We start from the raw sequence: 111,013 nt of genomic DNA, 5'->3' as shown, positions 1-111,013 counted from the left end.
CCGCGCGCGCTTCCTCGCGGCTTCGAAACGCAGCCCCGCCTCGGCGGATTGGCCTTCCCGCAGTCTACGCCAATACGCCTCCAGCCCCGCGCCGAGGCTTTGCACTGCATCTCGCGCCCGTACACCGCGGGGATCGTCAGCCACGGCGACGCCCGTGGAAATGCGTACTAGGCAGCGGCGATCAAACGCCGCGAATTCCTTCGGCACCCTGCGGACGAGATACCAGATGCCTTCACGTTTATGCGGCTTTGGCGCTGCGGAACGTCGCATTATCTTTCTCTAATGTTACACAGTTTGTTACACAGTCTAAGATATGTTTCGCTTCGTGCTGGTCAAGCGCAACAAGGAAGCTTTTGAAAGGAAAGGATTTTTATGGAAGCTAAATGGCGGAGAGGGAGGGATTCGAACCCCCGATACCCTTGCGAGTATGCCGCATTTCGAGTGCGGTGCATTCGACCACTCTGCCACCTCTCCGCGAGGTCATGGTCGGCCGTTGCCGGCGCGGCGCACTAGATAACGGCTGACCGCCGCAGTTACAAGGCCCTAGTCGATCGATTTCCCGCTTCTTGAAAAAGCGTCGGCGAGGCGGCGCGCGGCCCGCGGCATGCTCAGGAGCAAGGGCCGCTCGCCTTGACTTCCTTGCGACCTTCGGTTAGGGACAGCCCGCATCCGGCGTGGGGCTTCTCCGCGCCGCTTGTTTTTTGAACCCGCAGACTGACAAAAAGACGGCCGAACCGCCTGAAGCGGTTCATCGAGGCCGACCGAACAGCGAAAGGCAAAAAATGTTCGCAGTCATCAAAACGGGCGGCAAGCAGTATCGCGTCGCCGCCAACGATCTGCTCAAGATCGAGAAAGTCGAAGCCAAGGTCGGCGATATCGTCGAGATCGGCACTGTTCTCGCGCATGGCGAGGGTGAGAATGTCACCTTCGGCGCGCCGTTCGTCGATGGCGCTCTGGTCACGGCGGAAGTCGTCGAGCAGGGCAAGAACCGCACCGTCATCGCTTTCAAGAAGCGCCGCCGCCAGAATTCGCGCCGCAAGATCGGCCACCGCCAGCTTCTGACCACCGTCCGGATCTCCGAGATCCTGCTGGGCGGCGCCAAGCCGTCGAAGAAGGCCACCGCCAAGGCTGAGGCCAAGGCGCCCGAAGCCAAGGCAGAGGTCGCCGCCGAGGCGAAGGCCGAAGCCGCTCCGAAGGAGGCCAAGGCCAAGAAGGAAGCCAAGGCAGAGGCCGCCCCCAAGGAAGCTCCCGCCAGCGAAGAGGCCAAGGCCGCGCCGCTGTTCAAGGCACCGAAGGGCGAGCCGGACGATTTGACCGTGATCAAGGGCATCGGTCCCGTCGCGGCGAAGGATCTCGCCGAGCAGGGCATCGTCACCTTTGCGCAGCTGGCCAAGCTGACCGAGAAGGATGTCGCCAAGATCGACGAGCACATGCCGTTCAGCGCCGACCAGATCAAGGATTGGCGCGAGCAGGCCAAGGAGCTGGCGAAAAAGAAGTAAGGACGGTCGGCGATAATCGTCGCCGGTACGCACTTGAAACGGAACGCGAACGCGTTCATAAGACCATTCAAGCGCCTCGGGGCGCATCGGAGTTAGTTAGATGGCACACAAGAAAGCTGGCGGTTCGTCGCGCAACGGTCGCGATTCGCACTCCAAGCGTCTCGGCGTGAAAAAGTTCGGTGGCGAAGCCGTCGTAGCCGGCAACATCATCATTCGTCAGCGCGGCACGCAATGGCATCCGGGCACCAACGTTGGCATGGGCACGGACCACACCCTTTTTGCGCTCGAAGCCGGCGCAGTCACCTTCAACAAAAAAGCCAACGGCCGAACCTACGTCTCGGTAAACCCGATCACCAAAGCAGCGGAGTAGCCGGTTCCGCACCATAACACCGGCGCCCATCTCGGGAACCGGTGTCTGGCCAGGCCAGGAAAAGGATCAGGAGAGATGGGCTTCCATCTCTCCTTTTTCATTTTTCTTTGCCCTGGAGGACTAAAATGGTTGCCGAAGCGAAAGACACCGAAGACGAAAGTTACGCGATCGATTGCCCGGTGCTCGCCACCGAGCGCCTGGTCATGCGCGCTCCGCGCGAGAGCGATCTCGCTCAACTCGTCGCTCTGGCCGACAACCGTCACGTCGCCGAAATGCTGGCCCGCATGCCGCATCCTTACGGCGAAGCCGAGGCCCGCGCCTTCCTCGCCATGGCCTCGTCGCGCCGCGCCGGCATCGCCTATGCGCTGACGCTCGCCGGCACCGGCACTTTCGTCGGCTGCGCGGGGTTGAATACCACCGATCGGGGGCTGGAGCTGGGCTACTGGATCGGCGAGCCTTACTGGAAGCGCGGCTATGCGACCGAGGCGGCGCACGCGCTGGTCGACCTTGCCTTCCAGAAGACCTCGATCCAGGTGCTGCATGCCTCGACCAGGGTCATCAATCCGGCATCGCGCCGCGTCATCCACAAGTGCGGCTTTCAGTATGCCGGCCAGGGCATGCTGAACTCGATCGTCGCCGGCCAGGTGCCGGTCGAGCGCTACCGGCTGGACCGCAAGACCTGGACGAGCCTGCGCAACTGGGTGCACTTCTAGGCATGTTGAAATTCAGATTGAGGCCGGCCTGCAAATGACGGTTTCCTGCGCTTCCGGTGCTCGCGTACTTTCAGTACGCTCCGCTCCGGTTCTCGGAAGCCGTCATTTTCGGCTCAGCCTGACCTGAATAGCAACACGCCTAGGCGTCGGCGCTCAAAGACGACTCAACCCAATTCGACCCAGACCGGCAGGTGGTCCGATCCACGCGCCTGCCGGTCGGCCCACAGGCGCTTCAGCGAGCCGGCGAGCGAAGCGCTGGTGAAGACGTAGTCGATGCATTTGTGGCGGCCCGCATCGTTGGGACGATTGGGGTCGATCCAGGTGAAGAGGCCGGAAACGTCCAAGCGCTGGGCGACATCGACGGCGAGATCGGCGGTGAGCGGCATGCCGAATTCATGGTCCGGACGTCCGGCGAGTTCGACATATTCGGGCGATCCGGGCAGCATGTTGAAGTCGCCCATGACGATGAAGGCTTCCGGATAGGGCAGGTCCGGCAGGCCGATTTCGGGAATGCCGGAAAGGCCGCCGCCTTCCAGCGCGTAGTTGAGCAGGCGCTGGCGCAGGAAACGGATCTGGCTCTGACGCTCGACGGGGCTGCGGTGGTCGAGATGGGTGGAATAGAAGCGGATGAAGCCGAGCGGCGTCTCGATCAGCGCCTCCAGCGCGCCGCGCTGGAAGTTCATCCGCTCCAGGCTGCGGCTGCGCGGCAGAAGGAGATTACGCGACAGATGAATGGGCGTCTTCGACAGCACCATGTTGCCGAGCTGGAAGGTGCGGGTGACGGCGCGGCCGGCATCCAGGCGCGAGCCGATATTGACCTCGAAATTGCTGGCATAGGCGACAAAATAGTCCGGCAGCGCCTCGCCGATCTCGGCCACCATGTCGCGGTCGCCGTTGCGCGGGTTGTTGCGGGTGACTTCCTGCAGGGCGATGACATCGGCGCCGCGCACCGCGTCGGCGATGCGGTCGACATCGTATTTGCCGTCGAGGCCGATGCCATACTGGATATTGTAAGTGACAAGCTTCATTCGCGCCTCCCGGTCTCGCCCGCGAACAGTGCTACCGCGCCCCTGGCTAAAGTGCATCCGGCGCTTTAGTTGCAAACGGGCCTCGCCCTTGGCTCCACCTTGGTTTAGAGCAATCCCGCAAGCGCAATAGCAGAAACCTGAAAATCCGATGAAATTCCTCGACCAAGCCCGAGTTTACATCCGGTCCGGCGACGGTGGTGCCGGATCGATGTCGTTCCGCCGAGAGAAATTCATCGAGTTCGGCGGTCCGGACGGCGGCGACGGTGGCCGAGGCGGCGATGTCTGGGTCGAAGCCGTCGATGGCTTGAACACACTGATCGACTACCGTTACCAGCAGCATTTCAAGGCCAAGACCGGCATGCACGGCATGGGCCGCAACATGACGGGCGCCAAGGGCGCCGACGCGACGCTCAAAGTGCCGGCCGGCACCCAGGTATTCGCCGAGGACAATGAGACGCTGATCTGCGATTTGACCGAGGTCGGCCAACGCTTTCTGCTTGCCAAGGGCGGCAATGGCGGCTTCGGCAACCAGCATTTCAAGACCTCGACCAACCAGGCGCCGCGCCGCGCCAATCCCGGCCAGCCGGGCGAGGAGTTGAGCATCTGGCTGCGGCTCAAGCTCATCGCCGATGCCGGCCTTGTCGGCCTGCCCAACGCCGGCAAGTCGACTTTCCTTGCGGCTGTCACCGCCGCCAAGCCGAAGATCGCCGACTATCCCTTCACCACGCTCTATCCCGGCCTCGGCGTGGCCCGCATCGACGGCCGCGAATTCGTGCTGGCCGACATCCCCGGCCTGATCGAGGGCGCGCATGAGGGCGTCGGTATCGGCGACCGCTTCCTCGGCCATGTCGAGCGCACGCGCGTCCTGCTGCATCTCGTCTCGGCGCAGGAGGAAAATCCCGGCAAGGCCTACAAGACCGTGCGCGCCGAGCTCGCAGCCTATGGCCATGGGCTGGCCGACAAACCTGAGATCGTGGCCCTCAGCCAGGTCGACATACTCGACGCGGACGCCCGCAAGAAGAAGGCTGCCTCGCTGAAACGCGCCGTCGGCCGCGGGCCGATGCTGTTGTCAGCCGTCACCGGCGAAGGCGTCGAGGCTGTGCAGCGCGCGCTGATGGCGGTGGTCGCCGAGGCGCGCGATGCCGTTCCCGCTCCTGTCGATACGCGCTGGCGGCAAAACCCATGAAATCGCTGAAATCATACCGGCGCATAACCGTGAAGATCGGCTCGGCGCTGCTCGTCGACCGCGCGACCGGCCTGAAGCGCGATTGGCTGACCTCTTTAGCCGCAGACATCGCGGTGCTCGCCAATGCCGGCGCGGAGGTGCTCGTCGTCTCCTCGGGCGCCATCGCGCTCGGCCGCACCATTCTCGGGCTTGGCAAACGCGCGCTGAAGCTCGAGGAAAGCCAGGCGGCGGCGGCCGTCGGACAGATCGCGCTTGCGGGCGCCTGGTCGGATGCGCTGGGCAGGGACGGGCTCAAATCCGGGCAGATTCTGTTGACCCTCGGCGATACCGAGGAGCGCCGCCGCTACCTTAACGCCCGCGCCACGATCTCGACCTTGCTCAAGATGAACGCGGTGCCGGTCATCAACGAGAACGACACGGTCGCGACCTCCGAAATCCGTTATGGCGACAACGACCGGCTGGCGGCGCGGGTGGCGACGATGATGGGCGCCGATCTTCTGGTGCTGCTTTCCGACATCGACGGGCTCTATACGGCGCCGCCGGCCAAGGACCCGCAAGCCAAGTTCATTCCGGTGGTCGAGCGCATCACGCCGGACATCGAGGCGATGGCGGGTGCGGCCGCTTCGGAACTCTCGCGCGGCGGCATGCGGACGAAACTCGACGCGGGCAAGATCGCAAACGCCGCCGGCACGGCGATGATCATCACCGCCGGCACGCGCCTGTCGCCGCTGATGGCGATCGAGCGCGGCGAACGCGCCACTTTCTTCAAGCCCAGCGCCAACCCGGTGAAGGGCTACAAGACCTGGATCGCGGGACAGTTGGAGCCGGCCGGGAGGCTCACCGTCGATGCCGGCGCCATCGGCGCGCTGAAATCGGGCAAGTCGCTGCTGCCGGCCGGCGTCAAGCTCGTCAGCGGCAATTTCTCGCGCGGCGACACGGTGGCGATCCTGTCGCCCGAGGGCCGCGAGATCGCGCGCGGGCTGGTTGCCTATGATGCCGCCGATGCCGTAAGGATCGCGGGTTTGAAGACGGCCGAGATCGAAAATGTGCTCGGCTACGAGGCGCGCTCGGCGATGATCCATCGCGACGACCTTGTGGTAAGTCGATCCAGTGATCAAGTATTGGCCGACGACCAAGTTTTGGCCGACGAATGACCCAGCGGAGGATGAACCATGCTGAAGCTGCATGACAAATCCGGGGAAGATACGGTGGCGCTGATGGCCGATATCGGCCTCCGCGCCCGCGCCGCTGCCCGACCGTTGGCCGTCGCATCGACCAAGGCCAAGAACGACGCCTTGGCCGCGATGGCCGACGCCATCCTGCGCAACGAGCAGGCGATCCTAGAGGCCAACGCCATCGATATGTCGAACGGCGAGGAAGCCGGGCTGTCCGGTTCCTTCATGGACCGGCTGAAACTCAACCCCTCACGTATCAAGGCGATGGCCGACGGCATTCGCGAGATCGCGGCGCTCAAGGATCCGGTCGGCGAGGTAATTGCCGAATGGGACCGGCCGAACGGCCTCCATATCGAGCGCGTGCGCACGCCGCTCGGCGTCATCGGCGTCATCTATGAAAGCCGCCCGAACGTGACGGCGGATGCCGGCGCGCTCTGCCTGAAAGCCGGCAATCCCGTGATCCTGCGCGGCGGCTCTGATTCGATCAATTCGTCGTCGGCTATCCATGCCTGCATGGTCGAAGGGCTGAAGGCAGCCGGCCTGCCGCAAGACGCCATCCAATTGGTGCCGACCACCGACCGCGCCGCGGTCGGCGAGATGCTCAAGGGCCTAGCCGGCAATCTCGACGTCATCATCCCCCGCGGCGGCAAGAGCCTGGTCGGCCGCGTGCAGACCGAGGCGCGCGTGCCGGTCTTTGCCCATCTCGAAGGCATCTGCCATCTCTATGTCGATCGTTCGGCGAAGCTCGACATGGCGGTCCAGATCGCCGTCAACGCCAAGATGCGGCGCACCGGCGTGTGCGGCGCCGCCGAGACGCTGCTCGTCGACCGCGCGGTGGCGTCCACGCATCTGGTGCCGATCCTGGAAGCGTTGCACGCGGCCGGCTGTGAGATCCATGCCGACGTCGAGGTGATGAAAGCCTTTGCCGATGCCAGCCCGGCGACCGACGCCGACTGGGTGACGGAATATCTCGACGCGATCATTGCGGTGAAGCTGGTCGACGGCGTGGCCGGCGCGATCGAGCATATCGAGACCTTCTCCTCGCATCACACCGAGGCGATCGTCGCCGAGGATGCGCAAGCGGCCGACAAGTTCTTCAGCGAGATCGACTCGGCGATTTTGTTGCACAATGCCTCGACACAGTTCGCCGACGGCGGCGAGTTCGGCATGGGCGCCGAGATCGGCATCGCCACCGGCAAGATGCATGCGCGCGGACCGGTCGGCGTCGAGCAACTGACCTCGTTCAAGTACCGCGTGCGCGGGTCGGGGCAGGTGAGGCCTTGATATCGCTTGCCCTAAGAGGCTGAAGCTTGCGCCTAGGCACCCCCCTCCCGCCTGCCGGCCATCTCCCGCGCAAGGGGGGAGATCAGCTGATTTTCCCGGTTTCGCCAGTCGCCAACACTGCAAGATTTGCGACTGCGAAGGAGCTGCCAATCTCCCCCCTGGCGGGGAGGATGCCCGGCAGGGCAGAGGGGGGTGCCTAGCGTCATGCTTTCCCAGCCCGAGCAGCCCGTCCCCGCGCCCTATCTCCACATGCCGCATGCCGGCAAAGGGCTGGCCGTCGGCCTGTTCGGCGGCTCGTTCAACCCGCCGCATGCGGGCCACGCGCTGGTCGCCGAGATTGCGCTGAGAAGGCTGGCCCTCGACCAGCTCTGGTGGATCGTGACGCCCGGCAATCCGCTGAAAAGCGCGCGCGAGCTGGCGCCGCTCGCCGAGCGCATCGTGCTGTCCGAAAAGATCGCCAGGAATCCGAAGATCAAGGTTACTGCCTTCGAGGCGGCGCAGCATGTCCGCTATACCGCGGACACGCTGGCGCTGGTCAAGGCGCGCAATCCGGGCGTCGACTTCGTCTGGATCATGGGCGCGGATTCCTTACGCGACTTCCATCGCTGGCAGCGCTGGCGCGAGATCGTGCTGACCTTCCCGATCGCCGTCATCGACCGACCGGGCGCCACGCTCTCCTTCCTGTCCTCGGTCGTCGCCAAGACCTTCGACTATGCCCGCGTCGATGAAGGCGACGCCCCGCTGCTCGCCCGCATGCGGGCGCCGGCCTGGACCTTCATCCACGGCCCGCGCTCGTCGCTTTCCTCCACCGCGATCCGCAAGGCGGCGAAGGGCTGAGGCCTTCCTTCTCCACAAGGGGCCGAGCGATGTCGCTTTTACGGCGGCCTTTCGCATTCCGATCAGCCAAGCTGCGAGGGCATGCTGACGCAGACCCAAACCGATCCCGGACAATCGGCGCCGCTGATTGCCATTGCCAGCGTCATCGTGTCGATGGCGCTGATCGCGATCGGCAACGGCCTGATGTTCGCCTTCATTCCGGTGCGGCTCGGCGCCGATGGTTTCGATCCGACCTGGGCCGGACTGATCGTCACCGGCCTTTCGGCCGGCGGGCTCGCCGGCTGCATCCTGACCGGACCCTTGGTGCGCCGGGTCGGCCATGCCCGCGCGTTCATGGTGCTTTCGGCGCTCATCGCGCTCTCCAACGTGGCGATCGGCGCCGGACCGATGCCGCTGCTGTGGATCGCGGCGCGGGCGCTCTACGGCTTCGCCATATGCGGCCTCTTCATCGTCGCGCAGAGCTGGCTCAACGACGCCTTGCCGAACGCCATACGCGGCCGGGTGATGGCGGTGTTCTACGTCGCCTATATCGCCGGATTGGGCGTCGGTTATGCGACGCTCGCCGCGATCGACATCCAGACGGCGGCGGCGCCGCTGATCGGCATCGCCTTCACCGCGTTGTCCATCCTGCCGGTGGGCATGACGCGGCTTGCCCAGCCGCCCGCGCCGCAGGCCGCTTCGGTGGCGCTCGGCCAAGCGTGGAGGATCTCGCCAGTCGGCGTCGTCGGCATGCTGGCGGTGGGCGGCCTGTCGATGATCATTTCCGGTTTTGCGCCGATCCACGCCACCGCCAAGGGTTACAGCCAGGCAGAGGTGGCGCTGCTCTTGTCGGCGATGCCGGTCGGCACGCTGATCCTGCAGATACCGCTCGGCTGGCTCTCGGACCGTACCGACCGCCGCTATGTGCTGGCGGGCACGGCGGCGCTGGCGGTGGCGGCGAGCCTGCTCGCCATCGCCTTCGACGGCGGCGCGCTGATGGCCCTGGTGGCGATCTATCTCATCTGGGACGGTGCATCGGAATCGATCTATTCGCTGTCCAGCGCCCACGCCGCCGATCGCGCCAGGAAGGAAGAGCTGCTGGCGCTGTCGAGTTCGCTGCTCTTTGCCTGGTCGCTGTCCGGCTTCATCGTACCCGGCATCGTGACGGCGCTTTCCGCCGTCTTCGGCACCGGGACCTTCATCTATGTCGGCATCGCCATCGCTTCCGCGTTCTGCCTGTTCGTGCTGTGGCGGGTGTTTGCGGCGCGACCAATGCCTGCTGCCGCAACCGGCAGCTTCGCGCCGATGTCGGCGCAGACGCCCCTGCCGGTGGAGCTCGCCTTCGCGCCGGAGGAGCCGGCAAAGCCGGCCAAGGACTGACGAGATTATTGCTTGCGGATTTCCGGGGACGGTATCTCGGGCGGCGGTAGGGGGATCGAAATGCCCTCGTTGTCGAAGGCCAGCTTGGCGCGTTTGGTCAAGTCGATCTGGGTGGCGAAATAGTCGGCCGCGGAAGTCCAGTAGCGCAGGGTCAGTGAAACCGTGCTCTCGCCAAGCCCTGCGATGAAGGCGATCGGCGCCGGCTCGCGCCGGATGCGCTTCTCGGCATTGGCGATGGCAAGCAGCGTCTTCTGCCCGCGGTCGATGTCGTTCCATGAACCGATGCTCAAGCTGATATCGGTGCGCCTGACGCCGTTGCGGGTGAAATTCCGTACCGGCTGGTTCCACAGCGTCTGGTTGGGCGCCAGAATGTAAATGCCTTCGACAGTGCGCAGCTTGGTCGCGAACAGGCCGATCTCCTCGATCGAGCCGGCGATCGCACCGACCTCCACATATTCGCCGATGCGGAACGGCCTCAGCGCAAGCAGCATGATGCCGGCGGCGATGTTCTGCAGCGTACCTTGCAGTGCAAGGCCGATCGCCAGACCGGCAGCGCCGATCGCGGCGATGATCGAAGCCGTCTGCACGCCAAACTGGCCGAGCACCATGATAACGACAAGGATCAGGATGCCGTAGCGGACGACCTGGGAGAAGAAGTGGCGCAGCGTCTCGTCAAAGCCGTGAATATGACCGAGCCCGGCATAGATCGATCGCTCGGCAAGGCCGGCAACGAGGTAGCCGACAACCAGGAGGATCACAGCACCGATTGCCGAGAAGGAATAGGAGACTATCAGCGAGCTTAGCTGCGCAAGCCCGGCCTGAATCGTGATGAGGGCGCTCTGCGGGTCGATTGGCATGGTTGGGAATCCCCTTTGTCCGGTGTGCCGATAACCCATGCGGCGCGCAGGGGTTCCGCTCTTTTCAGCCTTCCGAGGGCCTGTCCGGCCTGCCGAGGCCGCCCTGAGAGCGCGCCCGTCTTGAAACTGCAATGGAACTCTGCCTATCTAAGCAGGGTCACCTGATTTGCCGGGTGATTTGGTTGTTCTTATTGGGAAAGGAAACACACTGAGAACAGCACTGCGGAAGAAGGCCGATATCGTGCCTTCGCCGGCCGGGATCAGCGGAAGCGATGCTGCCTCCCTCGCCATCAAGACAGTCCTTGCCAGTCTGGAAGACTCCAAGGCCGAAAACATCGTCTCAATCGACATCCAGGGTAAATCGAGCCTCGGCGACTATATGGTCGTCGCATCGGGCCGATCGCACCGCCATGTCTCGGCGGTCGCCGACCATCTCCTCAAGGCGCTCAAGGATGCCGGTCTCGGCATGGCGCGCGTCGAAGGGCTGGCCAGCGCCGACTGGGTCCTGATCGATTCCGGCGACATCATCGTCCATGTCTTCCGTCCCGAAGTCCGCGAATTCTACAATCTCGAAAAGATGTGGCAGGCGCCGGATCTCGAGGAAGAGACCTTGCACTGAGCCGTATCGCGGGCCGTGACCGTTCCGGTCCGGCGCCGATCGAGAGCTCGCCGAGGCGAGGATGAAGATCACCGTTCATGCCGTGGGCCGGATGAAGACCGGCCCCGAGAGAGAGCTCGCCGACCGCTATTTCGAGCGCTTCGCCAAGAGCGGGCCCGCGGTCGGGCTGGAATTTGCCGGCATTGTCGAGACATCCGAGAGCCGCGGCCAGAGCGCCGACGAACGTCGCCGCGAGGAGGGCCAGAAGCTGCAGGGTCAGCTGCAGCAAGGCAACGTGCTGTTCCTGCTCGACGAACGCGGCAAGGCGCTGTCCTCGGAGGACCTGGCGGCCCGCATCGGCCAGTTGCGCGACAGCGGTCGCAAGGCGCTGGTCATCGCGATCGGCGGCGCGGACGGCCATCACAGATCCTTGCGCGAAGAGGCCGATCTGGTGTTGTCGTTCGGAGCGCTGACCTGGCCGCATCAGCTGGTGCGCGTCATGCTCGGCGAACAGCTCTATCGCATCGCCACCATCCTTGCCGGGCATCCCTATCACCGCTCGTGAGTCATCGTTCGCGCTGTGACCCCGAAAGCTGGGGATCACGTCCGCTTGCACCGATTTCCGCCTCAATGAACCGACATCACGGTTGTTGCGGGTGCTCCAACATGGTTGATGGTTCGTTAACGAAGCGGCGGATAGAGTCGAGGCCTGATGTCTGAAGGCTGGAATTCGAGAACGCGCGCCTGGCGCAGCCGCTGCGGCTTGACACTTGTCGCCGCGCTGATCGCGCTCGGGCCGGCTATGGCCGCGGAAAATTCGCTCGATGTCCCGCCGGACCCCGACAAGAGCCGGGTCGAATACGAGCAGGTCTCCAAGGAAATCTCCCTGTCCTCCGAGCGGCTGGCCAAGCTTGCCGCCGACGTCGCGACGGTCAAGAAGGACCATGCCTCGATCAGTGCGGCGCTGATCCAGTCGGCGATGACCGAGCAGAAGCTCGGCCAGGACATCGAGGACATCGGCGCCAAACTGGAAGGACTGAAAGCCGAGCAAGAGAAGCTGCACGCTTCGCTGGCGGCGCGGCGCGACGTACTTGCCGAGGTGCTCGGCGCGCTGCAACGCATGGGGCTCAATCTGCCACCGGCGATCCTGGTCAAGCCGGAGGACGCGTTGTCGTCGGTGCGCAGTGCCATCCTGCTCGGCGCCGTGGTGCCGGAATTGCGCCAGCAGACCGACAGGCTGCTCGCCGATCTCAAGGAACAGACCCGGGTGACGGCCTCGATCGAGGCCGAACGCGCGCGGCTTACCGCTGCAGTCACCGAGCAGACGGCGGAAAAGAAACGACTGACCATGCTGCTCGAGGCCAAGCAGAAGCTGCAGGCCGATACCGAAGCGGCCCTGGCAGCAGAGCGGCAGCGCTCGCAGCAGCTGGCGGACAAGGCCAGCAGCCTCAAGGACCTCATCGCCTCGCTCGAGGCCGACAAGGCGCGCAAGGCGGCCGACCAGGCCAAGGCGGCCGATCGGAAATCGGCGGACGCCGACACGACCGCATCGACGGCGGAACCCGCCGCGCCGCCGGTGCCGGAGGGCAATCGTTTAACCGCTTCCGCCCCGTTCGCGGCGCTCCAGGGCCAGATCGCGCTGCCGGTCATCGGCAAGATCAAACGGCGCTTCGGCACCGACGACGGCAATGGCGCAATGATGCAGGGAGACATGGTTGCGACACAATCGGGGGCCATCGTCACCGCGCCGGCGGATGGAAACGTTCTTTATGCGGGGCCGTTTCGCTCCTATGGTCAACTCTTGATCCTCAATGCGGGCGATGGGTATCATGTCGTCCTGGCGGGGATGAGCAGAATCAGCGTCGCGACCGGACAGTCGGTGCTCGCAGGAGAGCCGATCGGCGCGATGGGAGAGGCCCGGGTGGCTAGCACCTCGGCCTCGCAGAATGGAAATGCGACGCCGGAGCTCTATGTTGAGTTCCGCAAGGATGGAAAACCCGTCGATCCGAACCCCTGGTGGGCGGACCGATTTTCTGGAAGGACGTGAAATGATGCGGAAATTGTCGCTTCTGTTTGCCGGCGCGCTGATGGGCGCATCGGCAATGAGCCTGGTCTACGGCGCACCTGGCTCGGCGGCGAATGCTGCGGGTTCCGAGACCTACAAGCAGCTGGCGATCTTCGGCGACATCTTCGAGCGCGTGCGCGCGCAATATGTGACGCCCCCGGACGACAAGTCGCTGGTCGAGAACGCCATCAACGGCATGCTGGCTTCGCTCGACCCGCACTCGTCCTACATGAATGCCGAGCAGGCGCAGGATATGCGTGTGCAGACCAAGGGCGAGTTCGGCGGCCTCGGCATCGAGGTCACGATGGAGAACGACCTGGTCAAGGTGATCACGCCGATCGACGACACGCCGGCCGCAAAGGCGGGCGTGCTTGCCGGCGACTATATCGCCAAGATCGACGGCGAGGAGGTGCGCGGCCTCACCCTCAATGACGCGGTCGAGAAGATGCGCGGCCCGGTCAACACGCCGATCAAGCTCACCATCCTGCGCCAGGGCGCCGACAAGCCGATCGAGTTGACGGTCGTGCGCGACATTATCAAGGTCAAGGCGGTGAAATACCGGGTTGAGAACGACATCGGCTACATGAAGATCACCTCCTTCACCGAGAAGACCTATGACGATCTCGAGAACGCCATCGAGAACATCAAGAAGCAGGTGCCCAACGACAAGCTGAAGGGCTATGTGCTAGACCTGCGCCTCAATCCGGGCGGCCTGCTCGACCAGGCGGTGAGCGTGTCGGACGCCTTCCTGAAGCGCGGCGAGATCGTCTCGACCCGCGGCCGCGATCCGAAGGACGTTACCCGCTTCGACGCCAAGCCGAAGCAGAACGACGACATCGGCGGCAAGCCGCTGATCGTGCTGGTCAATGGCGGCTCGGCAAGCGCGTCCGAGATCGTCGCCGGCGCGCTGCAGGATCTGCGCCGCGCCACCGTCGTCGGCACGCAGTCGTTCGGCAAGGGTTCGGTGCAGACCATCATCCCGCTCGGCGAGAATGGCGCGCTCAGGCTCACCACCGCGCTCTATTACACGCCGTCGGGCAAGTCGATCCAGGGCAAGGGCATCACGCCCGACATCAAGGTCGAGCAGCCGCTGCCGCCGGACCTGCAGGGCAGGGACCTGACCCGCGGCGAATCGGACCTCAAGGGCCACATCAAGGGGGCCGACGAGAGCTCGACCGGCTCGGGCTCGGCCGCCTATGTGCCGCCGGAGCCGAAGGACGACCTGCAGCTGATCTATGCCGAACAGCTGCTGCGCGGCCAAAAGACCGATCCGGCCTTCCCGCCGAACCCGGACAAGGCTGTGCTGAACCAGTAAAGACGGGGGGGCCGGGCCAAATCGCTCTGGCCGGCCGACCGAAGCGATGCAATGCTGCCGGGACCGCGAGGTTCCGGCAGTTTGATTCGGGGACAGGTTGGTTCGGCAACGGGCGCTGCGTCGCCTAAGGTTTTGAATTTGCGCGTGAGCGCTGACGATTCGATCAGCTGCGCTGATCAGATCAGCCGCGTCACGGGCCTGAGGATGCGGCTTGGCTGACATCGGCAAGGACATCGAACGCCCGCTCGGACAGACGCTCCGGCCAGAGCGCCCTGCCTCGCGCACCTTCGGCGCCGCAACGCTTGGCGCTGCGGTCGCTATCTTCGCCGTGGTCGGCATTTCCGGTGCGATCGCGTTGCGTGAAAAACCTTTCCGCAAACCGCAAGAGACGGCCGTTTCGACGCCGAAGGTAATCGTGGCGCCGGCTCCCGCGCCGGCACCGGCGCCGACGCCGGCACCGGCCGAGGTGGCGGCGGCGAAGCCCAATGCGAGCACGCCGATGAAGAGCGATGGCCCGCAAATCATCCATCTCCAGTCTGAAGAGGGCGATGGTCCGCCGAAGGCCGGTATCGTCATCCGCGATCCTTCCACACTCAGCCAGAATCTCAAGGTCGCGCATATTCCCGACAGGGCGCTGATCGAGGCGAGCGACAGCGGCCCGCTGCCGGTGCGCTCCGCCGATGGCCGGCGACCGTTCGACGTCTATGCGCGGCCCTGGTCCGGCGCGCGCGGCGCGCGCGTGGCGATCGTCATCGGCGGGCTCGCCGTCTCCCAGACCGGCACGCAGGCGGCGATCGCCAAATTGCCGGCCGAGGTGACGCTGGCTTTCGCGCCGCAGGGCAACAGCATCGACCGCTGGATGAAGGCGGCGCGCCAGAGCGGACATGAGATCGTCATGCAGATACCGCTCGAGCCGTTCGATTATCCCAGCGTCAATCCGGGACGCAACACGCTGACGGTCGCTGCGAGTCCGGACGAGAACCTGAAGAGCCTGCGCTGGGCGCTGTCGAGGACGACCAACTATACCGGCGTCATGAACTATATGGGCGCGCGTTTCTCGGCTGATGCAAACGCGATGGGACCGTTCATGGCCGAGCTCGGCAAGCGCGGCCTTGCCTATGTCGACGACGGCTCCTCCGCGCGAAGCCTGGCGCCCAACCTCGCGCTGAAGGATGGCGTTCCTTTCGTCGCCGGCGACATGGCGATCGATGCGGTGCAGGACCGCGGCGAAATCCTCAAGAAGCTGGACAGCCTCGAGGCGACGGCACGCGCCAAGGGCAGCGCCGTCGGCATCGGCTCGGCCTTCGATATCACCGTCGACACGGTTGCGTCCTGGGTGGCAGAAGCGAAGAAGCGCGGCATCGAGATCGTGCCGATTTCGGCGGTGGCGATCGATCCGCAAAAAGGCTGACGCCGACCCTTTCGCCTGAATGCATCTCCAAAACGGCTGGAAATCTCAACGATGGCCAAAAAGATCGATCCTGAAACGCTGCCCTATCGCCCCTGCGTCGGGCTGATGATCCTCAACCCGGCCGGGCTGGTCTGGGTCGGGCATCGCATCGCCGAGCCGGACAGCGAATTCTCCGGCACCACGAAACTCTGGCAGATGCCGCAGGGCGGCATCGACGAGGGCGAGGAGCCGCTCCCGGCGGCGGAGCGGGAGCTTTACGAGGAGACCGGTATGCGCAGCGTGTCGCTGCTTGCCGAAGCGCCGCACTGGATCAATTACGACCTGCCGCCGCATCTGGTCGGCGTCGCCTTCAAGGGCCGCTATCGCGGCCAAACGCAGAAATGGTTCGCCTACCGCTTCGAGGGCGACGAGAGCGAGATTGAGATCAATCCGCCGCCGGGCGGCCACAAGGCCGAATTCGACCAATGGGCATGGCGGCCGATGCGGGAGCTGCCCGACCTGATCGTGCCGTTCAAGCGCAAGGTCTACGAGCAGGTGGTGGCCGCGTTCCAGCATCTTGCTCGCTAGGCGTTGGCAGGCGCGCTTCCAACTAAGTTCGGTTAGCGAAGAGGTTGGCACCGTAGTCGAGATCATGCTTTGTTAATGCAGATGCGCCGCAGGCAAAGAGGCAAACATGAACGACGCGCGACAAGCGCACTTCGCCGGCGTCGAGAAGCAAGCAGCTCCGCAACAAGTGTGACCCGTCTTTGTCTGACGCAATTGCCCCGATGACCGGCACCAAAACGTCTTTGCCGCAAACGACCGCCACCAGCGGCTTTATGCCCGGCGAAACTTCAGCCGGCGCGATCCTGACCATCGATCTTGGCGCCATCCGCGAGAACTACCGGCGGCTGAAGGCGCGGCTGGCGGGCGTGCGCTGCGCCGGCGTGCTCAAGGCCGACGGCTATGGCCTCGGCGCAGCGCGCGTGGCATCGGCGCTGATGAAGGAAGGCTGCGAGATATTCTTCGTCGCGCTGCTCGGCGAGGGCATCGCGCTGCGCAAGGCGCTTGGACCCGGACATGAGATCTTTGTGCTCAACGGCCTGCCGCCGGGCTCCGAGCCGGAAGCGATCGCGACTGGGCTTCATCCTGTCATCAACAGCACCGCTCAGTTGAGGGCGTGGCGTGAAGCGGCGCTTGCCGCCGGCCGAAAGCTGCCGGCCGCTGTTCAGGTCGACAGCGGCATGTCACGGCTCGGTATGCCGCCGGCTGACGTCGAGGCGCTCGCGGCGGATGCTTTCGGCGGCATCGACATCCGCCTGGTGATGAGCCATCTCGCCTGCGCCGACGAGCCGCGCAATCCTGCCAACGAAGCGCAGCGGCTCGCGTTTGAGCGGCTGCGCGGGATGCTGCCCAAGGCGCCGGCCTCGCTTGCCAATTCGTCCGGCATCTTTCTCGGATCGGCCTACCACCACGACCTCGCGCGGCCGGGCGCGGCGCTCTACGGCATCAACCCGACGCCGGGCGAGGCGAACCCGATGATGCCGGTGGTCCGGCTGCAGGCGAAGGTGGCTCAGACGCGCAACGTCGAAGACGGCGCCGGCGTCGGCTACGGCCACACCCATCATGCGCGCGGACCGCTCAGGCTGGCGACAATCTCGCTCGGCTATGCCGATGGCTGGCACCGGCGCGCGGCGTCGGCCGCCTGGTTTGAGAGCGTGCGGCTGCCTTTCGTCGGGCGGGTATCGATGGATTCCATTGTCCTCGACATTTCAGCGCTTCCGGTCGATCAACTGGGCGAGGGCGACCTCGTCGAGCTCATCGGGCCGTCGCAAAGCCTCGACGACGCGGCCGCACATGCCGGAACCATCGGCTACGAGGTGCTGGCCAGCTTGGGTGCGCGCTTTCACCGCCGCTACATCGGCGGGTGAAAGGGGCGGCTTGCTTGACAAGCCGATGCATCTCGGCAAGGGTCGAGGCATGAGCAACCTCGCCCATAGCAGAACCTTTTTCAGGGTTTGCCCCATCGCGGGAGCGTAGCCCCGGCGCGGTCGTGTTGGCGACCGCCGAGCCGGGGCATTTGAATTCCTGACATCGTCATCGAGCCAGCCAGCCTTTCGCGGCTGTCGGCTCTTCGTCGCCGCCTTTGAGCGGGCTGCAGCGCGCGTCGGTTCGTCGACGTGCAAATCCAGGAGGTTTGCCATGAATGCCACAACCCAATCGCGTTCCCGAAACACGATCCTCGTCAGCGACGCGGACCACGACCGGCTCAGCGGCCTTGCCAGAGCCTTTCTCGAGCGGACGCCCGAGATGGCCGAGGACCTGCTCGCCGAGATGGACCGCGCGCGGATCGCCGCCGAAGCGGCGATGCCAGCCGATGTCGTGCGGATGGGCACGACGGTGACGCTTCACGACGGGGAAGGAAGCATTCAGCGCGTCACGCTAGTCTATCCCGCCGAGGCCGACATCGCCGAAAAACGCATCTCGGTGCTGACGCCGCTCGGAACCGCGCTGATCGGCGCGCGTGCCGGCCGCACAGTCTCCTGGCGAAGCCGCGACGGCCGGGTGCTTTCGGCGACCATCCACGCGGTCGAGCAATCCGCGTCGCGGAGAGCGCAATGACCAGGACCATATATCGTCTCACGACGAAGGATCTCGCGGTTCTCGAAGCGATGCTGATGCGCCGGCGCGCCTTTGCCGACGCGATCGTGCCGATGCTCGAACGCAAGCTCGCCGAGAGCAACATCATCCCAGTCGGCATGGTCGAGCCCGACATCGCCACGCTGAACAGCCGGGTAGTCTTCCGGATCAACGACGGAGCCCCGGAGACGAGGACGTTGATGCTGGGCGACGCCTCCGCTCCTGTCGGATTCGGCCTGCCGCTCGGCACCTGGCGCGGCCTCTGCCTGCTCGGCATGAGGGCGGGCCAGTCGGTAGTGGCCGAGCGCCCCGACGGCAGCCGCGAGCGCATCCTTCTCGAGGATGTGGCCTACCAGCCGGAGGCCGAGCATCAGGCGGCTCGGACTGCCGGACAGCGACCCCGTGGCCCCAGGCTGGTGTACAGCGCCGCAGCCGATCGTTGGCCCCTTGGCGGGGGCGGCAAAATCCGGCAGACAGAAGACGACGATCCCGGCCCTTCGGCGGCATGATCGGTTTGAGGGAGCATAGAATGAAAGTCCTGGTGCTGGGCGGCGGTGTGATCGGGATCACCACCGCCTATTTCCTTGCCGAGGCCGGCCATGAAGTCGCGGTGATCGACCGGCAGCAGGGCCCGGCGCTGGAGACCAGCTTCGCCAATGCCGGCGAAGTGTCGCCGGGCTATGCCTCGCCATGGGCCGGGCCCGGCATCCCCATGAAAGCCGTCAAATGGCTGTTGATGAAATACGGACCGCTGGTGGTGCGGCCGGCCTTCGATCCGCACATGTGGACATGGCTCTTGAAGATGCTGCGCAACTGCACGGCCGAGCGCTATGCGCTGAACAAGTCGCGCATGGTGCCCTTGGCCGAGTACAGCCGCGACACGCTGAAGGCGCTGCGCGCTACGATCGGCATCAGCTATGACGAGCGAGCCAAGGGCACGCTGCAGCTGTTCCGCAAGCAGAAGCAGCTCGACGGCACCGGCGGCGATGTCGAGGTGCTGAAAAAATACGGCGTTCCGTACGAGCTCCTCGACCGGGACGGCTGCATCGCGGCCGAGCCGGCGCTGGCCGGTGTGCGGGAAAAATTCGTTGGCGGCCTCAGACTGCCCGGCGACGAGACCGGCGACTGCAAGATGTTCACCGACAAGCTGGCCGAGCTTTGCGTGGCGCGCGGCGTCGCCTTCGAATACGGCACGAGCATCCGGCGCGTCGTCAGGAACCGAAACCGCGTCGTCCAGGTCGGCACCGACAAGGGCTGGCGAACGGCGGAGGCTTATGTGATGGCGCTTGGCAGCTATTCGGCTCCCTTCATGCGCAAGATGAAAAGGCCGATCCCCGTCTATCCGGTCAAGGGCTATTCCATCACGGTGCCGATAACGGACGCGGCGGCGGCGCCGGTGTCGACCATCATGGACGAGACTTACAAGGTGGCGATCACCAGGCTCGGCGACCGCATCCGCGTCGGCGGCACCGCGGAGATTTCGGGCTTCGACCTTCGTCTGCATGAATCGCGCCGCCGCACGCTCGAGCACTCCGTCGGCGACCTGTTTCCGGGCGGCGGCGATCTCAAGGCGGCGAGTTTCTGGTGCGGCTTGCGGCCGATGACGCCGGACGGGCCGCCGCTGGTCGGGCGCAGCGAATTGTCCAACCTCTATCTCAACACCGGCCATGGCACGCTGGGCTGGACCATGGCCTGCGGCTCGGCGAAAGTGCTTGCCGATATCATTTCCAACCGGGTGCCGGAGATCAACGCGCTCGACCTCAGCCCGGACCGCTACATCAAGGCTTGATTTAAAAGGCCTGTTTCACCCACCCATTGCTGAACAGCAGCCGGTAAGCCCAGCCGATCGTGACATTGGTGGCGACCGGCTGCGAATGGGCGAGATAGTCGTCATAGACCGACTTCATGCGGCGGTAGAAGGCCGGATCGAGCACCATCATGCCGTTTTCCGAGTCGTGGACGAAGCTGCGATTGTTGAGGTTGACCGAGGAGATCGTCACCAGCCGCTGATCGATCATCATGATCTTGGAATGCAGCACCACGTCGGGCGCCTTGAATTCGCGGATGTTGATGCGGTCGCCATATTTCTCCACGAATAGCTTGTTGAGCGCGGTGAGGAAGCGGCCGCCTATGTCGCCCTTGAGATCGATGCGCCCGACGACGTCGATCTTGACGCCGCGGGCCAGCGCCCGATCGAATGCTCTCGCGATACTGGGCGTGAGGTTGAGATAGGGATTCACGATCTCGATGCGATACTCGGCGGTGTCGATCAGTTCGACGAAGTAGTTTTCCAGTGCATGCCCGTCCGCGTAAGGCACGGAAATGAAGTGCCGCACCACGCCTTGCGGATGGCCACCGGAACGAACCGGAATGGAAAACGGCCGTGACAGATTGGTGTCGGCATCGCGCAGCCAGACGGTCGAGAAATGCGCGGCCAGCGTTTCGACCGTCGCCTGGTCGGCGATCTCGATGTCGAAGTCGCTCCAGTTGGAATAGTAGTTGAGCGAGAAGCCGTCGGTCTTGCCGTATTGCTGCAACTGAGGGTAGCGCGACAGGTCGATCGGCTTATGAAACATGAACCCGTCATGGATGTTGCGGCCGCCGATGATGACGCGCGAGCGGCCGGGTTCCTCGGCCAGGGTCGCCAGCATCTTGATGTGATGGGTCTTGTGCAGCTGTGAGAGCTGCTCGTCGATCGGCGCGCCGTGATCGGCCTGCCAGCGATATTCCTGCAATTGGACATTGGGAAACTCCGCCGCCAGCCGATGCAGCAGGGCGTCGTCCTTGTCGCGCTCCAGCACGTCGGTGACCAGGATGCGTACCTTGGTGCCGAGCGCCGCGTGGTGGCGGATCAGCCGCTCCATGATGCGGCCGGAGAAGTCCGCCTTGAACTCCAGCGACGACAGATAGATCAGCTTGAGTCTCGGCGCGTTGGAGAAATCGAGCGGCAGTTCGGGATCGGCCTTGTCGAAGGCGCTGTCGGGCAGCGTCTTACCGAGCAGCGCCTCGACCTTGGCATTGAAGCCGTCGCGCGATTTGCGCAGCAGGGTCGGCGACCCGAGCGGCAGCGCGCAGGTCTGCGACAGCCAGCGACCGGCATAAAAGGCGCGGTCGAGCGCTTCGAGCCCGGCCGGATCTGGCACCGGACAACGATCATAGCGGCTGTCGAGTGCCGTGATCCATGGGTCGGCGGCCTCCTCGCGCAGGATGGTCAGCTTCGCGCCGGACGGCGCGAGGCTGGAGCTGACGGTGAGGTCGCAACGGGTGAGAGCTTCGCTTGGAAACAGGCTGGCAGATGTCTCGGTCGCCGGCAGGCTGAGATGGAACGCGGCACCTTTGGCAATTGTGCGCGACCGGCCCGAGATGCGCATCGCCAGCGATCCGTCGCAGCTGCCGCCGATCACGACCGTTTGCCGGCCGACCTGGCGGAGCACGATCTCGACCGAGCGCGCCTGCAGGCCGGAGAAGCTGAAGGTCTTGGGTGCGGACGGCCTGGCGGCAGCGTCGAGATAGAGCGTCTGGCGCGACTTGCGCCAGCGACCGGTGAAATGGCCTTCGCCCGGTTTGCCTGGTGCCAGCGGCTGCTCCGTGCTGTCGAGCGGCTTCGCCAGCCGTTGCAGCGACGGATAAGTTGCCTGGAAACGATCATTGTGGACGTCGCGCCAGTCACGGCCGAAGCGGCCGGTGCCGTTGGTGCGGTCGAGCGCATCGATTCGGCTTTGGGCCAGCAACGCCTCGAATCGCTTTTCGTAGGCGGCACTGCCATTGTCCGCGAAGTAACCGGCGCTGGCGATCTCGGCGCCGCTTCGATCCGCCGAGATGGGCGCACGCGCGCAGGCTTCGTCTCCCGGAAAGAAGGCGCAGGCGGAACGGCCCGGCATGCCGGCGCATCCGGCGAGCGCGGTCAGCGCCAGGCCAAGCAGCAGCCTTGTCACGACGGCTCCCGGTCTCACCCGGTCGCCCCGTTCATGACCTTGAGCTGGGCGGGGTCGCGCGGCGGCATGAAGCCCTGCGGAAAGACCTTGCAGACCGGAAGCGCGAAGGTGGCTATCAAGAGCTCGGCCTCGCCGCGCATCTTCCTTGGCGCCGTCTTGTCGCCGCGGATCGTCCTTGCCGAAGCGATCAGCGCGCCGTCGCAATCGCAATGATTGTGGCGGGCGATATAGCAGGCATCGTGGATCCGGCAGGCGGCATCGAGCCGGTCGACCGGGGTGGCCGAGAGATCGCCGGTACGGGTTCCGGGACCGCAATAATTGCCGAAGACGAAAGGCGAGGGGCGGGCCATCGCATAGCGGATCGACTTCGGCAGTTCCGCTTCGGGAACCCTGGCCCACGGATTGGCGCAGCCGGAGAGGCAAAGCAGCGGCAGGATGGCAAGAATGGCTCGCATGTCTGCGCCGGCTTTCCCAGATTCCCCCTCGCCTGCCATGGCATGGCGAAGTACTGGTGCCACACTGGCCGATTTTGTGGCAAGCGCAAGGCAGGTCGGCTCCGCCTTCGGTTCGGCCAGTTTCAGCAACGACAGGCTGGCGCGACTCCCGGACGGCTATCCCGTGCGGATGGCTGACATGGATTTCCACCTCGGCGACGGCGATGTCAGCTTCTACGGCCACGCCAGGATCGCGATTTCGATACGCGACCGCCACTACGGCTTAGTCACCTGCGGGCTCATGGGCAACAGCGCCGAGGAAGCCGGCCGGATGTGGGCGGCGTTCGCGGCTGAGGCCGACGAGGTTGTGAATTCTTTCGTCCTCGATGCGCCTCAATGGCGGTTCCAAAGCGGATCGGCCTTTTTGGACGGCATCACACGAACAACCCTTTTTCCCGCTCCACCGCCCTGGTGATGAAATTGGCGACGAGCTGGACCCGGCGCAGCGGCCTCACCGATTCGTGATAGACCAACCAGTAGGCGCGGCGGATGGGCGCGACGATGTCTACCGGCACCAGCTCCGGCATCGAGCGAGCGACGAAGGTATGCAGGATGCCGATGCCGGCGCCCGAGCGCACCGCCTCCGCCTGACCAAGTGCTGACGAGATGGCGAAGCTGGTGCGCCAGTCCGGGCTGAACTCCGCGGCATAGTCGAGCGAAGGGCTGACGATGAGGTCGGGCACATAGCCGATCAGCGTGTGCCGATCGAGCTCGGCTGCTGTCTTCGGCAGGCCGTTGGCTTCCGCATAGGTGAGGGAGGCGAACAGGCCGAGCGTATAGTCGACCAGCTTTCCCGCCACCAATCGGCCCTCGGTCGGCCGCTCGACGGTAATCGCGATGTCGGCCTCGCGCCGCGACAGGGAGAAGGAGCGCGGCACCGGCACCAGCTGGATGGTGAGTTCGCGGTGGAGCGCCGTCAGCTCGCCCAAACGCTTGGCGAGGAAGGCGACACCGAAACCGTCGGGAGCGCCGATGCGCACCGTGCCGGAGACGTCGTCGCCCTCGCCGGCGATGGTCGAGCGCGCGGCGATCATGTCGCTCTCCATGCGCTCGGCGATGTCGAGGAAGCGCTCGCCGGCCGGCGTCAGCTCGCTGCCGGTGGTCAGGCGGCGGAAGAGTTTCGTCCGCAGCGCTTCCTCGAGCGCCGCGAGCCGTCGCGAGACGGTGGCGTGGTTGAGCTCCAGACGTTTTGCCGCGCCGAGGATCTGGCCGGCGCGCGCCACGGCGAGGAAGATGCGGACATCATCCCAGTTCATGGGGATGGTCCAGGTTAGTCGCCAGCGCTGCGTTCCCGCCCACCCCCCTCTGTCCTGCCGGACATCTCCCCCGCAAGGCGGGAGATCGGATGTCGCGTTCGCTTTCGCCAATCGCCAACGGTGCAGGAAGAGCCCCGGCGATGAAACTGCCAATCTCCCCCCATGCGCGGGAGATGTCCGGCAGGACAGAGGGGGGTGTGAAGGAACTCAATCTTCGATCCTTTCAATGACCGAACCTTTTGCGGCAATTAATGCACGTCCGACTGCCGCTGTCTATTTCGCGCACAACGGTTGCGTTCTAGCTCGCGTTGCCATTGCGGACGCAAAGGCGGACAATGCCTCATCATCAAAACAGGGAGAGAACCCATGATCGAGTACGGTCATTTCATTGGCGGCAAGCGTGTCGCCGGCACCAGCGGCCGCAAGCAGGACGTCATGCAGCCGATGGACGGCTCGGTGCGCGCTACGGTGGCGCTGGCCTCGGCGCAGGAGCTGCGCGCCGCGGTCGAGAACGCCAAGGCCGCGCAGATCAAGTGGGGCGCCACCAACCCGCAGCGCCGCGTGCGCGTGCTGATGAAGTTTCTCGAACTGGTCCAGCGCGACTATGACGAGCTGGCCGACATCCTGGCGCGCGAGCATGGCAAGACCATTGCCGACGCGCGCGGGGACATCCAGCGTGGCCTCGAAGTGGTCGAGGTCTGCATCGGCGCGCCGCATATGATGAAGGGCGAGTTCACCGACGGCGCCGGTCCGGGCATCGACACCTATTCGATGCGCCAGCCGCTCGGCGTCGTCGCCGGCATCACGCCGTTCAACTTCCCGGCGATGATCCCGCTGTGGAAGATCGCGCCGGCGATCGCCTGCGGCAACGCCTTCATCCTGAAGCCTTCGGAGCGCGACCCGGGCGTGCCGATCCGCATCGCCGAGCTGTTCATCGAGGCCGGCCTGCCGGAAGGCGTGCTGAACGTGGTCAACGGCGACAAGGAAGTGGTCGACGCCATCCTCGACGATCCGGACATCAAAGCCGTCGGCTTCGTCGGGTCGACGCCGATTGCGCAGTACATCTATGCGCGCGGCTGCGCGGCGGGAAAACGCGTGCAGTGCTTCGGCGGCGCCAAGAACCACATGATCATCATGCCCGACGCCGACATGGACCAGACGGTCGACGCGCTGGTCGGCGCCGGCTACGGCTCGGCCGGCGAGCGCTGCATGGCGATCTCGGTGGCCGTGCCGGTCGGCAACGACACCGCGAACCGCCTGATGGAAAAGCTGGTACCGCGCGTCGAAAGCCTGAAGGTCGGTCCGTCGACCGACTCCTCGGCCGATTTCGGCCCGCTGGTGACACGCCAAGCCCTGGAACGCGTCAAGGGCTATGTCGATATCGGTGTCAAGGAAGGCGCCAAGCTGGTTGTCGATGGCCGCGGCTTCAAGATGCAGGGCTACGAGAACGGCTACTACATGGGCGGCTGCCTGTTCGACAACGTGACGCCGGAGATGCGCATCTACAAGGAAGAGATCTTCGGGCCGGTGCTTTCGGTGGTGCGCGCGCCGACCTATGAGAACGCCATCAACCTCGCCAACGACCACGAGATGGGCAACGGCGTCGCCATCTTCACCCGCGACGGCGACGCCGCGCGTGACTTTGCTTCCAGGGTCCAGGTCGGCATGGTCGGCGTCAACGTGCCGATCCCGGTGCCGATCGCCTACTACACCTTCGGCGGCTGGAAGGCGTCGTCCTTCGGCGACCTCAACCAGCACGGCCCGGACGCGTTCCGCTTCTACACCAAGACCAAGACGGTCACCTCGCGCTGGCCGTCCGGCATCAAGGACGGCGCCGAGTTCGTCATCCCGACGATGAACTGACCGGACGGTTTTCGGCCGCGCGTCCTCGCCGCGTTGCGGCTGCGGGCGCGCGGCAGGCATCAAGGACGGCGCCGAGTTCGTCATCCCGACGATGAACTGACCGGACGGTTTTTCGAGAGCCTCGTGAGAAAGCGCGGTTTGCACCCGCGTTTCTGTTTGGGGCCTTGCAGAGGAGGCTGGTTGTCCTTCACCTCATCGATATTTGGCGTAGCTTGTCGTCTCGCCCGGTCGTCGCTTGCAACTTCAGATGCATGATTTGCGACGAGACACGTCGAGGCTGCATCCGCACCTCCTAATGATTCCATCGCCGTGTGATGGAACCAACAGGCCGCCATTCGCCTTAGGCTGTATTCCTGCCATGCGTGCAGGCCAATCAAACAGCGCCGGTGGCAGCCGGGGTTCTCGTCTGGCGCGAGGAGGTGTCGGATGACACGATTTATTATGGCGACGATGTGCCTTGCGGCGGCAGCGCTGTCGGCCGGCCAGGCCAATGCGGCAGCACAATGCGCACCACGCGCCGACATCATCAAGGCGCTCGGCGACAAGTTCCACGAAAGCGAGGCAGGGCGCGGGCTGATCAATCCGAACGTCGTGCTCGAGATCTTTGTCTCCGACCAAGGCAGTTGGACCGTTCTTGCCTCCGATACCAAGGGGCAGAGCTGCATCCTGTCCGTTGGCGAAGGCTGGGACAGCCCGACGATCACGGCAGCCGTGCCGGGAGCCTAACACTCACTGGCGCCACGGCTCGTTCAGTGAAAGCCGCGCCGGCGCCCGCATCAACGCCCGCTTGTCTACCGGGCGCAGCTTCACCATATCGAATGCAGGGAGTGATAAATCTCCCTGCGACAGACCGGAAACCAGAAGGAGTGACGTGATGGCGACGTCGAGTCCGGCCTGGAGCGTTCCGGCACACTGAGGCGGCCGAATGTGCCTCTTTTGCCGGAATGCCACGGCGAAGGAGGTGCCCATGGCACGCAGATTTTCGTTCCGAGTGGTGAAGGCGGCACTCGCCGGCGCCGTCATGGCTTTGCCGGCAGTCCCAGTGCAGGCGCAAGTCCTCTGCGGGGGCCATGACGATCTGGTCGCGGGGCTGGCAGAGACGTTCGAAGAGAAGCGGCTGGGCTATGGCCTGGGTGGAGACGTCGCCATCTTCGAGGTGTTTGTGTCGGCGAGCGGAACCTGGACCATCCTGATGACCGACGTTAAGGGCCAGAGTTGCATCCTGGCGGCCGGCGAGGGATGGGAGCACACGCTGGCCACCGCGGTCCGGCACCCGGGCGGGTGAACTGCGTAACCGGACGGTCAGCTAAGGCGGAACCGCTCCGGTCAGCGCGTCGCGGCCGCCTCGGCGTGGTGGCGTAGCAGCGCCATCAATTTCTTGGCGTCCTTGGCGGCGGCTTCCTCGTCGCCGTCGAGGATAGAGCGGATCAGCGCGACGTGGTGCTCGGCCGATTCGGCGAGCCCGGTATCCGCCTTGTAGCGGAACCAGAAGCGCCGGCTGTGCGTCTGCAAGGGCGCCGCCACGCGCGCCGCGAATGGATTGTCGGCGGCGATCGCCAGCGCCTCGTCAAGTAGCTTGTCGGCCTGAATGAAGGAAAGCACGTTGCCGGAGATCACTGCCTTCTGCATGGCGAGGGCTGCCTCGTGAAACAGGTCGGCCGCCTCGCGGGTGACGTAGCGGGCGGCCGAGCGGGCAAGCACCACCTCGATGCCGCGCCTGGCATCGATGACGCGCAGCCAGTCGCCGGGGTGGAGCGGCGCCACCGCGATGCCGGCGCGTGGTCTGACGTCGAGCAAGCCCTCCCAGGCCAGCCTTTGGATCGCTTCGCGCACCGGGGTACGGCCGAAGCCGAGCCGCTCGATCAGTGCACCTTCGGTGACGAAGCTTGAAGGCGCCAGTTCAAGAGTGACGATCATGTGCTCCAGCACACGATAGGCCCTGGTCGCAACCGGCTCGAAGGTTGCGCTCGTGTCGTTGGATATCAATGCGGATATCAATGGGCCAGCTCCTGATATATTTTTCATATATCATAGCGGATTCAGCATTGACAGCCCGCGTCTTAATAAATATACCGCTGATATATCAGACGGAGAGATAGCCATGTGGGCCGGAGTTTTCCCTGCAGTCACGACCAAATTCACCCCCGACGACCGCCTCGATCATGCCGAAATGGAGCGTTGTTTCTCCTTGCAGATGGAGGCCGGCTGCGACGGCATCATCGTCTGCGGCTCGCTCGGCGAAGGGCCAATGCTGTCGCATGACGAGAAGATCGAAGTGCTGAAGACGGCGCAGAAGGTCGCCGGGACAAAGCCGGTGCTTCTGACCGTCAACGAACCCGGCACCCGCGAGGCGGCAAGCATCGCACGCCGCGCAGCCAAGGAAGGCGCCAACGGCCTGATGGTGGTACCGAGCCCGATCTACCACACCAATGCCGAAGAGACGGTCGCCGCACTTCGCGCCGTCGCGGAGGCCGGCGACCTGCCGGTTATGATCTACTCCAACCGGCTCGCCTATCGCGTCGACGTCACTGTCGACCTGATGGAGGAGCTGGCGTCCGACAAGCGCTTCGTCGCGATCAAGGAATCGTCGGACGACATCCGCCGCTCGACCGAGATCATCAATCGCCTCGGCGACCGCTACGACCTCTTCACCGGCGTCGACAACCTCGCCTTCGAGGCGCTGTCGGTCGGCGCCATCGGCTGGGTGGCGGGCCTTGTCACGGCCTTCCCGCGCGAGACCGTCGCCATCTACCAGTTGATGAGAAAAGGCCGCCGCGAGGAAGCGCTGAAGATTTACCGCTGGTTCAGGCCACTGCTCGACCTCGATGTCTCGACCTACCTGGTCCAAAACATCAAGCTTGCCGAAGTGCTGGCGATCGGTACCAATGACCGCGTCCGCATGCCCCGCCGGCCGCTGTCGGGCGAGCGCCGGAAGGCGGTGGAAAAGATCGTCAGGGATGCGCTGGCCGCGCGGCCGGAACTGCCGGCGTTCTGATAGCTTTCTGCTCCCGTTCACGGGGAAGTAGATGGCGGCAGAACAGACGAGGGACAGCGCCAGCGTGCAAGGAAATGCGAAGCCGACCGAAGAGGGGCGCCGCCCTTCATCCGCCCGTCGGGCGCCTTCTCCCCGTGACCGGGGAGAAGGGGAAGATATCGCCATCATCGGCGGCGGCATCATCGGCATTTGCGCCGCCACCTTGCTCGCGGAGGCGGGACGCAGCGTCACCATTTTCGATCGGACGGGCATTTGCGAGGAGACGAGCTCCGGCAACGCTGCCGCCTTCGCCTTCTCCGACGTGCTGCCGCTGGCGCATAAGGGGATGATCAGGCAGTTGCCGAAATGGCTTGCCGATCCGCTGGGGCCTCTTGCCATCCCGCCGGCCTATCTGCCTAAACTTCTTCCCTGGCTGTTCCGCTTCTGGCGCGCGGGCGCCGCCAGGAACTTCGAGGCGAGCCTTGCAGCGCAGGCCGGCATGATGAAGCTCGCCGAAGCCGAATGGATGGGTTTGCTCGACCGCTCTGGCACGCGGCCGATGCTGCATGAGGACGGCTCGCTCGAACTCTACGAAAGCGAGGCCGAGTTCCGCGCCTCGCTGTCCGGCTGGAGGGCGCGTGAACGTTTCGGCATAGGCTTCCGCCATGTCGAGGGTGAGGGGATGGCGGCGCTGCAGCCGGGTCTTTCGCCGCGCTTCGTCAAGGGCACCTTCGTGCCGGGGTGGAAGACAGTCGCCGATCCGAAACTGCTCGGCAAGGCGATCTGGGCCTATGCGGAGCGGCTCGGCGCGCGCTTCGAGCACGCGCGCGTCGAGCGTATCGGGACCGGAACAAACGGCGTCACGCTTATGCTTGCGGACGGCACGGCCCGAAAAGCGAAGCAGCTCGTGATCGCCGCCGGCGCCTGGTCGCATCTGCTGGCCAAAGATATCGGCGACCGCATCCCGCTGGAGACCGAGCGCGGTTACAACACCACGCTGCCGGTGTCGGCCTTCGACGTGAAGCGGCAGCTGATCTTTTCCGGGCACGGCTTCGTCATCACGCCGCTGGAAACCGGCTTGCGCGTCGGCGGCGCCGTCGAGCTCGGAGGCATCGAACGAGCGCCGAATTTCGCGCGCTCGAAGGCGATGCTGGAAAAAGCCAAGCGTTTCCTGCCCGGGCTCGATCCGTCGGGCGGCCGCGAGTGGATGGGCTTCCGGCCATCGCTGCCGGATTCGCTGCCGGTCATCGGCAGGGCGCGGGCGCCGAACATCGTCTACGCTTTCGGCCACGGCCATCTCGGCCTGACCCAGGCGGCAGCGACCGGCCGCTCGATCCGAGATCTCCTTCTCGGGCAGGAGCCGCCGATCGATCTCACTCCTTTCCGCCCGCAACGGTTCTGACAATTCGCCAGAATTCTGATATTTCAGGGAGCCATCATGGCCAAGACATCCTTCTTCTGCATCGACGGCCACACCTGCGGCAATCCGGTGAGGCTGGTTGCCGGCGGCGGCCCACTGCTAGAAGGCGCGACGATGATGGAACGGCGGGCGCATTTCCTCGCCGAATATGACTGGATCCGGACCGGGCTGATGTTCGAGCCGCGCGGTCATGACGTGATGTCCGGCTCGATCCTCTATCCGCCGACGCGCGAGGACTGCGATATCGCGATCCTCTTCATCGAAACCTCGGGCTGCCTGCCGATGTGCGGCCACGGCACCATCGGCACCGTGACGATGGCGATCGAGCATGGGCTGGTGAGGCCGAAGACGCCGGGCGTGCTCAGGCTCGACACGCCGGCCGGCCTAGTCGTCGCCGAATACAAACAGGTCGGCGAATATGTCGAGGAGGTGCGCATCACCAACGTGCCGTCCTTCCTTTACGCCGAAGGGCTGTCGGTGGAGTGCCCGGTGCTTGGCGAGATCAGCGTCGACGTCGCTTATGGCGGCAATTTCTATGCCATCGTCGAGCCGCAGGAGAACTACCGCGACATGGCCGACCATTCGGCCGCCGACCTCATCGCCTGGAGCCCGCTTGTGCGCCAGCGCCTGAACGAGAAATACTCGTTCGTGCATCCGGAGAACCCGGGCATCAACCGGCTGTCGCACATGCTGTGGACCGGCAAGCCGAGAGATGCCGAGGCCGATGCCCGCAATGCCGTGTTCTATGGCGACAAGGCGATCGACCGCTCGCCTTGCGGCACCGGCACCTCGGCGCGCATGGCGCAGCTCCACGCCAAGGGCAGGCTCGAGGTCGGCGACAGTTTTGTCCATGAGTCGATCATCGGCTCGCTGTTCAAGGGCAGGGTCGAAAAGGAGGTCAGCGTTGCCGGCAAACCAGCCATCATCCCCTCGATCGGCGGCTGGGCGCGCATGACCGGACTGAACACCATCTTCATCGACGACCGCGATCCGTTCGCGCACGGGTTCATCGTCACCTGATCGCTCCCGTTCGGCGCGTCAGGCCGCCTCGTCGTTCGTCGAAACCTGACTACCGAACCAATCGGCAAAGGTGATTTCGGCCGCCGTTCGCCTCGCCGTCACATGACCGTCATACCGAGCAGAATCCTGACTTGGCGGAATGCGCGGGACGGCAAAATCGAGCGCTGCTGCTGACGCAAGGAATCTTCTCATCAATTTATTTTGACGGCGATTTCTTCGAAACGACGCGCATGATACGGCTTAATCGTCAAAGACATTGCGTTGTGCCAATGATAGGGTCCGCGATAGTCCAGGGGCCGGGTGCGAGAAAGCGGGCAATCGGGCAGCGTGCTTCCAAACCACGCGCGGCGATTGAAAAATCACGTTGCAATCCGGGCTTGAAACTTTACGACTAGGGGCAATACGAAAAGGAATGCGTCCTCGAAGGCGACATTCCAGGGGAGCCGCTTAAATATGCAGTATTTCGTCCAGCAGCTTATCAACGGGCTGACGCTGGGATCTATCTACGGGCTGATCGCGATCGGCTACACGATGGTCTACGGCATCATCGGCATGATCAATTTCGCCCATGGCGATATCTTCATGGTGGGCGCCTTCACGGCCCTCATCGTCTTCCTGATCCTCGGCGCGATGTTCTATTCGGTGCCGGTGGTGGTGGCGCTCCTGATCATGATGATCGTGGGCATGCTGCTCACCAGTCTTTACAACTGGACGATCGAGAAGGTGGCCTACAGGCCGCTGCGCGGATCGTTCCGGCTTGCGCCGCTGATCACCGCCATCGGCATGTCGATCGCCCTGTCCAACTTCGTGCAGGTCACGCAAGGGCCGCGCAACAAGCCGATCCCGCCGCTGGTCAGCCAGGTCTATACGATCGACGGCATCAGCGTCTCGCTGAAGCAGATCATCATCGTGCTCGTCACTGCCGTGCTGCTGGCGATCTTCTGGTATCTCGTCAACAGGACGGCATTGGGGCGGGCGCAGCGCGCCTGCGAGCAGGACCGCAAGATGGCGGCGCTGCTTGGCGTCGACGTCGACCGCACAATCTCCATCACCTTCATCATGGGCGCAGCGCTTGCCGCGGTCGCCGGGACGCTTTTCTTGATGTATTATGGCGTGGTGGTCTTCTCAGACGGTTTCGTGCCGGGCGTGAAGGCCTTCACGGCGGCGGTGCTTGGCGGCATCGGCTCGCTGCCGGGCGCAGTGCTCGGCGGGCTTTTGATCGGCTTCATCGAGAGCATGTGGTCGGCCTATTTCTCGATCGACTACAAGGACGTCGCGGCCTTCTCGATCCTGGCGATCGTGCTCATCTTCCTGCCCTCCGGCATCCTGGGCCGGCCTGAAGTCGAAAAGGTCTGATCCTCATGGCCGTTACCGTTTCTCCGGAGCGCGACGTCGTCGCTACTCCCATCCAGCGCGCGTTCCGCGAAGCGCTCTACGCCGGCGCCATCGCGCTCGGCCTGTTCGTGCTGTTCATCGGTCTCAGGACCGATCAGAACATCAACAACGAGCTGATCCTGGTGCAGCGCTGGGGCCTGCTCGCCCTGGTGGTTCTCGCCGTTGTCGTCGGGCGCTTCCTCTATGTTGCCTATGCGGTTCCGGCGCTCGAACGATCAAGGGCTGAAAGGGCCAAGGCGCCTGCAGTCGCCGTGGAGCCCGGCTTCGTGCGGCGAAACTTCAACAAGATCGGCGCCACGGTGCTGATCCTCTATCCAGTGGCGATGGTGCTCCTGTTCGGCTTCCAGGGCTCGCTCAAATGGGTCGACAATTTCGGCATCCAGATCCTGATCTATGTGATGCTGGCCTGGGGCCTCAACATCGTCATCGGGCTAGCCGGCCTGCTCGACCTCGGCTATGTCGCCTTTTACGCCGTTGGCGCCTATGCCTATGCGCTGCTCGGCACGCATTTTGGCCTGTCGTTTTGGATCCTGCTGCCTGCCGCCGGCGCCATGGCCGCCTTCTGGGGCGTCATGCTCGGCTTCCCGGTGCTGCGGCTGCGCGGCGACTATCTGGCGATCGTCACGCTCGCCTTCGGCGAGATCATCCGTCTGGTGCTGATCAACTGGCGTGAGGTGACCAATGGCTCGGCCGGCATTTCCGGCATCCCGAAGGTCTCCTTCTTCGGGCTCATGTCGTTCAACGTCTCGGACCCGAACTACATCGCCAAGGTGCTGGGCATCGCCCAGTCGGGCGCCTACTACAAGATCTTCCTCTATTATCTCATCCTGGCGCTCTGCTTCCTCACCGCCTTCGTCACCATCAGGCTCCGCCGCCTGCCGGTGGGCCGCGCCTGGGAAGCGCTGCGCGAGGACGAGATCGCCTGCCGCTCGCTCGGCATCAATACCACCACCACCAAGCTGACGGCGTTCGCTACCGGCGCCATGTTCGGCGGCTTCGCCGGCTCGTTCTTCGCCGCGCGCCAGGGCTTCGTCAGCCCGGAATCCTTCGTCTTCCTTGAATCGGCGATCATCCTGGCCATCGTCGTGCTCGGCGGCATGGGCTCGTTGGGCGGTATCGCGGTGGCGGCGCTGGTGATGATCGGCGGCACCGAGATCCTGCGCGAGCTGGGCTTCCTCAAGGTGGTGTTCGGTCCGGACTTCACGCCGGAGCTCTACCGCATGCTATTGTTCGGCGTTGCGATGGTGATCGTCATGCTGTGGAAGCCGCGCGGCTTCGTGGGCAGTCGAGAACCAACAGCCTTCCTCAAGGAGCGAAAAGCGGTCTCAGGCTCCTTCACCAAGGAGGGCCACGGCTGATGAACGCGCAAGTTTCCATGAACGACTTCATCCTGCAGGTCGAGCATCTGTCGATGAAGTTCGGCGGCCTGATCGCGATCGGCGACCTGTCGTTCCAGGCCAAGCGCGGCGAGATCACCGCGCTGATCGGGCCGAACGGTGCCGGCAAGACGACCGTGTTCAATTGCATCACCGGCTTCTACAAACCGTCGGAGGGCATGATCACGCTCAGCCGGCGCGACGGCTCGAACTTTCTGCTCGAGCGCTTGCCCAATCACGAGATCCCCGCGCGCGCCAAGGTGGCGCGCACCTTCCAGAACATCCGCCTATTCTCGGGCATGACGCTGCTGGAGAACCTCCTGGTCGCCCAGCACAACAAGCTGATGAAGGCCTCGGGCTATACCTTCCTCGGCCTGTTCGGCTTCTCCAGCTACCGGCAGGCCTCGGCTGAATCGATCGATCTCGCCAAGCACTGGCTGGAAAAGGCCAATCTCGTCGACCGCGCCGACGATCCGGCCGGCGACCTGCCCTATGGCGCGCAACGGCGGCTGGAGATCGCGCGCGCCATGTGCACCGGACCTGAGCTTTTGTGCCTCGACGAGCCGGCCGCCGGTCTCAATCCGAAGGAATCGGCCTCGCTCAATGAACTGCTGATGGACATCAAGGACAACACCGGCACGTCGATCCTGCTCATCGAGCACGACATGTCGGTGGTCATGCAGATCTCCGACCATGTCGTGGTGCTGGAATACGGCCGCAAGATCTCCGACGGCAGCCCGCAGTCGGTCCGGACCGATCCGCGCGTGATTGCCGCCTATCTCGGTGTCGACGACGAGGAAGTGGAAGAGGTGCTGACCGAAGTCGGCGACGAGGATGTCATCGAGCAGCTCGATACCGGGCCTGATGCGGCGCACGGGCCGGGCAGTTCCGCCTCGATGATGGCGGGGCCGGTTTCCGATACTGTCGAACACGCGGACGAGGGCGAACGGGTCATGGTATCGAGAGGCGCCTCGAAAGCGGCTCAGGTCGATGCCAAGGCCAAAACGCCAAGAAAGTCGTCCGAGCGGGCCACGGGCAAGCCAGCCGCGAAATCCTCGACAGCCAAGCCGCGCGGAGGGCGTAAGTAATGGCCGGCACAACGCTGCTCGATATCAAGGGCGTGCAGACCTATTACGGCAACATCCGCGCGCTGAACGGTGTCGACGTCACCGTCAACCAAGGTGAGATCGTGGCGCTGATCGGCGCCAACGGCGCCGGCAAGTCGACGTTGATGATGACGATCTTCGGCGCGCCGCGTGCGCGCAGCGGCTCCATCACCTTTGCCGGCAACGACATCACGCAGTTGCCGACGCACGAGATCGCGCGGATGCGCATCGCCCAGTCGCCGGAGGGACGCCGCATCTTTCCGCGCATGACGGTGATGGAAAACCTGCAGATGGGCGCCAGCCTCGACAACCTCAAACATTTTGACGAGGATGCCGAGAAGGTGTTTTCGCTGTTCCCGCGGCTGAAGGAGCGCATCGGCCAGCGCGGCGGCACGCTCTCGGGCGGCGAGCAGCAGATGCTGTCGATCGGCCGTGCGCTGATGGCCCGGCCGAAGCTGCTTCTGCTCGACGAGCCGTCGCTGGGCCTCGCGCCGCTGATCGTCAAGCAGATCTTCGATGCCATCCGCGAATTGAACCGGACCCAAGGGCTGACCGTGTTCCTGGTCGAGCAGAACGCCTTCGGCGCGCTGAAGCTCGCCAATCGCGGCTACGTCATGGTCAACGGCAATGTGACGATGAGCGGCACCGGCAAGGAGCTGCTCGCCAATCCGGAAGTGCGCGCCGCCTATCTCGAAGGCGGCCACCACTGAGTTCAGGAGACTTCATCATGCAGGGCATTCTCTACGAGGAAGCCTCGATCTGGCAGTTCCTGTTCGTCACCTGCCTGCTCGGCGGATGGGCGGCGTGGATGACCGGCAAGGCGAGCGCGCAGACTTGGCGCAGCTTCTTTCAGCTGTTCCTCTATATGCTCGGACTCGGCATCGGCATAAGGTTCATCCACCACGCGCTGTTCGACGGCACGATGTTTTCGCTGCACTACTATATCGTCGACACCATCGTGCTGATGATACTGGGCTTCCTTGGGTATCAATACACGCGCACTAACCAGATGGTCACTCAGTATAATTGGCTCTACGAAAGAGCCTCCTTATTGAGCTGGAAACCAAAGGGTTGACGTTCATGATCAACGCCGTTCCGGGGAATGAATTTGGCGTGACAAGTGCCTGAAAATCGGCATTCTATGCTTTCTGCGATAAGGGTGGGCATCGCATGAAAGTATCATCCACGCCCACTCCGTAAATGGGAGCGTTTCAATGAAAAAATCACTCTTGTCCGCCGTGGCGCTGACCGCGTTCATCGCGTTCAGCGGCAGCGCGTGGGCCGACATTCTGATCGGCGTCGCCGGTCCGATCACCGGTCCGAACGCGGCCTTCGGCGCGCAGCTGCAGAAGGGCGCCGAACAGGCGGTCGCCGACATCAACGCGGCCGGCGGAGTCCTCGGCCAGCAACTTAAGCTGAGTGTGGGTGACGACGTGTCGGATCCGAAGCAGGGCATCTCGGTCGCCAACAAGTTTGTCGCCGACGGCATCAAGTTCGTCGATGGCCACTTCAATTCGGGCGTCTCAATTCCTGCGTCGGAAGTCTATGCCGAGAATGGCATCCTCGAAATCACGCCGGCCGCGACCAATCCCAAGTTCACCGAACGCGGCATGTGGAATACGTTCCGCACCTGCGGACGCGACGACCAGCAGGGCAAGGTTGCCGGCGACTATGTCGCCAAGAACTTCAAGGACGCCAAGATCGCGCTCATCCATGACAAGACCCCTTATGGCCAGGGCCTTGCCGACGAAACCAAGAAGGCGCTCAATGCCAATGGCGTCAACGAAGCCATGTATGAAGGCATCAATGTCGGCGACAAGGACTTCTCGGCGCTCATCGCCAAGATGAAGGAAGCCGGTATCTCCGTCGTCTACTATGGCGGCCTGCATACGGAAGCCGGCCTCATCATCCGCCAGCTCGCCGACCAGGGCCTCAAGGCCCAGTTCATGTCGGGCGATGGCATCGTGTCGAACGAGCTCGCCTCGATCGCCGGCGACGCCGTCCAAGGCACGCTGATGACGTTCGCGCCGGATCCGCGCAAGAACCCGAACGCCAAGGAGCTCGTGGAGAAGTTCCGCGCTGCCGGTTTCGAACCGGAGGCCTACACGCTCTACTCCTACGCCGCGATCCAGATCATCGCTGCGGCCATCACGAAGACCGGCTCCGCCGACGATGCGCAGAAAGTCGCCGAGACGATCAAGTCGGGCGGCCCCTGGAAGACCGCCATCGGCGACATTGGTTATGACTCCAAGGGCGACATCACTCGCCCGGACTATGTCATGTACACCTGGAAGAAGGGCGAAGACGGCAAGTACTCCTACTTCGAGCAATAAGCCGGCAAAGAAGAACCGACTTTCCGAGATGCCCGGCGCTGAGCGCCGGGCATTTTTTGTTTGGCTGGGCATCCAGCCTGGCAATCGTATCCCCGCCAGGTTCGTCGGCGTTGTCGTCCAGGCGCTCGGAGGCCGTGGCGAAGGTTTGGCGCAAACGAACGATTTAAATCGATTGAAGTGTCGCGCTATTTTGTTTGCGCTGCAGCATTTTCAAGCTAATCATTGCGCCGGTTCACCTCACCTTCCGCTACTGGAGCCCAGTCCTTGGCAATCACGAAGATCCTCGTCGCCAACCGGTCCGAAATCGCCATCCGCGTCTTTCGCGCGGCCAACGAACTAGGCCTCAAAACCGTGGCGATCTGGGCGGAAGAGGACAAATATTCGCTGCACCGCTTCAAGGCCGACGAAAGCTACCAGGTCGGGCGCGGCCCGCATCTCACCAAGGACATGGGTCCGATCGAAAGCTATCTGTCGATCGACGAGGTGATCCGCGTCGCGCGCCTCTCGGGTGCGGATGCGATCCACCCCGGCTACGGCCTGTTGTCGGAAAGCCCCGAATTCGCCGAGGCCTGCGCTGCCGCCGGCATCACCTTCATTGGGCCGAAGCCCGAGACGATGCGCCGGCTCGGCAACAAGGTGGCGGCGCGCAACCTGGCGATCGCGGTCGGCGTGCCGGTCGTGCCCGCCACCGATCCGCTGCCCGACGATATGGACGAGGTGAAAAAGCTCGCTGCGGAAATAGGCTATCCGGTGATGCTCAAGGCCTCGTGGGGTGGCGGCGGCCGCGGCATGCGCGCCATCCGCGCTGAAGCCGACCTCGCGCGCGAAGTCATGGAAGGCAAACGCGAGGCGAAGGCCGCCTTCGGCAAGGACGAGGTCTATCTCGAAAAGCTGATCGAGCGCGCCCGCCATGTCGAGGTGCAGGTGCTGGGCGACACGCAGGGCAATGCCGTGCACCTGTTCGAGCGCGACTGCTCGATCCAGCGCCGTAACCAGAAGGTCGTCGAACGTGCCACGGCTCCCTACCTCAGCGAGAAACTGCGCGAGGAACTCTGCGCCTACGCGCTGAAGATCGCGCGCGAGACCAGCTACATCGGAGCCGGCACCGTCGAGTTCCTGCAGGACGCCGACACCGGCAAGTTCTATTTCATCGAGGTCAACCCGCGCATCCAGGTCGAGCATACCGTCACCGAGATGGTGACCGGCATCGATATCGTGAAGGCGCAAATCCACATCCTCGACGGCTTCGCCATCGGCACGCCGGAGTCCGGCGTGCCGGCGCAGAAGGACATTAAGCTCAACGGCCACGCCCTGCAGTGCCGCATCACCACCGAGGACCCGGAACACAATTTCATCCCCGATTACGGGCGCATCACCGCATATCGCGGCGCCACCGGCTTCGGCATCCGCCTCGACGGCGGCACCGCCTATTCGGGCGCGGTCATCACCCGGTTCTACGATCCGCTGCTCGAAAAGGTGACGGCCTGGGCGCCGACGCCGGGCGAGACGATCGCGCGCATGAACCGGGCATTGCGCGAGTTCCGCATCCGCGGGGTCGCCACCAACCTCACCTTCCTCGAAGCGATCATCAACCACCCGAGCTTCGCCGACAATTCCTACACCACCAAGTTCATCGACACGACGCCGGAGCTGTTCGAGCAGGTCAAGCGGCAGGACCGCGCCACCAAGCTGCTCAATTATCTCGCCGACGTCAGCGTCAACGGCCATCCCGAGACGCGCGGACGGCCGGTGCCGAAGGCGGATGCGGCGGCGCCTGTGGTGCCCTATCTCAACGGCAAGGTGCCGGACGGGAGCAAGCAGCGGCTCGACGCGCTCGGGCCTCAGAAGTTCGCGGCATGGATGCGCGAGCAAGCCCAGGTGCTCGTTACCGACACGACGATGCGCGACGGACACCAGTCGCTGCTCGCCACCCGCATGCGCACCTACGACATCGCCGGCATCGCCGGCACCTATGCGCGAGCGCTGCCGCAACTGCTCTCACTGGAATGCTGGGGCGGCGCCACCTTCGACGTCGCCATGCGCTTCCTCACCGAGGATCCATGGGAGCGTCTGAACAGAGTGCGCGAGGCAGCCCCCAATCTTCTGCTGCAGATGCTTCTGCGCGGTGCTAACGGCGTCGGCTACACCAACTATCCCGACAATGTCGTGCAGCATTTCGTTAGACAGGCAGCCGCCGGCGGCGTCGACCTGTTCCGCGTCTTCGACTGCTTGAACTGGGTCGAGAACATGCGCGTCGCCATGGACGCGGTGGGCGCCGAGGGCAAGCTGATCGAAGCGGCGATGTGCTACACCGGCGACATACTCGATCCGGAGCGCGCCAAATACGACCTGAAATATTATGTCGGGCTGGCGAAGGAACTGGAAGCGGCCGGCGCGCATATCATCGCCGTCAAGGACATGGCGGGCCTGTTGAAGCCCTCGGCGGCGCGCGTGCTGTTCAAGGCGCTGCGCGAAGAGACCGACCTGCCGATCCATTTCCACACGCACGACACCTCCGGCCTGTCGGCGGCGACGGTTCTGGCGGCGGTCGAGACCGGCGTCGACGCCATCGACGCGGCGATGGATTCGTTCTCCGGCAACACCTCGCAGCCTTGTCTCGGCTCGATCGTCGAGGCGCTCAAGGGTACCGAGCGCGACCCCGGCCTCGACCCCCAGTGGATCCGCCACATCTCGTTCTACTGGGAAGCGGTTCGCAACCAATACGCCGCCTTTGAAAGCGACCTCAAGGGACCGGCCTCGGAAGTCTATCTGCACGAGATGCCGGGCGGCCAGTTCACCAATCTCAAGGAACAGGCGCGCTCGCTTGGGCTTGAAACGCGCTGGCACGAGGTGGCGCAGGCCTATCACGACGTCAACCTGATGTTCGGCGACATCGTCAAGGTGACGCCGTCGTCGAAAGTGGTCGGCGACATGGCGCTGATGATGGTGAGCCAGGACCTCACAGTCGCCGATGTCGAGAACCCGGCGAAGGACATCGCCTTCCCGGATTCGGTCGTCTCGATGCTGCGCGGCGATCTCGGCCAGTCGCCCGGCGGTTGGCCGCAAGCTCTGCAGAAGAAGGCGCTGAAGGGCGAAAAGCCGATCACCGTCCGGCCCGGCTCGCTGCTGAAGCCCGCGAACCTCAAGGCCAGCCGCAAGGAGATCGAGGAGAAGCTCGAGCGCAAGCTCACCGAGTTCGAATTCGCCTCCTGGCTGATGTATCCGAAAGTCTTCACCGACTTCGCCGCCGCTCAGGAGACCTATGGCCCGGTCAGCGTGCTGCCGACGCCGACCTATTTCTACGGCATGAAGTCGGAAGACGAGATCTTCGTCGACATCGAGAAGGGCAAGACCCTGGTGATACGCTGCCAGGCGTTCGGCGACGTCGACGAAAAAGGCATGGTCACCGTCTTCTTCGAGCTCAACGGCCAGCCGCGTCGCGTGAAGGTGCCGGACCGCGCGCATGGCGCTTCGGCCGCCAAGGCGCGGCGCAAGGCCGAGCCGGGCAACGAGGCGCATGTCGGGGCGCCGATGCCGGGCGTGGTGTCGGCTCTTGCCGTGTCGCCAGGCCAGGCGGTCAAGGCGGGCGACGTGCTGCTCTCGATCGAGGCGATGAAGATGGAGACCGCGTTGCACGCCGAGCGCGACGGCGTGGTGGCAGAGGTGCTGGTCAAGGCCGGCGACCAGATCGATGCGAAGGATTTGCTCATCGCCTTTGGCTGAATGTGCTGATCTTCAGGTGAGGCCGGCCTGCAAAACGCCGGCTTCCTGGGGTTCCGGCCTTCGCCGCCGAAGCACTCACCAGGCACGTCGCAGTTAAGGCTACGGCCAGCTTAGGCCCGTGCCCACGTACTCCAAGCATGCTCGGCTCCGGTTCTCGGAACAACCGTTCTCGCCGCTTCGCGCCCGTCTTCGACTCCGGCTCGGCCTGACCAGAATCTCAGCACAGCCTGGGGTGCTCCAACCCTTCATGCCGCATCGATAATGTCTTGACCCGCCGCGCCTGCTCGGGCATCGAACCCGCTCCAATTTTGCCGGGCGGGAATCGCCGTGGCGCAAAAAAACGCGGAGAGAAAAAATGGCCGACGAGATCACCGAGACCAGCCAGACTGTAGCCGCCGGCCAGCTGCGCGCCATCATCGAGCGCATCGAGCGGCTCGAGGAAGAAAAGAAGACGATTTCCGACGACATCAAGGACGTCTATGGCGAGGCCAAGGGCACCGGCTTCGACACCAAGGCGATCCGCACCATCGTCCGGCTGCGCAAGAAGGATCAGGCCGAGCGCCAGGAGGAGGAGTCGATCCTCGATCTGTACAAGGCCGCGCTCGGCATGGTCTAAGGCTCGCGGCTAGAGCAGTTCAGCGTTTGATGGAATCGCTGAACTGCTCCAACCATTTGCTTTTGCGCAATTCCGGACGGAAACCGTTACACTTCCTGAAATTGCCTCCAGGGACGGCCATGAGTGAGTTCGACTTCGGCGGCCATCGCGCTTCGGAGTTCCGGCATCGCGGGTTCTGGGCGCTGTTCGCCGAACGGCACCCGGAAGAAAGAGCGCGGCTGGCGCGACGCGGGCCATGGTTCTGGCAGCGCGGAATGCCGGAGTTCGCCCTGGTGCTGTCCATGTATGTCGCGCCAAGCGAGAACGTGGTCGGCGTCTTCTTCGGCCGCAACGAGAAGCTCGGCGCGACGGAGGTCTGGACGCGGCTGATGCCATTCCAACCGGCGATCGAGGCGCGGCTGAAGCTCAGGCCGGAGCAGAGCGCGCAGAATCTCGGCATAAATTCGCAGTGGCGGGTCAACTGCTTTGCCGAGGACAATTGGCCGGCCATGGCCGACTGGCTGGCGACGGAATGCTCGCGCTTCGAGCAAGCCGTCACCCAAGTGCTGAGGCAGGAGTAGAGCACAGATGGTTGCCGGCTTCTTCCGCTCGCGCTGGCAAGGCATTGTGCCGCTCGACCGGCTGTTCTGGCGCGACATGCTGCTCGCCGGCACGGCGATCAACATCGCTTCGTCCGGGCTGGCGCTTGTCCTGCTTGGGCTGAAGCTGCCGCTCTGGCTGGTGCTCACGGTGCATTTCCTTCCCGCCCCCTACAACATCTTTCTCGCCCTTGCCGTCTGGCGGACGGCGGAAACGGCCGGCGGGTTCAAGGCGCAGCTGATGATGCTGGGCTCGGCGCTCTGGCTGATCGCGACGGTCGTCGTTTGAATCGAAAAAGGGCGGCCGAAGCCGCCCTTACAAGGCTATGACGACCTGCCTGTCAGGCCGCCGGCTCGAAGCGCAGCGCCACGCCGTTGATGCAATAGCGCAGGCCGGTCGGCGGCGGGCCGTCCTCGAAGACATGACCGAGATGGCTGCCGCAACGCGAGCAGTGGCATTCGGTACGGACCATGCCGTAGCTGCGGTCGACGGTGGTCTCGATCGAGCCCGGGACCGGATCGTTGAAACTCGGCCAGCCGGTGCCGCTCTCGAACTTCAGCTTGGATTCGAACAAAGGCTGGTCGCAGCCGACGCAGAAGAAAGTGCCGGCGCGTTTCTCGTAGAGCAGGGCGCAGCTGCCGGGACGCTCGGTGCCGTGGTTGCGCATGACGGCATACTGCTCCGGCGTCAGCCGGGCGCGCCACTCGGCATCGGTGCGGGTGACGGGATAGGCGTGGGTGTCCATGAAATCTCCTCGGCCTTGGCGGCTCGTTGTTGGTTGGCATGTCATGTTCGCACGAAGATAGGTGTTTGTTACACCACTGACCAGCGCTGCGACTGACAACGCAATCGCCGCTGGTTTCCGCGAATTACTGTCACACTCAATGCTTCCTCGATAGCTGCTTCGTTGCCGCTTCGAGCCCGGCAAGCGTCAGCGGGAACATGCGGCCGCCGAAGATGTCGCTGATCATCGCGATGGAATGGGTGTAGCGCCAGTTCTTCTCAGCCTCAGGATTCAACCAGACCGCGTTCGGCCACTGCTGCAGCAGCCGACCGAGCCAGACGCCGCCGGCCTCCGGGTTCCAGTGCTCGACCGAGCCGCCGGGATGCGCAATTTCGTAAGGGCTCATCGAGGCGTCGCCGACCACGATCACCTTATAGCCCGGCCCATATTTGTGGATGAGGTCGAAGGTGGGGATCGTCTCGGCCAGGCGGCGGCGATTGTCCTTCCAGACGCGCTCGTAAAGACAGTTGTGGAAGTAGTAATACTCGAGCTGGCGGAATTCGGCGCGCGCGGCGGAGAACAGCTCCTCGACGGTTTTGACGTGACCATCCATCGAGCCGCCGACGTCGAAGAACATCAGGAGCTTCACCGCGTTGCGCCGCTCCGGCCGGGTTCTCACGTCCAGATAGCCGTGCTCGGCGGTGGCGTGGATGGTGCCGGGCAGGTCGAACTCTTCCTCGGCGCCCTCGCGCACCCAGCGCCGCAGCCGCTTCAGCGCCACCTTGATGTTGCGGGTGCCGAGCTCGATCGCGTCGTCGAAGTTCTTGAACTCGCGCTTGTCCCAGACTTTCACTGCGCGACGGTGGCGGCTTTCGTGCTGGCCGATGCGCACGCCTTCCGGATTGTAGCCATAGGCGCCGAAGGGCGAGGTGCCGCCGGCGCCGATCCATTTCGAGCCGCCCTGGTGCCGGCCCTTCTGCTCCTCCAGGCGCTGCTTCAGCGTCTCCATCAGCTTGTCGAAGCCACCCAGCGCCTCGACCAGCTTCTTCTCCTCGTCGCTCAGGTGCTTTTCGGCGAGCCGGCGCAGCCATTCCTCGGGAATGTTGGCGACGTCGACAGCGTCCGGGCCGGCGAGCGCTTCGACGCCCTTGAAGACATGCGCGAACACCTGATCGAAACGGTCGATATGGCGCTCGTCCTTCACCAGGGCCGAGCGCGCGAGGTAGTAAAAACCCTCGACGTCGTAGTCGACCAGCCCAGCTTCCAGGCCTTCCAGCAGCGTCAGATACTCCCGGAGCGAAACGGGAACCCGCGCGGCTTTCAGTTCAAGGAAGAAGGGGATGAACATCGCCAGACGGCTATCTCTGCCCCTCGATCTTTTCACGCGCGGCACTCGCAATGAAGGCAGAGCGCGTCAGGCCCCGGCGGCTGGCTTCAGTATCGATCGCCGCAAGCAGACCAGCGTCCAACGACAGGTTTGCCCGGACTGACCGACCGGAGTCGATCAGCAGCGGGATCATGACGGCAGACTCGCCTGCGGCGCTATCGATCTCACCTGATCGTAACAAGTCCGCCACCGTTCGTGCTTCGGGTAACGAGACGTGCTTTGCCAACCGAGTTTCGGCCCATTCGCGTATCGCCGATGCTGCATCGGCAATCGCCTCCTCGGGGCTGGCGCCGCCGCCATGGCAGCCCGGGAGATCGGGGACCCGGATTCCCCAGACATTATCTGCGCCGTCCAGAACTCCGATATAATGCGTCATGCGATCAGGCTTCAAATCCATCCGGCGAGCTTGGCGATCGAGCGTGCAACGCCCGGAGATTGCTCGCGGTGCCGCGGCACGATGATGGTCACATCCGGTTTCCCGGATGCTCATATTTGTCGTGCTTGCCGCCTCCGACGCTCGACCAGCCGTCGCGCAAAAGCCGCGCTATGATCTTGCGCGTGTTAGTCTCAATCAGCGGCACGGCGGCTTTCCAATGCGCAATATATTGCGCAGCTGGACCGGTTTCAACCGTTTCACAACAGATCGTACTCGATGAAGCCCGTGCGCCGCGCCACATGGTCGTACAGCCGGCGCGCGGTGGCGTTGGTCTCGTGCGTCATCCAGTAGACGTTCTTCACGCCGATCTTGCCGGCCTCGTCCTGCACCGCTTTGATCAACGCCGCGCCGATGCCCTTGCCGCGCACTTCGGGGTCGGCGAACAGATCCTGCAGATAGCAGGTGTTGACCTCGGACCAGCAGGAGCGGTGGTAGAGATAGTGGGTCAGGCCGACGGCCTTGCCCTCAAGCGTGGCGATAAAGCCTTTCGGCTCGAACTCGCCAGGCGTGAACAGGCGCTTCCAGGTGACGTCGTAGACCTCTTCCGGCAGCTTGGTCTCGTAGAAGGTGAGGTAGGCGGTCCATAGTCGGCGCCAGTCGGAGCGGTCGGACTGGGCAAGCGGGCGGACGGTGATCTCGGACATGTTTTCTCCAACGTTTGGTCGGAAGCTGCGGCAACCGCCGCCTGTCGGCAACGGTCCACAGAGGACAAAGCGCTATTGCTGCCAAGCCTATTGCTGGCGCCTGGCCATGAAGGCCAAGCGTTCGAAGAGGTGCACGTCCTGCTCGTTCTTGAGCAGCGCGCCATGCAGCTTCGGCAACATATTCTTCGGATCGGCGCGCAGATCCTCCGGCGCGATGTCGTCGGCGACCAGCAGTCGGATCCAGTCGAGCGCTTCGGAGGTGGATGGTTTCTTCTTCAGCCCGGGCACGTCACGGATCTCGTAGAACTGGGTAAGCGCGGCCCGCACGAGATTCTGCTTGATGCCGGGATAATGCACGTCGACGATCCGGTGCAGCGTCTCGATATCGGGGAAGCGGATGTAGTGGAAAAAGCAGCGGCGCAGAAAGGCGTCCGGCAACTCCTTCTCGTTGTTGGAGGTGATGATGACGATCGGCCGAAATTCGGCGCGGATGGTCTCGCCGGTCTCGTAGACGAAGAACTCCATCCGGTCGAGTTCCTGCAGAAGATCGTTGGGGAATTCGATGTCGGCCTTGTCGATCTCGTCGATCAGGAGAACGACCTTTTTCGATGCCGCGAAGGCGTGCCACAGCTTGCCGCGTTTGATGTAGTTCTTGATGTCGCTGAACCGGTCGTCACCGAGCTGGCTGTCGCGCAGCCGCGAGACGGCGTCATACTCGTAGAGGCCCTGCTGCGCCTTGGTGGTCGATTTGACATTCCATTCGATGAAATCGAGGTCGAGCGCCGCCGCCACTTGACGGGCGAGTTCGGTCTTGCCGGTGCCCGGCTCGCCCTTGACCAGCAACGGTCGCTCCAGAGCGATCGCGGCGTTGACCGCCACCATCAAATCCTTGTCGGCGACGTAAGCCGCGGTGCCTTCGAAACGCATTTCTTCTCCTGATCGTTGGGCCGCGACCCTAAGGACGCTGGCCAGGCTGTGCAAGGCATGACAACGCCGCAAGGCCCATGACGCAGATTTGCGGCCGCTTGGAGCGGTGTCCTTCTGGCGCTCGGTCAACCATGGGCCTATATTGGTTTTGGCGGTCTGCGCTTCCCGGCAGGAGAAACTTATCCCCGGGGCCTTATCGATCCTTAGGGAGCTGTCCCTGGGAAGACCCGTGGGTTTTCTCACACGGCGCCCACCTACTTTGTAGGCACCCGGGATCGACCTCTCCACCGGTTGTGTGGATCGCCACTCTCCCGTTTTTGAATTTGATGCGGTAGAAAGCGTCGCTCCTGCAACTTCGTCCGGATACGACCTTTTCTAACGTCTGCGCATGACCTCATCAAAAGACCTGAAAAAACAGCTTCGCAAGGAAGCTCTGGCGCGGCGGGATGCGCTGGACGAATTCTGGCGGGTCGAGATCGCGCTCGAAATGGCTGAGACGGCGCGTGACCAGATCGCCGTCGAACCGGGCCAGATCGTCTCCGGCTTCTGGCCGATGCGCTCCGAGGTCGATGTGCGGCCGCTGATGTTCGCGCTGCGCGAGAAAGGCGCCAGGCTTTGCCTGCCGGCGATCCTCGACAAGACAACCATCGTCTTCCGCGAGCTGGTGCGCGGCGCGCCAATGGTCGAGATGGGTTTCGGCACGGTCGGACCGCACGAGCAGGCCGAAGAGCTCGACCCCTCGCTCATGTTTGTTCCGCTCGCAGCATTCGACGCGCGCGGCCACCGCATCGGCTACGGCGCCGGCTATTACGACCGGGCGATCGCCAGGCTGGCCGACAAAGGGCTGGCGCCGCGGCTGATCGGCATTGCGTTCGACTGCCAGGAGGTGTCGCAAGTGCCGGATGAGAACCATGACGTGATCATCCCGGAAATACTCACCGAGAGCGGGTTACGCCGGTTTACCGCCTCTTAGAATATTCCGACCCGCTTCGCGCGATTCCAATACCTATCCAACAGTATTCCTGCTAGCCAATCCAAGTTGAGGTTAGCAAGGGGATTTGTCTTCATGCGATTCATCCTGATGCCGTTTGCTCTGATCGCGGCAGCACTGTTTGCGATGGGATTGCATATCACCGGAACCACCCTGTACCACCAAGCCGCCTGGGGGCAGACGGTCGCTACCGTGACGGATGTCAGTCCTTTCACTGAAATGCACAAAAATGGCCTCGCCATAGAGCGCATCAATGTCGCCCTCGCCTATGTGGTTGACGACGTGCCGATGACCTGGTCCGGAAAGGGAAACCTTGTCGATCTCCACGAGGCGTCGATCGGCGACAAGGTGAAATTCTACTACGACCCTGGCGATCCAGCGACCCTCGATACCGCCGGAATGAAGGGCTGGCGCGGCATGCTGTTGATCCTTGCAGGTACCGGCGGCTTCACCGTCTTCTACGTTTGGTTTTTCTGGCTGCGCGGACGGAGCGCGCGTTAGACGTCGCCTTCGGCTGCTAGGACGGGGCGGTGGTGCCGTATAAGACCATCATGTGATCATCCCGGAAATACTCACCGGGAGCGGGTTGCGCCGGTTCACGCCGCAATTGTAGAACAGCGGTTGAGAAACGCATGATCTTTTGCGGAAAGTCATGCAGCTTTTGCTTGGCGGACTTTCGACGCGGGATCGTATGAGACTTCTCTTCCTCGGCGACATGGTCGGAAAAACTGGGCGCACGGCGGTGTGGGAACAGCTGCCGGGCTTGATATCCGACTTCAAGCTCGACTTCGTCATCGTCAATGGCGAGAACGCCGCCGGCGGCTTCGGCATCACCGAGGAGATATTTCGCGAGACGCTCGCGGCGGGCGCGGATGTCGTCACCACCGGCAACCATGTCTGGGACCAGCGCGACGCGCTGGTCTTCGCGCCGCGCGAGGAGCGCTTCCTGCGCCCCTCCAATTTTCCCAAGGGCACGCCGGGGCGTGGTTCTGGCGTCTATATCGCCAGGAACGGCGCGCGGGTGCTGGTCGCCAACATCATGGGGCGCGTCTTCATGCATCCCGAGCTCGACGATCCGTTCCAGGCCGGCGAGCGCGAGCTTGCCGCCTGTCCGCTTGGCGAACAGGCCGACGCAGTAGTGATTGATTTCCATGCCGAGGCGACTTCGGAAAAGATGTGCTTCGCGCATTTCGTCGACGGCCGTGCCAGCCTTGTGGTCGGCACCCACACGCACCAGCCGACCGCCGATCATCAGATACTCAACGGCGGCACCGCCTATATTTCGGACGCCGGCATGTGCGGCGACTATGATTCCTCGCTTGGCATGGACAAGGAAGAGCCGCTCAACCGCTTCCTGTCGAAAGTGCCGAAAGGTCGTTTCGAGGCCGCGAATGGACCGGCGACGCTCTGCGGCGTCGGCGTGGAAATCTCCGACCGCACCGGGCTCGCCGAGAAGATCGCGCCGTTTCGCCGCGGGCCGCGACTCGAGGAAACCGCGCCGTCCTTCTGGTCATGATATTGATATGAGCACCGGTCGTACCTAACTGGCGACGAAACCCGCGAAAACTGCTCTAGATCGTAGAGGGGACGACCTCCATGCAGCTTGTCGAGTTCCTGGCGCCGCACTTTGCCTTTGTCTCCGATCCCACAGCCTGGATCGCGCTGCTGACGCTGGTGGTGCTGGAGGTGGTGCTCGGCATCGACAACCTGATCTTCATCTCGATCCTGACCAACAAGCTGCCGGAAGCGCAGCGCGCCCGCGCCCGCAAACTCGGCATCTCGGCGGCACTGGGCATGCGGCTGGTGCTGCTCGCCACGATCTCGATCATCGTGCAATTGACGACGCCGGTGTTCACGGCGTTCGGGCATGGCTTTTCCTGGCGCGACCTGATCCTGATCGCCGGCGGCCTGTTCCTTGTCTGGAAGGCGACCAAGGAAATCCACCACACGGTCGATCCGCAGGATCATCAGGACTCGATGATGGGCGGCACACTGCAGATGAGCCTGGCCGGCGCGATCTTCCAGATCCTGCTGCTTGACCTCGTCTTCTCGATCGATTCCATCATCACCGCCGTCGGGATGACCGACGAGATCGCCATCATGTACATCGCTGTCATCGTGGCGGTGAGCGTGATGATGCTGGCGGCGACGCCGCTCGCCAACTTTATCGCCAAGAACCCCACAATCGTGATGCTGGCGCTCGGCTTCCTGCTGATGATCGGCATGACGCTGATTGCCGACGGCATGGGCTATCACGTGCCCAAGGGCTACATCTACGCCGCCATGGGTTTTTCCGCGCTGGTCGAGGGCCTCAACATGCTGGCGCGGCGTCGAAAGAAGCAGCGGTCCGGCGGCGGGCATTAAACTAGGGCAGGTTGATCTGCCAGGAAACGCCGAAGCGGTCGTTGAGCCAAGCGAAACGGCGGCTGAAGCCGTAATCGTCGGTCGGCATCAGAAACGCGCCGTCCTTGGCCAGCACCCCGACAATGCGATCGAGCTCCTCCTCGGAGGAACAGTCGACGAAGAGCGAGAACGACGGCGTGAAGGAGAAGGCGTGATGCACGGGGCTGTTGAAGACCATGACCTCAGTGCCGCCGATCACGACACGGGCCAGCTTGAGCGCACGTTCGGGCCCGTCCTCACCGGCGCCATAGCGTGTGACGTCGACAACGCGGCTTTCTGGAACGGTGTCGCAATAGAGGGTCATGGCCTCCTCGGCCTGACCTTCGAACATCAGGAACGGCGTTACCTTCACGGCCGGGCCTCCTCGCTCAAAGGAGTCAAATATTGGTCTCGTTGGCCGGCTCGCCTTTCATCTCGGCGCGATAATAGCCGTCGCGCAAATTGATGCCGTATTCGAGATACGCCTTCATGCAGGCGAGCATCTGCGACCAGCCCTCGCAATTGAGGTAGGATTTCTTCAGTCCGACCTCGCCTTCGTGCCAGCCGGCCTCGGCGATGGTAACGAAGGTGCCGCCGTCGTCCAACGGCTCGAAGTTCATCTCGATGCGTGTCTTGTAGGCCGGCTTGCCGTCAGTGTCGGCCGCGTCCCAGCGCAGCACGATACGCCTATCCTTGATCACCTCGTCGACCTCGACCGGCACCGTCTTCCACCAGGTGACGGTGGTGCCGGCGACCAGCGGAGCAGAGGCGCCGCCAATGGTGGTGAAATAGCCGCTGAGCTTCGTCGGGTTGACCACGGCGTCGAAGACTTCGGCGACCGGCTTGCCGATGCGTCCGGAAATCCTGAATCCAAGAGACATATCCACAGCTCCTTCCTTGCCTCGTGAAACAATATGTTATAAAAACATAACATGTCAAGCCCAACGTCGGACGATCGTGTTTTCAAGGCCTTGGCGCACTCGCGCCGGCGCGAGTTGCTCGACCGGCTCAAGGATCAGCCGCAGACCACCGGGGCGCTCTGCGAGGCTTTCCCGGACATGGATCGCTGCACGGTCATGATGCATCTGAAGGTGCTGGAAGAGGCCGATCTGGTCGTGGCGAGGCGCGAGGGGCGCGAGCGCTGGAACCATCTCAACGCGCTGCCGATCAGGCAGATCCACGACCGCTGGATCGGCCAATATGCGGGCCATGCGATCAGCATCCTCGACCGGCTGAAGTCGGATCTGGAGGGATGATGCCGCGCTGCAAGGGCAATCTCGGTCTGTCCGCCGTCAGGGTCGACGGTCCGGCTGGACGAATTGAGCCGATTTATCTATAAGCCGGCCATTCCGACAGAGAGCCCCGCGGGCCTTCGCAGGCACGCTTGCAGCGTTCTGAAATTTTGAATTCGAGCATTTGCCGGGTGATCGCGCCCGGCCGAGAAATGCTCTAGCCGAACACGACAGGGGTGCCATGGCTGGCCATTCGCAGTTCAAGAACATCATGCACCGGAAAGGCCGCCAGGATGCGGTGCGGTCGAAAATGTTTTCCAAGCTGGCACGCGAAATCACCGTCGCCGCCAAAACCGGCACGCCGGACCCGGCGATGAACCCGCGGCTGCGCCTTGCGGTGCAGAACGCCAAGGCGGTGTCGATGCCGAAGGACAACATCCAGCGCGCCATCAACAAGGCCTCCGCCGGAGATGCCGAGAACTACGAGGCCGTGCGCTATGAGGGCTATGGCCCCGGCGGCGTGGCGCTGATCGTCGAGGTGCTGACCGACAACCGCAACCGCTCGGCGTCCAATGTGCGCGCCGCCTTCACCAAGGCCGGCGGGGCGCTCGGCGAAACCGGCTCGGTGTCGTTCATGTGGAACCGCGTCGGCGAGATCTATTACCCGGCTTCGGCCGGCAGCGCGGACACGGTGATGGAAGCCGCGATCGAGGCCGGTGCTGACGACGTCGAGTCGGACGAGGAAGGCCACACCGTCTATTGCAGCTTCGAAAATCTCGGCGAGGTATCGAAGTCGCTCGAAGCCGCGCTCGGCGAAGCGGAGTCGGTGAAGCCGATCTGGCAGCCGCAGAACAATGTGCCGGTCGATGAAGAACGGGCGCAGTCGCTGATGAAGCTGGTCGCCACTCTCGAGGACGACGACGACGTGCAGAGCGTCTACGCCAATTTCGAGGTCGACGACGAAACGATGGCCAAGCTCAGCGCGGCCTGATCGGCTGATCTATGAGCGGAACTCGATCCGACATGAGCGAGAAGCCGCGGCCCGCCATCCGCATCACCTACTGCACGCAATGCCAGTGGCTGCTCAGAGCCGGCTGGATGGCACAGGAGCTGCTCTCGACCTTCGGTACCGAGCTCGGCGAGGTGACGCTGGTGCCGGGCACCGGCGGCATCTTCACGATCTCCTGCAACGACCAGCTTATCTGGGAGCGCAAGCGCGACGGCGGTTTTCCGGAGGCGGCGAAGCTCAAGCAGCTGGTCCGCGATGTCATCGACCCGGAACGCGATCTGGGACACGCCGACCGCAAGACGCACAAGAAGACGGACCCCGCCTGAGGCGGTGTTTTATCCGCTGGCCGCTCTCTTCAAATCAGCGCCAGGATAAAGCAGGCCATCGCCACGATCGCGGTGATGGTGCGGACGTGGTTCCACATTACCCATTGGCGCAGATGGTTCGCCCACACGGCGGCGCCGTTGCTGCTGGCCGGGTCGACGGCGGCCAGGGCGTCGTTGAGCGGTACGTTGAACACCATGGTCACGATCGGGTTGCCGACGAGATAGATTACGGCGCCGGCAAGCAGCCAGTACGAGCCCGATTGGCTCCAGCCCATGATGACAGCGGCAATCAGCACCAGGCAGATGAGGCCGGTGCCGAAAAGCGCCGTCATGAAGGCGGGCGTAATTACGGTGATGTTGATCGAATTCATCGCTGCGATGCCGGCTGGGACGGGCAGCCTGGCAAGTGCTGCCATGACGAAATTGGAAAAGGCGAAGAAGACGCCGCCGACCACGCCAGAGCCGATCGCGGCAATGAAGGCGAGGGCGGGAAGAATTTTCATCATCTCAGTTACTCCAGACGCGCCTGGCTGCGGTTTCGGTTGCATAGGCGAAGAAGTCTTTCGGCCGGCGGCCGAGCGCGCGCTGCACGCCGTCGGTCAGCGATTCGTTGCGGCCGTCGAGCACCTCGGTGAAGAGCTCGTTGAGCAGCCAGGCGAATTCCGGCGGCAGGTTGTGCGCAGCCACCGTTTCGGTGAATTGGGCATGCGAGATCCGCCGATAGCGGATGTCGCGGCCAGTGGCTTTGCCGATTTCGGCGACGGCCTGAGCAAAGCTCAGCAGACGCGGGCCGGTGAGTTCGTAAAGCTGGCCGGCATGGCCCGGCTCCGTCAGCACGGCTTCGGCGACATCGGCGATATCGTCGACATCGACGAAGGGTTCGCCGACAGCGCCGACCGGCAGGGTGACTTCGCCTTCGAGTATGGATTCGATGAGGAAGCCTTCGCTGAAATTCTGCGGAGAACCATGAGCAGCGCAGGATCGTCCAATTGGCACCGGAAACCTTGACCATTTCCTCGGCGCGCTGAGCCTCCGTCTCGCCGCGGCCGGAGAGCAGCACCAGCCGCTTGTTGCCGCGCTCGACGGCAAGTTTGGCCAACGCCTCGACAGTTTCGGCGGCGCCCGGCACCGCGATGTCAGGATAGTAGCTGATGTAGACGGCGCCGACGCCGTCGAGGGCCGCGCCCCAGGTGTTCTTGTCCGACCAGTCGAAGGGAGGCGTGCCTGCGCGGGAGCCGATCCGCACCGGGATCCTGCGGGCGATCAACCGTTCGGCCAGCCGCCGGCCGGTCTTGCCGGTGCCGCCCAGGATCAAAATCGGTTTCTGTGACGTGTCGGTCATCTCGATCTCCTCGTTTTCTGAATATGAGTAATCCTCATGTTTGCAAAACGTGATAAACCCTCGTATTTTGTGAGTCAAGCCAGTTTCTCGAGGATCTTTCGGAGGAAGCTCATGCAAGGCAGGGTAGCCGCGAAGCTCGACCAGGAAATCGCAATGCCCCGGCGAGCGCCGACGCAGCAGCGCAGCCGCGAGCGGGTCGAGCGGATGCTTGCCGCCGCCGCGGCGCTGATCGCCGAGCAAGGCAGCGATGCCATGCGCATGGGCGAGGTGGCGGAAAGAGCAGGGGTGTCGATCGGCTCGCTCTACCAGTTCTTTCCCGACAAGCGGGCGATCGTCTGGGCGCTGGCCGAGCGCTACACCGCCGAAAGCCAGGCCTGCATCTCGGCGGCGCTGAAGGACGTCAGCGACGCCGAGGGGCTGAAGCGGGCGTTTTCGGAGCTGGTCGACATCTATTACGGGATGTTCCTGGCCGAACCGGTGATGCGCGACATCTGGTCGGGCACGCAGGCCGACAAGGCCTTGCGCGAACTCGAACTGGCCGACAGCCGGGCCAATGCCCGATTCCTCGTCGCGGTGCTGAAGCGGTTGCGTCCCGGCGCAGATACCGTGGCGATGGAGACGGCGGCGCTGCTAGTCTGGCAGATGGGCGAGGCGGTCATGCGGCTGGCGATCTCCGTCGACCGGGAGGAGGGCGACAGGCTGGTCGCGGCCTATAAGCGCATGGCGCTGCGGGAGCTGGTGGAAGGGTAGGTACAACCTGGTCGGGTTTCCCGCAGCGTCTGTGGCCAACAAAAAACCCGCCTCGGAGGCGGGTTTTTGATCTGCGACACGTTTAGAAAGGCTTAGAGGCCGAAACCTTCGAAACGCTTCTTGAACTTCGACAGGCGGCCGCCGCGGTCGAGCAGGGTCTGCTGGCCGCCGGTCCAGGCCGGGTGCGTGGTCGGGTCGATGTCGAGGTTCATCGTGTCGCCTTCCTTGCCCCAGGTCGAGCGGGTCAGGTATTCGGTGCCGTCGGTCATGACGACCTTGATGGTGTGGTAGTCGGGATGGATATCGGCCTTCATTGTCGTGTTCCTGGCTTGCCGGCGCTGGTGACGGGCCGATGGCCTGCGTCGATGCGCCCCTTTTTAAAACTCGAAGCCGCAGCTAATGAAAAGCCACGGCTTCTAAAACGGTCGGCGAGCCTATACATCAGCCGGAATTGAATCACAAGGCCGCGGCAGGCGCATATTGAAGCGCATGACGAACACGCGGCCAGAGGAAACGCTCATGGCGGATATTGGTGTCAGTGGTGACGAGCGCAGGCGCTCGGTCCGGCCGCTCAGGAACCTTTTTCCGTACGTCATGCAGTACCGCAAACTGGCGGTCGGCGCGATCATATCGCTGATCGTTGCGGCAGGGACGACGCTGGCCCTGCCGATGGCCGTGCGGCGCATGATCGATCACGGCTTCCAGGCGGCGGGCACTACCTTCATTGCCGAGTATTTCGCCGCGCTGGTGCTGATGGCGGCCGTGCTGGCGGCGGCCTCCGCCAGCCGCTACTACTTCGTCATCACGCTCGGCGAGCGGGTCGTCGCCAACATCCGCCGCGATGTCTTCTCCCATGTCACGACGCTCTCGCCGGCCTTTTTCGATCGCTCGCAGTCGGGCGAGATCGTGTCGCGGCTTGCCGCGGATACCACGCAGGTGAAGTCGGCGGTCGGCGCCACGGCATCGGTCGCGCTGCGCAATCTCATCCTCGGCGTCGGTGCCGTGGCGATGATGGTCTTCACCAGCCCAAAACTGTCCGGCCTGGTACTGGCCGCCATCCCGCTGATCGTGCTGCCGCTCGTCGCCTTCGGCCGTTCGGTGCGGCGCAAGTCGCGGCTGGCGCAGGATACGCTGGCGGAAGCCACTGCCTATGCCAGCGAGCAGATCGGCGCCGTGCGCACGCTGCAGGCCTTCACCAACGAGAAGCTGGTGACGGGGCGCTTCTCGGCCGCCGTCGAGGCCGCCTTCGAGGCGGCGCGCACGTCGGTCTTCGCCCGCTCCTTTCTCACCTTCTTCGCCATCTTCATGATCTTTTCATCGGTGGTGGCGGTGCTCTGGTTCGGCTCGCGCGACGTGCTTGCCGGCACGATGTCGGCCGGCACGCTCGGCCAGTTCCTGCTCTATTCGGTGTTCGCCGCCGGCGCACTCGGCGCGCTGTCGGAAGTGTGGAGCGAGCTGTCGCAGGCGGCGGGCGCCGCCGAGCGTCTGACCGAGATCCTGGCCGAGAAGCCCGCCATTCAGGCGCCCGCAGATCCTCAGCCGCTGCCGGCCAAGGCCAAGGGCGCGATCAGCTTTGACGATGTCTCCTTCTCCTATCCGGCGCGGCCGGACCGGGCCGCCGTGCATGGGCTGAGCTTCCAGGTGAAGCCCGGCGAGACGGTGGCGATCGTCGGTCCTTCGGGCGCGGGAAAAAGCACCGTCTTCTCGCTTATCCTGCGCTTCTACGATCCGGAGAGCGGCCGTGTCGTCATCGACGGCGTCGATCTGCGCCAGGCCGATCCGGCCGCAATCCGCCAGCGCATCGCCATCGTGGCGCAGGACGTCACCATCTTCGCGGCCAGTGCTGCCGACAATATCGGCTTCGGCCGGCCGGGCGCCAGCGATGCCGAGATCGAGGCGGCGGCAAAGGCGGCGCTTGCCGACGAATTCATCGGCAAGCTTGAAAAGGGCTATGACAGCCAGGTCGGCGAGCGCGGTGTGACGCTTTCGGGCGGCCAGCGCCAGCGCGTGGCGATCGCCCGCGCCATTCTGCGCGACGCACCGATCCTGCTGCTCGACGAGGCGACCTCGGCGCTCGACGCCGAAAGCGAAACGCTGGTGCAGACGGCGCTGGAGCGGCTGATGCGCGGCCGCACCACCATCGTGATCGCCCACCGGCTGGCGACGGTGCTCAAGGCCGACCGGATCCTAGTCATGGACGGCGGACGCATCGTCGAGGAAGGCACGCATCAGAGCCTTGTCGCCAAGGGCGGCACCTATGCGCGGCTCGCCAAGCTGCAGTTCGAGACCGGAGCGAGCGCCTTCAAGGGCGCGGCGGAGTAGCGCCCGCCGGCAGGCGTTATCAGTCGCCGTACCGCTTGCGCAGGTGCTCGGTGAAGTAAACGGCGTTGAGCTTCTCGCCGGTGGCGCGCTCGAGCAGGTCCGGCGTCGACCAGCGCGAGCCCTGCGACCAGATCTTGTCGCGTCGCCACTCATTGATGGCGCTGAAGTCGCCCTTGGCGAGATCCTCGTCCGCGCACGGGTGCTCCCTGGTCAGGGCCGCCCATTGCTGCGCCGCCATCATGGCGCCCAGGGTGTAGGACGGGAAATAGCCGAAGGCGGCGCCCGGCCAGTGCACGTCCTGCATCGGCCCGTCGGCCGGGTTGTCGATGGTCGACAGGCCGAGATAGTCGCGCATCTTGGCATCCCAGGCCTCGGGCAGGTCGGCGGCCTCCAGCCGTCCTGAGACGAGCTCTTGCTCGAGCTCGTAACGCAAGATGACATGCAGCGGATAGGTGACCTCGTCGGCGTCGACGCGGATAAAGCCGCGTTCCACATGATGGACATGCGGCAGGATGTCGTCGATCGACCAGGCTTCGCCGAGATGCTTCTCGACAACCGGCAGCGCCCAGCGCCAGAAGGCGGGGTTGCGGCCGATCTGCTTCTCCACGAACAGGCTCTGGCTCTCATGCACGGCCATGCCGCGCGCCTTGCCGAGCGGCCAGTGCGACCAGGCTTTCGGCAGATTCTGTTCGTAAAGCGCGTGGCCGGTCTCGTGCAGCACTCCCATCAGCGCCGACAGGAAATCGGAAGTCTTGTAGCGGGTGGTGATGCGCACATCGGTCGGCACGCCGCCGCAGAAGGGATGGTGCGACACCGCCAGCGAGCCATGGGTGAGGTCGAAGCCGACCGCCGCCATCATGGCAAGACCAAGCTCGCGCTGCTTCTCTACGGCGTAGCTGCCGGAGAGCGGCTTGAGCGCGTGCTTCGCCAGCCGCGCATCCTGCACGGCCAGCGCATGCGGCAGGAAATCCTTGAGGAAAGCCTTCAGCTCGACGAACACCGGCGTGATGTCGGCGGCGCGGTTGCCGGGATCGTACTGCTCCATCAGCGCGTCATAGGGGGCGAGGCCGAGCGCCTCGGCGCGCAGCGCCGCTTCTTCTCGGACCAGCGCCACGACGCCTTCGAGCGCCGGCAGGAAGCCCGCCCAGTCATTCTTGGCGCGCAGGTCGCGCCAGAGCTGCTCGGAGCGCATGCGCGCCGTCGTCTGGCGCTCGACAAATTCGACCGGTAGGCAGGTGAGGTTGGTATATTGCCGGCGCAGTTCCCTCACCGCAGCCTGCTGCTCGTCGTTCAGCGGTTCGGCTTCGGCGGCGGCGATCCAGTCGCCGATCTCCGGCGCGGTAGCCTGGGCGTGCAGCATGCCGGCCAGGGCCGACATCGCCTCGGCGCGCTTCTCGCCGCCGCCAACCGCCATGTGGGTCGCCTCATCGGCGCCGAGAATGGCCAGCGCATGTTCCAGCGCTTCGAGCCTATGGCCGAGTAGATCGAGTTTTTGGAAGGACATGGATGGTTTCCGGCTGCAAAGGGGTTGGCGCGAAAAGATACCAAGGCGCGCAGCTTGGCAACCCTGATCCGCCCGTTCCGGATCAGCCCATCTTGCCTTGCAACAGCGCTGCGTGATCAAAGGTTGGGGCCAACGAGCGGAGGGGACAATGATCGGCAATATCCTGACCGGGCTGGTAGCGCTGATCCACTGCTACATCGTCTATCTGGAGATGGTGCTGTGGGACACGCCGCGCGGCCACAAGGCGTTCAACCTCAAGCCGGACTTCGCCAGCGCATCGAAAGTGCTCGCCGCCAACCAGGGGCTCTATAACGGCTTTCTTGCTACAGGCCTGATCTGGGGGCTCTATCTCGGCACCGGCGGGTTCCAGATCAAGATGTTCTTCCTGCTTTGCGTTGCCGTCGCCGGCCTCTATGGCGGGGCGACCGTCGGCCGCAAGATCCTGTTCGTCCAGACGCTGCCTGCGGTGCTTGCCATTATCGCGCTTTGGCTCGGCCGGTGACTGAAAAAAGGACGCCCTCGGGCCAGGTCCCTCGGGCGCCAGATCGTCCCTTCCTGGTCTCGAAACGGCAGTCGCGGCCCGAAACTGCTCAGCCGTTCGGATAGTGACCGCCGTCGGCGCCGTCGCCCATCAGGAAGCCGCTGCCGGTATCGGTTCTCAGCTTCTGGTCGACATTGTCGAGACGGCGCAGCAGATCGTGATATTGCGCAGCCGGAATCCTGCCGTGATCCGAAGCGGCTACGTGCTCGGCCACCTGGCTGATGTGCGCGGCGCGCATATGCAGTTGCTGCGCTTCCGAGGCCGAGATGTCGTTTGCTTGCCGCGCGTCGGCGATGCCCTGATCCACACCCTGGACCTGCTCGATCAGGCTGGTCACCCGCGGTCCGGTGAAGTCGGTTGGATCGGTTGCGTCGAGAGCGCCCTTGTGATGTCCGGCGGCGTAGGCGCCGGCGAGCGGAGCGGCAATCAGAACCGCGGCGAGAGTTGCAGTCTTGAGAGATGTTAAAGCGCGCATGACGGCGCATCCTCCTGCTGGGGAAGGAGCGGCCATCCCGCTCTGCTTCCGAGCTAGTGGGCCGTCCGGTTCCGTCGCGTCGCGATGGGAGGCATCGCCGGCGGTTCCCGGCCCTGCGCAGCAAATTAGGGCCGCCAAGTCGCCGAGTGTAATTAAAAAAAGATAATGTTTTCAGGCCTTGCCGGCGGGCTTCTGCGCGCTAGAGTTGAGCCGGCGAACAAATTCGCGTGAGTTCGCGTGATGCCGGATCAACGTTCGGTGAGCTTCAGTTCAATTCGGCGGTTCTTGCTGCGCGCCTCATCCGTGTCGGCCGGATCGAGCGGCTGGAATTCGCCGAAGCCGGCAGCTACCAGCCGGTTCGCCGGCACGCCGTTCTCGATCAGGAACTTCACCACCGAGGTCGCGCGGGCCGTCGACAGTTCCCAGTTGTCGCGATAGCGTCCGGTTCCGGACAAGGGCTTGTTGTCGGTGTGGCCATCGACGCGCAGCACCCAGCTGATCTCAGGCGGGATTTCTCTCTGCAGCTCGATGACGGCATCGGCGAGCTTCTTCATCTCGACCTTGCCGGCGTCGTTGATCTCGTCGGAGCCGGTCGGGAACAGCACTTCCGACTGGAAGACGAAGCGGTCGCCGACGATGCGGATGTTCTCGCGGTCGGCGAGGATCTCGCGCAGTCGGCCGAAGAAATCGGAACGGTAGCGGTTGAGCTCCTGGACGCGCTGCGCCAGCGCCACGTTCAGGCGGCGGCCGAGATCGGCAATCTTGGTGTTGGACTCGCGGTCGCGCTGCTCGGACACGTTGAGCGCGTCCTCGAGCGCCGCGATCTGCTTGCGCAGTGCGGCGATCTGCTGGTTGAGGATCTCGACCTGGCTCAGCGCTTGCTGGCTGATCTGGCGCTGGTTGCTGAGTTCGCCGGACAGCGCGTCTGCCCGCTTGTTGGCCGCGTCGCCGGCGCCGGCACCCTCCTCCAGCAATTGCTGAAGACGGCTCTTTTCCGCCTCCGCCGCCGACAGCGAGGCCTGCAGATTGGCGAGCGTGTCTTCCTTGTCCTGGCTGTTCGAGCGCTCCAGCGCCAGCAACTGCGTCAGCTCGTTGATCTGCGAGTTGAGGCGGCTGAGCACGGTGTCCTTGCCGGAGATTTCGCGGCTGAGCAGGAATTGCGCCAGCACGAAGACCGTCAGCAGGAACATGATGGCGAGCAGAAGCGTCGACAGCGCGTCGACGAAGCCGGGCCAGTAGTCGATGCGGCGATCGGCGCGCCGCCTTGCCAGCGCCACGTCAGTGCACTCCGGTCTTCTTCAGGGCGTCAGCGATCTTTTCCAGCGTGTTGCGCATCGCCTTCTGTTCGTCCGACTGCGCCTCGACCCAGTCGCGCATGATCTGCTGTTCGGAGCGCATGTTCTTGACCAGTCCGGAAATGCCGTCCGCCAGGTTGGCCATGGCGGTGGCGACGCGCGGGTTGGAGCCGCCGCCGTTTTCCTGCAGGCTGCGCAGCCGTTCCGACAGCAGGCGGATCTCCTCCGACGGCTCGGCGCGCGCCGATTCCGACACGACGATATCGGACGAGAGATCGGTGACCGAGGACAGCCAGTTCTCGAGCTCGGTGTAGAAGCGGGTCTGGGCGCGGCCGGCCTGCAGGTCGAGGAAGCCGAGCACCAGCGAGCCGGACAGGCCGAACAGCGAGGACGAGAAGGCCGTGCCCATGCCGGCGAGCGGCGCCGAGAGGCCCTGCTTCAGCGCGTCGAGCACGGCGGCGGCATCGCCGCTGCCGGGGTCGAGCGCTTCGATTGTCTCGCGGATGGAGGCGATGGTGTTAAGCAGGCCCCAGAAGGTGCCGAGCAGGCCGAGAAACACCAGCAGTCCGACGAGATAGCGCGAGGTGTCGCGGCTTTCATCGAGGCGCGTGGCGATGGAATCGAGCATGGTGCGCATCGAAGAGGTCGAGAAGGCGATCGTCGACGAGCGGCCGATCATCGCCTTCATCGGCGCCAGGAGCACCGGCTCGGTGGTCTCGGAGCCGGCGCGGAAGGAATTGACCCAGCGCACCTCTCTGAACAGCCGGCCGACCTGGGCGAAGGCGAGCAGGATGCCGACGGCGAGCACGCCGATGATCAGCCCGTTTAGGCCGGGATTGCTGGAGAAGGCGGAGGAGATCTGGCGGGTGAGGATGGCGGCGATGAAGGCGACGATGACCAGGAAGATCACCATCGTGAGCAGGAAGACCTGCGGGCTCGACAGCTTGTGCGGATCGTAGACCAGGACATCCGAGCGCCTGCCGAAGGATCTGAGAAAAGCCATCCGTGCCCCGTTTTCGATGCCACCCGCCGCAGAATTGTCGCGACTCTAAACGGAATTATGACCAAATTGAATGGTGCTTGACAATATCGCCCCGCGCGGGTCGTTTCAAAAACGGCTAATGACCAGACAGTCGACCATGGCGGCCAGGTGCAGCCCGGCGCCGGTGACGACGAAGCCATGCCAGACGGCATTGTGGAAACGCAGGCCTTTCGAGGCAAAGAAGATGACGCCCAATGAATAGACGATGCCGCCCGCGAGCAGCAGCATGACGGAGGCAGGCGGCAGCGTCGCGACCAGCGGTCCGGCGAGCACGACGCCGCTCCAGCCGATGGCGAGGTAAAAGAGGATCGCCAGCCGGTCATAGCGCCCGGGCAGGAACATCTTGATGGCGACGCCCATTGCCGCCGCGCTCCACACGATAACGATCATCGGCACGGCAAGCGCGGACGTGTGCAGCTGGGTCAGGAAAGGCGTGTAGGTGGCGGCGATCAGCAAATAGATCGCGGCATGGTCGAAGCGGCGCAGGATCCACTTCGCCGGCCACGATATCGGCCACAAATTATAGGCCAGCGATATCGACAGCACGGTGAGCAGCGACACAACGTAGAACACGGCGGCGACATACTCACCCGGGCCGGAATGGAAGGCGGCTAAAGCCAGGAAGACCGAGCCGGCGGCGATCGCCAGCACGATGCCTACAGCATGGACGATGCCATCGGCGATGATCTCGGCGCGCGAATAGTGCCAACGGCCGACAACGGGGATTTCGATCGATGTATTTGCGCGAGCGTCGTTCATGAATGATCCTGCAACCATAATCTGGGCAGTCGCGGATCAGTATTTCAAGCTTCGGTTGCGGTTTTGCGACGAGCCCGCCGCGCGTCCTTTCGACGCGCAAAGGGGCTGCAGCCCTTTGATTTGCGCTTATCCGTTCCGAACCGGAGGTCTGCGAAATCGATTCCGATTTCGGGGTGATGCGATAGCGCGCTTCAGCGCGCAGCCAGCGGCTTCTTTACCGTCTTCAAGAGGGCGCGTTGGATAAGCTCGTTGCCGGCGACGATGGAGCCGGCCTCCAGCATGTCCTGCCCGCCATCCATATCCGAAACGAAGCCGCCCGCTTCACGGATGAGCAGGGCGCCGGCGGCGATGTCCCAGGCCGAAAGGCCGGTTTCCCAAAACCCGTCCATGCGGCCGGCCGCGACATAGGCGAGATCGAGCGAGGCTGAGCCAAGGCGGCGGACGCCGGAGACCTCGGCCATGACATTGCGCAACTCGATCAGGAAATTGCCGTGCTGGCCGCGCCCAAGATGCGGCACGCCGCAGCCGATCACGGCATCGGTGAGCTTGGCGCGTCCGGCGACGCGCAGCCGGCGGTCGTTCATGAAGGCGCCGCCGCCGCGCTCGGTGGTATAGAGCTCATCCATGGCCGGATTGTAGACGACACCGGCGACGATCTGGCCCTGGCGCTCGAGCGCGATCGAGACCGCGAAGAGCGGGATGCCGTGGAGGAAGTTGGTCGTGCCGTCGAGCGGGTCGACGATCCAGCGATGCTGGCCGTCCTCGCCGTCGACGGCGCCGCGCTCCTCCATCAGGAAGGCGTAGCCCGGCCGCGCCTTCGACAGTTCGGTAAAGACGATCTCTTCGGCCTTGCGGTCGGCCTGGCTGACATAGTCGCCAGGCCCCTTCATCGAGACCTGCAGGTTCTGCACCTCGCCGAAATCGCGCGACAGCGACCGGCCGGCCTTCATCGCGGCCTGGACCATGACATTGAGGAGAGCGGAACGCGCCATTCTTCTTCTTCCTGTGTTGGCCGTTTTATTCTGCGCGACGCACGTAAGTGATCTCGTTGGTGTCGACGATGATGCGCTCGCCCGCCGAGATGAAGGGCGGCACCAGGACGCGGACCCCGTTTTCCAGCACTGCAGGCTTGTAAGAGGACGCCGCCGTCTGGCCCTTCACCACGGGGTCGGCCTCGGTGATGGTCAGCGTCACCTGGTCGGGCAGCGAGATGCCGATCGGCCGCTCCTCATAGAGCTGGACCGTGACCATCATGCCGTCCTGCAGGAAAGCGGCGCGCTCGCCGACGAAATCCTTGTTCAGTTCGAGCTGCTCGTAGCTTTCGGTGTCCATGAAAACCAGCGCGTCGCCCTGCTCGTAGAGGAAGGAGAAATCCTTCATCTCCAGCCGGATCTGCTCGACGGTCTCGGCCGAGCGGAAGCGCTCGTTGAGCTTGGTGCCATTGATCAGGTTCTTCAGCTCTACCTGGTTGTAGGCGCCGCCCTTGCCGGGCTTCACGGTGTTGGTCCTGACCGCGACCCAGAGGCCGCCGTCATGCTCGATGACATAGCCGGGACGGATTTCGCTGCCGCTGATCTTGGCCATGTTGAACTGATCCGGAATGAGATTTTTGGCGCGGAGCGCGCTTTGGCGCCTCCAAGACCACAAATCGCATTGAGTGGCAAGGGAGGGCGTCGCGAACGCTCATGGAGATGGCCGCTGCCGTGAGCCGTCTTTTTTCAGGGCAGCCGGTTCGCCCTCTGCAGCGCCTGCTTGGTCTGACCGTCGTCGAGGCCCTGCAGGAAATCGTCCATCTGCGGGTCGATCAGGCCGGCGCGCCGGGCGACGATATACCAGGCTCCGGCCAGGATCAGATCGGGGTCGGTACCGATGCCGCCCATATAGAGTTTGGCGAGGCGGTTCTGGGCGGCGACATTGCCGCCTTCGGCCGCGCGCCTCATCCAGGCAAAGCCCGATTTCAGGTCGCGATCGCCGCCGCGCCCCTCGATCATCCATGCGGCGAGGTCAAGTTGCGCGGTGTCGTAGTTCTGCCGGGCGGCCTGCGCCAGCAGTGTGCGTGCCTTGGCGTCGTCGCGCGGTTTGCCACCGGCGCCGTTGGCGTAGATCTGCGCCATCGCATATTCGGCGTCGGCAAGGCCGGTACTGGCGGCGCGCTCATAATATACAGCGGCCTTGGCTATGCCGGCATCGCCCGGATCCTGCTGGACGAGCAATTGGGCGAAGTTGAACTGGGCCAGGCGGTTGCCCGCCTCGGCGGCGGCCTGCATCAGCGCATAGGCTTCCTTGGCGTCCTTCTTCACATAGCGTCCGTCGAGCAGCATCAGCGCATATTGGAACTGCGCCTCCGGCACGCCCTGCTCGGCGGCGAGCCCATACCATTTCGCGGCCTCTGCCGCGTTGAGCGGCACGCCCAGCCCACGCGACAGGATCTCGGCGACCAGTGTCTGCGCCGCGGGGTCGCCGTTCTTGGCCCGCACCATGGCAAGGTTGTAGGCGGTTTTATAGAGGCCACGCTGGAAGGCGCCGTAGGCGGCGTCCGGGAGCTTGGCGCCGAAGCGATCGGGATTGATGGTATCGGCTGATGGCGGTTGAAGCGTTGCCGGCTGCGGCAGCGGTGTTTCGATCGGCTTGTCGGCATGGGCCGCGCCAGCATTCGGAGCGCCACTATTCGGGGCGCCAGTGCTTGGGGCGATTGCATTCGGGGCGCTTATATTCGGAATGCTTGTATCTGGGGCGCCGGTAGCAGGGGCGCTTGTATCCGGCGCGCTCGTGTCGGGTGTGGTCGTGTCCGGTCTGGGCTGCGGCACCGGCGGGGTCTCGGCGGCGGCCACGGCGGCGGCCGCCTGGATCGTCAAGGCCGCGGCCAACGCCGCGAAGGAAAGCCGGGACCAGCGCACGTCAGTCCTCGAAGCGCGGCGCGATTTGGTCGAGCAGCGCGTTGGCCGCGGCGACCGCCGCGCGCGGATCGAGTCCGTCGGCGAAGACGGCGCTGGAGAGCGCCACGAACTCGGCGCCGGTGGCCGCTACCGTTTCCACCGACGCAAGCTCGGAGCCGGCCATCACGATGCAAGGAATCTGGATCATCTGCGCCCACCATTCACCGAGAGCGAGATTGCGGTGGTGCGGCTCGGGCTTGTTGTCATAGCCGAAGCGGCCGAAGAACATGTAGTCGGGCCGCTCCTCGCCGAGCTCCAGCGCCTCGTCGCGGGTCTTGGCGCCGCCCGCCCCGACCATCATCCTGTCGGCCAAGCGCTCGATCGTCTCGGCCAGTTCCTGGCGGTTTGCCTCGACATGGATGCCGTCGGCATGGACGCGGCCGGCGATGCGGCTGTCGCCGGCGACGATGACGGCGACGCCGGCGGCCTGCGCGATCGGCACGATCTTCTCGGCGAAGGCCTGGAAGGCGGCGTCATCCATGCCGTTTTCGGGCAGGATCAGCGAGGCGACGTCGCCGCCGTCGAAGGCGGTGCAGATGTGCTCGGGAGTCACAAGCGGCGGCGCGATCAGCACGATTCGGCAGCGATTGGGCGGGGTTGCTTCATTCATCGGTCTTCGATCCCGGTTTTCGCCTATGCCGGGCGAACATGGTGGCATTGCGGCATAGAGCAAAGCGTCCGGCTTGAACAGGAGGCGGGCGAAGATCGCCGCTGAAAAGCGTCGCGGCAGCAGCGGCTTGCGCAATCTTCAAGGACTGACAGACGGCCTGTTGAAGCTGCTGATGGACGCTAACGAAACGACCGCTAGGTTAGCAAGCGAAAGCACGGGAAGAGCATGGCGCAAAATATCTACGACAAGGCCGATTTCTTCGAAGGCTACAGCCGTCTGCATCGTTCGGTGGAAGGGTTGGACGGCGCGCCCGAGTGGCCGGTTCTGCGCGCCATGCTGCCGAAGGTGGGTGGTCTAAGCATCGTCGATCTCGGTTGCGGCTTCGGCTGGTTCTGCCGCTGGGCAGGGGCGCACGGAGCCAAGCAGGTTCTGGGCCTCGACCTGTCGGAAAGGATGCTCGCCCGAGCACGCGCCGCCGGCTCCGACGAAGCCATAGCCTATGAGCGCGTCGACCTCGACGAGCTCAGTTTGCCAAAGGCGCGCTTCGACCTCGCCTATAGCTCGCTTGCCCTGCATTATGTCAGCGATGCCGCGCGGCTGTTCGCGACGGTTTACCAGGCCCTGGTCCCTGGCGGGTTCTTCGTCTTCTCGACGGAGCATCCGATCTTCATGGCTCCAAGCAATCCGGGCTGGTCCGTGGACGCCGCAGGAAGGAACGTCTGGCCCGTCGATCAGTATCTGGTGGAAGGGCCGCGCACGACCGACTGGTTCTCCGAGGGCGTGGTGAAGCACCACCGCACACTCGGCACCACGCTCAACAACCTGATCCAGGCCGGGTTCACCATCGGCCGCGTGGAGGAATTCTGTCCAACTGAAGGGCAGATCGCCGCCAGGCCTGAACTGGCCAAAGAGGTCGAGCGGCCGATGTTTCTTCTGGTTCAGGCGCGGCGATGAGAGGTCGCCGGCATCGCCGGCGCGGGTGCGTCAAAGATCCAGCTTGTAGCCGATGTGGCTCGCCTTGAAGCCGACCCGTTCGTAGAAGCGGTGCGCGTCGAGCCGGCTCTTGTTGGTCGTCAGTTGCACCACCCTGCAGCCGCGCTCGCGGCATCTTTCGATCGCCCATTCCAGCAGGCTATGCCCGAGCCCCTCTCCGCGCCGGCTCGCCGCGACGCGCACCGCCTCGATCTGGCCGCGCCAAGCGCCCTGCAACGACAGGCCTGGGATAAAACTGATCTGCAAGGTGCCGATGACTTCGGCGCCGTCCGTCATCACCGCCAGGAAATGGTTCGGGTTGCCGTCTATGGTCGCGAAGGCGTCCTGATAGGCTTGCGCCAAAGGCACGCTTGCATTCTCGCGGGCGCGGCCAAGCGCGTCATCGGCAAGCATCTCGACGATCGCCGCAAGATCGGCTTTGTCCGCGCGGCGGATCAGGACTTCGCTCATCGTCAAACCTCATGCTGGGCGGGTGACCTTATGCATGGCCCGCCGCCAGCCGCAAACTCGGCAGGCTGGATTACGGACAGTTGATCGCGCCGACCGGCTGGCGGGGCGCTTCGGCTATCGCGGTCTTTCGCTTTCTGGTCTATTGCAAGTCTCCCGCCATCCTCCCCGTTTCTTGTCGCCGTATCTCCCATGTCAGGCCTGCTCAGCGATCCCTGGTTCTATGCCGCCGCCATTCCGGCGGTCATCCTCGTCGGCCTGTCGAAGGGCGGCTTCGGCGGCGCCGTAGGCTTCGTCGGCGTGCCGCTGATGGCGCTGGCCATCCCGCCGGTGCAGGCGGCGGCCATCCTGCTGCCGATCCTTTGCCTGATGGACATCGTTTCGGTGTGGACATGGTGGGGCGTCTATGATCGCAAGATGCTGGTCGACATGATGCCCGGCGCCGTCATCGGCATCGGCCTCGGCTGGCTGACGGCGGCCCTGGTGACGGAGGAAATGGTGCGGCTGATCGTCGGCGCGGTCGCGCTGGTCTTCGTCCTGCGCTGGATCTATCTGCAGTTTCGCCACGGCGCCGACCACGAGGTGGAGCCGAACCGCATCGCTGCGGCGTTCTGGGGCATCGTTGCGGGCTTCACCAGCTTCGTCGCCCATGTCGGCGGCCCGCCCTTCCAGGTCTACGCGCTGCCGATCCGGCTCGACCCGAAGGTGCTGTCAGGGACGGCGGCGATCTTCTTCGCCGCTACCAACGCGCTGAAGCTCATTCCCTATTTCGCGCTTGGCCAGTTCGACAGCGCCAATCTCACCGCATCGTTTGCGCTGATGCCGCTGGCGCCGCTTTCCACCATCGCCGGCGCCTGGCTGGTGCGCCGCATGCGGCCGGAGGTGTTTTATCCGTTCACATACGCGACGGTGGCGGTGGTGGCGCTCAAGCTGCTCTGGGATGGTATTGCGGGCCTGATGTGATGGGCAGGGCGGCGCACCGGCGCCGCCCGCTAGAGAAGGATCAAGCGGCGCTCGGCACCAGCTGGCGGCCGCCGCCAAGCGCAAGCGCTGCGCCGGATGCGATCACCAGCACCATGCCGGCGAGGATGCCGATGTCGTGAAGCGTAGGCTTCAGCACCATGTCGGCGATGATCACCAGCATCACCGCGTAGTCGAAACGCGCCCAGCGCATCATGCGCTGGCCGATGGCGAGAACCGCCGGCGTCACGCCTTCCTTGGCGACCATGGCCCCCATCCGCTCGCCGGTCGGCTTGAAAACGAGCATGCCGATCGAGAAGGTCGTGGCGTAGCCGACAAGGCCGATGATGATCCACAGGTCGGAAAAGCCAACCCAGAAGCCGCACATGATCAGGCCGAAAATCAGGGTGAGCATCGACATCGGCGCGAAGAAGCGGCCGCCGAGCTCGCCGCTCGCCCGCATCGCTTGCAGCTTGTCCTGGATGATGCCGGCGCGCTCGGCGAGCACGCCGAGCAGGAACAGGACGAAGCCGCCGCCGACCCACAGGATGGCCGAGACGACGTGAAGGAATTTGACGATCGAATACCAGTCCATGGTGTGCTCCTGCATTTCTTGATCGGTGACGGCGTCGACTGCGCCAGCCCAGAGGAGCGGGCGTTTAGCGCGGAGCGTGTTTCGAAACGATGTCGCGGCGGCGGGGCCGATGTTTCGGCGCCACCATATGCATCCAGGGCTTGATGGCGCGGGAGGAGTCGGGCCGTCCCGTTCCGGCACAGGAAAAGTCCGTTCGCTTGAAAATTCCGCGCGGCGTTAAGGCTTCATTAAGCTTTACAGGCGTTTACTAGGACCATCCAGTTTGTCTGGATTCTTACCGAGTGGTTGGAGCCACTTTGTTTGACGCCTCCCTGTTAAACTCCTGAGAGCCGCCTTATCCGCGGCTCTTTTTTTGCCCGTTGGCCGCCGGCGGGCAGCGCGCCTCGGCGTTAACCGTTTGTTAAACATGCGCTTGCCTTCATGGGCATCGAAGCGCATTTTCAAGCCTCAGTCGTTTAAGGGTGCAGGACGTATCGGCAAGGATGCCGAATCGGCTTGCGGCAGTGCAGGGGCGTATCGATGAACGAGCCTTCGAAAGGCAGCGCGAAAACCATAAAGCTCGCGGAACGCCGGGTTTTCTCCCAGTCCTTCAAGCCACTTTACCAGGAGGGCATGGGCCTGGTCGAACAGGCGGCCGAATATCTTGACGGCAAGGGCAGGCTCGAAGCCAAGAAGCTGTCGCGCACGGCGGCGACGCTCTATGCGGCCGAATCGATGCGTCTTACCACGAGGCTGATGCAGGTCGCCTCCTGGCTGCTTTTGCAGCGGGCGGCCAATTCCGGCGAGATGACCCGCGAACAGGTCGCCTCGGAAAAATCCAAGGTGCGGCTCGATACCGCCTCCGCGCATGACGAGGCGCTGGGCTGGAGCGAATTGCCAAAGGACTTCCTGGACCTGGTGAGCCGGTCGCTGCGCCTGCAGGCGCTGGTGAAGCGCATGGACGAGGAGATCTACGGCGGCGCCATGAACGACACGCCGGCCGCCGGCCGCCGCGCCAACCCGGTCTCCGATCAGATCAGCCTGCTGAACACGGCCTTCGCCCGCGGCTAACAGGCTGCTCCACAATTCGCTCTGATGGCCATCTGGCGCCGTTTCTTGCGCGTCCGGTGCTCGCGAAGTAAAGCACGCTCCGCACCGGTTCTTGAAAACGCCGCCATACGGACTCATCGGACCGAATTCTGAAGCACCCCGTCCTGCACAGGCTGTTTCTGGTTTGTTCACAATTCGCTGGCATCGCCCTGCGCCGCGGTTAGACTTGGCGCATGGGGGAAGCGATTCGCATCATCGGCATCGATCCGGGCCTGAGGCGCACCGGCTGGGGCATCGTCGAGAGCCTCGGCAATTCGCTGCGCTTCGTCGCCTCCGGCACCGTGCGTTCCGACGACAAGGCGCCGCTCGCAACGAGGCTCTGCCAATTGCATGATGGGCTCGCCGAAGTGCTGCACCAGGCCATGCCGCACGAGGCGGCGATCGAGCAGACCTTCGTCAACAAGGATGCCACAGCGACGCTGAAGCTCGGACAGGCGCGCGGCATCGCCATGCTGGTGCCGGCGCGCGCCGGGCTGGCGGTCGCGGAATACGCTCCCAACGCGGTCAAGAAGGCGGTGATCGGCGTCGGCCACGGCGAGAAGAAGCAGATCCATATGATGGTGAAAGTGCTGATGCCGAAAGCGATGTTCGAGACCGACGATGCCGCCGATGCCCTGGCCATCGCCATATGTCATGCGCATCACCGTCAAAGCGTCGCCTACCGAATGGCGGCGCTGGCCGGGTAGTGTTCTTGACTTGTTCTCATTTGCGCAGTAAGTAATACCTTCGGAGTATTACCATGCGTGTGACCACCAAAGGGCAAGTCACGATCCCCAAACAAATAAGGGACCACTTGGGCATAGGCCCGGGTTCGGAGGTCCAGTTCGTGGCTACTGACGAGGGCGCCCGGCTTGTCGCCGTCAACGAAAACATTTCGGAGGAGGAAGCTGCCCGCAAATTCAAAGAGGTCCTCGGCAAGATGGAGGGGACGCTGGATTTGGGCGGCATGACGACGGACGAGTACATGGAGTGGTTGAGGGGACCACGTGAAAATCTCGACGTTGATTGACACAAACGTGCTCATTGACGTCTGGGGTCCGGCTGGGCCGCTGACGGAATGGTCTTCGTCCGCGATTATCTCCTGCCGACGCGATGGCGCGTTGGTCATCAACAGCATCGTCTGGTCCGAGCTTGCTCCCCTGGTTGCTTCCGAAGCAATGCTGAGGAAAGCAGCCGAGAGGCTTGAAATGGATCGCGAGTTTTTGCCCTGGGAAGCCGCATTCTTGGCTGGGGTGGCACATTCCCGTTATCGGCGGGCCGGCGGTGTTCGAGAGCGGACCTTGCCAGATTTTTTCATTGGTGCTCATGCTGCCGTTGCTGGTCACCGCCTATTGACGCGCGACGCTCCTCGCTATCGCAGCTATTTTCCCGACCTCGAAATCGTCTCTCCGGAAACGCATCCATGAAGGCCAGGACATGATCGGCAAGCTGAAGGGCACGCTGGATGAGATCGACGAGGATTCCTGCGTCGTGGACGTGCACGGCGTCGGCTATGTCGCCCATTGCTCGGCGCGCACGCTTGCCGCGCTGCCGTCCCCCGGCGAGGCGGTGGTGCTGTTCATCGAGACCTATGTGCGCGAGGACATGATCCGGCTATACGGCTTTCAGACCCCGCTCGAGCGCGAGTGGTTCCGCCTTTTGATGAACAATGTGCAGGGCGTCGGCGCCAAGGTGGCGCTAGCCGTGCTGTCGACGCTGGCGCCGCCCGACCTCGCCAATGCGATCGCGTTGCGCGACATCGCCATGGTGTCGCGCGCACCGGGCGTCGGCAAGAAGGTGGCCGAGCGCATCGTCACCGAATTGCGCACCAAGGCGCCGGCCTATGCGGGTGCCGCCACCGGCACGATCAGCCTCAAGCAGGAGCTTGGCGAAGGCGTGGCGGCAGCACCCATCACCGACGCAGTCTCGGCGCTGGTCAATCTCGGCTATTCGCGCGACATCGCCGCCAATGCGGTGGCCGCCGCCCTAAAGTCGGCCGGCGAAGGGGCGGATGCCTCGAAGCTGATCCGCTTCGGCCTGAAGGAGCTGGCGCGGTGAGGTGGCGCTTGTCCCGGTCCTTGCCGTATGCAAGGAAGACCGCATGAGCCTTTCGCCCCGTCTCATTGCCCCCGACAAGCGCGGCGAGGATGCCGACCAGAGCTTGCGGCCGCAGTCGCTTGACGAGTTCGTCGGCCAGGCTGCGGCGCGTGCCAATCTCAAGGTCTTCGTCGATGCCGCCAAGAGCCGCGGCGAGGCGCTCGACCATGTGCTGTTCGTCGGCCCGCCGGGGCTCGGCAAGACGACGCTGGCGCAGATCATGGCGCGTGAGCTCGGCGTCAATTTCCGCTCGACGTCGGGGCCGGTCATCGCCAAGGCCGGCGACCTTGCGGCGCTGCTCACCAATCTCGAGGAGCGCGACGTGCTCTTCATCGACGAGATCCACCGGCTCAATCCGGCGGTGGAAGAAATCCTCTACCCGGCGATGGAGGATTTCCAGCTTGATCTCATCATCGGCGAGGGGCCGGCGGCGCGCTCGGTCAAGATCGATCTTGCCCGCTTCACGTTGGTTGCGGCGACAACCCGGCTCGGACTTTTGACGAATCCTCTGCGCGACCGTTTCGGCATCCCAGTCAGGCTCAATTTCTACACGGTCGAGGAACTGGAGCAGATCGTGCGCCGCGGCGCCCGCATCCTCTCGATGCCGCTCGGTGACGACGGCGCGCTGGAGATCGCGCGCCGCGCTCGCGGCACGCCGCGCATTGCCGGACGTCTGTTGCGCCGGGTGCGAGACTTCGCCTCCGTCGCCGGAAACGGCCATGTCGATAAACGCATTGCCGACGAGGCGCTGACCAGGCTGGAAGTCGACGGGCTCGGCCTCGACGCGCTCGACCGCCGGTATCTCTCGATGATCGCCCGCAACTTCGGCGGCGGACCGGTCGGCATCGAGACGATCGCGGCTGGGCTGTCGGAACCGCGCGACGCCATCGAGGACATCATCGAGCCCTATCTGATCCAGCAGGGGTTCATCCAGCGCACGCCGCGCGGCCGCGTGCTGACCGCCAATGCCTGGCGGCATCTCGGCCTTGAAGCACCGAAAGACCTCGCGCAGCAGCAGATCAGCCTGTTCCAGGAAGAGTAACGGACATTTGTTCGTCGGACGCGCCTTGAAGGGCTTCCTGCGCGAAATCTCCCCAGCTCCGCCAAGCTGAAGGCACAATTGCAGCCTCTAAGGCAGCTTGACGCATTTCCGGGGGTCGGGGCTGACCGATGATCACCAGACGTGGCTTTCTGCGCCTCATTGGCGGATCGTTCCTGTCCATGGTGTCGTTGAGCGCCTATGCGGTCGGCATTGAGCCGATGCTGCTCGCCCATGTGAAACGCTACTCGCTGACGCCGCCGCACTGGCCCGCGGGCCTCAAGCTGCGCGTCGCAGCACTGGCCGACATTCATGCCTGCCATCCCTGGATGACGTCGGAGCGGATCGCTTCGCTCGTCGAACGGACGAATGCCCTGCAGCCAGACCTGATCGTGCTGCTCGGCGACTATGTCGATGGAATGCGGCTGGTCACGGCCGAAGTGTCTGCACCGGAGTGGGCCGCCGCTTTGTCAGGGCTGAAGGCGCCGCTCGGCGTGCTCTCGATCCTCGGAAATCACGACTGGTGGCACGATCATGCGGCGCAACTGGCCAAGGCCGGGCCGACGGCCGCGCGCAGGGCACTGGAGAGCGTCGGCATCCCGGTGCTGGAAAACGACGTGATGCGGCTGGAGAAGGACGGGCAGGGCTTCTGGATCGCTGGACTCGCGGACCAACTGGCAATCCGGCCGAGCAAAGCCCTGGGCCGCCACGGCTTCAAGGGCCTGGACGACCTCGGCGGGACGCTTGCCAAGGTGCAAGGCGACGAGCCGATCATCCTGCTCGCGCATGAGCCGGACATCTTTCCGAAAGTGCCCTGGCGGGTTTCGCTGACGCTTTCGGGCCACACCCATGGCGGGCAGGTGCGGCTGTTCGGCTATTCGCCGGTCGTGCCGTCCGACTTCGGCAACCGCTACGCTTATGGCCATGTCGTCGAGAACGATCGCAACCTGATCGTTTCCGGCGGGCTCGGCTTCAGCATCATGCCGGTGCGGTTCGGCATGCCGCCGGAGATCCTGCAGATCGATCTCGGGTAGCTCCAGTATTTTTCACGCGGACGGAAAACCGCGCAGGCGCCTAGCGCCAGCTGCCCTGCCATCAAGGTCTTGATCATCGCGCCCATCGGTGCCATCCGGTTCTCGCGCCAAAGTTCAGGCTCGAAAAGGAAAGCGCGATGGACGATCATGGTGAATCCGCAGCGCTCAGCGCCGGGCTTTCGGGGGCGCTGACGCAATCCGGCCATCGCCTGATGGCCCGCGTCTACTATGCCGACACCGATTTCTCCGGCGTCGTCTACCATGCGCGCTATCTCGAATTCTTCGAACGCGGGCGCTCGGACTATCTCAGGCTCGCCGGCGTCCATCACATCGAGCTTGCCGATGGCAAGCATGGCGAGCGCATCGTCTGGGTGGTCCGGCGCATGGAAATCGAGTTCCGTTCGCCGGCCCGCATGGACGACATCCTCACCATCGACACGCGCACCGAGGACATTTCGGGCGCCCGCATCCTCATGGCGCAGCAGTTGAAGCGTGGCGGCGAGGTGCTGGTCGAAGCGAAGGTCGAGGCGGCGATCATCGGCGAGAACGGCCGGCCGCGCCGATTTCCGAAGGAATGGGTCGCGGCCTTTATGCCGAAGGCGAACGACTGATCACAGCGAACCGGCTTCCGCCGAATCCCTGTCACGCAGGAGTTGCCCGTTCTGGGACAACGACATGCACCAAAACAACTAAAGCGCGTCGCCTGGACCTGCTTCATCGCGATGTGCACCGATCAGCCCCGTCCAGCATGGCGCCGGCCCGGTGGGCGCGGCAATGCGCCACGCTTCATATCCTAACCCATCCTTAACCATAACGGTTCATGAAGGAATTGGTGAAGATTGGCGCAATTCGTGTGCCTTCCTTTCACCAAGATTTGCCCCGAAAACGCCGCGAAACGGTGCATTCGGGGCTTGTCCCGCGAGCTTCAGGCTTCGCGCGATCGGACCAAAGGGATGCCATGGGCCAGCCGCCAGCGATGCCCGGAAAAATCTTAAGGACGTAGTCATGGAAAACATCGCACTCGCCGACCCGGGCGCGCATTTGTCGATATGGGCCTTGTTCATGCAGGCCGGCTGGGTGGTCAAATTGGTCATGATCGGCTTGCTCTGCGCCTCGATCTGGACCTGGGCAATCATCATCGACAAGCTTGTCGCCTATAGCCGCATGCGGATGGCGCTCAACCGCTTCGAGCAGGTGTTTTGGTCGGGACAGTCGCTCGAGGAGCTCTACCGCACGCTCGCCGACCGCAAGACCACCGGCATGGGCGCGATTTTCGTCGCCGCCATGCGCGAATGGAAGAAGAGCTTCGAGAAGGGCGCCAAATCGGCGCTGGCATTGCAGACTCGCATCGACAAGGCGATGGATCTCGCGCTGACCCGCGAGATGGAAAGGCTGGAGGGTCGGCTCGGCTTCCTCGCCACCACGGGTTCGGCCGCGCCATTCATCGGCTTGTTCGGCACCGTCATCGGCATCATGACCTCCTTCCAGGCGATCGCCGCCTCGAAGAACACCAGCCTCTCGGTCGTGGCGCCCGGCATCGCAGAAGCGCTGCTGGCGACGGCCATCGGCCTGCTCGCGGCCATTCCGGCCGTCATCGCCTACAACAAGCTGTCGTCGGATGCGAACAAGCTCGCCGTGCGCATGGAAGGGTTTGCGGATGAGTTCTCCGCCATACTCTCGCGCCAAATCGATGAAAAAGTCGCGCAGAAGGCCTGAGGTACGATCATGGGTATGTCTGCTGCTAGCGCAGGTGGCATAGGGCGAGGCGGACGCGGCCACCGGCGGCGCGGTCGTCATCATGGCCTGATGTCGGAAATCAACGTCACGCCGATGGTCGACGTGATGCTGGTGCTGCTGATCATCTTCATGGTCGCGGCGCCGCTGCTCACCGTCGGCGTTCCGATCGACCTGCCCGACACGAAAGCCAAGGCGATGAATGTCGACACGCAGCCGATCACGGTGTCGATCAACGCGGCCGGCCAGATCTATCTGCAGGAAACCGAGATCCCGATCGAGGAGCTGGTGGCGAAGCTGCAGGCAATCTCGAAGACCGGCTATGACGAGCGCATCTTCATTCGCGGCGACAAGTCGACGGATTATGGCACTGCCATGAAGGTCATGGCCCGCATTTCAGCCGCCGGCTACAAGAACATCGGCCTGGTTTCGCTGCAGGAACAGGATCAGTAAACGCCAAATGCGGACCGGCCTCACCTCATCGGTCATCTTGCATGCGGTGGCGCTGGCCTTCGGGCTGTTCACGCTGTCCTCGCCGCCCGCCATGCCGGCTTCCGACGTGGAGTCCGTCTCGGTCGACATCGTGCCGATGGAAGCGATCGCGCAGACCCTGCAGGGCGACAAGAAAGCGGTCATGCATGACAAGCCGGCGCCGCTGCCGACCAAGCGCCCGGATATCGTCCCCGACGCGCAGAAGGTCGGCGAGAACAGCGTCGACACCGACAAGCCGGTAACCGAAGAGGCCAAGCCGAAGCCGGTCGAGAAGACATCCGCGCCGCCCCCGGCGCCGACGCCGACCGAGAAGCCGGCGGTCGAGGACGTGCCGAAGCCGCAGGAAAAGCCGAAGCCGACCCCGGCGACCGAAGTCGCGCCGACGCCGACACCTAAGGAAGAGGTCAAGCCCGAGCCGGTCAAGCAGACGGAGCCGAAGCCGACACCCGCCAAGGAGCCGACGCCAGCACCGCCGAAGGACACGACCGCCGCCATCCAGAAGGAAGAGGTCAAGCCGGACGCCGTCGCCGAGGCGATCGCCAAGGAGCAGCCGACCGAGGAGGCTAAGCTTCCGGACTCGGCACCCGCCCCTGCAGCGCGGCCGAAGCCGCAGCCCGCTCCCGCCGAAAGCGCCAAGGCGCCGGAACGCAAGGACGCGGAAAAGCCGGTGAAGGAAGCTTCCTCGAAGCCGAAGTCGGATGAAAAGCAGTTCAACGCCGACGAGATTTCAGCACTTCTGGACAAGCAGAAGCCGTCCGGTGGCGGCGCCAAGCGCTCCACCCAGCAGTCGTCGCTCGGCGGCGAGAAGGATCAGGGCCAGAAGCTGTCCAAATCCGAGCAAGGCGCGCTCGAAGCTCAGCTCGGCGGCTGCTGGACCTTGCCCGTTGGACTGGAAGGTTCGGAGAACTTCGTCGTCGTGGTCCGGTTCAATCTCGATACCAACGGCAAGCTCGACGGCCGCCCGTCGGTCGAGCAGTCGAGCGGCAACCGGCAGTTCGACGAAAGCGCAGTGCGCGCGGTTCAAAAATGCGACGTGGCCGGCCTGCAGGTTCCCGCCGGCAAGCAGGATATTTGGAACGACATCCGGGTCACCTTCGACCCAAGGGAGATGCTTGGCCTATAGGCCTTGCGTCGGAACCATCAAAGAAGAGAAGCGAGAAGACATGAGATCTTTCCTCAAGCCGCTCCTGACGATTGCAGCCATGGCGCTGGGCATGACGACCGCCGCCACCTTGCCGGCCTGGGCGCTCGTCGAGCTCAACGTCAACAAGGGCAATGTCGAGCCGCTGCCGATCGCCATCACTGACTTCCAGTCCAATAGTGAGCTCGGCGCCCAGATCACGGAGATCGTCACGGCCGACCTCAAGCGTTCCGGCCTGTTCGCGCCGATCGACAAGAGCGCTTTCATCGAGAAGATCTCCGGCCCGGACGCCACGCCGCGCTTCGACGACTGGAAGGTGATCAATGCGCAGGCGCTGGTCACCGGCAGCGTCGGCAAGGAAGCCGACGGCCGTATCCGCGCCCAATACCGGCTATGGGACACCTTTGCCGGCCAGCAGATGGCCGGGGAGCAGTTCTTCGCCAATGACGCCAATACCAGGCGCGTCGCCCATATCATCGCCGATGCGATCTACGAGCGGCTGACCGGCGAGAAGGGGTATTTCGATACGCGCGTCGTCTTCGTCGACGAATCCGGCGCCAAGAACGCGCGCAAGAAGCGTCTCGCCATCATGGACCAGGACGGCGCCAACGTCCGCTACCTGTCGGATGGCCGTTCGATCGTGCTGACGCCGCGCTTCTCGCCGAACCGGCAGGAAATCACCTACATGTCCTATGAGAGCGGACAGCCGAAGGTGTATCTGCTGCAGATCGAGACCGGACAGCGCGAGCTGGTCGGCAATTTCCCCGGCATGACGTTCGCGCCGCGCTTTTCGCCCGATGGCCAGAAGGTGATCATGAGCCTGCTGCGCGATGACGGCAACTCCAACATCTTCGCCATGGATCTGAGAAGCCGTTCGACCACGCGGCTCACCGACTCGACCGCCATCGACACCTCGCCCTCCTATTCGCCCGACGGCTCGCAGATCGTCTTCACCTCCGACCGCGGCGGCGGCAGCGGCCGCTCGCAGATCTACGTCATGGGTGCGGACGGCTCCAACCCGCACCGCATCTCGTTCGGCGACGGCGTCTATTCCACGCCGGTGTGGTCGCCGCGCGGCGACCTCATCGCCTTCACCAAGCAGTCGGGCGGCGAGTTCCAGATCGGCGTCATGAAGACCGACGGTTCGGGCGAGCGCATCCTGTCCTCCGGCTTCCAGCAGGAGGGGCCGACCTGGGCGCCGAACGGTCGCGTGCTGATGTTCTTCCGCGACTCCGCCGGCGGGCCGAAGCTGGTCACGGTCGATCTTACCGGCCGCAACGAGCAGCAGATCCCGACCTCGAACTTCGCCTCGGATCCGGCCTGGTCGCCGCTGCTGGAGTAGGCAGAGGAACGGAAGAATTTAAGAACGGCGAACTGACGAACTGAGGAAAATGGAGGACCGGGGGCGCTTGTAAATCTCAGAGAGAAGCTGGCTTAATTTCTTCCTTCAATTCCTCAGTTCTTCAGTTCCTCAATTCCCCCTTTTTTCATGTTTTGGCCGCATTTCCGCCTACGGTCGCCGCGCATTGTGAGCCTAGCTAAATCGGCCGAGGACGGCGGCTCGAAACGAAAAATTAACCGTGTTTCTTGAATGCCGGTTAACCCAAACGTGGTTACTGGGTGATCAACGAAATCACTCGAATGCGAAGGAGAGGCGGCATGGGCCGTATCGCAGCACTTACCAGAAATCCGGCGATGATCGCGCTGGTGGCGGCTCTGGCCATCACCGGCTGCGCCTCGAAGAAGACGCCGAACAGCGCCGCCGATCTCGGCCTCAACGGCGCCGGCTCTGCCACGCCCGGCTCGGCGCAGGACTTCACCGTCAACATCGGCGACCGCATCTTCTTCGACACCGACTCCTCGTCGATCCGCGCCGACGCGCAGACGACGCTGTCGCGCCAGGCGCAGTGGCTCAACCAGTACAGGCAGTATGCCATCGTCATCGAAGGCCATGCCGACGAGCGCGGCACGCGCGAGTACAATCTGGCGCTGGGCGCCCGCCGCGCCGCTGCCACCCGCGACTTCCTGGTTTCGAAGGGCGTCGCAGCCAACCGCCTGAAGACGATCTCCTACGGCAAGGAACGCCCGGTCGCCGTCTGCGACGACATCTCGTGCTGGTCGCAGAACCGCCGCGCCGTCACCACGCTCTCGGGCGCCGGTTCCTGACGCGCCGCACCGGAAATCGATATCGATTTTCGGAAACGCTCATAAGCGCCACAGCGTCCTTGGCGCGTCCGACGACGCGCGGCGCTGTGGGCGGCAAAAATACAACATCGCTGAACGAAAGGCGGCCTCCGAGCCGCCTTTTTCATATGCGACAGCTTGAAACAAAATTTGGCCGAAGTCTCGCGTCCTGCTAAGAGCGCGAGGGCGCTTTATCCCCTCCGATTTGGAAAGGCGCATCGGGCCAACAGATTTCACGGCGAGAGACATAATGCATTTCAGAACGGTCCTGAGCGGCACGCTTGCGCTGCTGCTCGTATCAAGCATCGCAGGCGTCGCAGCCCCGGCGGACAGCGGGCAATCCTCGGACAGCGGGTTCACTTTCCATCTGCCGACGCTCGGCATTTTCGGCGACAAGAAGAAGACCGAGCAGGCGCAAGTCGCCCAGCAGGACGGCGCCGGCATGACCGGTCTGGAGGATCAGATCCGCCAGATGAACGGCAAGCTTGAGGAGCTCAATTTCCAGATCCTGCAAATGCAGGAGCAGATGCGCAAGCAGCAGGAGGACAACGAGTTCCGCTTCCAGCAGCTCGAAGGCGGCTCGCAGGGCGCGAAGCCAACGGGCCAAAAGAAGTCGGAGGCCGCGCCGCAGGACGGCAGCAACGGCAACACGAATATGGGCGATGCTGGCGCCGGCGACAGCGGCACCGACACCAACGTCGCAACGGCTCCGGCGACGCAAGCTCCGGCCGGCTCGGCTCCGCAGGACGATGGCGGCGGCAAGAGCGTCGGCGACGTCATCGTCGAGTCTCAGACCGGCGACCCGGGCAAGTTGATCACCGGCGCGCCGCCGAAGACCTTCGGCACCATCACCGTCGACAAGAACGGCAATGTCGTCAATGCCGACCCCGCCCCGCAGGCGGGCTCGCAGACGGAAGCTCCCGCGGCTACGGCAAACGCGCCTGCCGCGGAGACCGGCAGCAAGGCTGGCAAAGGCAAGTCCGGCGGCACGGTCATGGCCTCGCTGCCCTCGACCAACAATCCGGACGAACTCTACCGCAACTCCTACCAGTTCATCCTGTCGGGCGACTATCCCACCGCCGAGCAGGGGTTCCGCGACCATATCTCGCGCTTCCCCAAGGACGCCAAGGCAGCGGACGCGCATTACTGGCTGGGCGAATCCCTGCTTGGCCAGCAAAAATATCGCGACGCGGCGGAGGTTTTCCTGGCCGCCAGCAAGGATTATCCGAAGGCCAAGAAGGCGCCCGACATGCTGCTCAAGCTCGGCGTATCGCTGGTCGGCCTCAAGCAGAACGACGTGGCCTGCGCCACTTTCAACGAGATCGGCAAGCGCTACCCGGATGTTTCCGGCACGCTGAAGGAACGCATCAAGCAGGAAAAGGCGCTGGCCTCGTGCTAGCTTGCGTGTCGTTGTCCCAGAATCGGGACCGCTTGTGGACGACGCGCAGTGATGTTCGGTACCGAGACTGACCTTTCGGATCGCCTTTTCCAAGACTTCGACTTCTCCCACGGCGCCGTTGCGGCCGTGTCCGGCGGCAGCGACTCGACCGCCCTTCTCCATCTGCTCAAGCACCACCTCGACCGTACCCTGCCCGCGGCAAGGCTGCTTGCGGTGACGATCGATCATGACCTCAGACCAAGCTCGGCGGCCGAAGCGCAAGCTGTCGCCCGGCTTTGCGCCGAGCACGGCATCGCGCATTGCACGCTCGTCTGGTCCGGCCGCAAGCCATCGACCGGCTTGCCGGCCGCCGCGCGCGAGGCGCGCTACCGGCTGCTGGCCGAGGCAGCCGAAGCGGAAGGCATCCGAACGGTGGTGACCGGACATACCGCCGACGACCAGGCCGAGACCGTGCTGATGCGGCAAGCTCGTGAAGGGGATGCACGCAACGAGGATCCACGCGACGGCCGCGGCCTCGCCGGCATGGCGCCCGCGACGCTCTACGATTGGCGGGTCTGGATCGCCCGCCCGCTGCTCGCCACGCGCCGCGCGGCATTGCGGGAGATGCTGAAGCGTCGCGGCATCGGCTGGACCGAGGATCCGACCAATGTCGACCGGCGCTTCGAGCGGCCGCGCCTGCGCATCTCGCTCACGGGCGGGGCCGGCGAGGCGCGCCTCATGGAAGCAATCGCCAAGGCCGGACAGGCAGCCGCCGAGCGCGAGAACCTCGGCCAGCGTGCGGCGGCGCTGATCGGCGCCTTCGCTCGCCAGCCGGCTCCGGGGCTCATCCGCCTCGATCGCGATTTCGCAAGTGGTGAGGATAGCGAAGCCGCCGTCTATGCATTTCGCATCCTGCTCGCCACGGTCGGCGGCGTCACGTTCCTTGTCGACGAGGCGCGTTGCCGGGCGCTGTTCGAGCATCTGCGGTCGGGGACGCTTTGCGCCACATTGTCGCGGACGGTGGTCGACGCGCGCCGCACCGGCATTTTCCTCCACCGCGAGGCCCGCAATCTGCCCGCAGTTCCGGCTGCTGAGCAGGCCCTATGGGACGGTCGGCGGAGGATCACATTGAGCGACAGGCCGAGCGGGTTGGTGATCGCGCCAGCAGGTCCCGGCGCCGCCAAGCGATTTACCCCGGAAGGCGACGTTCCGGCGAGCTTGCTGCGCAAGGCGCTGGCCGCCGAGCCCGCGCTGTGGCGCGGCGGCGAACGCCTTGATTTGGCTGGCGGTGATGCCGCGCCGGCGGCGACGGCGATCGTTCCTGCGGTGTCGCCCTTCACCCGCTTCCTGCCGTCCTTCGATCTCCGGCCCGCTGCCGCCGTCGCCGCGCTGATCGGCGCGCCGCCGCTGCCGCCCTCGCCTTTTCGCGGCCATGATCCCGGCGGAGCATGGGCGAAAGCTTAACCGAGGCATGCTGTTCTGCTTGGCAAGGGGAGACGCTCTCCCTATGTTAGGCCCAAGCCTCCAATCACCATCGTGGGTCCGCGCGCGGACGCCAACAGGACAATAGATGAATCCGAATTATCGCAACCTCGCGCTCTGGGCGATCATAGCGGTCCTGCTCATCGCCCTGTTCAATCTTTTCCAGACGCCGCAGACGCGCGGCGCTTCGAGCGAGATTGCCTATTCGCAGTTCCTGCAGGATGTGTCTTCCGGCCGGGTCAAGAGCGTGACGATCGCCGGCGCCCGTATCTCGGGCAACTATACGGACAACGCCAACGGCTTCCAGACCTATTCGCCGGGCGATCCGTCGCTGGTCTCCAGGCTGCAGGACAAGAACGTCACCATCAATGCGCGGCCTGAAAGCGACGGTTCGAACTCGCTGTTCGGCTATCTGATCTCATGGCTGCCGATGATCCTGATCCTCGGCGTGTGGATATTCTTCATGCGCCAGATGCAGTCCGGCTCCGGCCGCGCCATGGGCTTCGGCAAGTCGAAGGCGAAGTTGCTCACCGAGGCGCATGGCCGCGTCACCTTCCAGGACGTCGCCGGCGTCGACGAGGCCAAGGAGGACCTGGAGGAGATCGTCGAGTTCCTGCGCGATCCGCAGAAGTTCCAGCGGCTCGGCGGCAAGATCCCGCGCGGCGTGCTGCTGGTCGGCCCTCCCGGAACCGGCAAGACGCTGCTCGCCCGCTCCGTCGCAGGCGAGGCCAACGTGCCGTTCTTCACCATCTCCGGCTCGGATTTCGTCGAGATGTTCGTCGGCGTCGGCGCAAGCCGGGTGCGCGACATGTTCGACCAGGCCAAGAAGAACGCCCCCTGCATCATCTTCATCGACGAAATCGACGCCGTCGGCCGCCATCGCGGCGCCGGCCTCGGCGGCGGCAATGACGAGCGCGAGCAGACGCTGAACCAGCTGCTGGTCGAGATGGACGGCTTCGAGTCCAACGAAAGCATCATCCTGATCGCCGCCACCAACCGGCCCGACGTGCTCGACCCGGCGCTGCTCAGGCCGGGCCGCTTCGACCGCCAGGTGGTCGTGCCCAACCCCGACATCGTCGGCCGCGAGAAGATCCTCAAGGTGCATGTGCGCAACGTGCCGCTGGCGCCCAATGTCGACCTCAAGGTCATCGCGCGCGGCACGCCCGGCTTCTCCGGCGCCGACCTGATGAACCTGGTCAACGAATCCGCGCTGATGGCGGCGCGTCGCAACAAGCGGCTCGTCACCATGGCCGAGTTCGAGGACGCCAAGGACAAGATCATGATGGGCGCCGAGCGCCGCTCGTCGGCGATGACGCAGGCCGAGAAGGAGCTGACCGCCTATCACGAGGCAGGCCACGCCATCCTGGCGCTCAACGTGCCGACGGCCGATCCGCTGCACAAGGCGACCATCATCCCGCGCGGCCGCGCGCTCGGCATGGTCATGCAGCTGCCGGAAGGCGACCGCTATTCGATGAGCTACAAATACATGATCTCGAGGCTGGCGATCATGATGGGCGGCCGCGTCGCCGAGGAGTTCAAGTTCGGCAAGGAGAACATCACCTCCGGCGCCTCCTCCGACATCGAGCAGGCGACCAAGCTGGCGCGCGCCATGGTCACGCGCTGGGGCTTCTCCGACAAGCTCGGCCATGTCGCCTATGGCGACAACCAGGAAGAGGTCTTCCTCGGCCATTCGGTGGCGCGCCAGCAGAACATCTCGGAAGAGACCGCGCAGATCATCGACGCCGAGGTGCGCCGGCTGATCGACGATGCCTATTCCACCGCCAAGACCGTGCTGACCAAGAAGAAGAAGGACTGGATCGCGCTGGCCGAAGGGCTGCTCGAATACGAGACCCTGACCGGCGAGGAGATCAAGCAGCTGATCGCTGGCCACAAGCCCGCCCGCGACCTTGGCGACGACACGCCGCCCAGCCGCGGCTCGGCTGTGCCGAAAGCCGGCACCGGCGGCCGTCGCAAGAAGGGCCCCGAGCCCGAAGGCGGCATGGAGCCGCAGCCGCAGGGCTAAGGCTCGATCGAAAACGAAACATAAAAACGACGCCGCGGCTCAGACCGCGGCGTTGTTGTTTGCGAGGTCACAGACGATTGGCGAGTCGCTCGCGGACCGCACCTGCAAGATCGGCGTCCGGCGCAAGCGCCAATCTTCCTTCTGGCTCATCACGCTTCTGGCCTCGCATGGCACCCCGAACCTCCCGCGCAAAACGCACGAAACTGTTCGCGATGTCTTCGCACACCTGTTCGCGATGTCCTCAGTCCATATAGGGGGAGATTGGTAGCTTCGCCGGCGGGGGTTCTTTTGCGGCGCCGATATGCCTCTTTAAGCGCGTCCAACGAAAAAGCCCGCGCATCTCGCGATGCGCGGGCCTCGGTCTTGGAGGTAAGCGCTGAGCGATCAGCTCTTCAGCTTGGCGTTGCAGAGGCTGTAGAAGCCGCCGCCCTTCTGGATCCACCGCAGGCCGTTCAGCGTGTTGGCGTCCTTGTTGGCATAGTACTGCTCGAGGCAGGTGTGCATGCGGGCCTTGGCCGGCGTCTCGTTGGCGAATTTCGGCGAGATGGCGGTCGGGAAGGTCACGCCCTTCGGCGCAGCCACGCTGGGCTTTGCCGGTTCCTTGGTGAAAGTCGCCTCGGTCGGAGCCGGCACGGTGTCGTCGTCGTCGCCGGCGCCGCATTCGGTCTTGCGGAAGTCGTTCCACTTCATGCCGTTGAGCTTGTTGGCGGTCTTGGCAGCCTGGTACTTGCTGCTGCATTCGGCCATGGTCAGGCCCTTGGCCGAACCACCGTCAGCGGCGGTGGAAGTCTTGCTGGTGGCAGGTTTGGCGGTTGCCGCAGCAGTGGCGCCGGGGCCGCATTCAGCCTTGCGGAAATCGTTCCACTTCATGCCGTTCAGCGTGCCGGCCGCCTTAGCGGCCTGATACTTGGTGCTGCATTCCTTTGCGGTCAGGCCCTTGGCCGTGTCGTCCGAGGCAGCTGCCGTCTTTGCCTTCTTGGTGTCAGAAGCCTTGGTCTCGGTCGCAGCCTTGGTCTCAGTCGCCGCCTTGGTGTCGGTCGCCGCCTTGGTGTCGGTCGTGGCGGAAGCGTCGCTGCCGCACTGGGCCTTGCGGAACTGGTTCCAGGTCTGGCCATTGAGCGTTCCGGCGTCCTTGGCCGCGTTGTACTTGGTGCTGCACTCGGCCATGGTCAGCGCGTTGGCCGGCGCCGCCAGGAACAGGGTTGCGACGGCGATGCCCGTCAATGCTGCAAGTCTATGAATAAGCATGGCGTTTTTCTCCCTTGCTGCCGCCAAATGGTGCCTATACCAAATCAATAGCTCTCAACTTCGGGCTGCGCCAGATGCTTCCCGCGCGGATGCCCTCACAAAGTGTGTTCCTGCCGACAAGGTGCTAAATTGCTGGCGCTCGGTTCGAGCAAATAAGGTTTTTACAACCGTGTCGGGCGGAAAAGCTGTCTGGGCTTCTATATTCCCGTTACAACGAGAGGTCGTGGCAGGCCGCCGAATCACTTGACCCGTCCGCGACAATGATTTTCTAAGCAATGGTAATATATAATCACGAAACGTGATGATCGGATGCGGCCCAATTGTGGCAATACGGGCGGCTGAAAACGACGGGGACTTTGGCAGGTATGGCAGGGCAGTATTTCGGCACCGACGGCATTCGCGGACGCGCCAACAAGTTTCCCATGACGGCCGAGGTGGCCATGCGGGTGGGTATGGCCGCCGGCCTTTCTTTCCAGCGGGGCAACCATCGGCACCGCGTCGTGCTCGGCAAGGACACGCGGCTTTCCGGCTACATGATCGAGAACGCGATGGTGTCAGGCCTGTGCGCCGCCGGCATGGACGTGTTCCTGCTCGGGCCGATTCCGACACCGGCGGTCGCCATGCTGGTGCGCTCGCTGCGCGCCGACATCGGGGTGATGATCTCGGCCTCGCATAACCCCTATTACGACAACGGCATCAAGCTGTTCGGCCCCGACGGCTATAAGCTCTCCGACGAGATCGAGGAGCGCATCGAAGGCATGCTCGACAAGGACATCGAGTTGTCGCTTGCCGATTCCGACGGGCTGGGGCGTGCCAAGCGCGTCGACGGCGTCCACGACCGCTATATCGAATTCGCCAAGCGCACGCTGCCGCGCTCGATGTCGCTTTCCGGGCTTCGGATCGTCGTCGATTGCGCGAACGGCGCCTCCTACAAGGTGGCGCCGGAGGCGCTGTGGGAGCTCGGCGCCGAGGTGGTCGCCATCAATGTCGAGCCGAACGGCTTCAACATCAACAAGGAGTGCGGCTCGACCCATCCGGCCGGCCTGCAGAAGAAGGTGCACGAGGTGCGCGCCGATATCGGCATCGCGCTCGACGGCGACGCCGACCGTGTGGTCATCGTCGACGAGAACGGCGCCATCGTCGACGGCGACCAGATCATGGCGCTGATCGCCGAGTCCTGGCACCAGAGCGGACGGCTGGCCGGCGGCGGCGTCGTCTCGACGGTGATGTCCAATCTCGGTCTTGAGCGTTTCCTTGGCGACATGAAGCTGCAGCTGCACCGCACCAAGGTCGGCGACCGCTATGTCGTCGAGCACATGCGCGCGCACGGCCTCAATGTCGGCGGGGAGCAGTCCGGCCATATTGTGCTGTCCGATTTCTCGACCACCGGCGACGGCCTGGTTTCGGCGCTGCAGGTGCTGGCCTGCATCAAACGGCAGAACCGGCCGGTCAGCGAGCTGTCGAAAAAGTTCGAGCCGGTGCCTCAGCTTCTGAAGAACGTCCGCATCTCCGGCGGCAAGCCGCTGGAGGAGGCGCCGGTCAAGGCAGCCATCGAGGAAGGGCGCAACCGCCTGGGCAAGGCCGGCCGCCTCGTTATCCGACCGTCCGGCACCGAGCCGCTCATCCGCGTCATGGCCGAAGGCGACGATCCGCAGCTGGTCGAGGCCGTCGTCAACGAGATCGTCGGCATCATCTCGGATACCCGCAGCGCCGCCTGATCGCCGCCGCAAAGCGGACGATCGCATCTGCAAGCCCGCCGCCAGGCGGGCTTTTTCGCGCGCTCACAACACCCCGGACAACGGAATACCCTCTAAAATTGTAGGCATTCGTGGTTAATCGGTACGGTTAAACGGCTTTTAACCTTTGCAATTCATTATCCACGCCGAGGTTCATCTTCGGGCGATGTCGTCCCGAGGCTTCTTAGGGGTGACAGCATGTTCGATACCGCAAGAATGGCACTGTTTGCCGCGCTGTTGGCGGGAGTGGCCGGACCGGCCCTCGCCGCCGACCTGGGGGAACCACCGCCGGTGGAGGAAGCTCCGCCGCCGCTGGTCGAGGCTCAACCGATCGACGTCGGCGGCTGGTATATTCGCGGCGACATCGACTACCACAAGTCGACCTTGCGCGGCATCGACTACATTACATACGGGCCACCGCCCGGCACCAACGATTTCGATTTCGGCAAGCTGAAGGGCGGCTTCTCGCTCGGCGGCGGCGTCGGCTACAAGATCAATGATTACTTCCGAACCGATCTGACGGCCGACTATTGGTTCAAGTCGGACTTCAACGGCCAGACCTCGGACCTCGTCACGACATCAACCGAGGTGTCGAGGATGAGCGCGCTGCTGCTGTTGGCCAATGCCTATGTCGATATCGGCACCTATCACGGCATCACGCCTTACGTCGGCGCCGGCATCGGCGGCGCGCACGTCAAGTGGGACACGGTCCACGATCCGAACACCACCGAAACCAACCCGGGTTCGTCCAACTGGCGCTTCGCCTATGCGCTCATGGCCGGCGCTTCCTACTGCCTGACCGACAGGGTGATCCTCGACGCAGGCTACCGCTTCACTCACATCCAGGGCGGGCGCATGTTCGAGTTCGATTCGACGAGTTCCGGGCCGGGGTTCGACCACGGCATCAACACGCATGAGGTGCGCGGCGGTCTGCGCTACCAATTCGGCGGCAACAATGGGTGCACTACACCGGTGGCCTACCAGCCTGAGCCGGAGCCGATCTACACCAAGTAGCCGCTTCGAGATCCTGAAATTCTGCCAATCGCCCGGCGCCAGCCGGGCGATTTTCTTTTGTGGGTGGCCGGCAAACAGCATCGAAATCAATTCGGTAACCCCCTGTTATCCTTAACCGGCACTTAACCACTATGGTTAACAATGCTCCTGAAACGGCAGCTGTGCTCGCGTTCGCGACTGGCGCCAATCTCAGGAGCCGGGGACCATGACATCAAAATCGTGTATCGCACTGGCGCTCGCCGCAATCGTGCTGATGCCGGCGACACAGGCGGTGTCGGCCGACTACGATCCGCCGATCTATGTCGATCAGGCGCCGGATTATCAGCCGGTCGAGGTAGGCTCCGGCTGGTACCTCCGCGGCGACGTCTCCTATCTGGTGGAGAAGAGCTTCAGGAATGAGGATTTCGCCTCCCCGCCGGGGAGCTTCAGCGACAAAGAAGACCCGATCTTTGCGAGTATAGGCTTCGGCTACCATTTCACCGATTACCTGCGTGCTGATTTCAATTTCGGTTATCTGCCGGGCAACAGGGTCAGTGTCGGCTACGATGACACATTGATCGTGACACCGCCGGCCACGGCAACCGTGGCATCCGCGACCCTCAAGAATTATGCATTCTCGGGCATTCTCAACGGTTACGTCGACCTTGGTACCTATATCGGCGTTACACCTTATGTTGGAGCGGGTCTCGGCATTGTGCGGAGCAAGTACAATCTTTCAGCGAGCTATTTCACCGACAACGCTGATCCCTCCGATGATTTCACCCAAACCGATAACAAGACGAAGTATTCACTTGCGTACACCTTGAATGCAGGTTTTGCTTACCAGGTCTCAAAGAATGTGCTGATAGATCTGGGATATCAGTATTTCTCAGCGCCTGATGCTGAATATGCGACAGCCGACAGCCTGACCTCCTACTCGATCCGAAAGGGGATCAGCAATCATCAGGTCAAGCTCGGGCTGCGCTACGATCTTTGGTAAGCGAGGGAACTCGGAAATTGCCGCCGGCGGGTCGAACGGGTCCGCCGTTCTTTTTCGTTTCCGGCGCGTGGTGCCGTCAGACAAATATCCCGACAGCGACAAAAACTTTGCTCTTGACGCCGGAAGGCTGAAAGCATATCGCCGTCCGTGGGCCACCCCTCCCCAACGAGGGGCCACTATCTGGAAGGATAGACCACGATGACGACGCTTACCAAGCCCGGACTCCGTCCGGCAAACCCCAATTTCTCCTCAGGTCCCTGTGCAAAACGCCCCAGCTGGTCGGTCGAGGCGCTGAAAGCTGCTGCGCTCGGACGCTCTCACCGCGCCAAAATCGGCAAGGGCAAGCTCGAGCAGGCGATCGAGCTGACGCGCAAAATCCTCAAGGTCCCGGCCGGCTACCGGATCGGCATCGTGCCGGCATCCGATACCGGCGCGGTCGAGATGGCACTGTGGTCGCTGCTTGGCGAGCGCGGCGTCGACATGGTCGCCTGGGAAAGTTTCGGTTCCGGCTGGGTGACCGATGTCGTCAAGCAGCTCAAGCTCGCCGATGTGCGCAAGTTCGAGGCCGGCTACGGCGTGTTGCCGGATCTGACGCAGATCGATTTCGATCGCGACGTGGTCTTCACCTGGAACGGCACGACCTCCGGCGTGCGCGTGCCGGACGGCGATTTCATTCCGACCGACCGCAAGGGTCTCACCATCTGCGACGCCACCTCGGCGGCGTTCGCGCAGCGGCTCGACTTCGATAAACTCGACGTCGTCACCTTCTCCTGGCAGAAGGTGCTGGGCGGCGAGGGCGCGCACGGCATGCTGATCCTCAGCCCGCGCGCCGTCGAGCGGCTGGAAACCTACAAGCCGGCCTGGCCGCTGCCGAAGATCTTCCGCCTGACTTCCGGCGGCAAGCTGATCGAGGGCATCTTTAAGGGCGAGACCATCAACACGCCGTCGATGCTGTGCGTCGAGGACTATCTCGATGCGCTTCAATGGGCGAAGTCGATCGGCGGCCTGGAAGCGCTGATCGCCCGCGCCGACGCCAACGCCGCGGTGCTGGACCGGTTCGTGGCCAGGTCGTCGTGGCTCGGCCATCTGGCCGTCGATCCGGCGACGCGCTCAAACACTTCCGTGTGCCTGTCCTTCACCGATCCGGACGTGGCGGCGCTCGATGCCGACGGTCAGGCGGCTTTCGCCAAAGGTATCGTCTCGACGCTCGACAAGGAAGATGTCGCCTACGACATCGGCTCCTACCGCGATGCGCCGCCCGGCCTTCGCATCTGGTGCGGCGCGACCGTCGAGACCTCCGATCTCGAAGCACTGCTGCCCTGGCTCGACTGGGCCTTCGCCATGCAGAAGGCGTCGCTGAAAGCGGCCGCCTGAGTCATTCGCGGCGGCCTTCGGGCCGCCGATCCCAAACGGATCAATCCCATTCTTCAAGGAGGCCGCCATGGCGCCCCGCGTTCTCGTCTCGGATAAACTTTCAACCACCGCCGTGCAGATCTTCAAGGACCGCGGCATCGAGGTCGACTACCTGCCCGATCTCGGCAAGGACAAGGAAAAGCTTCTCGAAGTGATCGGCCAGTATGACGGCCTCGCCATCCGCTCGGCGACCAAGGTCACCGAGAAGCTGATCAATGCCGCCACCAGGCTCAAGGTCGTCGGCCGCGCCGGCATCGGCGTCGACAATGTCGACATTCCGGCGGCGAGCCGCAAGGGCATCATCGTGATGAACACGCCCTTCGGCAACTCGATCACCACGGCCGAGCATGCCGTTGCGATGATCTTCGCGCTGGCGCGCCAAATCCCGGAGGCCAACGCCTCGACCCATGCGGGAAAATGGGAGAAGAACCGCTTCATGGGCGTCGAGATCACCGGCAAGACGCTGGGCGTGATCGGCTGCGGCAATATCGGCTCGATCGTCGCGACGCGCGGCGTCGGCCTGAAGATGCATGTCGTGGCTTTCGATCCGTTCCTGTCGGACAGCCGCGCTGAAGAGCTCGGCGTCGAGAAGGTCGAGCTCGACGAGCTTTTCGCGCGCGCCGACTTCATAACCTTGCACACGCCGCTGACCGACAAGACGCGCAACATCATCGATGCGGCCGCGATCGCCAAGATGAAGGACGGCGTGCGCATCATCAATTGCGCGCGCGGCGGGCTGGTCGTCGAGGCCGACCTGGTCGCGGCACTGAAGAGCGGCAAGGTGGCCGGCGCCGGCGTCGATGTTTTCGAGGCCGAGCCGGCGGAGAACAATCCGCTGTTCGGCATGCAGAATGTCGTGGCAACCCCGCATCTCGGCGCCTCGACCACCGAGGCGCAGGAGAACGTTGCGCTGCAAGTGGCCGAGCAGATGGCCGATTACCTGATCAAGGGCGCCGTTTCCAACGCCATCAACATGCCGTCGATCACCGCCGAGGAAGCGCCCCGACTGAAACCCTTCGTCAAGCTGGCCGAGGTGCTCGGCGCCTTTGTCGGCCAGGTCACCGAAGATCCGATCAAGGAGGTGGAGATACTGTTCGACGGCTCGACCGCGACGATGAACACGCGCGCGCTGGTGAGCGCCACTCTTGCCGGCCTGATCCGGCCGCAGGTCTCCGACGTCAACATGGTGTCGGCGCCGATCATGGTGAAGGAGCGCGGCATTATCGTCGCCGAGGTCAAGCGCGACAAATCTGGCGTCTTCGACGGCTACATCAAGCTCACCGTCAAGACCGAGCATATGACGCGCTCGATCGCCGGGACCTGCTTCTCGGACGGCAAGCCGCGCTTCATCCAGATCAAGGGCATCAACCTCGATGCCGAGGTCGGCCAGCACATGCTCTACACGACCAATGCCGACGCGCCCGGCATCATCGGCCTGCTCGGCACCGTCTGCGGTGAGAACGGCGTCAACATCGCCAACTTCCAGCTCGGCCGCAACCGGCCGGGCGGCGATGCGATCGCGCTGCTCTATCTCGACGCACCCTTCCCGGAAAGGGTGCTCGATCAACTGCGGGCGCACCAATCGATCGATTCGGCCAAACCGCTGCACTTCGATGTCGGCGCCGCCTGAAAGATCATGCCCCGCATGCTTCGGCATGCGGGGCATTTCCCCTACAGAACGGCCCTGCTGCCACTGTATTCGGCCAGCGCGATGCCTCCGAGCACGAGCGCAAGCGCAAGACCCTGATAGAATTGGAACTGCTCGCCGACGATCAGCACCGAAAGCAGGGTGCCGAAGATTGGCACCAGATTGATGAACAGTCCGGCGCGATTGGCGCCGATCAGCTCGTTGCCCTTGATGTAGAAGATCTGCGAGACGACGGACGCGCCGAGCGCGGTGTAGAACGCGACCGCCCATCCTCGCGCGTCCGGGACGATGACGCGGCCCGCCGCCACTTCCCAGACAAAGAACGGCACCGAGGTCAAAAGCGCGGCGAGCGACAGAGCCAGCATGAAGCTTTGCCAGCGAACGGCCGGCTTCAGGCGCAGCCCCACCGAATAGAGGCTGTAGCAGAGGACCGCGACCAGCATGATGGCGTCGCCGAAATTGAGCTCGAGCTTCAGCAGCTGACCGAGGTCGCCATGGCTCGCGGTCAGGGCGACGCCGAGGATGGTGAGCGCGACGCCGACGATCTGCAGGCGCTGCACGTGCAGCCTAAACAGCACGAAGTTGGCGAGGATGATGACGATCGGTATGGCGGCCTGCTCGATCGAGACATTGATGGCGGTCGTGTAGTTCAGCGCCGTGTAGAAGATGACGTTGAACACCGTGAAGCCGCAGGCGCCGAGGCCGGCGACCAGCAGCCAATGCCGGCGCAGTTCAGGCCAGTCCTCGCGAAACGTCCGCCAGCCGACGGGCAGCATGATCAGCACCGCCAGCACCCAGCGCAGGAAAACCAACGTCATCGGCGACACATGGCCGACGGCAAGCTTGCCGGCCACGGAATTGCCGCCCCACAGCAGCATGGTGGAGAGCAGGAACAGATATGCGGCTCGATGCATCGCTTAATCCTGGACCGGCAGGCGCGGTGGAAGAAGGATGCCGGCCTATTGCGATGGCGAGGCCAAGTAAATGATGCGAAAGCCGGAATTTGTTGTGCCTGGTTTGTTGTGCCCTGGGTGGTTTCGGGGACAAAGAAGGGGTCGCATCGGCCTGCACATGAGGCTATAGAGGCCTGTCGTTTCAAGCCGCCAAGGCGGCATCTCAAGGGAAAAGAACATGGCCAATGTGGTGGTCGTCGGCTCGCAGTGGGGCGACGAAGGCAAGGGCAAGATCGTCGACTGGCTGTCGGAGCGCGCCGACGTGGTCGTGCGCTTCCAGGGCGGCCACAATGCAGGTCATACCCTGGTCGTCGACGGCAAGGTCTACAAGCTTTCGCTCTTGCCGTCCGGCGTGGTCAGAGAGGGTAAGCTGTCGATCATCGGCAACGGGGTGGTCTTCGATCCGCACGCCTTCGTCGCGGAAACAAAGAAGCTCAAGGAGCAGGGCGTGGAGGTGACGCCCGAACGCCTGAAAATCGCCGAAAACACCGCGCTTATCCTGTCGCTGCACCGGGAGCTGGACGGGTTCCGCGAAGACGCCGCCTCGAATTCCGGAACCAAGATTGGCACGACCCGCCGCGGCATCGGCCCCGCATATGAGGACAAGGTGGGCCGGCGTGCGGTGCGGGTGATGGATCTGGCGGATTTGGAAACGCTTCCCCTGAAGGTCGACAGGCTGCTCACGCATCATAATGCGCTGCGCCGCGGGCTCGGCCATCCGGAAGCGACCCAGGAGGCGATCATGCAGGAGCTGACCTCGGTGGCCGGCGAGATCCTGCCTTACATGGACCGCGTCTGGAAGGTGCTCGACGACAAGCGCCGCGCGGGTGCGCGCATCCTGTTCGAGGGCGCGCAAGGCACGCTGCTCGATATCGACCACGGCACCTATCCCTTCGTCACCTCATCCAACACCGTGGCAGGGCAAGCGGCCGCCGGCTCCGGCACCGGCCCCGGCGCGATCGGCTATGTGCTCGGCATCACCAAGGCCTATACGACGCGCGTCGGCGAAGGGCCGTTCCCGACCGAGCAGAAGAATGAGGTCGGCGAGTTCCTCGGCACGCGCGGCCACGAATTCGGCGTCGTCACCGGCCGCAAGCGCCGCTGCGGCTGGTTCGACGCCGTGCTGGTGCGCCAGGCGGTGGCCGTCAACGGCATCAAGGGCATCGCGCTCACCAAGCTCGACGTGCTCGACGGGCTGGACGAGATCAAGGTCTGCACCGGCTATCGCCTCGATGGCGAGTTGATCGACTATCTGCCGGCCAGCCAGGGCGCCCAGTCGCGCGTCGAGCCGGTCTATGAGACGCTCGAAGGCTGGAAGGGAACGACGGCCGGCGCCAGGAGCTGGAACGATCTGCCGGCGCAAGCCGTCAAATATGTCCGCCACATCGAGGAGCTGATCGGCGCCCCGGTTGCACTGCTTTCCACCAGCCCGGAGCGGGACGACACGATACTTGTGACCGATCCGTTTCAAGACTAGTTTCACAGCGCTTCCAGGCGCTACGGCTGATTTGCGGCCGGCCCGGGAAAGAATTGCAGGTCGACTGACGCATGGCAGATTTCGTTGGTGTTCTGAAAAAACAGCTTGCGAAGCACAGCGAGCCCTCGCCCGAGTTGCGCAAGCGGATTTACGAGAATGCTCGTGAGATGCTGGCGAAGAAACTCGCGAACTATTCTCCGCCGTTGTCGGCCGAGGTCATCAGCAAGCAGAAACGTTCGCTCGAAGATGCCGTCGCCAGCGTCGAGCGCGAGTATGCCAAGCCTGCTCCGGCGCCCAAGCCGGCTCCAGCGGAAGATCCCCTGGCGGAGCTGGAACATATTTTTTCCTCGATCGACCGCAACAAGAACCAGCCGAGCCACGTCCGGCAGCCGTCGGTGGCGAAGCCCGAACCTGCCAAGCCGGAGCCCTTCAAGCCGGAGCCCTCCAAGACGGCGCCCGCACCGGCGCCGGTGAAGGCGGAACCGAGCTGGCAAGGCGCAGCAAAGACGGAACCAAGCTGGCAAGGGGCAACGAAGACTGAGCCCGGCGGCTGGCACAAGGTGCCCGCGGCACCGCCGCCCATGCCCTCGCCGCGCGAGGACGATGTCGGCCTGCCCGGGATGAACGCCGCCGAACCGGACGAGGACAGCGATGTCTTTGCCAATGACGAGCAGCCGGCCGATACTTTCCAGCGGCTGCGGCCTGCGCCGCGCAAGCGCAGCTATGGCGGGTTGATTGCTGCCGTTGTCGCATTGCTGGTGCTGGCCGGCGGCGGGTACGGCGTTTGGCTGAACAAGGATGCGTTCAGCTCCATACTCGGCTTGAAGGGCGGCAGCAGCCAGACCGTCTCGACCGAGCCTCTGGTCAAGCCTGCCGCCCCGACAAAGCCGACCGCCGAGACGGCGGCCGCGCCGCCGGCTGCGGGCAATAACGCGGCTGCAGCCAATGAGCCGGCCGAAACAGCGAAATTCACCCAGCGGCTGACGCCCGAGGGCAAGGAAGTAGATCCTGGTCCGGCTGGCGGCCAGAGCACCATCGGCGAGGGCGAATCCGTCGCCGCGCTGACCACGCCGCCGCCAGCCGCGCCTGGGATGACGCCGGCGCCCGCCGCCGGCACGCCGCCCGCCGCGCCAACTCCGGCCGCGACCCCGCCCGCCGCCGACACTCCGCAGGCTGCGCAAACCCCGCCCGCGAGCCCGCCTGCCGGGACCACGCCGTCGGCGCCCGCCGGTGCCGCCGCCAATCCGCCCGCGCCGGCCGCCGGAACCACGCCTCCGGCCGCGGCGGCCACTCCGCCTGCCGCTGGCACGACTCCGCCACCCGCGTCCGGGACTGCGCCTGCGACGGCCCAAGCGACCGTGCCGGTCGGCCAGAAAGCGATCTTCTATGAGGAGCGCACCAGCACGCAGCAGGGCACCGCCGAGCCCGGCAGCATCGTCTGGTCGCTGGTGCAGGAATCGCCGGGCGGCGACTTGCCGCCGGAGCCGGCGATCCGCGCCGAGGCGACGATACCCGGCAAGGACATCCAGCTGCGCATGACCATCCGGCGCAATACCGACCAGACGCTGCCGGCCAGCCACATCATCGAGATGATCTTCCTGACGCCGGAAGGGTTTGACGGCGGCGGCGTCGACAACATCCTGCGCATCGCCATGAAGAGCTCGGAACAGGACGCCGGCAGCCCGCTGATCGGCATCCCGGCCAAGATCGCCGACGGCTTCTTCCTCGTCGCCCTCAACGACACCAAGGCCGACGAGGACGCCAACCTGACGCTGCTCAGGGGGCAGGCCTGGATCGACGTGCCGGTGGTCTACAAGACCGGACGCCGTGCCCTGCTCACCATGGAAAAGGGCATTCCGGGCGAGAAGGTTTTTGATGAGGCGCTGAAGGCCTGGGCGACGAAGACGTCCGGTTGAGGCCGAGCGGCTCAGAAGCCCTGAAACAGCATGTCGAGCGCTGCAACGATCTCGTCGTGATGCTTCGCGAGGTTGAAACGGTTTTCCCCGAGTTCCGTCGCAGCCACCGTAGCGATCAGATGGGTGGCCATGACCAGCTTGCGTCCATTGAATTCGAAGACCGGGTGCAGCTTCCGCATTGGCGGCGGCGCCGACGCGAGGGGCAAAAGCGGAACGACGACGCGCGTCTTGAAATTGTCGAGCAGGTCGGATTGAACCTCGAGGAGGTAGCCGCCTTCGATGCCGCTGGCGGCAAAGGCGTCATAGCGCGCCATCAGAACTGCCTATGCTCCTTGAGCGGAACGCCGTACGTGTCGACATACTCGTTCCAGGCATCCATGGTGGCGCGGTTTTCGAGCTTCCACAGCCGCGTTTTCTCGGCTGCCACAGCTTCTGCGATCCCGGCTTCGGCGGCACGAGATACATTCACGTTGAGCCCCTTGGCTTCCTTCATGAGCTGTGAATCGATCGATAGATTTGCCGGCTGGCGGACCGCATTTGCGGCAATCTTGCGCATGATAGCCTCCGCAACATGCGTATAGAATATGCGCATCACGCGAGTGCTGCAATGGATAGCTTGGACCAGCGCGACCTTCGCGACCGGACCGGCATGGCAAATTCGCCCTCAAATGCTATAGTCGCGCAAGCGGCAGGTCTGACCGGAGACGGCGATGACCAGTGCGAAGATCGACGTTCGTGAGCTGGGTGAAGCCGTTTTCCTGACCGATGGCGGCCTCGAGACCTCGCTTGTTTTTCTGGAAGGCCTCGATCTGCCCTCCTTCGCCGCCTTTCCGCTTCTTGGCGAGGAGGAGGGGCGGACGACGTTGGCCCGCTATTTCCGCCAGTATCTCGACATCGCCGACAAACACGGCGTCGGCTTCGTGCTCGATACTCCGACGTGGCGCGCCAATCCGGACTGGGGCGAAAAGCTCGGCTATTCGAAAGTCGCATTGTCGGGCATAGACATGCAGGCAGTGTCATGGGCGCGGGCGCTGGCTGCGCCCTATGTTGCGCGTGGCATGACCGTGCTGGTCAATGGGGTGGTCGGGCCCCGTGGCGACGGCTACCACGTTGACACAGTCATGTCGCCCGCCGAGGCCGAGACCTATCACGGCGATCAGGTCAAGGCATTCCGCGATGCCAGCGCCGATATGGTCAGCGCCATTACGATGACCTATGCGCAGGAGGCTGCCGGAATAGCCTTTGCCGCGATGGCGGTGGGGCTCCCGTCGGTGATTTCGTTTACCGTCGAGACGGACGGACGCCTGCCTTCGGGGGAGAGCTTGAGAGACGCCATCGAGACCGTTGACGACGAAACGGACGGCGCTCCCGCATATTTCATGATCAACTGCGCACATCCGAGCCATTTCGACGCCGTCCTTGCCGGCGACGGACGCTGGATCAGGCGCATTCGCGGCGTGCGGGCCAACGCCTCAGCCAAAAGCCATGCCGAGCTGGATGCGGCGACCGAACTCGATCCAGGCGATCCTGTCGACCTCGGCCGGCGCTACCGCGCCATGCGCGACCGCTTCGGCCAGATAGCCGTGCTCGGCGGCTGCTGCGGCACCGACAGACGCCATATCGCTGCGATCTGCGAGGCCTGCCTCTGAGGCTTGCCTATAGCGGTTAGCCTTCCATCTCCTCGCGCAGCATCTCCAACTCCAGCCACTCTTCCTCAAGTGAGGCCAGCGTGGTGCGCTCCTTGCCCAACGCCGCAATGGTCTTCTGGAACGAGACCGGATCGCGCTCATAGAAGGACGGATCCGCGATATTGTTCTCCAGCCTTGAGATGGACGCGCTCACCGCCTCGATCTTCTTCGGCAGGGATTCCAGCGCGAATTTCTGCTTGAAGGAGAGCTTCTTGGCCGGGCTTTTAGCGCTGGTCTGTTCGGCCCTGGCCGTCGCTTCGTTCGCTTCAGCCTTCGGCCTTGCCTTGCGCTCCTCCAGCTTCGAGCCGCCGCGTTGCGCCAGCATGTCGGAATAGCCGCCGGCATATTCGATCCAGCGTCCGGCGCCGTTGGGCGCGATCACGCTGGTGACTGTGCGGTCAAGGAAATCGCGATCATGGCTGACCAGGACGACCGTTCCGGCAAAGCCGGCGACCAGTTCCTGCAGCAGCTCCAGCGTCTCCATGTCGAGGTCGTTGGTCGGCTCGTCGAGCACCAAAAGGTTCGCCGGCCGCGCCAGCACCCGGGCCAGCAGCAGTCGCGCCCGCTCGCCGCCCGAAAGCTCGCGCACCGGCGTGCGCGCCTGCTCCGGCTTGAAAAGAAAATCCTTCATATAGGAGACGACGTGGCGCTGCTCGCCATTGACCACAAGGTTCTCGCCGCGCCCGTCGGTCAGGTAATTCGCCAGCGTCTCCAGCGGGTCGACGGCCTCGCGCTTCTGGTCGAGTGTTGCGATTTCCAGATTGACGCCGAGCCGCACGGTGCCGGCATCCGGCGGCAGCTCGCCGGTCAGCATCTTGAGAAGCGTCGTCTTGCCGACGCCGTTCGGCCCGACAAGGCCGACGCGATCGCCGCGCTGAATACGGGTCGAAAAGCCCTTGACCACGGTGAGGTCGCCAAAACTCTTCTCGATGCCCTTGGCTTCGATCACCAGCTTGCCGGATTCAGCGGCGTCGCTTGCCACCATCGTCGCCGAACCCTCGGCGCCGCGATGGCTGCGAAAACGCTGGCGCATGGCCTGCAGCTCGCCGAGCCGGCGCATGTTGCGCTTGCGCCTGGCGGTCACGCCATAGCGCAGCCAATGCTCCTCGCGCACGATCTGGCGGCCGAGCTTGTGCTGTTCGCGCTCTTCCTCTTCAAGCACCTGGTCGCGCCATTCCTCAAAGTGCGCGAACCCCTTGTCCAGCCGGCGCGTCTGGCCGCGGTCGAGCCAGACGGTGGCGCGCGAGACGCGCTCGAGAAAGCGGCGGTCGTGCGAGATCAGGATCACGGCCGACGAGGTGCGGGCAAGCTCTTCTTCCAGCCATTCGATGACCGACAGGTCGAGATGATTGGTCGGCTCGTCGAGGAGCAGGATATCGGGCTCCGGCGCCATGACGCGGGCGAGTGCTGCGCGGCGCGCCTCGCCGCCGGAAAGGTCGTTCGGCCGCTCCTCGCCGGTCAGGCCGAGATGCTCCATCAGATAAGTGGCGCGATGCGGGTCGTCGGCCGGCCCGAGGCCGGCTTCGACATAGGCGCGCACGCTGGCGAAGCCATCCATATCGGGCATTTGCGGCAGGTAGCGCACCGTTGCCGAGGGCTGGCGGAATACTTCGCCGTCCTGCGGTTCGATCAGCCCCGCGACGATCTTGAGCAGCGTCGACTTGCCCGAACCGTTGCGGCCTACAAGCGCGATCTTCTCGCCGGCGGAGGCGCTCAGTGCCGCGCCGTCGAGCAGCGGCGTGCCGCCAAAAGTCAGTTTTATGCCATCCAGATTGAGAAGAGGCGGGGCCATGTCAGCTTTCGGGAAGAGGATAGGGGTGGGCGAGCAGCAGCGCCCGGCCACGCTCGAGCGCGATCTCGAGCCGACCCTTGATCTCATTTGATATGGTAAGCGATGAGCCGAACGCCACCTCGACACCGTCCAGCGGCCATTTGGCGCCTGAGACCGTCAGGCCGGCGAGGTCGGAGAAGCCGAGCACCGAGAACAGCGTGCCCTCGGCGTAGTCGAAGCCGGCTTTGCCCGGCAGGATGGGCACGCCCTCCTGGGCGCCGCTGGTCAGCAGCACGGTCGTGCCCGCCTCGGCCAGCCGCACGCTTAGAGCCAAATGCAGAAAGGCATGATCGGCGCGCTTGCCGCCGAAGGCGCCGGCCAGCACCAGGCTGGTGGCGCCGCGCGCCAGCGCCTCGGCAATGGCGAGCTCGCCGTCGGTCATGTCCTTCTCGGTCGGGAAAATCTTGCGCGGCACGGCGGCCAGATTCTCCGGCAGGTTTGGCGGTACCGAGTCGAAATCTCCGACCCAGAGCTCCGGCAGGAGGCCAAGCATATGGGCATGGCCGATACCGGCATCGGCGGCGATGATGCGGGAGCCTTCGATCTGGCGATCGAGGCGAGGCGTGCGGACGAGATCGCCGCCAAGCAGGATGGTGAATGTGCCCATGGCCGTCGCCCTTACCAGCCCGGCCCACGAAACGGAAGCGGGCGCGTCCAAACGGAATCGCGCTTCGCTACCGCGGTGAACGATGATGATCCCCGGAAACTTCCGCTTGCGCGCCGCATCGGCCGGGCCTATGTCTCGAAATGCTCTAACGGGGTGCCGGACGCTGATTTTGCGAACCGGCTGAGAGGCAACGAAAGCCAACCCGCTGAACCTGATCCGGTTTGTACCGGCGGAGGGATTAGACGTTTCGGACCATCCGACGCCTCAATTCCTTTAACGCGAACGAAGGAGGCGCCGATGCGCTCGCTATTGTCCAACCTTGTTCTTGCAGTCGGCCTTGTTTCGCTTTTGGCAGGCGGACCTGCCGAGGCTAAAGACAAGCTTACCGTCTACACCTACGAAAGCTTCACCGCCGACTGGGGTCCCGGGCCCGCGGTGAGGAAGGAATTCGAGGCCGAATGCGGCTGCGATCTTGAATTCGTCTCGGTTGCCGACGGCGTGGCACTGCTCAACCGCGTCAAGCTGGAGGGCGCCGGCACCAAGGCTGATGTCGTGCTCGGCCTCGATACCAACCTGACCGCGGATGCCAAGGCGAGCGGCCTATTCGCGCGGCATGGCGCGGTGGCCGATTTGAATGTGCCCGGCGGCTGGAAAGACGACACTTTCGTGCCTTTCGACTACGGCTATTTCGCCGTCGTCTACGACACCGAAAAGCTGAAGACGCCGCCGAAGAGCTTGAAGGAACTGGTCGAGGGCGCCGGCCCCGACAAGATCATCATCCAGGATCCGCGCACTTCGACGCCGGGCCTCGGGCTGCTGCTGTGGGTCAAGTCGGTCTATGGCGACAAGGCGCCGGAAGCCTGGGCCAAGCTGAAGCCGAAGGTGCTGACCGTGACGCCGGGCTGGAGCGAGGCCTATGGTCTGTTCACCAAGGGCGAGGCGCCGATGGTTCTCTCCTATACCACCTCGCCGGCCTACCACATGGTGGCCGAGAACACCGAGCGCTATCAGGCGGCGTCCTTCGAGGAGGGCGAATATCTGCAGATCGAGGTCGCCGGCATCACCAAAACCGGCGCGAAGAACCCGCTGGCGGAAAAATTCATAGCCTTCATGACCGGGCCCAAGTTCCAGGACATCATCCCGGAGACCAACTGGATGTTCCCGGCCGGCAAGACCGACAAGCCGCTCAACCCGGCCTTCGAAAAGCTGGTGAAGCCGACCAAAACCCTGCTGTTCAGCCCGGACGAGGTGGCGGCCAACCGCAAGGCCTGGGTGGATGAATGGCTGGCGGCGATGAGCAAGTAGGACGCAGGATGGCGCTTGAGCACCCCCCTCTGTCCGGCCGGCCATCTCCCCCGCAAAGGGGGAAATTCGCGGTCATCGGTGATTTCGCTAGCCGCCGACGGTGTAGGAAGAGCGGCAAAGCTGCCAATCTCCCTCCTAGAGTGGGAGATGTCCGGCAAGACAGAGGGGGGCGCGACGGAACGCGGCGTTCGCTAGCTCGAGCCAACGTGGTGCAGCGTGCAATCCACGCCGCGCCCTGACCCTCGCATCACTGCCGGCATCATCGCCCTTGTCGCCATCACTTTGCTCATCGGCGGCGCCTTCGCCGGCCTGATCCTCGAAGGCGCGAGCGGTCCGTCCAGCGCTGCCGCGGCCTTCGACAGCTATCTGCTCCGCGTCGCCCGCTTCACGCTTTGGCAGGCGCTGCTGTCGACATTGCTTTCGGTCTTGCCGGCAGTGTTCGTCGGCCGCGCCCTGTCCAGGCAAACGAACTTTCCCGGACGTCGCCTGATCCTGCAGTTGTTCACGGTGCCGCTGGCGCTGCCGGCCATCGTCGCCGCGCTCGGCGTGTTGGCGCTCTACGGCCGTGCCGGTTATTTTGCCGGCATCCTCGGCACGTTCGGCGGTGAGGAATGGCCGGGCATTTACGGCCTTTCCGGCATCCTGGTCGCGCATGTCTTCTTCAACCTGCCATTGGCCACGCGGCTGTTCCTCGAGGCGCTCGCCACCGTGCCGGCCGACCAGTGGCGGCTGGCGAGCCAGCTCGGTATGGACGCTCGGTCGGCCTTCCGGCTGATCGAATGGCCGGCGCTGCGCACGGCGCTGCCGGGGGTCGCCGGGCTGGTCTTCATGCTGTGCATCACCTCCTTCACCATTGTACTCACGCTGGGTGGCGGGCCGGCGGCGACGACGCTGGAGGTCGCGATCTACCAGGCGCTGCGCTTCGATTTCGATCCCGCGCGGGCCGTAACACTAACGTTTCTGCAGATCCTGCTGACCTTCGTCGTGGTCGCTATGCTGACGCGACTCGGCGCCAACACGGTCGGCGACGCTAATCTGCCGGTAGCGCCACGCCGCTATCTTGCGGCCAGCACCGCCGAGGCCGCGTTGAATGCCGGCCTGATCGTGCTTGCGCTGCTGTTCGTCGCCGCACCGATGGCGGCGACCGTGCTCGCCGGGCTGGAGGCGGATCTCGGCCGGCTGGCCGGCGAGGACGCCGTGCGCCGCGCGACGCTCACCAGCGCCGGGCTCTCCTTTCTCTCGGCGCTGCTTTGCGTGATGCTGTCGCTGTCGCTGGTTGCCGCCCGACGCGCACTGGCCCTGCGGCGCCGCGCGGGCGGCGCCATGTCGCTGCTCGAACGCGCCGCCGACACCGGCGCCGGTTTCGTGCTGGTCGTGCCGCCGATCGTGATCGGCGCCGGCTGGTTCCTGGCTCTGCGCAACATCACCGATGTGTTCGCCATGGCACCCGTCATGGTCGTCGCGGTCAATGCGGTGATGGCAATGCCTTTCGCCATTCGCGCCGTCCGCCCTGCCTATGATGCGGCGAGCGAGCGCCACGAGCGACTCTGCCTGGCGCTCGGCATTTCCGGCTGGAACCGGCTGCGGCTGGTCGACTGGCCGTCGCTGCGGCGGCCCTTGGCCACCGGCTTTGCGTTCGCCATGGCGCTGTCGCTCGGCGATCTCGGCGTGATCGCACTGTTCGGCAGCGATTCCGTCCAGACCTTGCCCTATCTTCTACTCGCGCGCATGGGCAGCTACCGGACCGCCGACGCCGCGGGGCTGGCCTTGCTGCTCGGCCTCGTCTGCCTGCTGCTGGTTGTCGCCGCCGACTGGCTGGGGCGGGAGGCAAAGGCATGACGAGGGATAATAATGGCATCGCGGCCACGAAGGGCCTGGCCGTCACGTTGGACGGCGTATCCTTCAGCTATGGCGAGGCATCCTTCCGGTTCGATGTCGAATTCGCCGCCGGCAGGATCACCGCCATCATGGGGCCGAGCGGTTCAGGCAAGTCGACGCTGCTCAATCTGGTGGCCGGCTTCGAATCACCCAATGCTGGCAAGGTGCTGATCGGCGGGATCGATGTCGACAATGCGCCGCCCTCGGTGCGGCCGGTCTCGATGGTGTTCCAGGAAAACAACCTGTTCGCCCATCTTTCGGTCGAGGGCAATGTCGGGCTTGGCCGCTCGCCATCGCTCAAGCTCACGGCCGACGACCACCGCGCGGTCGCGGACGCGCTGGGGCGTGTCGGTCTCGCCGGCAAGGAAAAGCGGTTGCCGCGCGAGCTTTCCGGCGGCGAGCGGCAGCGCGTCGCGCTGGCGCGGGTGCTCATACGGGACCGTCCGGTGCTTCTGCTCGACGAGCCTTTCGCCTCGCTCGGCCCGGCGCTGCGCGAAGACATGCTCGATCTCGTGGCCGGCATCCACGCCGAGCGACAGATGACCGTGCTTTTCGTCACGCATCAGCCGCAGGACGCGCGCCGCATCGGCCAACGGATCGCGTTCGTCGACGAGGGCAGGGTCGCGGCAACAGGGTCGGCCGCCGATTTCTTCGACGGTGCTGGACCGGAGGCCTTTCGGCGCTATATCGGCGATCGAGGCGGCAGCGTTGCCGGATGACAACACATTGCCCGGAAGCGGACATAATTTACGGCCAAACCGGCTGCGGGTGATCAGGCGTTTGCTTGCCTTGTCCGGGGGAGTGTGGCTAGGTCCGGCCATGCTGGTCCGGGTGGGCCGTGATTTGCCGCAAGATTACGAAAGGAAGCCGATCTGACAGCCGGCATCGAGAGGGTATGGACTAAGCCGCTGGCGCGATTTTTCGCGATGGCCGGCTTTGCCGTGGCGCTGGCGAGCTGCCAGATGTTCACGCCGCCGGACGTGCAGGAGTCCGGCTTCCAGCCCTCCGACAAGCCGATCACCGTCGACAATGTCGTCGCCAATGCCAGGCTGGCCGAAATGGCCAAAGCGCAGCATCCGCGGATTCTCGCCACCTATGGCGGCGAATATTCCGATCCGAAGCTCGAGCGCATGGTGGCCAAGGTCGTCGGCAACCTGACGGTGGTCTCGGCCAATCCGACCCAGACCTATCGCATCACCATCCTCAACTCGCCCAACGTCAACGCCTTCGCGCTGCCGGGCGGCTATCTCTATGTCACGCGCGGGCTTTTGGCGCTGGCCAACGACTCCTCCGAGCTTGCGGCCGTCATCGCGCATGAGATGGGCCACGTCACCGCCAATCACGGGTTGCAGCGGCAGCAGCTCGAGGCCGAGGAAGGCCTGGCGACCAAGGTCGTCTCCGATGTGCTCGGCGACAGCCCGACCGCCAAGGCCGCTCTCATCCGCGGCAAGCTGAGGCTTGCGCAGTTTTCGCGCAACCAGGAACTGCAGGCCGACGCGATCGGCATCAAATCGATCGGCGAGGCGGGCTATGACCCCTATGCGGCCGGCCGCTTCCTGCAGTCGATGTCGGCCTATACCGATTTCCGTTCGGTCAGCGGCGCCACGGATGCCAGCCTCGACTTCCTGGCCACTCATCCCAACACGCCGCAGCGCATCGAGCTGGCGCAGCGGCTCGCCCGCAACTTCGGACCGCCCGGCGTCGGCACGCGCGACCGCGATGCCTTCTTGGCCGGCATAGACGGGCTGCTCTACGGCGACACGCCGGAAGAGGGCTATGTGCGCGGCCAGACCTTCCTGCATCCCGGCCTTGGCGTGTCGTTCTCGGTGCCCGAGGGTTTCGTCATCGACAATTCGGCGGCCGCGGTAACCGCGACCGGTCCGGGCGACATCGCCATCCGCTTCGATGGCGTGGCGATCGACAAGTCTGTGTCGCTCACCGACTATATCCGCAGCGGCTGGGTCGCCGGACTGGACGATGCCAGCGTGCGCCAGGAAACGGTCAACGGCAACGAGGCGGCGATGGCGCATGCCAGCGCGCAAGGGTGGCAGTTCGATATCGCGGTCATCCGGGCCGGCGGACAGGTCTACCGGCTGCTGACTGCGGCACCCTCGGCCAGCACCGCGCTGGAGCCGGTCGCGCGCTCCGTCAGCAGCTCCTTCCGCACGTTGAGCGCGGCCGAGAAGGCGGCGCTGAAGCCGCTGCATATCCGGGTGGTCACTGTGCAGCCCGGCCAGAACATGGGCACGCTTGCCGCTCAGATGGTCGGCGTCGACCGAAAGCTCGACCTGTTCCGGGTGCTCAACGCAATGTCGCCGGGCGCGAGCGTGTCGGCCGGCGACAAGGTCAAGATCGTCACCGACAAGTAGGGTCGGCATCCGCGCAAGTGCTTCCGCAACGAATCAGCCGCGCGCTTCTATTCGGTCAACCCGGGCGCGCGGCTGCCGCAGCAATCAGAGCCCGCCACTGCTGCCGCCTTCAGGGCTGGTCTGGCCGCCGGTGCTGCCTCCGCTGCCCTCACCACTTTGGCCGCCGCCGGACCCCGAATGATCGCCGCTACTGCCGCGCCAGGGCGCCGGCCCGGTATCGGTCTGAGGTGGTTTGACCACTGTCGGGACTGTCACCGTCGGCGTCTTCGGCGCGGGTGTGCGGACAACCTTTACCTTGGTGACTATTTTCGTCACAACCTTCGGCTTGCACACTGCGACCGTTAAGGTGCTGCGCGCGGGAAGGCCGAGAATGCTCATCGAATATGCCTCTTGCCGCGCGATGCCGGCTTTGAGGAAAGCCAAGGCGCGGGCCTCGTCGGCGGGCACGCCGTTGCGGCCATCCTTGAAGATCACGGCGAGATCGTTCATCGCGTTGACGTGCCCCATGGCCGCCGCCTTGAGCAGCAGGTCCAATCCCTTGCCGGTATTCCGCTCGACATCGACACCATTGAACAAGGCTCGCCCCCAAGCGGCCATCGCATAGGGGTCTCCCTTGTCGGATGCTTCTGAATAGAAGCTGATCGCTTTCGCGGAGTCCGCGGCCAGTCCTATTCCGGACGAAGCGATATGGCCGAGCTCGAACATGGCGCGGACGTGCCCCCTGTCGGCAGCTTCCTGGATAGCTTTCCTGGCCTCGTCGACCTTGCCGGACGCCAGCAGCGCCCGCCCAAGCTCGTAACGAAACCGAGCGACGTCGGGGTAGGCCTTCACCGCCGCCTGGCAAGCCTCAGCGGCCTCGCCGGCGATCTCGTTCTGCAAACGGCCGGGCGCGACGCCCTGCAGGTCGAGCGGTGCGCCCGCCGCCTGGTCGCAGGGGTCGACGCTTGGCGACAGCTTCATCATCGCTGCCTTGGACGCGTTGCCGCCGCGGATTTGGAAGCCAATCTGGACCGGAGCAGCCGAGCCGATCTGCGGCTCGTAACGCAAATTATCGACTTCACCGGCCATCAGGCTGGAATCCGGAGACAGGGTCCGGTCCGGCAGCGACAGAGTTCCCGTTGCCGGATAGCTTGCAAGCTTCAGGCTGAGCGCGGGGTCGTTGCTCGGGAAATCGAGCTTCAGCGGAACCGGACCGACGCCAACCGGGATGCTGATATCGCGATTTGCGATCGCCTCGGCGGCGCCGGTGATCTGGCTGCCGCTCTCCGGATCCGGCTGCTTCTGCTTGGCCGTGACCTCCTGACCCTCGGCGTCATCGTGGCGCATCAGCACCACCTCGTCGACCAGCGAGGAATTCTCCCACGGAACCTGCTTGCCGTTGGTGGCTTTGACCACGTCGCGGCGAACCGCCGCCATCACCGTGCGGATTTCCTGGTTGGGCGCCAACGCGTGGCGCGAAAAGGCAGATGAGAACGGGCTGAGGGCACCGCGCCCGTCATAGGCGACCGCGCCTGGCTCGGTGGCGAAGGCAATCAGCGTGTTCAGTGAGCTCTTCACCTGCGCAAGGCCGGCGTCGCCCGCGACGATCAGCTGGTCCCTCAGCCAGTAATCCTGGCGGGGGAAAGGATTGTTCCGGCAGGCGTCGAGGATGATCACCTGGATCTTCGCTTTCGAGCGCAATTGCTCCAGCACGTCGTCAAGCTTGATCGCCTGGACCTCGATGTCGGCGGCATCCTTCAGCGACGCGTCGACGGGGATCAGGAAATTCTCGCCCCCGATCTGAAAACCGTGGCCGGAATAGTAGACGACGGCCAGATCCGCACCGTCCGCCGCGGCGAGATAGTTGCGGAACCGCTCCTCGAACTGAAGCTTGGTCAAGTCCTTTGCGACGAACACGTCGAAGCCGGCCAGCCGGAACGTGTTCGCGACGTCCTGAGCATCCTTGTCCGGGTTTTTGAGAGCCGGAATATTTCGGTATTCGGCATTGCCGATGACCAAGGCAACCCTTCGATCGGCGTGAGCCTCGAACGCGGTGAAGCACACGAGAACCAGGGCTGCAAGGAACGCGCAGCATCGCAGCATGGCAAACCCCCATCCGCTAAAGTTGGTGCAGTCAGGAAGACAGTTTACGCCGCGAGGGTCTGTTAAAGAATTCACAATCCATGGCTACGGATGCAGAAAGCCGCCGGGATGGCTGACTGATAGTCTCCTGGCGACTTCGAGTCGCTGCCTTGGCTTTCAGGCGGCTTCCGCCAGGAATTCGGGGTTCTGCTTCACCAGCGCCGCCCGCAGCTTTTCCATGGCGCGGGCTTCGATCTGGCGGACGCGTTCCTTGGAGATGCCGAGCGCCTCGCCAAGCGATTCCAGGGTGGCGCCGTCGTCGCTCAGGCGGCGCTCCTCGATGATGCGCAGCTCGCGCGCATTGAGCGCGCCGAGCGCGCTCTTCAGCCAGACCGCGCGGCGCTCGACGTCTATCGTTTCGCCGACGACCTCGTCGGGAAGCGGATCCTCCGAGACCAGGAAATCCATCCGCTCGGCGGCGCCGTTCTCATCGGCAAGCGGGGTGTTGAGGGAGCTGTCGGGGGCCGAAAGACGCGAATCCATCATCGCCACGTCGGCTTCCGGCACGCCGAGCGCGGCCGAAACCTCGCGGTAAAGCGAGGCATTGGAGAGCGGCTCGGCGCCGTTGGCAAGCCGCGCGCGCAGTCGCCTCAGATTGAAGAACAGCGCCTTCTGCGCGGAGCTGGTGCCGCCGCGCACGATCGACCAGTTGCGCAGGATATAATCCTGCATCGAGGCGCGGATCCACCAGGTGGCATAGGTCGAGAAACGCACTTCGCGGGCGGGCTCGAAGCGGGCAGCCGCTTCCAGCAGGCCGACATGGCCTTCCTGAATGAGGTCGCCGAGCGGCAAACCGTAGTGGCGGAATTTGGAAGCCATCGAAATCACCAGCCGCATATGGGCGACGGTGATCAGATGCAGCGCGTCCTGATCCTTTTTTTCCCTCCAGCGTATGGCCAGGAGATGCTCCTCGTCGCGCTCGAGATAGGGAGCCTTCATTGCCGCCCGGACCAGTGTCCGTCCTGCCACATCCTCGATCATGCCGGCTCCTTTGGGGGTCGTTGCACTGGATGACGGTTGAAATGACGTCGCAGCGCCCTACAACAGCCAGCAACGTGCCAGAAGCGCGAATGGTTCCGTAGTGCCGGCGGATGCATATGCCTGCCGAAAACGTTTCTGTTATCGATCCGTGAGGCTTGGCTTGGCGGATTTTTCGCTGGTTTTGAGAACTGGATTTCTGGAACGGTCGATTTTTGAAATCTGGTTCCTTATTTCTTGAGGTTCCATCTGCCAGTTTGCGGCTCTCACCATGCGCCGGGGCACCGGTCAAAACGGGATCACAGAAAAATGAAATGGCTCAAATCGCTTCTCGTCGCCGGAACGCTGCAGGTTCTGGCAGTCACAGCCGGTCATGCCGGCGCCAATCTCGACCAGATCAAGCAGGCGGGCGTGATCAAGGTCGGCACGGAGGGCACCTACGCGCCCTTCACCTATCATGACGAATCCGGCGCCCTGGTCGGCTTCGACGTGGAGATCGCCAAGGCGATCGCCGAGAAGCTCGGCGTCAAGGTGCAGTTTCTCGAGGGCAAGTGGGACGGCCTGATCGCGGGGCTCGACGCCAACCGCTACGACGCCGTCATCAACGAGGTCGGCATCACCGACGCGCGCAAGGCCAAGTATGATTTCTCAGATCCCTACATCGCCTCCAAGGCGGTGCTGATCGTGCGCGGCGACAACAGCGACATCAAGACATTCGCGGATCTCAAGGGCAAGAAGGCGGCGCAGTCGCTGACCTCGAATTTCGGCAAGCTCGCCGAGAAGAACGGCGCCGAATTGGTCGGCACCGACGGCTTCGACCAGTCGATCCAGCTGCTGCTCACCGGTCGCGCCGACGCCACCATCAACGACAGCCTGTCCTTCCTCGATTTCAAGAAGCACAAGCCCGACGCCAATGTGAAGATCGCCGCGCAGGAAGAGAATGCCGACTATTCCGGTGTCATCGTGCGCAAGGGCGATCCGGAACTGGTGGCGGCGATCAACAAGGCGCTGGCCGACATCAAGGCCGACGGCACCTACAAGAAGATTGCCGACACATATTTCGGCCAGGACGTCTCGCAGTAAGCCCAATCATCCCTTTGCTTGAGTTCCGGGGGGGGGGGGGGGGGGGGGGGGGGGGGGGGGGG

Annotated in this window: 110 protein-coding genes, 1 tRNA gene, 1 other RNA gene, 2 pseudogenes and 1 riboswitch (1 of these 115 only partly in view); of the genes and pseudogenes, 77 read left to right on the top strand and 37 right to left on the bottom strand. The window is 64.2% G+C overall.

Going from position 1 to position 111,013, the window contains the following annotated elements:
- On the bottom strand, positions 1-270 hold the 5' portion of the coding sequence (locus P9254_RS10895; protein ID WP_063169217.1) for a tyrosine-type recombinase/integrase. Its footprint begins 1,053 nt before the window's first position; only the first 270 of its 1,323 coding nucleotides appear in the window; it begins with the start codon at positions 268-270; its stop codon lies beyond the left edge, outside the window.
- A 114-nt stretch (positions 271-384) separates the two neighbouring features.
- Positions 385-474: transfer RNA gene (locus P9254_RS10890), tRNA-Ser, on the bottom strand.
- A gap of 308 nt (positions 475-782) precedes the next feature.
- Here P9254_RS10890 and rplU point away from each other — a divergent pair.
- From rplU to P9254_RS10875, 3 genes are all read left to right on the top strand, one after another.
- The gene (gene rplU, locus P9254_RS10885; RefSeq protein ID WP_278053557.1) at positions 783-1,499 is read left to right on the top strand and encodes a 50S ribosomal protein L21; all 717 of its coding nucleotides are present in this window, start codon (positions 783-785) and stop codon (positions 1,497-1,499) included.
- A gap of 100 nt (positions 1,500-1,599) precedes the next feature.
- On the top strand, positions 1,600-1,869 hold the full coding sequence (rpmA, locus tag P9254_RS10880; RefSeq protein WP_040991608.1) for a 50S ribosomal protein L27: 270 nt from the start codon (positions 1,600-1,602) through the stop codon (positions 1,867-1,869).
- Positions 1,870-1,994: 125 nt separating this feature from the next.
- A complete protein-coding gene (locus P9254_RS10875; RefSeq protein WP_067319564.1) occupies positions 1,995-2,582 on the top strand; it encodes a GNAT family N-acetyltransferase in 588 nt (195 codons plus the stop codon).
- Positions 2,583-2,746: 164 nt separating this feature from the next.
- On the opposite strand, the gene P9254_RS10870 is transcribed toward P9254_RS10875, so the two are convergent.
- Entirely contained in the window at positions 2,747-3,610 is an 864-nt protein-coding gene (locus P9254_RS10870) for an endonuclease/exonuclease/phosphatase family protein (RefSeq protein WP_127216569.1), read from the bottom strand.
- A gap of 148 nt (positions 3,611-3,758) precedes the next feature.
- Between P9254_RS10870 and obgE the strand changes: the two genes are divergently transcribed.
- The 5 genes from obgE (at position 3,759) to P9254_RS10845 (ending at position 9,451) form a co-directional block, all read left to right on the top strand.
- A complete protein-coding gene (gene obgE, locus P9254_RS10865; RefSeq protein WP_278053555.1) occupies positions 3,759-4,796 on the top strand; it encodes a GTPase ObgE in 1,038 nt (345 codons plus the stop codon).
- Positions 4,793-5,950: a glutamate 5-kinase gene (gene proB, locus P9254_RS10860; RefSeq protein ID WP_095824115.1), complete on the top strand. Its 1,158-nt coding sequence runs from the start codon at positions 4,793-4,795 to the stop codon at positions 5,948-5,950. Before obgE ends, proB begins: the two co-directional genes overlap by 4 nt.
- Positions 5,951-5,968: 18 nt before the next feature.
- Complete coding sequence (locus tag P9254_RS10855; protein ID WP_278053553.1) at positions 5,969-7,255, top strand: glutamate-5-semialdehyde dehydrogenase; 1,287 nt, start codon at positions 5,969-5,971, stop codon at positions 7,253-7,255.
- A 249-nt stretch (positions 7,256-7,504) separates the two neighbouring features.
- Positions 7,505-8,092 (top strand): nicotinate-nucleotide adenylyltransferase, encoded by a 588-nt coding sequence (locus P9254_RS10850; RefSeq protein ID WP_067001594.1) that lies wholly within the window; start codon positions 7,505-7,507, stop codon positions 8,090-8,092.
- A gap of 81 nt (positions 8,093-8,173) precedes the next feature.
- A complete protein-coding gene (locus tag P9254_RS10845) occupies positions 8,174-9,451 on the top strand; it encodes an MFS transporter (protein WP_095782612.1) in 1,278 nt (425 codons plus the stop codon).
- 5 nt (positions 9,452-9,456) lie between these two features.
- Here P9254_RS10845 and P9254_RS10840 read toward each other — a convergent pair whose 3' ends face one another.
- Positions 9,457-10,308, bottom strand: a complete 852-nt coding sequence (locus tag P9254_RS10840) for a mechanosensitive ion channel family protein (protein WP_278053550.1) — start codon at positions 10,306-10,308, stop codon at positions 9,457-9,459.
- Between the two features lie 241 nt (positions 10,309-10,549).
- Between P9254_RS10840 and rsfS the strand changes: the two genes are divergently transcribed.
- From rsfS to P9254_RS10790, 10 genes are all read left to right on the top strand, one after another.
- Positions 10,550-10,927, top strand: a complete 378-nt coding sequence (gene rsfS, locus P9254_RS10835; RefSeq protein ID WP_059189846.1) for a ribosome silencing factor — start codon at positions 10,550-10,552, stop codon at positions 10,925-10,927.
- Between the two features lie 61 nt (positions 10,928-10,988).
- Complete coding sequence (gene rlmH, locus P9254_RS10830) at positions 10,989-11,471, top strand: 23S rRNA (pseudouridine(1915)-N(3))-methyltransferase RlmH (protein WP_278103879.1); 483 nt, start codon at positions 10,989-10,991, stop codon at positions 11,469-11,471.
- Positions 11,472-11,618: 147 nt separating this feature from the next.
- A complete protein-coding gene (locus P9254_RS10825; protein ID WP_278053548.1) occupies positions 11,619-12,953 on the top strand; it encodes a murein hydrolase activator EnvC family protein in 1,335 nt (444 codons plus the stop codon).
- Between the two features lies 1 nt (position 12,954).
- Positions 12,955-14,286 (top strand): S41 family peptidase, encoded by a 1,332-nt coding sequence (locus P9254_RS10820; RefSeq protein WP_067001610.1) that lies wholly within the window; start codon positions 12,955-12,957, stop codon positions 14,284-14,286.
- Positions 14,287-14,497: 211 nt separating this feature from the next.
- Positions 14,498-15,697, top strand: a complete 1,200-nt coding sequence (locus tag P9254_RS10815) for a divergent polysaccharide deacetylase family protein (protein ID WP_127247241.1) — start codon at positions 14,498-14,500, stop codon at positions 15,695-15,697.
- 51 nt (positions 15,698-15,748) lie between these two features.
- Positions 15,749-16,264, top strand: a complete 516-nt coding sequence (locus P9254_RS10810) for an RNA pyrophosphohydrolase (protein WP_067319545.1) — start codon at positions 15,749-15,751, stop codon at positions 16,262-16,264.
- Positions 16,265-16,464: 200 nt separating this feature from the next.
- Positions 16,465-17,607, top strand: coding sequence for an alanine racemase (alr, locus tag P9254_RS10805; protein WP_442920304.1), 1,143 nt, complete (start codon positions 16,465-16,467; stop codon positions 17,605-17,607).
- 271 nt (positions 17,608-17,878) lie between these two features.
- Positions 17,879-18,298: a nucleoside diphosphate kinase regulator gene (gene rnk / locus P9254_RS10800; protein WP_127247240.1), complete on the top strand. Its 420-nt coding sequence runs from the start codon at positions 17,879-17,881 to the stop codon at positions 18,296-18,298.
- Positions 18,295-18,825, top strand: a complete 531-nt coding sequence (locus tag P9254_RS10795) for a nucleoside-diphosphate kinase (protein WP_127247239.1) — start codon at positions 18,295-18,297, stop codon at positions 18,823-18,825. The genes rnk and P9254_RS10795 overlap by 4 nt, the downstream gene beginning before the upstream one ends.
- Positions 18,826-18,845: 20 nt before the next feature.
- The gene (locus tag P9254_RS10790; protein WP_278053546.1) at positions 18,846-20,105 is read left to right on the top strand and encodes a D-amino acid dehydrogenase; all 1,260 of its coding nucleotides are present in this window, start codon (positions 18,846-18,848) and stop codon (positions 20,103-20,105) included.
- A 1-nt stretch (position 20,106) separates the two neighbouring features.
- Here the strand turns inward: P9254_RS10790 and P9254_RS10785 are convergent, their stop codons facing one another.
- Both P9254_RS10785 and P9254_RS10780 read right to left on the bottom strand, forming a co-directional pair.
- Positions 20,107-22,197: a phospholipase D-like domain-containing protein gene (locus P9254_RS10785; RefSeq protein WP_278053585.1), complete on the bottom strand. Its 2,091-nt coding sequence runs from the start codon at positions 22,195-22,197 to the stop codon at positions 20,107-20,109.
- 68 nt (positions 22,198-22,265) lie between these two features.
- Positions 22,266-22,706 (bottom strand): hypothetical protein, encoded by a 441-nt coding sequence (locus P9254_RS10780; RefSeq protein ID WP_095782605.1) that lies wholly within the window; start codon positions 22,704-22,706, stop codon positions 22,266-22,268.
- On the opposite strand from P9254_RS10780, the gene P9254_RS10775 reads away from it, so the two are divergent.
- On the top strand, positions 22,696-23,160 hold the full coding sequence (locus P9254_RS10775; protein ID WP_278053545.1) for a hypothetical protein: 465 nt from the start codon (positions 22,696-22,698) through the stop codon (positions 23,158-23,160). The genes P9254_RS10780 and P9254_RS10775 overlap by 11 nt on opposite strands.
- Here P9254_RS10775 and P9254_RS10770 read toward each other — a convergent pair.
- The gene (locus tag P9254_RS10770) at positions 23,120-24,001 is read right to left on the bottom strand and encodes a LysR family transcriptional regulator (RefSeq protein WP_278053544.1); all 882 of its coding nucleotides are present in this window, start codon (positions 23,999-24,001) and stop codon (positions 23,120-23,122) included. The two genes, P9254_RS10775 and P9254_RS10770, sit on opposite strands and share 41 nt — an antisense overlap.
- Before the next feature lie 366 nt (positions 24,002-24,367).
- Between P9254_RS10770 and P9254_RS10765 the strand changes: the two genes are divergently transcribed.
- From P9254_RS10765 to P9254_RS10755, 3 genes are all read left to right on the top strand, one after another.
- On the top strand, positions 24,368-25,864 hold the full coding sequence (locus P9254_RS10765) for a CoA-acylating methylmalonate-semialdehyde dehydrogenase (RefSeq protein ID WP_067319526.1): 1,497 nt from the start codon (positions 24,368-24,370) through the stop codon (positions 25,862-25,864).
- A gap of 426 nt (positions 25,865-26,290) precedes the next feature.
- A complete protein-coding gene (locus tag P9254_RS10760) occupies positions 26,291-26,590 on the top strand; it encodes a hypothetical protein (protein ID WP_278053540.1) in 300 nt (99 codons plus the stop codon).
- Positions 26,591-26,831: 241 nt separating this feature from the next.
- The gene (locus P9254_RS10755; RefSeq protein WP_278053538.1) at positions 26,832-27,149 is read left to right on the top strand and encodes a hypothetical protein; all 318 of its coding nucleotides are present in this window, start codon (positions 26,832-26,834) and stop codon (positions 27,147-27,149) included.
- A 41-nt stretch (positions 27,150-27,190) separates the two neighbouring features.
- Here P9254_RS10755 and P9254_RS10750 read toward each other — a convergent pair whose 3' ends face one another.
- Positions 27,191-27,781, bottom strand: coding sequence for a GntR family transcriptional regulator (locus P9254_RS10750; protein ID WP_442920306.1), 591 nt, complete (start codon positions 27,779-27,781; stop codon positions 27,191-27,193).
- Between the two features lie 184 nt (positions 27,782-27,965).
- Here P9254_RS10750 and P9254_RS10745 point away from each other — a divergent pair, with 184 nt between their 5' ends.
- From P9254_RS10745 to P9254_RS10685, 13 genes and pseudogenes are all read left to right on the top strand, one after another.
- Positions 27,966-28,859, top strand: coding sequence for a dihydrodipicolinate synthase family protein (locus P9254_RS10745; protein WP_278053536.1), 894 nt, complete (start codon positions 27,966-27,968; stop codon positions 28,857-28,859).
- Positions 28,860-28,890: 31 nt separating this feature from the next.
- A complete protein-coding gene (locus P9254_RS10740) occupies positions 28,891-30,240 on the top strand; it encodes an NAD(P)/FAD-dependent oxidoreductase (protein WP_278053534.1) in 1,350 nt (449 codons plus the stop codon).
- Positions 30,241-30,276: 36 nt separating this feature from the next.
- Complete coding sequence (locus P9254_RS10735; RefSeq protein WP_067319515.1) at positions 30,277-31,278, top strand: 4-hydroxyproline epimerase; 1,002 nt, start codon at positions 30,277-30,279, stop codon at positions 31,276-31,278.
- Between the two features lie 453 nt (positions 31,279-31,731).
- Positions 31,732-32,634 carry a branched-chain amino acid ABC transporter permease gene (locus P9254_RS10730; RefSeq protein ID WP_067001669.1) on the top strand — a complete coding sequence of 301 codons (903 nt, stop codon included), beginning with the start codon at positions 31,732-31,734 and terminating at the stop codon, positions 32,632-32,634.
- Between the two features lie 5 nt (positions 32,635-32,639).
- A complete protein-coding gene (livM, locus tag P9254_RS10725) occupies positions 32,640-34,031 on the top strand; it encodes a high-affinity branched-chain amino acid ABC transporter permease LivM (RefSeq protein ID WP_095824103.1) in 1,392 nt (463 codons plus the stop codon).
- Positions 34,031-35,119: pseudogene (locus P9254_RS10720) on the top strand (ABC transporter ATP-binding protein); the annotation flags it as partial. The gene livM and the pseudogene P9254_RS10720, both read left to right, overlap by 1 nt.
- Positions 35,120-35,136: 17 nt before the next feature.
- Positions 35,137-35,865 (top strand): ABC transporter ATP-binding protein, encoded by a 729-nt coding sequence (locus P9254_RS10715; protein ID WP_278053530.1) that lies wholly within the window; start codon positions 35,137-35,139, stop codon positions 35,863-35,865.
- Positions 35,866-35,882: 17 nt separating this feature from the next.
- On the top strand, positions 35,883-36,230 hold the full coding sequence (locus P9254_RS10710) for a DUF6867 family protein (protein WP_067001681.1): 348 nt from the start codon (positions 35,883-35,885) through the stop codon (positions 36,228-36,230).
- A 139-nt stretch (positions 36,231-36,369) separates the two neighbouring features.
- The gene (locus P9254_RS10705) at positions 36,370-37,488 is read left to right on the top strand and encodes a branched-chain amino acid ABC transporter substrate-binding protein (RefSeq protein WP_067001684.1); all 1,119 of its coding nucleotides are present in this window, start codon (positions 36,370-36,372) and stop codon (positions 37,486-37,488) included.
- 264 nt (positions 37,489-37,752) lie between these two features.
- On the top strand, positions 37,753-41,211 hold the full coding sequence (gene pyc / locus P9254_RS10700) for a pyruvate carboxylase (RefSeq protein WP_278053529.1): 3,459 nt from the start codon (positions 37,753-37,755) through the stop codon (positions 41,209-41,211).
- Between the two features lie 355 nt (positions 41,212-41,566).
- The gene (locus P9254_RS10695; protein WP_067001689.1) at positions 41,567-41,827 is read left to right on the top strand and encodes a DUF2312 domain-containing protein; all 261 of its coding nucleotides are present in this window, start codon (positions 41,567-41,569) and stop codon (positions 41,825-41,827) included.
- 119 nt (positions 41,828-41,946) lie between these two features.
- A complete protein-coding gene (locus P9254_RS10690) occupies positions 41,947-42,387 on the top strand; it encodes a hypothetical protein (protein ID WP_067001692.1) in 441 nt (146 codons plus the stop codon).
- 7 nt (positions 42,388-42,394) lie between these two features.
- Entirely contained in the window at positions 42,395-42,694 is a 300-nt protein-coding gene (locus P9254_RS10685; protein ID WP_082980670.1) for a hypothetical protein, read from the top strand.
- 52 nt (positions 42,695-42,746) lie between these two features.
- On the opposite strand, the gene msrB is transcribed toward P9254_RS10685, so the two are convergent.
- The 5 genes from msrB to P9254_RS10660 form a co-directional block, all read right to left on the bottom strand.
- Positions 42,747-43,151, bottom strand: a complete 405-nt coding sequence (msrB, locus tag P9254_RS10680; RefSeq protein ID WP_095809928.1) for a peptide-methionine (R)-S-oxide reductase MsrB — start codon at positions 43,149-43,151, stop codon at positions 42,747-42,749.
- 136 nt (positions 43,152-43,287) lie between these two features.
- On the bottom strand, positions 43,288-44,478 hold the full coding sequence (locus tag P9254_RS10675) for a vWA domain-containing protein (protein WP_278053582.1): 1,191 nt from the start codon (positions 44,476-44,478) through the stop codon (positions 43,288-43,290).
- A gap of 10 nt (positions 44,479-44,488) precedes the next feature.
- Positions 44,489-44,893 carry a type II toxin-antitoxin system HicB family antitoxin gene (locus tag P9254_RS10670; RefSeq protein WP_095799753.1) on the bottom strand — a complete coding sequence of 135 codons (405 nt, stop codon included), beginning with the start codon at positions 44,891-44,893 and terminating at the stop codon, positions 44,489-44,491.
- 257 nt (positions 44,894-45,150) lie between these two features.
- Positions 45,151-45,597: a GNAT family N-acetyltransferase gene (locus P9254_RS10665; protein WP_095799754.1), complete on the bottom strand. Its 447-nt coding sequence runs from the start codon at positions 45,595-45,597 to the stop codon at positions 45,151-45,153.
- Between the two features lie 87 nt (positions 45,598-45,684).
- Positions 45,685-46,524: an AAA family ATPase gene (locus P9254_RS10660; RefSeq protein ID WP_278053525.1), complete on the bottom strand. Its 840-nt coding sequence runs from the start codon at positions 46,522-46,524 to the stop codon at positions 45,685-45,687.
- Positions 46,525-46,674: 150 nt separating this feature from the next.
- Between P9254_RS10660 and ssrS the strand changes: the two genes are divergently transcribed.
- The 5 genes from ssrS (at position 46,675) to P9254_RS10635 (ending at position 49,879) form a co-directional block, all read left to right on the top strand.
- Positions 46,675-46,830, top strand: a non-coding RNA gene (gene ssrS / locus P9254_RS10655) — 6S RNA.
- A gap of 82 nt (positions 46,831-46,912) precedes the next feature.
- On the top strand, positions 46,913-47,497 hold the full coding sequence (locus P9254_RS10650) for a 5-formyltetrahydrofolate cyclo-ligase (protein WP_067319497.1): 585 nt from the start codon (positions 46,913-46,915) through the stop codon (positions 47,495-47,497).
- A gap of 93 nt (positions 47,498-47,590) precedes the next feature.
- Complete coding sequence (locus P9254_RS10645; RefSeq protein WP_278053524.1) at positions 47,591-48,016, top strand: DUF3592 domain-containing protein; 426 nt, start codon at positions 47,591-47,593, stop codon at positions 48,014-48,016.
- 190 nt (positions 48,017-48,206) lie between these two features.
- Positions 48,207-49,031: a TIGR00282 family metallophosphoesterase gene (locus P9254_RS10640; protein ID WP_067319494.1), complete on the top strand. Its 825-nt coding sequence runs from the start codon at positions 48,207-48,209 to the stop codon at positions 49,029-49,031.
- Between the two features lie 80 nt (positions 49,032-49,111).
- Complete coding sequence (locus P9254_RS10635) at positions 49,112-49,879, top strand: TerC family protein (RefSeq protein WP_067001713.1); 768 nt, start codon at positions 49,112-49,114, stop codon at positions 49,877-49,879.
- 1 nt (position 49,880) lies between these two features.
- Here P9254_RS10635 and P9254_RS10630 read toward each other — a convergent pair whose 3' ends face one another.
- Both P9254_RS10630 and P9254_RS10625 read right to left on the bottom strand, forming a co-directional pair.
- Entirely contained in the window at positions 49,881-50,270 is a 390-nt protein-coding gene (locus P9254_RS10630; protein ID WP_278053523.1) for a VOC family protein, read from the bottom strand.
- Between the two features lie 25 nt (positions 50,271-50,295).
- A complete protein-coding gene (locus tag P9254_RS10625) occupies positions 50,296-50,778 on the bottom strand; it encodes an SRPBCC domain-containing protein (protein ID WP_067001716.1) in 483 nt (160 codons plus the stop codon).
- Between the two features lie 51 nt (positions 50,779-50,829).
- Here P9254_RS10625 and P9254_RS10620 point away from each other — a divergent pair, with 51 nt between their 5' ends.
- The 3 genes from P9254_RS10620 to P9254_RS10610 all read left to right on the top strand — a co-directional run bounded on the left by P9254_RS10620 (position 50,830) and on the right by P9254_RS10610 (position 52,464).
- A complete protein-coding gene (locus P9254_RS10620) occupies positions 50,830-51,153 on the top strand; it encodes an ArsR/SmtB family transcription factor (protein ID WP_067001718.1) in 324 nt (107 codons plus the stop codon).
- A gap of 217 nt (positions 51,154-51,370) precedes the next feature.
- Positions 51,371-52,120: a YebC/PmpR family DNA-binding transcriptional regulator gene (locus P9254_RS10615; protein ID WP_067319492.1), complete on the top strand. Its 750-nt coding sequence runs from the start codon at positions 51,371-51,373 to the stop codon at positions 52,118-52,120.
- A gap of 32 nt (positions 52,121-52,152) precedes the next feature.
- The gene (locus P9254_RS10610) at positions 52,153-52,464 is read left to right on the top strand and encodes a SelT/SelW/SelH family protein (RefSeq protein ID WP_127241643.1); all 312 of its coding nucleotides are present in this window, start codon (positions 52,153-52,155) and stop codon (positions 52,462-52,464) included.
- Between the two features lie 29 nt (positions 52,465-52,493).
- Here P9254_RS10610 and P9254_RS10605 read toward each other — a convergent pair whose 3' ends face one another.
- Together P9254_RS10605 and P9254_RS10600 are read right to left on the bottom strand one after the other, a co-directional pair.
- Positions 52,494-52,970 carry an anthrone oxygenase family protein gene (locus tag P9254_RS10605; RefSeq protein WP_067001727.1) on the bottom strand — a complete coding sequence of 159 codons (477 nt, stop codon included), beginning with the start codon at positions 52,968-52,970 and terminating at the stop codon, positions 52,494-52,496.
- A gap of 1 nt (position 52,971) precedes the next feature.
- Positions 52,972-53,806, bottom strand: a pseudogene (locus tag P9254_RS10600) (NAD(P)H-binding protein).
- A gap of 111 nt (positions 53,807-53,917) precedes the next feature.
- Between P9254_RS10600 and P9254_RS10595 the strand changes: the two are divergent.
- The gene (locus P9254_RS10595; protein WP_067319486.1) at positions 53,918-54,556 is read left to right on the top strand and encodes a TetR/AcrR family transcriptional regulator; all 639 of its coding nucleotides are present in this window, start codon (positions 53,918-53,920) and stop codon (positions 54,554-54,556) included.
- A gap of 92 nt (positions 54,557-54,648) precedes the next feature.
- Here the strand turns inward: P9254_RS10595 and rpmE are convergent, their stop codons facing one another.
- Complete coding sequence (rpmE, locus tag P9254_RS10590; protein ID WP_040974396.1) at positions 54,649-54,870, bottom strand: 50S ribosomal protein L31; 222 nt, start codon at positions 54,868-54,870, stop codon at positions 54,649-54,651.
- 205 nt (positions 54,871-55,075) lie between these two features.
- On the opposite strand from rpmE, the gene P9254_RS10585 reads away from it, so the two are divergent.
- A complete protein-coding gene (locus P9254_RS10585; RefSeq protein ID WP_278053518.1) occupies positions 55,076-56,878 on the top strand; it encodes an ABC transporter transmembrane domain-containing protein in 1,803 nt (600 codons plus the stop codon).
- Positions 56,879-56,897: 19 nt separating this feature from the next.
- Here P9254_RS10585 and P9254_RS10580 read toward each other — a convergent pair whose 3' ends face one another.
- A complete protein-coding gene (locus P9254_RS10580) occupies positions 56,898-58,382 on the bottom strand; it encodes a carboxypeptidase M32 (protein ID WP_278053516.1) in 1,485 nt (494 codons plus the stop codon).
- A gap of 148 nt (positions 58,383-58,530) precedes the next feature.
- On the opposite strand from P9254_RS10580, the gene P9254_RS10575 reads away from it, so the two are divergent.
- On the top strand, positions 58,531-58,884 hold the full coding sequence (locus P9254_RS10575) for a DUF1304 domain-containing protein (RefSeq protein WP_067001740.1): 354 nt from the start codon (positions 58,531-58,533) through the stop codon (positions 58,882-58,884).
- An 88-nt stretch (positions 58,885-58,972) separates the two neighbouring features.
- Here the strand turns inward: P9254_RS10575 and P9254_RS10570 are convergent, their stop codons facing one another.
- The 8 genes from P9254_RS10570 to P9254_RS10535 all read right to left on the bottom strand — a co-directional run bounded on the left by P9254_RS10570 (position 58,973) and on the right by P9254_RS10535 (position 66,040).
- Complete coding sequence (locus P9254_RS10570; protein ID WP_067001742.1) at positions 58,973-59,398, bottom strand: hypothetical protein; 426 nt, start codon at positions 59,396-59,398, stop codon at positions 58,973-58,975.
- Between the two features lie 248 nt (positions 59,399-59,646).
- Entirely contained in the window at positions 59,647-60,675 is a 1,029-nt protein-coding gene (locus P9254_RS10565) for a peptidoglycan -binding protein (RefSeq protein WP_278053512.1), read from the bottom strand.
- A gap of 1 nt (position 60,676) precedes the next feature.
- On the bottom strand, positions 60,677-61,696 hold the full coding sequence (locus P9254_RS10560; RefSeq protein ID WP_067319476.1) for a MotA/TolQ/ExbB proton channel family protein: 1,020 nt from the start codon (positions 61,694-61,696) through the stop codon (positions 60,677-60,679).
- Positions 61,697-61,801: 105 nt separating this feature from the next.
- Positions 61,802-62,494, bottom strand: a complete 693-nt coding sequence (gene trhA, locus P9254_RS10555; RefSeq protein ID WP_278053508.1) for a PAQR family membrane homeostasis protein TrhA — start codon at positions 62,492-62,494, stop codon at positions 61,802-61,804.
- 191 nt (positions 62,495-62,685) lie between these two features.
- Entirely contained in the window at positions 62,686-63,486 is an 801-nt protein-coding gene (locus P9254_RS10550; protein WP_067319472.1) for an inositol monophosphatase family protein, read from the bottom strand.
- A 25-nt stretch (positions 63,487-63,511) separates the two neighbouring features.
- Positions 63,512-64,078 (bottom strand): elongation factor P, encoded by a 567-nt coding sequence (efp, locus tag P9254_RS10545; RefSeq protein WP_278053506.1) that lies wholly within the window; start codon positions 64,076-64,078, stop codon positions 63,512-63,514.
- 134 nt (positions 64,079-64,212) lie between these two features.
- Complete coding sequence (locus tag P9254_RS10540; RefSeq protein WP_442920303.1) at positions 64,213-65,391, bottom strand: sel1 repeat family protein; 1,179 nt, start codon at positions 65,389-65,391, stop codon at positions 64,213-64,215.
- A 1-nt stretch (position 65,392) separates the two neighbouring features.
- Positions 65,393-66,040: a thiamine phosphate synthase gene (locus P9254_RS10535; RefSeq protein ID WP_095824195.1), complete on the bottom strand. Its 648-nt coding sequence runs from the start codon at positions 66,038-66,040 to the stop codon at positions 65,393-65,395.
- A gap of 225 nt (positions 66,041-66,265) precedes the next feature.
- Between P9254_RS10535 and P9254_RS10530 the strand changes: the two genes are divergently transcribed.
- A complete protein-coding gene (locus P9254_RS10530) occupies positions 66,266-66,994 on the top strand; it encodes a class I SAM-dependent methyltransferase (protein ID WP_278053503.1) in 729 nt (242 codons plus the stop codon).
- A gap of 30 nt (positions 66,995-67,024) precedes the next feature.
- Here the strand turns inward: P9254_RS10530 and P9254_RS10525 are convergent, their stop codons facing one another.
- Positions 67,025-67,483: a GNAT family N-acetyltransferase gene (locus P9254_RS10525; protein WP_278053502.1), complete on the bottom strand. Its 459-nt coding sequence runs from the start codon at positions 67,481-67,483 to the stop codon at positions 67,025-67,027.
- A gap of 189 nt (positions 67,484-67,672) precedes the next feature.
- Here P9254_RS10525 and P9254_RS10520 point away from each other — a divergent pair, with 189 nt between their 5' ends.
- Positions 67,673-68,443: a sulfite exporter TauE/SafE family protein gene (locus tag P9254_RS10520; protein ID WP_095799968.1), complete on the top strand. Its 771-nt coding sequence runs from the start codon at positions 67,673-67,675 to the stop codon at positions 68,441-68,443.
- 40 nt (positions 68,444-68,483) lie between these two features.
- Here P9254_RS10520 and P9254_RS10515 read toward each other — a convergent pair whose 3' ends face one another.
- Positions 68,484-69,035 (bottom strand): DUF2269 family protein, encoded by a 552-nt coding sequence (locus P9254_RS10515; protein ID WP_278053499.1) that lies wholly within the window; start codon positions 69,033-69,035, stop codon positions 68,484-68,486.
- Positions 69,036-69,554: 519 nt separating this feature from the next.
- On the opposite strand from P9254_RS10515, the gene rcdA reads away from it, so the two are divergent.
- The 16 genes from rcdA (at position 69,555) to ftsH (ending at position 84,707) form a co-directional block, all read left to right on the top strand.
- The gene (rcdA, locus tag P9254_RS10510; protein WP_278053497.1) at positions 69,555-70,085 is read left to right on the top strand and encodes a protease adaptor protein RcdA; all 531 of its coding nucleotides are present in this window, start codon (positions 69,555-69,557) and stop codon (positions 70,083-70,085) included.
- 212 nt (positions 70,086-70,297) lie between these two features.
- Entirely contained in the window at positions 70,298-70,810 is a 513-nt protein-coding gene (ruvC, locus tag P9254_RS10505) for a crossover junction endodeoxyribonuclease RuvC (RefSeq protein ID WP_278053496.1), read from the top strand.
- Positions 70,811-70,863: 53 nt separating this feature from the next.
- Positions 70,864-71,133 (top strand): AbrB/MazE/SpoVT family DNA-binding domain-containing protein, encoded by a 270-nt coding sequence (locus P9254_RS10500; RefSeq protein WP_067319466.1) that lies wholly within the window; start codon positions 70,864-70,866, stop codon positions 71,131-71,133.
- Entirely contained in the window at positions 71,111-71,530 is a 420-nt protein-coding gene (locus P9254_RS10495; protein ID WP_082980671.1) for a type II toxin-antitoxin system VapC family toxin, read from the top strand. Before P9254_RS10500 ends, P9254_RS10495 begins: the two co-directional genes overlap by 23 nt.
- 10 nt (positions 71,531-71,540) lie before the next feature.
- Positions 71,541-72,161, top strand: a complete 621-nt coding sequence (gene ruvA, locus P9254_RS10490; protein ID WP_095778095.1) for a Holliday junction branch migration protein RuvA — start codon at positions 71,541-71,543, stop codon at positions 72,159-72,161.
- 43 nt (positions 72,162-72,204) lie between these two features.
- The gene (gene ruvB / locus P9254_RS10485) at positions 72,205-73,242 is read left to right on the top strand and encodes a Holliday junction branch migration DNA helicase RuvB (protein WP_067002199.1); all 1,038 of its coding nucleotides are present in this window, start codon (positions 72,205-72,207) and stop codon (positions 73,240-73,242) included.
- Between the two features lie 128 nt (positions 73,243-73,370).
- Positions 73,371-74,273, top strand: a complete 903-nt coding sequence (locus P9254_RS10480; RefSeq protein WP_127247218.1) for a metallophosphoesterase — start codon at positions 73,371-73,373, stop codon at positions 74,271-74,273.
- 137 nt (positions 74,274-74,410) lie between these two features.
- Positions 74,411-74,884, top strand: coding sequence for a tol-pal system-associated acyl-CoA thioesterase (ybgC, locus tag P9254_RS10475; RefSeq protein ID WP_127247217.1), 474 nt, complete (start codon positions 74,411-74,413; stop codon positions 74,882-74,884).
- Between the two features lie 394 nt (positions 74,885-75,278).
- Complete coding sequence (gene tolQ / locus P9254_RS10470; protein ID WP_067001789.1) at positions 75,279-75,989, top strand: protein TolQ; 711 nt, start codon at positions 75,279-75,281, stop codon at positions 75,987-75,989.
- A gap of 9 nt (positions 75,990-75,998) precedes the next feature.
- Positions 75,999-76,460 carry a protein TolR gene (gene tolR, locus P9254_RS10465; protein WP_067319458.1) on the top strand — a complete coding sequence of 154 codons (462 nt, stop codon included), beginning with the start codon at positions 75,999-76,001 and terminating at the stop codon, positions 76,458-76,460.
- Positions 76,461-76,467: 7 nt separating this feature from the next.
- The gene (locus P9254_RS10460) at positions 76,468-77,622 is read left to right on the top strand and encodes a cell envelope integrity protein TolA (RefSeq protein WP_278053490.1); all 1,155 of its coding nucleotides are present in this window, start codon (positions 76,468-76,470) and stop codon (positions 77,620-77,622) included.
- 79 nt (positions 77,623-77,701) lie between these two features.
- Positions 77,702-78,982, top strand: a complete 1,281-nt coding sequence (gene tolB, locus P9254_RS10455) for a Tol-Pal system beta propeller repeat protein TolB (protein WP_278053580.1) — start codon at positions 77,702-77,704, stop codon at positions 78,980-78,982.
- Positions 78,983-79,299: 317 nt separating this feature from the next.
- Positions 79,300-79,806 (top strand): peptidoglycan-associated lipoprotein Pal, encoded by a 507-nt coding sequence (gene pal, locus P9254_RS10450; RefSeq protein WP_067001802.1) that lies wholly within the window; start codon positions 79,300-79,302, stop codon positions 79,804-79,806.
- 268 nt (positions 79,807-80,074) lie between these two features.
- A complete protein-coding gene (gene ybgF, locus P9254_RS10445) occupies positions 80,075-81,223 on the top strand; it encodes a tol-pal system protein YbgF (RefSeq protein WP_278053488.1) in 1,149 nt (382 codons plus the stop codon).
- 51 nt (positions 81,224-81,274) lie between these two features.
- The gene (tilS, locus tag P9254_RS10440; protein ID WP_127247213.1) at positions 81,275-82,666 is read left to right on the top strand and encodes a tRNA lysidine(34) synthetase TilS; all 1,392 of its coding nucleotides are present in this window, start codon (positions 81,275-81,277) and stop codon (positions 82,664-82,666) included.
- Positions 82,667-82,772: 106 nt separating this feature from the next.
- Positions 82,773-84,707 carry an ATP-dependent zinc metalloprotease FtsH gene (gene ftsH, locus P9254_RS10435; protein WP_067001810.1) on the top strand — a complete coding sequence of 645 codons (1,935 nt, stop codon included), beginning with the start codon at positions 82,773-82,775 and terminating at the stop codon, positions 84,705-84,707.
- 384 nt (positions 84,708-85,091) lie between these two features.
- Here the strand turns inward: ftsH and P9254_RS10430 are convergent, their stop codons facing one another.
- Positions 85,092-85,955 (bottom strand): hypothetical protein, encoded by an 864-nt coding sequence (locus P9254_RS10430; protein WP_127247211.1) that lies wholly within the window; start codon positions 85,953-85,955, stop codon positions 85,092-85,094.
- A 365-nt stretch (positions 85,956-86,320) separates the two neighbouring features.
- On the opposite strand from P9254_RS10430, the gene glmM reads away from it, so the two are divergent.
- From glmM to serA, 5 genes are all read left to right on the top strand, one after another.
- Positions 86,321-87,673: a phosphoglucosamine mutase gene (gene glmM / locus P9254_RS10425; RefSeq protein WP_067001816.1), complete on the top strand. Its 1,353-nt coding sequence runs from the start codon at positions 86,321-86,323 to the stop codon at positions 87,671-87,673.
- A 216-nt stretch (positions 87,674-87,889) separates the two neighbouring features.
- A complete protein-coding gene (locus tag P9254_RS10420) occupies positions 87,890-88,705 on the top strand; it encodes an outer membrane protein (protein ID WP_095782564.1) in 816 nt (271 codons plus the stop codon).
- Positions 88,706-88,910: 205 nt separating this feature from the next.
- A complete protein-coding gene (locus tag P9254_RS10415; protein ID WP_095824079.1) occupies positions 88,911-89,684 on the top strand; it encodes an outer membrane protein in 774 nt (257 codons plus the stop codon).
- Between the two features lie 198 nt (positions 89,685-89,882).
- Complete coding sequence (locus P9254_RS10410) at positions 89,883-91,058, top strand: phosphoserine transaminase (RefSeq protein ID WP_278053487.1); 1,176 nt, start codon at positions 89,883-89,885, stop codon at positions 91,056-91,058.
- A gap of 67 nt (positions 91,059-91,125) precedes the next feature.
- Positions 91,126-92,727, top strand: coding sequence for a phosphoglycerate dehydrogenase (gene serA / locus P9254_RS10405; RefSeq protein WP_067001828.1), 1,602 nt, complete (start codon positions 91,126-91,128; stop codon positions 92,725-92,727).
- Positions 92,728-92,768: 41 nt separating this feature from the next.
- On the opposite strand, the gene P9254_RS10400 is transcribed toward serA, so the two are convergent.
- On the bottom strand, positions 92,769-93,659 hold the full coding sequence (locus P9254_RS10400; protein ID WP_067319440.1) for a DMT family transporter: 891 nt from the start codon (positions 93,657-93,659) through the stop codon (positions 92,769-92,771).
- Between the two features lie 217 nt (positions 93,660-93,876).
- Between P9254_RS10400 and P9254_RS10395 the strand changes: the two genes are divergently transcribed.
- Positions 93,877-95,175 (top strand): adenylosuccinate synthase, encoded by a 1,299-nt coding sequence (locus tag P9254_RS10395; RefSeq protein ID WP_067001833.1) that lies wholly within the window; start codon positions 93,877-93,879, stop codon positions 95,173-95,175.
- Positions 95,176-95,246: 71 nt separating this feature from the next.
- Complete coding sequence (locus P9254_RS10390) at positions 95,247-97,091, top strand: hypothetical protein (RefSeq protein WP_278053485.1); 1,845 nt, start codon at positions 95,247-95,249, stop codon at positions 97,089-97,091.
- A gap of 11 nt (positions 97,092-97,102) precedes the next feature.
- Here the strand turns inward: P9254_RS10390 and P9254_RS10385 are convergent, their stop codons facing one another.
- A complete protein-coding gene (locus P9254_RS10385; protein WP_278053484.1) occupies positions 97,103-97,405 on the bottom strand; it encodes a CcdB family protein in 303 nt (100 codons plus the stop codon).
- A complete protein-coding gene (locus tag P9254_RS10380) occupies positions 97,405-97,647 on the bottom strand; it encodes a type II toxin-antitoxin system CcdA family antitoxin (RefSeq protein ID WP_067002201.1) in 243 nt (80 codons plus the stop codon). Before P9254_RS10380 ends, P9254_RS10385 begins: the two co-directional genes overlap by 1 nt.
- A gap of 154 nt (positions 97,648-97,801) precedes the next feature.
- Between P9254_RS10380 and P9254_RS10375 the strand changes: the two genes are divergently transcribed.
- A complete protein-coding gene (locus P9254_RS10375) occupies positions 97,802-98,740 on the top strand; it encodes a homocysteine S-methyltransferase family protein (RefSeq protein ID WP_095799775.1) in 939 nt (312 codons plus the stop codon).
- Positions 98,741-98,756: 16 nt separating this feature from the next.
- On the opposite strand, the gene P9254_RS10370 is transcribed toward P9254_RS10375, so the two are convergent.
- On the bottom strand, positions 98,757-100,571 hold the full coding sequence (locus P9254_RS10370) for an ABC-F family ATP-binding cassette domain-containing protein (protein ID WP_278053480.1): 1,815 nt from the start codon (positions 100,569-100,571) through the stop codon (positions 98,757-98,759).
- Between the two features lies 1 nt (position 100,572).
- The gene (locus tag P9254_RS10365; RefSeq protein WP_278053479.1) at positions 100,573-101,217 is read right to left on the bottom strand and encodes a thiamine diphosphokinase; all 645 of its coding nucleotides are present in this window, start codon (positions 101,215-101,217) and stop codon (positions 100,573-100,575) included.
- 139 nt (positions 101,218-101,356) lie between these two features.
- Positions 101,357-101,472, top strand: a riboswitch (TPP riboswitch).
- Positions 101,473-101,514: 42 nt separating this feature from the next.
- Between P9254_RS10365 and thiB the strand changes: the two genes are divergently transcribed.
- From thiB to P9254_RS10345, 4 genes are all read left to right on the top strand, one after another.
- Complete coding sequence (gene thiB / locus P9254_RS10360; protein ID WP_067319427.1) at positions 101,515-102,522, top strand: thiamine ABC transporter substrate binding subunit; 1,008 nt, start codon at positions 101,515-101,517, stop codon at positions 102,520-102,522.
- 216 nt (positions 102,523-102,738) lie between these two features.
- Positions 102,739-104,361: a thiamine/thiamine pyrophosphate ABC transporter permease gene (gene thiP, locus P9254_RS10355; protein ID WP_278053476.1), complete on the top strand. Its 1,623-nt coding sequence runs from the start codon at positions 102,739-102,741 to the stop codon at positions 104,359-104,361.
- Positions 104,358-105,119 carry a thiamine ABC transporter ATP-binding protein gene (gene thiQ, locus P9254_RS10350; RefSeq protein WP_278053474.1) on the top strand — a complete coding sequence of 254 codons (762 nt, stop codon included), beginning with the start codon at positions 104,358-104,360 and terminating at the stop codon, positions 105,117-105,119. The genes thiP and thiQ overlap by 4 nt, the downstream gene beginning before the upstream one ends.
- Before the next feature lie 207 nt (positions 105,120-105,326).
- Positions 105,327-106,769 carry a M48 family metalloprotease gene (locus tag P9254_RS10345; protein WP_095799779.1) on the top strand — a complete coding sequence of 481 codons (1,443 nt, stop codon included), beginning with the start codon at positions 105,327-105,329 and terminating at the stop codon, positions 106,767-106,769.
- 84 nt (positions 106,770-106,853) lie between these two features.
- Here P9254_RS10345 and P9254_RS10340 read toward each other — a convergent pair whose 3' ends face one another.
- Both P9254_RS10340 and P9254_RS10335 read right to left on the bottom strand, forming a co-directional pair.
- Positions 106,854-108,851, bottom strand: coding sequence for a caspase family protein (locus tag P9254_RS10340; protein ID WP_278053471.1), 1,998 nt, complete (start codon positions 108,849-108,851; stop codon positions 106,854-106,856).
- Between the two features lie 156 nt (positions 108,852-109,007).
- Positions 109,008-109,871, bottom strand: coding sequence for an RNA polymerase factor sigma-32 (locus P9254_RS10335; protein WP_067001865.1), 864 nt, complete (start codon positions 109,869-109,871; stop codon positions 109,008-109,010).
- A 306-nt stretch (positions 109,872-110,177) separates the two neighbouring features.
- Between P9254_RS10335 and P9254_RS10330 the strand changes: the two genes are divergently transcribed.
- Positions 110,178-110,951 carry an amino acid ABC transporter substrate-binding protein gene (locus tag P9254_RS10330; protein ID WP_095778113.1) on the top strand — a complete coding sequence of 258 codons (774 nt, stop codon included), beginning with the start codon at positions 110,178-110,180 and terminating at the stop codon, positions 110,949-110,951.
- The last annotated feature ends 62 nt before the right edge of the window (positions 110,952-111,013 follow it).

Source organism: Mesorhizobium sp. WSM4983, assembly GCF_029625765.1.
Classification (GTDB): domain Bacteria; phylum Pseudomonadota; class Alphaproteobacteria; order Rhizobiales; family Rhizobiaceae; genus Mesorhizobium.
The sequence above is the reverse complement of the archived record's forward strand: the minus strand, read 5'-3'. Positions and strand labels throughout refer to the sequence as shown.

What these genes read in the sequence shown, in the direction of transcription:
- rplU (WP_278053557.1), top strand. Translation starts at nt 783, where the DNA reads ATGTTCGCAGTCATCAAAACGGGCGGCAAGCAGTATCGCGTCGCCGCC.
- rpmA (WP_040991608.1), top strand. Translation starts at nt 1,600, where the DNA reads ATGGCACACAAGAAAGCTGGCGGTTCGTCGCGCAACGGTCGCGATTCG.
- P9254_RS10875 (WP_067319564.1), top strand. Translation starts at nt 1,995, where the DNA reads ATGGTTGCCGAAGCGAAAGACACCGAAGACGAAAGTTACGCGATCGAT.
- P9254_RS10870 (WP_127216569.1), bottom strand. Translation starts at nt 3,610, where the DNA reads ATGAAGCTTGTCACTTACAATATCCAGTATGGCATCGGCCTCGACGGC.
- obgE (WP_278053555.1), top strand. Translation starts at nt 3,759, where the DNA reads ATGAAATTCCTCGACCAAGCCCGAGTTTACATCCGGTCCGGCGACGGT.
- proB (WP_095824115.1), top strand. Translation starts at nt 4,793, where the DNA reads ATGAAATCGCTGAAATCATACCGGCGCATAACCGTGAAGATCGGCTCG.
- P9254_RS10855 (WP_278053553.1), top strand. Translation starts at nt 5,969, where the DNA reads ATGCTGAAGCTGCATGACAAATCCGGGGAAGATACGGTGGCGCTGATG.
- P9254_RS10850 (WP_067001594.1), top strand. Translation starts at nt 7,505, where the DNA reads ATGCCGCATGCCGGCAAAGGGCTGGCCGTCGGCCTGTTCGGCGGCTCG.
- P9254_RS10845 (WP_095782612.1), top strand. Translation starts at nt 8,174, where the DNA reads ATGCTGACGCAGACCCAAACCGATCCCGGACAATCGGCGCCGCTGATT.
- P9254_RS10840 (WP_278053550.1), bottom strand. Translation starts at nt 10,308, where the DNA reads ATGCCAATCGACCCGCAGAGCGCCCTCATCACGATTCAGGCCGGGCTT.
- rlmH (WP_278103879.1), top strand. Translation starts at nt 10,989, where the DNA reads ATGAAGATCACCGTTCATGCCGTGGGCCGGATGAAGACCGGCCCCGAG.
- P9254_RS10825 (WP_278053548.1), top strand. Translation starts at nt 11,619, where the DNA reads ATGTCTGAAGGCTGGAATTCGAGAACGCGCGCCTGGCGCAGCCGCTGC.
- P9254_RS10820 (WP_067001610.1), top strand. Translation starts at nt 12,955, where the DNA reads ATGATGCGGAAATTGTCGCTTCTGTTTGCCGGCGCGCTGATGGGCGCA.
- P9254_RS10810 (WP_067319545.1), top strand. Translation starts at nt 15,749, where the DNA reads ATGGCCAAAAAGATCGATCCTGAAACGCTGCCCTATCGCCCCTGCGTC.
- alr (WP_442920304.1), top strand. Translation starts at nt 16,465, where the DNA reads ATGACCGGCACCAAAACGTCTTTGCCGCAAACGACCGCCACCAGCGGC.
- rnk (WP_127247240.1), top strand. Translation starts at nt 17,879, where the DNA reads ATGAATGCCACAACCCAATCGCGTTCCCGAAACACGATCCTCGTCAGC.
- P9254_RS10795 (WP_127247239.1), top strand. Translation starts at nt 18,295, where the DNA reads ATGACCAGGACCATATATCGTCTCACGACGAAGGATCTCGCGGTTCTC.
- P9254_RS10790 (WP_278053546.1), top strand. Translation starts at nt 18,846, where the DNA reads ATGAAAGTCCTGGTGCTGGGCGGCGGTGTGATCGGGATCACCACCGCC.
- P9254_RS10785 (WP_278053585.1), bottom strand. Translation starts at nt 22,197, where the DNA reads ATGCCGGGCCGTTCCGCCTGCGCCTTCTTTCCGGGAGACGAAGCCTGC.
- P9254_RS10775 (WP_278053545.1), top strand. Translation starts at nt 22,696, where the DNA reads ATGGCTCGCATGTCTGCGCCGGCTTTCCCAGATTCCCCCTCGCCTGCC.
- P9254_RS10780 (WP_095782605.1), bottom strand. Translation starts at nt 22,706, where the DNA reads ATGCGAGCCATTCTTGCCATCCTGCCGCTGCTTTGCCTCTCCGGCTGC.
- P9254_RS10770 (WP_278053544.1), bottom strand. Translation starts at nt 24,001, where the DNA reads ATGAACTGGGATGATGTCCGCATCTTCCTCGCCGTGGCGCGCGCCGGC.
- P9254_RS10765 (WP_067319526.1), top strand. Translation starts at nt 24,368, where the DNA reads ATGATCGAGTACGGTCATTTCATTGGCGGCAAGCGTGTCGCCGGCACC.
- P9254_RS10760 (WP_278053540.1), top strand. Translation starts at nt 26,291, where the DNA reads ATGACACGATTTATTATGGCGACGATGTGCCTTGCGGCGGCAGCGCTG.
- P9254_RS10755 (WP_278053538.1), top strand. Translation starts at nt 26,832, where the DNA reads ATGGCACGCAGATTTTCGTTCCGAGTGGTGAAGGCGGCACTCGCCGGC.
- P9254_RS10750 (WP_442920306.1), bottom strand. Translation starts at nt 27,781, where the DNA reads ATGATCGTCACTCTTGAACTGGCGCCTTCAAGCTTCGTCACCGAAGGT.
- P9254_RS10745 (WP_278053536.1), top strand. Translation starts at nt 27,966, where the DNA reads ATGTGGGCCGGAGTTTTCCCTGCAGTCACGACCAAATTCACCCCCGAC.
- P9254_RS10740 (WP_278053534.1), top strand. Translation starts at nt 28,891, where the DNA reads ATGGCGGCAGAACAGACGAGGGACAGCGCCAGCGTGCAAGGAAATGCG.
- P9254_RS10735 (WP_067319515.1), top strand. Translation starts at nt 30,277, where the DNA reads ATGGCCAAGACATCCTTCTTCTGCATCGACGGCCACACCTGCGGCAAT.
- P9254_RS10730 (WP_067001669.1), top strand. Translation starts at nt 31,732, where the DNA reads ATGCAGTATTTCGTCCAGCAGCTTATCAACGGGCTGACGCTGGGATCT.
- livM (WP_095824103.1), top strand. Translation starts at nt 32,640, where the DNA reads ATGGCCGTTACCGTTTCTCCGGAGCGCGACGTCGTCGCTACTCCCATC.
- P9254_RS10715 (WP_278053530.1), top strand. Translation starts at nt 35,137, where the DNA reads ATGGCCGGCACAACGCTGCTCGATATCAAGGGCGTGCAGACCTATTAC.
- P9254_RS10710 (WP_067001681.1), top strand. Translation starts at nt 35,883, where the DNA reads ATGCAGGGCATTCTCTACGAGGAAGCCTCGATCTGGCAGTTCCTGTTC.
- P9254_RS10705 (WP_067001684.1), top strand. Translation starts at nt 36,370, where the DNA reads ATGAAAAAATCACTCTTGTCCGCCGTGGCGCTGACCGCGTTCATCGCG.
- P9254_RS10695 (WP_067001689.1), top strand. Translation starts at nt 41,567, where the DNA reads ATGGCCGACGAGATCACCGAGACCAGCCAGACTGTAGCCGCCGGCCAG.
- P9254_RS10690 (WP_067001692.1), top strand. Translation starts at nt 41,947, where the DNA reads ATGAGTGAGTTCGACTTCGGCGGCCATCGCGCTTCGGAGTTCCGGCAT.
- P9254_RS10685 (WP_082980670.1), top strand. Translation starts at nt 42,395, where the DNA reads ATGGTTGCCGGCTTCTTCCGCTCGCGCTGGCAAGGCATTGTGCCGCTC.
- msrB (WP_095809928.1), bottom strand. Translation starts at nt 43,151, where the DNA reads ATGGACACCCACGCCTATCCCGTCACCCGCACCGATGCCGAGTGGCGC.
- P9254_RS10675 (WP_278053582.1), bottom strand. Translation starts at nt 44,478, where the DNA reads ATGTTCATCCCCTTCTTCCTTGAACTGAAAGCCGCGCGGGTTCCCGTT.
- P9254_RS10670 (WP_095799753.1), bottom strand. Translation starts at nt 44,893, where the DNA reads ATGACGCATTATATCGGAGTTCTGGACGGCGCAGATAATGTCTGGGGA.
- P9254_RS10665 (WP_095799754.1), bottom strand. Translation starts at nt 45,597, where the DNA reads ATGTCCGAGATCACCGTCCGCCCGCTTGCCCAGTCCGACCGCTCCGAC.
- P9254_RS10660 (WP_278053525.1), bottom strand. Translation starts at nt 46,524, where the DNA reads ATGCGTTTCGAAGGCACCGCGGCTTACGTCGCCGACAAGGATTTGATG.
- P9254_RS10650 (WP_067319497.1), top strand. Translation starts at nt 46,913, where the DNA reads ATGACCTCATCAAAAGACCTGAAAAAACAGCTTCGCAAGGAAGCTCTG.
- P9254_RS10645 (WP_278053524.1), top strand. Translation starts at nt 47,591, where the DNA reads ATGCGATTCATCCTGATGCCGTTTGCTCTGATCGCGGCAGCACTGTTT.
- P9254_RS10640 (WP_067319494.1), top strand. Translation starts at nt 48,207, where the DNA reads ATGAGACTTCTCTTCCTCGGCGACATGGTCGGAAAAACTGGGCGCACG.
- P9254_RS10635 (WP_067001713.1), top strand. Translation starts at nt 49,112, where the DNA reads ATGCAGCTTGTCGAGTTCCTGGCGCCGCACTTTGCCTTTGTCTCCGAT.
- P9254_RS10625 (WP_067001716.1), bottom strand. Translation starts at nt 50,778, where the DNA reads ATGTCTCTTGGATTCAGGATTTCCGGACGCATCGGCAAGCCGGTCGCC.
- P9254_RS10620 (WP_067001718.1), top strand. Translation starts at nt 50,830, where the DNA reads ATGTCAAGCCCAACGTCGGACGATCGTGTTTTCAAGGCCTTGGCGCAC.
- P9254_RS10615 (WP_067319492.1), top strand. Translation starts at nt 51,371, where the DNA reads ATGGCTGGCCATTCGCAGTTCAAGAACATCATGCACCGGAAAGGCCGC.
- P9254_RS10610 (WP_127241643.1), top strand. Translation starts at nt 52,153, where the DNA reads ATGAGCGAGAAGCCGCGGCCCGCCATCCGCATCACCTACTGCACGCAA.
- P9254_RS10605 (WP_067001727.1), bottom strand. Translation starts at nt 52,970, where the DNA reads ATGATGAAAATTCTTCCCGCCCTCGCCTTCATTGCCGCGATCGGCTCT.
- P9254_RS10595 (WP_067319486.1), top strand. Translation starts at nt 53,918, where the DNA reads ATGCAAGGCAGGGTAGCCGCGAAGCTCGACCAGGAAATCGCAATGCCC.
- rpmE (WP_040974396.1), bottom strand. Translation starts at nt 54,870, where the DNA reads ATGAAGGCCGATATCCATCCCGACTACCACACCATCAAGGTCGTCATG.
- P9254_RS10585 (WP_278053518.1), top strand. Translation starts at nt 55,076, where the DNA reads ATGGCGGATATTGGTGTCAGTGGTGACGAGCGCAGGCGCTCGGTCCGG.
- P9254_RS10580 (WP_278053516.1), bottom strand. Translation starts at nt 58,382, where the DNA reads ATGTCCTTCCAAAAACTCGATCTACTCGGCCATAGGCTCGAAGCGCTG.
- P9254_RS10575 (WP_067001740.1), top strand. Translation starts at nt 58,531, where the DNA reads ATGATCGGCAATATCCTGACCGGGCTGGTAGCGCTGATCCACTGCTAC.
- P9254_RS10570 (WP_067001742.1), bottom strand. Translation starts at nt 59,398, where the DNA reads ATGCGCGCTTTAACATCTCTCAAGACTGCAACTCTCGCCGCGGTTCTG.
- P9254_RS10560 (WP_067319476.1), bottom strand. Translation starts at nt 61,696, where the DNA reads ATGGCTTTTCTCAGATCCTTCGGCAGGCGCTCGGATGTCCTGGTCTAC.
- trhA (WP_278053508.1), bottom strand. Translation starts at nt 62,494, where the DNA reads ATGAACGACGCTCGCGCAAATACATCGATCGAAATCCCCGTTGTCGGC.
- P9254_RS10550 (WP_067319472.1), bottom strand. Translation starts at nt 63,486, where the DNA reads ATGGCGCGTTCCGCTCTCCTCAATGTCATGGTCCAGGCCGCGATGAAG.
- efp (WP_278053506.1), bottom strand. Translation starts at nt 64,078, where the DNA reads ATGGCCAAGATCAGCGGCAGCGAAATCCGTCCCGGCTATGTCATCGAG.
- P9254_RS10535 (WP_095824195.1), bottom strand. Translation starts at nt 66,040, where the DNA reads ATGAATGAAGCAACCCCGCCCAATCGCTGCCGAATCGTGCTGATCGCG.
- P9254_RS10530 (WP_278053503.1), top strand. Translation starts at nt 66,266, where the DNA reads ATGGCGCAAAATATCTACGACAAGGCCGATTTCTTCGAAGGCTACAGC.
- P9254_RS10525 (WP_278053502.1), bottom strand. Translation starts at nt 67,483, where the DNA reads ATGAGCGAAGTCCTGATCCGCCGCGCGGACAAAGCCGATCTTGCGGCG.
- P9254_RS10520 (WP_095799968.1), top strand. Translation starts at nt 67,673, where the DNA reads ATGTCAGGCCTGCTCAGCGATCCCTGGTTCTATGCCGCCGCCATTCCG.
- P9254_RS10515 (WP_278053499.1), bottom strand. Translation starts at nt 69,035, where the DNA reads ATGGACTGGTATTCGATCGTCAAATTCCTTCACGTCGTCTCGGCCATC.
- rcdA (WP_278053497.1), top strand. Translation starts at nt 69,555, where the DNA reads ATGAACGAGCCTTCGAAAGGCAGCGCGAAAACCATAAAGCTCGCGGAA.
- ruvC (WP_278053496.1), top strand. Translation starts at nt 70,298, where the DNA reads ATGGGGGAAGCGATTCGCATCATCGGCATCGATCCGGGCCTGAGGCGC.
- P9254_RS10500 (WP_067319466.1), top strand. Translation starts at nt 70,864, where the DNA reads ATGCGTGTGACCACCAAAGGGCAAGTCACGATCCCCAAACAAATAAGG.
- ruvA (WP_095778095.1), top strand. Translation starts at nt 71,541, where the DNA reads ATGATCGGCAAGCTGAAGGGCACGCTGGATGAGATCGACGAGGATTCC.
- ruvB (WP_067002199.1), top strand. Translation starts at nt 72,205, where the DNA reads ATGAGCCTTTCGCCCCGTCTCATTGCCCCCGACAAGCGCGGCGAGGAT.
- P9254_RS10480 (WP_127247218.1), top strand. Translation starts at nt 73,371, where the DNA reads ATGATCACCAGACGTGGCTTTCTGCGCCTCATTGGCGGATCGTTCCTG.
- ybgC (WP_127247217.1), top strand. Translation starts at nt 74,411, where the DNA reads ATGGACGATCATGGTGAATCCGCAGCGCTCAGCGCCGGGCTTTCGGGG.
- tolQ (WP_067001789.1), top strand. Translation starts at nt 75,279, where the DNA reads ATGGAAAACATCGCACTCGCCGACCCGGGCGCGCATTTGTCGATATGG.
- tolR (WP_067319458.1), top strand. Translation starts at nt 75,999, where the DNA reads ATGGGTATGTCTGCTGCTAGCGCAGGTGGCATAGGGCGAGGCGGACGC.
- P9254_RS10460 (WP_278053490.1), top strand. Translation starts at nt 76,468, where the DNA reads ATGCGGACCGGCCTCACCTCATCGGTCATCTTGCATGCGGTGGCGCTG.
- tolB (WP_278053580.1), top strand. Translation starts at nt 77,702, where the DNA reads ATGGCGCTGGGCATGACGACCGCCGCCACCTTGCCGGCCTGGGCGCTC.
- pal (WP_067001802.1), top strand. Translation starts at nt 79,300, where the DNA reads ATGGGCCGTATCGCAGCACTTACCAGAAATCCGGCGATGATCGCGCTG.
- ybgF (WP_278053488.1), top strand. Translation starts at nt 80,075, where the DNA reads ATGCATTTCAGAACGGTCCTGAGCGGCACGCTTGCGCTGCTGCTCGTA.
- tilS (WP_127247213.1), top strand. Translation starts at nt 81,275, where the DNA reads ATGTTCGGTACCGAGACTGACCTTTCGGATCGCCTTTTCCAAGACTTC.
- ftsH (WP_067001810.1), top strand. Translation starts at nt 82,773, where the DNA reads ATGAATCCGAATTATCGCAACCTCGCGCTCTGGGCGATCATAGCGGTC.
- P9254_RS10430 (WP_127247211.1), bottom strand. Translation starts at nt 85,955, where the DNA reads ATGCTTATTCATAGACTTGCAGCATTGACGGGCATCGCCGTCGCAACC.
- glmM (WP_067001816.1), top strand. Translation starts at nt 86,321, where the DNA reads ATGGCAGGGCAGTATTTCGGCACCGACGGCATTCGCGGACGCGCCAAC.
- P9254_RS10420 (WP_095782564.1), top strand. Translation starts at nt 87,890, where the DNA reads ATGTTCGATACCGCAAGAATGGCACTGTTTGCCGCGCTGTTGGCGGGA.
- P9254_RS10415 (WP_095824079.1), top strand. Translation starts at nt 88,911, where the DNA reads ATGACATCAAAATCGTGTATCGCACTGGCGCTCGCCGCAATCGTGCTG.
- P9254_RS10410 (WP_278053487.1), top strand. Translation starts at nt 89,883, where the DNA reads ATGACGACGCTTACCAAGCCCGGACTCCGTCCGGCAAACCCCAATTTC.
- serA (WP_067001828.1), top strand. Translation starts at nt 91,126, where the DNA reads ATGGCGCCCCGCGTTCTCGTCTCGGATAAACTTTCAACCACCGCCGTG.
- P9254_RS10400 (WP_067319440.1), bottom strand. Translation starts at nt 93,659, where the DNA reads ATGCATCGAGCCGCATATCTGTTCCTGCTCTCCACCATGCTGCTGTGG.
- P9254_RS10395 (WP_067001833.1), top strand. Translation starts at nt 93,877, where the DNA reads ATGGCCAATGTGGTGGTCGTCGGCTCGCAGTGGGGCGACGAAGGCAAG.
- P9254_RS10390 (WP_278053485.1), top strand. Translation starts at nt 95,247, where the DNA reads ATGGCAGATTTCGTTGGTGTTCTGAAAAAACAGCTTGCGAAGCACAGC.
- P9254_RS10385 (WP_278053484.1), bottom strand. Translation starts at nt 97,405, where the DNA reads ATGGCGCGCTATGACGCCTTTGCCGCCAGCGGCATCGAAGGCGGCTAC.
- P9254_RS10380 (WP_067002201.1), bottom strand. Translation starts at nt 97,647, where the DNA reads ATGCGCAAGATTGCCGCAAATGCGGTCCGCCAGCCGGCAAATCTATCG.
- P9254_RS10375 (WP_095799775.1), top strand. Translation starts at nt 97,802, where the DNA reads ATGACCAGTGCGAAGATCGACGTTCGTGAGCTGGGTGAAGCCGTTTTC.
- P9254_RS10370 (WP_278053480.1), bottom strand. Translation starts at nt 100,571, where the DNA reads ATGGCCCCGCCTCTTCTCAATCTGGATGGCATAAAACTGACTTTTGGC.
- P9254_RS10365 (WP_278053479.1), bottom strand. Translation starts at nt 101,217, where the DNA reads ATGGGCACATTCACCATCCTGCTTGGCGGCGATCTCGTCCGCACGCCT.
- thiB (WP_067319427.1), top strand. Translation starts at nt 101,515, where the DNA reads ATGCGCTCGCTATTGTCCAACCTTGTTCTTGCAGTCGGCCTTGTTTCG.
- thiQ (WP_278053474.1), top strand. Translation starts at nt 104,358, where the DNA reads ATGACGAGGGATAATAATGGCATCGCGGCCACGAAGGGCCTGGCCGTC.
- P9254_RS10345 (WP_095799779.1), top strand. Translation starts at nt 105,327, where the DNA reads ATGGCCGGCTTTGCCGTGGCGCTGGCGAGCTGCCAGATGTTCACGCCG.
- P9254_RS10340 (WP_278053471.1), bottom strand. Translation starts at nt 108,851, where the DNA reads ATGCTGCGATGCTGCGCGTTCCTTGCAGCCCTGGTTCTCGTGTGCTTC.
- P9254_RS10335 (WP_067001865.1), bottom strand. Translation starts at nt 109,871, where the DNA reads ATGATCGAGGATGTGGCAGGACGGACACTGGTCCGGGCGGCAATGAAG.
- P9254_RS10330 (WP_095778113.1), top strand. Translation starts at nt 110,178, where the DNA reads ATGAAATGGCTCAAATCGCTTCTCGTCGCCGGAACGCTGCAGGTTCTG.